The 98844-nt window shown below is 60.2% G+C and carries 88 protein-coding genes and 8 pseudogenes; 51 read left to right on the top strand and 45 right to left on the bottom strand.

From position 1 onward, the window contains the following. The first annotated feature begins 417 nt into the window (after positions 1 to 417). Positions 418 to 855, top strand: a complete 438-nt coding sequence (locus ACFWEM_RS32910) for a DoxX family protein (protein ID WP_378539831.1) — start codon at positions 418 to 420, stop codon at positions 853 to 855. A 165-nt stretch (positions 856 to 1020) separates the two neighbouring features. Here ACFWEM_RS32910 and ACFWEM_RS32905 read toward each other — a convergent pair whose 3' ends face one another. The 4 genes and pseudogenes from ACFWEM_RS32905 to ACFWEM_RS32890 form a co-directional block, all read right to left on the bottom strand. Continuing rightward, entirely contained in the window at positions 1021 to 1590 is a 570-nt protein-coding gene (locus ACFWEM_RS32905) for an IS3 family transposase (RefSeq protein WP_378539836.1), read from the bottom strand. Between the two features lie 13 nt (positions 1591 to 1603). Then, positions 1604 to 1822: pseudogene (locus tag ACFWEM_RS32900) on the bottom strand (IS3 family transposase); the annotation flags it as partial. 520 nt (positions 1823 to 2342) lie between these two features. Continuing rightward, positions 2343 to 3222 (bottom strand): annotated as a pseudogene (locus ACFWEM_RS32895) (IS630 family transposase). A gap of 276 nt (positions 3223 to 3498) precedes the next feature. Next, positions 3499 to 3776, bottom strand: a pseudogene (locus ACFWEM_RS32890) (IS21 family transposase); the annotation flags it as partial. A 395-nt stretch (positions 3777 to 4171) separates the two neighbouring features. Between ACFWEM_RS32890 and ACFWEM_RS32885 the strand changes: the two are divergent. The 5 genes and pseudogenes from ACFWEM_RS32885 to ACFWEM_RS32865 form a co-directional block, all read left to right on the top strand. After that, positions 4172 to 4408, top strand: a pseudogene (locus tag ACFWEM_RS32885) (hypothetical protein); the annotation flags it as partial. A gap of 267 nt (positions 4409 to 4675) precedes the next feature. Next, positions 4676 to 5644, top strand: a complete 969-nt coding sequence (locus ACFWEM_RS32880; RefSeq protein WP_378539830.1) for an Lrp/AsnC family transcriptional regulator — start codon at positions 4676 to 4678, stop codon at positions 5642 to 5644. Positions 5645 to 5816: 172 nt separating this feature from the next. Then, a complete protein-coding gene (locus ACFWEM_RS32875; protein ID WP_378539829.1) occupies positions 5817 to 7226 on the top strand; it encodes an amidase in 1410 nt (469 codons plus the stop codon). Between the two features lie 30 nt (positions 7227 to 7256). Next, the gene (locus ACFWEM_RS32870) at positions 7257 to 7526 is read left to right on the top strand and encodes a hypothetical protein (protein WP_378539828.1); all 270 of its coding nucleotides are present in this window, start codon (positions 7257 to 7259) and stop codon (positions 7524 to 7526) included. After that, positions 7523 to 8950, top strand: a complete 1428-nt coding sequence (locus ACFWEM_RS32865) for a sodium:solute symporter (protein WP_378539827.1) — start codon at positions 7523 to 7525, stop codon at positions 8948 to 8950. Before ACFWEM_RS32870 ends, ACFWEM_RS32865 begins: the two co-directional genes overlap by 4 nt. Positions 8951 to 9099: 149 nt before the next feature. Here ACFWEM_RS32865 and ACFWEM_RS32860 read toward each other — a convergent pair whose 3' ends face one another. Beyond that, on the bottom strand, positions 9100 to 9801 hold the full coding sequence (locus ACFWEM_RS32860; protein WP_378539835.1) for a FadR/GntR family transcriptional regulator: 702 nt from the start codon (positions 9799 to 9801) through the stop codon (positions 9100 to 9102). Positions 9802 to 10282: 481 nt separating this feature from the next. On the opposite strand from ACFWEM_RS32860, the gene ACFWEM_RS32855 reads away from it, so the two are divergent. Next, positions 10283 to 11479: a CaiB/BaiF CoA transferase family protein gene (locus tag ACFWEM_RS32855; RefSeq protein ID WP_378539826.1), complete on the top strand. Its 1197-nt coding sequence runs from the start codon at positions 10283 to 10285 to the stop codon at positions 11477 to 11479. Beyond that, positions 11479 to 12981, top strand: coding sequence for a carboxyl transferase domain-containing protein (locus tag ACFWEM_RS32850; protein WP_378539825.1), 1503 nt, complete (start codon positions 11479 to 11481; stop codon positions 12979 to 12981). Before ACFWEM_RS32855 ends, ACFWEM_RS32850 begins: the two co-directional genes overlap by 1 nt. Before the next feature lie 240 nt (positions 12982 to 13221). On the opposite strand, the gene ACFWEM_RS32845 is transcribed toward ACFWEM_RS32850, so the two are convergent. Next, complete coding sequence (locus ACFWEM_RS32845; protein ID WP_378539834.1) at positions 13222 to 13677, bottom strand: Fic/DOC family protein; 456 nt, start codon at positions 13675 to 13677, stop codon at positions 13222 to 13224. A gap of 178 nt (positions 13678 to 13855) precedes the next feature. After that, on the bottom strand, positions 13856 to 14071 hold the full coding sequence (locus ACFWEM_RS32840; protein ID WP_007734780.1) for an antitoxin VbhA family protein: 216 nt from the start codon (positions 14069 to 14071) through the stop codon (positions 13856 to 13858). A 252-nt stretch (positions 14072 to 14323) separates the two neighbouring features. Between ACFWEM_RS32840 and ACFWEM_RS32835 the strand changes: the two genes are divergently transcribed. Continuing rightward, positions 14324 to 14689 (top strand): hypothetical protein, encoded by a 366-nt coding sequence (locus ACFWEM_RS32835; RefSeq protein WP_378539824.1) that lies wholly within the window; start codon positions 14324 to 14326, stop codon positions 14687 to 14689. Positions 14690 to 15944: 1255 nt separating this feature from the next. On the opposite strand, the gene ACFWEM_RS32830 is transcribed toward ACFWEM_RS32835, so the two are convergent. Further along, the gene (locus tag ACFWEM_RS32830) at positions 15945 to 16193 is read right to left on the bottom strand and encodes a hypothetical protein (RefSeq protein WP_378539823.1); all 249 of its coding nucleotides are present in this window, start codon (positions 16191 to 16193) and stop codon (positions 15945 to 15947) included. Between the two features lie 218 nt (positions 16194 to 16411). Between ACFWEM_RS32830 and ACFWEM_RS32825 the strand changes: the two are divergent. Further along, a pseudogene (locus ACFWEM_RS32825) lies at positions 16412 to 17033 on the top strand (hypothetical protein). A 750-nt stretch (positions 17034 to 17783) separates the two neighbouring features. Here ACFWEM_RS32825 and ACFWEM_RS32820 read toward each other — a convergent pair. Beyond that, a complete protein-coding gene (locus tag ACFWEM_RS32820) occupies positions 17784 to 18731 on the bottom strand; it encodes a GlxA family transcriptional regulator (protein WP_378539822.1) in 948 nt (315 codons plus the stop codon). Positions 18732 to 18875: 144 nt separating this feature from the next. On the opposite strand from ACFWEM_RS32820, the gene ACFWEM_RS32815 reads away from it, so the two are divergent. Then, positions 18876 to 19514: an isochorismatase family protein gene (locus ACFWEM_RS32815; RefSeq protein WP_378539821.1), complete on the top strand. Its 639-nt coding sequence runs from the start codon at positions 18876 to 18878 to the stop codon at positions 19512 to 19514. Between the two features lie 236 nt (positions 19515 to 19750). Here ACFWEM_RS32815 and ACFWEM_RS32810 read toward each other — a convergent pair whose 3' ends face one another. The 5 genes and pseudogenes from ACFWEM_RS32810 to ACFWEM_RS32790 all read right to left on the bottom strand — a co-directional run bounded on the left by ACFWEM_RS32810 (position 19751) and on the right by ACFWEM_RS32790 (position 24318). Continuing rightward, positions 19751 to 19882: a hypothetical protein gene (locus tag ACFWEM_RS32810; RefSeq protein WP_378539820.1), complete on the bottom strand. Its 132-nt coding sequence runs from the start codon at positions 19880 to 19882 to the stop codon at positions 19751 to 19753. A gap of 494 nt (positions 19883 to 20376) precedes the next feature. Then, positions 20377 to 20527 (bottom strand): annotated as a pseudogene (locus ACFWEM_RS32805) (IS1380 family transposase); the annotation flags it as partial. 1111 nt (positions 20528 to 21638) lie between these two features. Further along, the gene (locus ACFWEM_RS32800) at positions 21639 to 22121 is read right to left on the bottom strand and encodes a hypothetical protein (RefSeq protein ID WP_378539819.1); all 483 of its coding nucleotides are present in this window, start codon (positions 22119 to 22121) and stop codon (positions 21639 to 21641) included. Between the two features lie 71 nt (positions 22122 to 22192). Further along, positions 22193 to 22534: a hypothetical protein gene (locus tag ACFWEM_RS32795; RefSeq protein WP_378539818.1), complete on the bottom strand. Its 342-nt coding sequence runs from the start codon at positions 22532 to 22534 to the stop codon at positions 22193 to 22195. After that, positions 22531 to 24318, bottom strand: coding sequence for a TIGR03767 family metallophosphoesterase (locus tag ACFWEM_RS32790; RefSeq protein WP_378539817.1), 1788 nt, complete (start codon positions 24316 to 24318; stop codon positions 22531 to 22533). The genes ACFWEM_RS32795 and ACFWEM_RS32790 overlap by 4 nt, the downstream gene beginning before the upstream one ends. Before the next feature lie 525 nt (positions 24319 to 24843). Between ACFWEM_RS32790 and ACFWEM_RS32785 the strand changes: the two genes are divergently transcribed. Continuing rightward, positions 24844 to 25752 carry a DNA cytosine methyltransferase gene (locus ACFWEM_RS32785; RefSeq protein WP_378539816.1) on the top strand — a complete coding sequence of 303 codons (909 nt, stop codon included), beginning with the start codon at positions 24844 to 24846 and terminating at the stop codon, positions 25750 to 25752. Further along, a complete protein-coding gene (locus tag ACFWEM_RS32780; RefSeq protein ID WP_378539815.1) occupies positions 25749 to 26381 on the top strand; it encodes an Eco29kI family restriction endonuclease in 633 nt (210 codons plus the stop codon). The genes ACFWEM_RS32785 and ACFWEM_RS32780 overlap by 4 nt, the downstream gene beginning before the upstream one ends. Before the next feature lie 275 nt (positions 26382 to 26656). Here the strand turns inward: ACFWEM_RS32780 and ACFWEM_RS32775 are convergent, their stop codons facing one another. Further along, complete coding sequence (locus ACFWEM_RS32775) at positions 26657 to 27280, bottom strand: Shedu immune nuclease family protein (RefSeq protein ID WP_378539814.1); 624 nt, start codon at positions 27278 to 27280, stop codon at positions 26657 to 26659. Further along, a complete protein-coding gene (locus tag ACFWEM_RS32770) occupies positions 27241 to 27636 on the bottom strand; it encodes a hypothetical protein (RefSeq protein ID WP_378539813.1) in 396 nt (131 codons plus the stop codon). The genes ACFWEM_RS32775 and ACFWEM_RS32770 overlap by 40 nt, the downstream gene beginning before the upstream one ends. Positions 27637 to 28288: 652 nt before the next feature. Between ACFWEM_RS32770 and ACFWEM_RS32765 the strand changes: the two genes are divergently transcribed. Next, the gene (locus ACFWEM_RS32765; RefSeq protein ID WP_378539812.1) at positions 28289 to 29074 is read left to right on the top strand and encodes a pentapeptide repeat-containing protein; all 786 of its coding nucleotides are present in this window, start codon (positions 28289 to 28291) and stop codon (positions 29072 to 29074) included. A gap of 243 nt (positions 29075 to 29317) precedes the next feature. Here the strand turns inward: ACFWEM_RS32765 and ACFWEM_RS32760 are convergent, their stop codons facing one another. Both ACFWEM_RS32760 and ACFWEM_RS32755 read right to left on the bottom strand, forming a co-directional pair. After that, positions 29318 to 29491: a hypothetical protein gene (locus ACFWEM_RS32760; protein ID WP_378539811.1), complete on the bottom strand. Its 174-nt coding sequence runs from the start codon at positions 29489 to 29491 to the stop codon at positions 29318 to 29320. Between the two features lie 49 nt (positions 29492 to 29540). Then, a complete protein-coding gene (locus ACFWEM_RS32755; protein ID WP_378539810.1) occupies positions 29541 to 29765 on the bottom strand; it encodes a hypothetical protein in 225 nt (74 codons plus the stop codon). Between the two features lie 1016 nt (positions 29766 to 30781). On the opposite strand from ACFWEM_RS32755, the gene ACFWEM_RS32750 reads away from it, so the two are divergent. The 4 genes from ACFWEM_RS32750 to ACFWEM_RS32735 all read left to right on the top strand — a co-directional run bounded on the left by ACFWEM_RS32750 (position 30782) and on the right by ACFWEM_RS32735 (position 32510). Then, positions 30782 to 31300, top strand: a complete 519-nt coding sequence (locus ACFWEM_RS32750; protein WP_378539809.1) for a hypothetical protein — start codon at positions 30782 to 30784, stop codon at positions 31298 to 31300. Positions 31301 to 31312: 12 nt separating this feature from the next. Further along, positions 31313 to 31435 carry a hypothetical protein gene (locus ACFWEM_RS32745; protein WP_378539808.1) on the top strand — a complete coding sequence of 41 codons (123 nt, stop codon included), beginning with the start codon at positions 31313 to 31315 and terminating at the stop codon, positions 31433 to 31435. Positions 31436 to 31707: 272 nt separating this feature from the next. Continuing rightward, positions 31708 to 31848, top strand: coding sequence for a hypothetical protein (locus ACFWEM_RS32740; RefSeq protein WP_378539807.1), 141 nt, complete (start codon positions 31708 to 31710; stop codon positions 31846 to 31848). A 320-nt stretch (positions 31849 to 32168) separates the two neighbouring features. Further along, positions 32169 to 32510, top strand: a complete 342-nt coding sequence (locus tag ACFWEM_RS32735) for a hypothetical protein (RefSeq protein ID WP_378539806.1) — start codon at positions 32169 to 32171, stop codon at positions 32508 to 32510. A 116-nt stretch (positions 32511 to 32626) separates the two neighbouring features. Here ACFWEM_RS32735 and ACFWEM_RS32730 read toward each other — a convergent pair whose 3' ends face one another. Then, on the bottom strand, positions 32627 to 32806 hold the full coding sequence (locus ACFWEM_RS32730; RefSeq protein ID WP_378539805.1) for a transposase: 180 nt from the start codon (positions 32804 to 32806) through the stop codon (positions 32627 to 32629). A gap of 192 nt (positions 32807 to 32998) precedes the next feature. Beyond that, entirely contained in the window at positions 32999 to 33403 is a 405-nt protein-coding gene (locus ACFWEM_RS32725) for a histone-like nucleoid-structuring protein Lsr2 (RefSeq protein WP_378539833.1), read from the bottom strand. A 715-nt stretch (positions 33404 to 34118) separates the two neighbouring features. Here ACFWEM_RS32725 and ACFWEM_RS32720 point away from each other — a divergent pair. Next, positions 34119 to 35190, top strand: a pseudogene (locus tag ACFWEM_RS32720) (IS3 family transposase). 832 nt (positions 35191 to 36022) lie between these two features. On the opposite strand, the gene ACFWEM_RS32715 reads toward ACFWEM_RS32720, so the two are convergent. The 3 genes from ACFWEM_RS32715 to ACFWEM_RS32705 all read right to left on the bottom strand — a co-directional run bounded on the left by ACFWEM_RS32715 (position 36023) and on the right by ACFWEM_RS32705 (position 39909). Further along, the gene (locus tag ACFWEM_RS32715) at positions 36023 to 37468 is read right to left on the bottom strand and encodes an NAD-dependent succinate-semialdehyde dehydrogenase (protein ID WP_378539804.1); all 1446 of its coding nucleotides are present in this window, start codon (positions 37466 to 37468) and stop codon (positions 36023 to 36025) included. 662 nt (positions 37469 to 38130) lie between these two features. Further along, complete coding sequence (locus ACFWEM_RS32710) at positions 38131 to 39348, bottom strand: hypothetical protein (RefSeq protein WP_378539803.1); 1218 nt, start codon at positions 39346 to 39348, stop codon at positions 38131 to 38133. Between the two features lie 39 nt (positions 39349 to 39387). After that, positions 39388 to 39909 carry a flavin reductase family protein gene (locus ACFWEM_RS32705; protein ID WP_378539802.1) on the bottom strand — a complete coding sequence of 174 codons (522 nt, stop codon included), beginning with the start codon at positions 39907 to 39909 and terminating at the stop codon, positions 39388 to 39390. Positions 39910 to 40427: 518 nt separating this feature from the next. Between ACFWEM_RS32705 and ACFWEM_RS32700 the strand changes: the two genes are divergently transcribed. From ACFWEM_RS32700 to ACFWEM_RS32685, 4 genes are all read left to right on the top strand, one after another. Then, positions 40428 to 41687, top strand: coding sequence for an MFS transporter (locus ACFWEM_RS32700; RefSeq protein WP_378539801.1), 1260 nt, complete (start codon positions 40428 to 40430; stop codon positions 41685 to 41687). A 979-nt stretch (positions 41688 to 42666) separates the two neighbouring features. Then, on the top strand, positions 42667 to 43305 hold the full coding sequence (locus ACFWEM_RS32695; protein WP_378539800.1) for an amino acid synthesis family protein: 639 nt from the start codon (positions 42667 to 42669) through the stop codon (positions 43303 to 43305). Further along, the gene (locus tag ACFWEM_RS32690) at positions 43302 to 43853 is read left to right on the top strand and encodes an amino acid synthesis family protein (protein WP_378539799.1); all 552 of its coding nucleotides are present in this window, start codon (positions 43302 to 43304) and stop codon (positions 43851 to 43853) included. The genes ACFWEM_RS32695 and ACFWEM_RS32690 overlap by 4 nt, the downstream gene beginning before the upstream one ends. A 95-nt stretch (positions 43854 to 43948) precedes the next feature. Then, the gene (locus tag ACFWEM_RS32685; RefSeq protein WP_378539798.1) at positions 43949 to 44167 is read left to right on the top strand and encodes a hypothetical protein; all 219 of its coding nucleotides are present in this window, start codon (positions 43949 to 43951) and stop codon (positions 44165 to 44167) included. 662 nt (positions 44168 to 44829) lie between these two features. Here ACFWEM_RS32685 and ACFWEM_RS32680 read toward each other — a convergent pair. After that, positions 44830 to 45093, bottom strand: a pseudogene (locus tag ACFWEM_RS32680) (transposase); the annotation flags it as partial. A 564-nt stretch (positions 45094 to 45657) separates the two neighbouring features. On the opposite strand from ACFWEM_RS32680, the gene ACFWEM_RS32675 reads away from it, so the two are divergent. From ACFWEM_RS32675 to ACFWEM_RS32665, 3 genes are all read left to right on the top strand, one after another. Further along, on the top strand, positions 45658 to 47076 hold the full coding sequence (locus ACFWEM_RS32675) for a wax ester/triacylglycerol synthase domain-containing protein (protein WP_378539797.1): 1419 nt from the start codon (positions 45658 to 45660) through the stop codon (positions 47074 to 47076). 164 nt (positions 47077 to 47240) lie between these two features. Next, positions 47241 to 48575, top strand: coding sequence for a hypothetical protein (locus ACFWEM_RS32670; RefSeq protein ID WP_378539796.1), 1335 nt, complete (start codon positions 47241 to 47243; stop codon positions 48573 to 48575). A gap of 1202 nt (positions 48576 to 49777) precedes the next feature. Beyond that, entirely contained in the window at positions 49778 to 50137 is a 360-nt protein-coding gene (locus ACFWEM_RS32665; RefSeq protein ID WP_378539795.1) for an Lsr2 family protein, read from the top strand. Between the two features lie 85 nt (positions 50138 to 50222). Here ACFWEM_RS32665 and ACFWEM_RS32660 read toward each other — a convergent pair whose 3' ends face one another. The 9 genes from ACFWEM_RS32660 to ACFWEM_RS32620 all read right to left on the bottom strand — a co-directional run bounded on the left by ACFWEM_RS32660 (position 50223) and on the right by ACFWEM_RS32620 (position 59256). After that, a complete protein-coding gene (locus tag ACFWEM_RS32660; RefSeq protein WP_378539794.1) occupies positions 50223 to 50471 on the bottom strand; it encodes a hypothetical protein in 249 nt (82 codons plus the stop codon). A gap of 178 nt (positions 50472 to 50649) precedes the next feature. After that, a complete protein-coding gene (locus ACFWEM_RS32655) occupies positions 50650 to 50913 on the bottom strand; it encodes a hypothetical protein (protein ID WP_378539793.1) in 264 nt (87 codons plus the stop codon). 1243 nt (positions 50914 to 52156) lie between these two features. Continuing rightward, positions 52157 to 52612, bottom strand: a complete 456-nt coding sequence (locus tag ACFWEM_RS32650; RefSeq protein ID WP_081558982.1) for a MaoC family dehydratase — start codon at positions 52610 to 52612, stop codon at positions 52157 to 52159. After that, on the bottom strand, positions 52609 to 53382 hold the full coding sequence (gene fabG, locus ACFWEM_RS32645) for a 3-oxoacyl-ACP reductase FabG (RefSeq protein ID WP_208722177.1): 774 nt from the start codon (positions 53380 to 53382) through the stop codon (positions 52609 to 52611). The genes ACFWEM_RS32650 and fabG overlap by 4 nt, the downstream gene beginning before the upstream one ends. A 45-nt stretch (positions 53383 to 53427) precedes the next feature. Continuing rightward, positions 53428 to 54645 (bottom strand): acetyl-CoA C-acetyltransferase, encoded by a 1218-nt coding sequence (locus ACFWEM_RS32640; protein WP_378539792.1) that lies wholly within the window; start codon positions 54643 to 54645, stop codon positions 53428 to 53430. Positions 54646 to 54702: 57 nt separating this feature from the next. After that, positions 54703 to 55539 (bottom strand): SDR family oxidoreductase, encoded by an 837-nt coding sequence (locus tag ACFWEM_RS32635; protein ID WP_378539791.1) that lies wholly within the window; start codon positions 55537 to 55539, stop codon positions 54703 to 54705. A gap of 134 nt (positions 55540 to 55673) precedes the next feature. Then, complete coding sequence (locus ACFWEM_RS32630; protein WP_378539790.1) at positions 55674 to 56627, bottom strand: AraC family transcriptional regulator; 954 nt, start codon at positions 56625 to 56627, stop codon at positions 55674 to 55676. 82 nt (positions 56628 to 56709) lie between these two features. After that, positions 56710 to 58233: a long-chain fatty acid--CoA ligase gene (locus ACFWEM_RS32625; protein WP_378539789.1), complete on the bottom strand. Its 1524-nt coding sequence runs from the start codon at positions 58231 to 58233 to the stop codon at positions 56710 to 56712. 54 nt (positions 58234 to 58287) lie between these two features. Then, complete coding sequence (locus tag ACFWEM_RS32620) at positions 58288 to 59256, bottom strand: polysaccharide deacetylase family protein (RefSeq protein ID WP_095972567.1); 969 nt, start codon at positions 59254 to 59256, stop codon at positions 58288 to 58290. Positions 59257 to 59479: 223 nt separating this feature from the next. Here ACFWEM_RS32620 and ACFWEM_RS32615 point away from each other — a divergent pair, with 223 nt between their 5' ends. Then, positions 59480 to 60493 (top strand): NADP-dependent oxidoreductase, encoded by a 1014-nt coding sequence (locus ACFWEM_RS32615; RefSeq protein ID WP_378539788.1) that lies wholly within the window; start codon positions 59480 to 59482, stop codon positions 60491 to 60493. Positions 60494 to 60564: 71 nt separating this feature from the next. Here ACFWEM_RS32615 and ACFWEM_RS32610 read toward each other — a convergent pair whose 3' ends face one another. Continuing rightward, entirely contained in the window at positions 60565 to 61254 is a 690-nt protein-coding gene (locus ACFWEM_RS32610) for a nucleotidyl transferase AbiEii/AbiGii toxin family protein (protein ID WP_378539787.1), read from the bottom strand. Further along, positions 61251 to 61433: a hypothetical protein gene (locus ACFWEM_RS32605; RefSeq protein WP_156888967.1), complete on the bottom strand. Its 183-nt coding sequence runs from the start codon at positions 61431 to 61433 to the stop codon at positions 61251 to 61253. The genes ACFWEM_RS32610 and ACFWEM_RS32605 overlap by 4 nt, the downstream gene beginning before the upstream one ends. 166 nt (positions 61434 to 61599) lie before the next feature. Here ACFWEM_RS32605 and ACFWEM_RS32600 point away from each other — a divergent pair, with 166 nt between their 5' ends. The 4 genes from ACFWEM_RS32600 (at position 61600) to ACFWEM_RS32585 (ending at position 68445) form a co-directional block, all read left to right on the top strand. After that, a complete protein-coding gene (locus tag ACFWEM_RS32600; protein ID WP_378539786.1) occupies positions 61600 to 62007 on the top strand; it encodes a hypothetical protein in 408 nt (135 codons plus the stop codon). 1589 nt (positions 62008 to 63596) lie between these two features. Then, positions 63597 to 64910: a hypothetical protein gene (locus ACFWEM_RS32595; protein ID WP_378539785.1), complete on the top strand. Its 1314-nt coding sequence runs from the start codon at positions 63597 to 63599 to the stop codon at positions 64908 to 64910. Next, the gene (locus tag ACFWEM_RS32590) at positions 64907 to 67375 is read left to right on the top strand and encodes a ThiF family adenylyltransferase (protein ID WP_378539784.1); all 2469 of its coding nucleotides are present in this window, start codon (positions 64907 to 64909) and stop codon (positions 67373 to 67375) included. Before ACFWEM_RS32595 ends, ACFWEM_RS32590 begins: the two co-directional genes overlap by 4 nt. After that, entirely contained in the window at positions 67372 to 68445 is a 1074-nt protein-coding gene (locus tag ACFWEM_RS32585; RefSeq protein WP_378539783.1) for a patatin-like phospholipase family protein, read from the top strand. Before ACFWEM_RS32590 ends, ACFWEM_RS32585 begins: the two co-directional genes overlap by 4 nt. A gap of 15 nt (positions 68446 to 68460) precedes the next feature. On the opposite strand, the gene ACFWEM_RS32580 is transcribed toward ACFWEM_RS32585, so the two are convergent. From ACFWEM_RS32580 to ACFWEM_RS32560, 5 genes are all read right to left on the bottom strand, one after another. Then, positions 68461 to 69201 (bottom strand): hypothetical protein, encoded by a 741-nt coding sequence (locus ACFWEM_RS32580; RefSeq protein WP_378539782.1) that lies wholly within the window; start codon positions 69199 to 69201, stop codon positions 68461 to 68463. A gap of 18 nt (positions 69202 to 69219) precedes the next feature. Then, a complete protein-coding gene (locus ACFWEM_RS32575) occupies positions 69220 to 69450 on the bottom strand; it encodes a hypothetical protein (protein WP_378539781.1) in 231 nt (76 codons plus the stop codon). Between the two features lie 124 nt (positions 69451 to 69574). Further along, positions 69575 to 70441 carry a hypothetical protein gene (locus ACFWEM_RS32570; protein ID WP_378539780.1) on the bottom strand — a complete coding sequence of 289 codons (867 nt, stop codon included), beginning with the start codon at positions 70439 to 70441 and terminating at the stop codon, positions 69575 to 69577. After that, positions 70419 to 71495, bottom strand: coding sequence for a type IV toxin-antitoxin system AbiEi family antitoxin (locus ACFWEM_RS32565; protein ID WP_378539779.1), 1077 nt, complete (start codon positions 71493 to 71495; stop codon positions 70419 to 70421). Before ACFWEM_RS32565 ends, ACFWEM_RS32570 begins: the two co-directional genes overlap by 23 nt. Before the next feature lie 83 nt (positions 71496 to 71578). Beyond that, complete coding sequence (locus ACFWEM_RS32560) at positions 71579 to 71728, bottom strand: hypothetical protein (protein ID WP_378539778.1); 150 nt, start codon at positions 71726 to 71728, stop codon at positions 71579 to 71581. 65 nt (positions 71729 to 71793) lie between these two features. Between ACFWEM_RS32560 and ligD the strand changes: the two genes are divergently transcribed. Continuing rightward, positions 71794 to 72768 (top strand): non-homologous end-joining DNA ligase, encoded by a 975-nt coding sequence (gene ligD / locus ACFWEM_RS32555; protein WP_378539777.1) that lies wholly within the window; start codon positions 71794 to 71796, stop codon positions 72766 to 72768. A 330-nt stretch (positions 72769 to 73098) separates the two neighbouring features. On the opposite strand, the gene ACFWEM_RS32550 is transcribed toward ligD, so the two are convergent. Then, positions 73099 to 74535 carry an MFS transporter gene (locus ACFWEM_RS32550; protein WP_378539776.1) on the bottom strand — a complete coding sequence of 479 codons (1437 nt, stop codon included), beginning with the start codon at positions 74533 to 74535 and terminating at the stop codon, positions 73099 to 73101. Further along, positions 74532 to 75119, bottom strand: coding sequence for a TetR/AcrR family transcriptional regulator (locus ACFWEM_RS32545; protein WP_378539775.1), 588 nt, complete (start codon positions 75117 to 75119; stop codon positions 74532 to 74534). The genes ACFWEM_RS32550 and ACFWEM_RS32545 overlap by 4 nt, the downstream gene beginning before the upstream one ends. A 232-nt stretch (positions 75120 to 75351) precedes the next feature. On the opposite strand from ACFWEM_RS32545, the gene ACFWEM_RS32540 reads away from it, so the two are divergent. The 9 genes from ACFWEM_RS32540 to ACFWEM_RS32500 all read left to right on the top strand — a co-directional run bounded on the left by ACFWEM_RS32540 (position 75352) and on the right by ACFWEM_RS32500 (position 89158). After that, positions 75352 to 76773 carry a cytochrome P450 gene (locus ACFWEM_RS32540; protein WP_378539774.1) on the top strand — a complete coding sequence of 474 codons (1422 nt, stop codon included), beginning with the start codon at positions 75352 to 75354 and terminating at the stop codon, positions 76771 to 76773. After that, the gene (locus tag ACFWEM_RS32535; RefSeq protein ID WP_378539773.1) at positions 76766 to 79810 is read left to right on the top strand and encodes an acyltransferase domain-containing protein; all 3045 of its coding nucleotides are present in this window, start codon (positions 76766 to 76768) and stop codon (positions 79808 to 79810) included. Before ACFWEM_RS32540 ends, ACFWEM_RS32535 begins: the two co-directional genes overlap by 8 nt. A 15-nt stretch (positions 79811 to 79825) precedes the next feature. After that, complete coding sequence (locus ACFWEM_RS32530) at positions 79826 to 82750, top strand: SDR family NAD(P)-dependent oxidoreductase (RefSeq protein ID WP_378539772.1); 2925 nt, start codon at positions 79826 to 79828, stop codon at positions 82748 to 82750. A 97-nt stretch (positions 82751 to 82847) separates the two neighbouring features. After that, a complete protein-coding gene (locus ACFWEM_RS32525) occupies positions 82848 to 83063 on the top strand; it encodes an acyl carrier protein (protein WP_378539771.1) in 216 nt (71 codons plus the stop codon). Further along, complete coding sequence (locus tag ACFWEM_RS32520; protein WP_378539770.1) at positions 83063 to 83797, top strand: hypothetical protein; 735 nt, start codon at positions 83063 to 83065, stop codon at positions 83795 to 83797. Before ACFWEM_RS32525 ends, ACFWEM_RS32520 begins: the two co-directional genes overlap by 1 nt. Before the next feature lie 21 nt (positions 83798 to 83818). Then, complete coding sequence (locus ACFWEM_RS32515; protein WP_378539769.1) at positions 83819 to 85438, top strand: flavin-containing monooxygenase; 1620 nt, start codon at positions 83819 to 83821, stop codon at positions 85436 to 85438. 15 nt (positions 85439 to 85453) lie between these two features. Beyond that, positions 85454 to 86734 (top strand): cytochrome P450, encoded by a 1281-nt coding sequence (locus ACFWEM_RS32510; RefSeq protein WP_378539768.1) that lies wholly within the window; start codon positions 85454 to 85456, stop codon positions 86732 to 86734. A 128-nt stretch (positions 86735 to 86862) separates the two neighbouring features. Further along, a complete protein-coding gene (locus ACFWEM_RS32505) occupies positions 86863 to 87996 on the top strand; it encodes a cytochrome P450 (protein ID WP_378539832.1) in 1134 nt (377 codons plus the stop codon). A 22-nt stretch (positions 87997 to 88018) separates the two neighbouring features. Then, positions 88019 to 89158: a serine hydrolase domain-containing protein gene (locus ACFWEM_RS32500; RefSeq protein WP_378539767.1), complete on the top strand. Its 1140-nt coding sequence runs from the start codon at positions 88019 to 88021 to the stop codon at positions 89156 to 89158. Between the two features lie 405 nt (positions 89159 to 89563). Here ACFWEM_RS32500 and ACFWEM_RS32495 read toward each other — a convergent pair whose 3' ends face one another. Next, positions 89564 to 89755 carry a hypothetical protein gene (locus ACFWEM_RS32495; protein WP_378539766.1) on the bottom strand — a complete coding sequence of 64 codons (192 nt, stop codon included), beginning with the start codon at positions 89753 to 89755 and terminating at the stop codon, positions 89564 to 89566. Positions 89756 to 89855: 100 nt separating this feature from the next. On the opposite strand from ACFWEM_RS32495, the gene ACFWEM_RS32490 reads away from it, so the two are divergent. Next, positions 89856 to 90569 (top strand): SOS response-associated peptidase, encoded by a 714-nt coding sequence (locus ACFWEM_RS32490; RefSeq protein ID WP_378539765.1) that lies wholly within the window; start codon positions 89856 to 89858, stop codon positions 90567 to 90569. A gap of 33 nt (positions 90570 to 90602) precedes the next feature. Here the strand turns inward: ACFWEM_RS32490 and ACFWEM_RS32485 are convergent, their stop codons facing one another. Next, positions 90603 to 90779, bottom strand: a complete 177-nt coding sequence (locus tag ACFWEM_RS32485; protein ID WP_378539764.1) for a hypothetical protein — start codon at positions 90777 to 90779, stop codon at positions 90603 to 90605. A 312-nt stretch (positions 90780 to 91091) separates the two neighbouring features. On the opposite strand from ACFWEM_RS32485, the gene ACFWEM_RS32480 reads away from it, so the two are divergent. The 6 genes from ACFWEM_RS32480 (at position 91092) to ACFWEM_RS32455 (ending at position 94127) form a co-directional block, all read left to right on the top strand. Then, a complete protein-coding gene (locus ACFWEM_RS32480; RefSeq protein WP_378539763.1) occupies positions 91092 to 91553 on the top strand; it encodes a DUF1272 domain-containing protein in 462 nt (153 codons plus the stop codon). Positions 91554 to 91567: 14 nt separating this feature from the next. Next, entirely contained in the window at positions 91568 to 91981 is a 414-nt protein-coding gene (locus ACFWEM_RS32475) for a hypothetical protein (protein WP_378539762.1), read from the top strand. 27 nt (positions 91982 to 92008) lie between these two features. Then, the gene (locus ACFWEM_RS32470; protein ID WP_378539761.1) at positions 92009 to 92356 is read left to right on the top strand and encodes a hypothetical protein; all 348 of its coding nucleotides are present in this window, start codon (positions 92009 to 92011) and stop codon (positions 92354 to 92356) included. A gap of 54 nt (positions 92357 to 92410) precedes the next feature. Beyond that, positions 92411 to 92920 (top strand): hypothetical protein, encoded by a 510-nt coding sequence (locus tag ACFWEM_RS32465; protein ID WP_378539760.1) that lies wholly within the window; start codon positions 92411 to 92413, stop codon positions 92918 to 92920. 119 nt (positions 92921 to 93039) lie between these two features. After that, positions 93040 to 93519, top strand: a complete 480-nt coding sequence (locus ACFWEM_RS32460) for a hypothetical protein (protein WP_378539759.1) — start codon at positions 93040 to 93042, stop codon at positions 93517 to 93519. A gap of 41 nt (positions 93520 to 93560) precedes the next feature. Beyond that, positions 93561 to 94127, top strand: coding sequence for a hypothetical protein (locus tag ACFWEM_RS32455; RefSeq protein ID WP_378539758.1), 567 nt, complete (start codon positions 93561 to 93563; stop codon positions 94125 to 94127). A 73-nt stretch (positions 94128 to 94200) separates the two neighbouring features. Here the strand turns inward: ACFWEM_RS32455 and ACFWEM_RS32450 are convergent, their stop codons facing one another. Beyond that, positions 94201 to 95250, bottom strand: coding sequence for a hypothetical protein (locus tag ACFWEM_RS32450; RefSeq protein ID WP_378539757.1), 1050 nt, complete (start codon positions 95248 to 95250; stop codon positions 94201 to 94203). 114 nt (positions 95251 to 95364) lie between these two features. On the opposite strand from ACFWEM_RS32450, the gene ACFWEM_RS32445 reads away from it, so the two are divergent. From ACFWEM_RS32445 to ACFWEM_RS32435, 3 genes are all read left to right on the top strand, one after another. Beyond that, complete coding sequence (locus ACFWEM_RS32445) at positions 95365 to 95790, top strand: hypothetical protein (RefSeq protein ID WP_378539756.1); 426 nt, start codon at positions 95365 to 95367, stop codon at positions 95788 to 95790. Positions 95791 to 96039: 249 nt separating this feature from the next. Then, positions 96040 to 97026, top strand: coding sequence for a hypothetical protein (locus ACFWEM_RS32440; RefSeq protein WP_378539755.1), 987 nt, complete (start codon positions 96040 to 96042; stop codon positions 97024 to 97026). Positions 97027 to 97195: 169 nt separating this feature from the next. After that, positions 97196 to 97510 carry a hypothetical protein gene (locus tag ACFWEM_RS32435; protein WP_378539754.1) on the top strand — a complete coding sequence of 105 codons (315 nt, stop codon included), beginning with the start codon at positions 97196 to 97198 and terminating at the stop codon, positions 97508 to 97510. Positions 97511 to 98844 lie beyond the last annotated feature (1334 nt).

Genomic DNA, 98844 nt, shown 5'->3' with positions numbered 1-98844 from the left:
GAGTTTTCCTCAGCCGTACGTATCGCGAGGTCCGCGGCCTTTCACATGCCTTTCACCCTTGCGCCAGCTCGGCGCGCTCGGTCCGGTGATACGCAACGTCTTCACGACCAGACGGTTCGTCACCTGCTTTATCTAGTTCGTCAGCAAACCTAGACACTGTGATGCATCTAACTCATCGAGTTTTCATGATCCGAATTTGCGCCAGGGCGTGGCGTTATGGGGCCAGAGCACTTTCGTTCAGGATGCAAATGGATCTGTCCTGGCCTGCCGGTCGAGGATGACCTGAAGGGAAGTCTGACCACACCTGCCGAGTAGGCCTACTGTCGCTTGAGTCAGAGCATTCCGCTTTCGCTGAGATGCCACCAACACGTATTCGAGAGAAGCCCCGCACTGTTCAAAGTGCTACCTTCGAACTCCGTGAGCAAAAAACTTCGCGACACCTGGATACTTCTCGCAAGGTCCACGCTAGGAATTATGTTTTCAACCAGCGGATGGGGGAAGATCGCCAACCCTGAGAAATTCAACACTGACTTCCAGAACTGGGGTGTTCCGCTCTCTGATATCAGCGCCCCTGCAACAGCATGGGCGGAGTTGGTCCTCGGAACCCTCCTAACCGTCGGTGTACTGACGCGGATTGCGGCGATTGGACTGACAGCGACGATGATCGGCGCGATCACATACGCCACCTTTCCCTCAATCCTGAATACCACCTCCACAGCGTTCGGGTTCATGAGCAGTTTCTTCTACTCATCCGAATGGCTACTGACCCTAATACTGACCACAATTATCTATACCGGAGCAGGACAGATCAGCATCGACCGCGCCTTAAGAGGTGAAACGCCACTCAACGACTAAGTGGTCCGATTCGGTACATTCTTCGCGTCCTTCGGCTTTACGACCAGCACTTGATGTTAGTCAGGATCGATACGCAAAGCTTAACCCGACCTCCGGATTGAATCGCACCGAAGTTTCCGGGGACTTTGATGTACCCCGAGTTTCGTGGAGCCGCGATATTTGACTTCAGGCTACGGGTTGACGTGTGAAGTGTACGTTCTCGAACTCGATCGGTGTCAGCATCCCGAGGGCACTGTGCCGGCGTTGGCGGTTGTGGAAGATCTTGAGGTATTCGAACATTGCGTTGGCCAGTTCGATCCTCGTTTTCCATCGTTTCCGATTCAAGAGTTCGGTTTGCATTCTGCCCCAAAAAGATTCGATCACGGCGTTGTCATAACAATCACCGATCGACTCCATCGACGGGACCAGGCCCGAGTCGTGCGCCCGCCGGGTGAACGCCCAGGACGTAAATTGCACTCCGTGATCCGAGTGAATGAGTGTTCCGGGCGTCGGGCCTCGATTCGAAATGGCCATTCCCAGAGCGTTCGTCACCAATGTCGCCGTCTGAGAACTGTCGATCGACCAACCGACGACCCGCCTCGAAAACGTATCCAAGACAACAGCGCAGTAGATTTTTCCTTCGCGCGCTTGGATGTTCCGTGATGTCCGTGACCCACAGCTTGTTCGGTTCGTTGCGGGTGAATTTACGGTCCACGAGATCGCTTGCGGTTGGGGTCTGATGCTTGGAACGGGCACGCTTGTTTCCCGGAAGTCCTTTCACACCAGCAGTTCTCATCAATAGTTCGATGCAGCCGTGTCCCACGGCAATACCGTGACCAAGGGTGAGTTCAGCGTGGATGCGCCGCGCACCGTAGGTGCGATTCGAGGCGGTATGCACCTCGGTGATCAGCTGCGTCAACCAGGCATGTCGCAGTGAGCGTTCCGAGGGTGGGCGATTGCGCCACTTGTAGAAACCGGACTCGGACACCTCCAGGACCCGGCATGCTGTCTGAACGGGTAGTCCTTCCTTGGCCGTCACTTCGATCGCTTCGAACCGCCTTTTGGGAGCACCACCGACTTCAGTAACTCGGTGGAGCGTTTGGCGATGGCGAGTTCGGTCTCCAACTCGGCGATGGCGACGTCGAGCGGCGGCGAGTTCGGCGCTCTCGATCGAGCTCAGCCCCGGGCGCATCAATGCCTGAAGTAAAACAAACGAACTCCGGGAAACTCGGGGCACATCAAAGTCCCCGGAAACTCCGGTCCGATTCAGTCCTCGGTACCCACGGTTTTGGCAGCCACATCGATACTCACCTCTTCCACTAACGGTTTCACTGATCACTCCGATTTGCTCGCGTATGACCGGGACGGCGCGGCCAAACTACTCGAGGGGCAGTCCGGGTGGAAGCCCGGCAGGAACGGAATCCGAGAAAAGGACGACTCACCGCTGACGATGAAAGGGTTGTTCTTCGACTATCAGAAGCCCATCGCCGAACTCCAGGCGCAGCGATCTAGTGCCCCGAGTTTGAAGTTGTTTTTCGGTCAGCTTTCGCCAGGATCTGCTCGGCAGTTTTCGTCCACACAAACGGCTGCGCCCGCGGATTCCACCCGTTGATGAAGTCCCGGATCTTGCTCGTCAGTTCGCGGACACTACGGAAAGTGCCGCGGTGGATCGCTTGGCGTTCGATGATGCCGAACCACACCTCGACGAGGTTCATCCACGACGCCGACGTAGGAGTGAAATGGACATGGATCCGCGGGTTCGCCGCCAACCATTCCCGAACTTCGGCCTTCTTGTGGGTGGCGTAATTGTCCATCACCAGGTGTAGTTCCTGCTTCGGGTACGCCCGCGCCACATGCTTGAGGAACACCAGAAACTCCTGGTGACGGTGCCGGGGCCGACAGATCCCGGTCACCTTTCCGGTCGCGATCTCCAACGCAGCAAACAAGGTGGTGGTGCCATTGCGGACGTAGTCGTGGGCGCCACGGCTGCACCCCGTACTCACGCCAGATCCGTGCCACTGTGCCGTACCCGATCCCCAAATGTGTCGCGAGCAGACGTGAACTCCAGTGTGTGACACCGTATTTCTTTGGCGGCGGCATCAAGGTCGCGGAGACGATCTCCCGGTGATCGAGACTACGCGGACGCCCGGAACGCGCATCGTCCTCGAGGCCGGCCAAGCCGTCCGCGTCGTAGCGAGCGCGCCAGGAAATCACCGTCGGACGCGACACCCCGACCAACTCCGCAATCGACGAATTCGACTCACCTTGAGATGCGAGCAAGATAATTCGCGCCCGCTGCGCCGCACCCGAAGGGATCGACCTCGATCGCACCCGTCTGGCCAACTCGAGATCGTCGCCGTCACGCAAGATCAGAGGCTCAATCCGCATGCGCGAAGTATCTCAAACCGCACAGTAAAAGAACTTTAGGCGCGCTGCACTAGGAAGGCTATACACATCCGACAGTTCAGAGTTGCTGGTCGGTATCGAGTGCTCCCGCACCGGTGCGCATCGTTGCGTCGTGCGGATTCCCCCACCGAGGCTCTTTTCACCGACGCCCACTGGTCCGATCTGGTCGGAGCCTCGGACCGCGCCAGTGCGGACCTCGCATTCCTGCCCGACATCTTCGGGGTGAGCAGCGACCAGAGCACCGTCCGCGGTCGAATCCGGGTCGAATCCCTCGACCGGAACAGGCCGAAGAAGCGGTGCTTCGACGGAAAAGTCCTGCCCGACGGTGCGGATTCAGTCGCTGATGCGCCGGTTGTTGTCGGCGGCGTCTCAGACGCGGACCTTCTCGTTGAGCTTATAGAGTGAAGCCGACAACAGGCATTGGGGACAACCTGTTTCGGCGGAACCGGCCTACCTCGCCCTCGCGCCGCCTTGCTCGTGCACCCCGGAGATACCGGGTTGGCAGTGAACTGGTCCAATCCGAAATACGAACGAAACGGCGAAACCAACCGAAGAACGCAAGCCATCATCGCGAAACGAACAGGACTGGCGGTGCCGTTGCCCTCAAGACAGTTTGGCAGAATCCCCGAACGCTGTGGCGCGGCGTGTCCACTGTCGCTCGACTGCGTAGGCCAGAGCGTTCGAGTGAAGTCGTGAAATCAGCTGCCCGGTAGCATGGTCCATTGTCGGTAAACCGCCGTTCTATACGGTTGACGCCGTGCGCAGCGAAGAACAATCGCGCATTGTTCTTGACATCGACGGACGTTAGTGCGCTTTCGTTGTCGCGGGCCACTGTATACGCCAAACGAGTGTTATCGTTGATCGCGGAATGCGGGTAGGTGTAACCGATCCGAGACTGCTTCGTTCGAGTTTCCCTTCGCTGGGATCGCTTCAGCACACGCGGATCAAGTCGTATACCCCGAAACACACCGGGAAAGTGAAACGGTACAACCGCATCCTCGCCGAAGAACTGCTCTACTCCCGCGAGTACACCAGCGAGCAGCAACGACGCCCCGCTGTCGACGTGTGAAATATTCGCTACCCTTACCCTCGACACCCTCGACACCCTCGACCGCATTCAGCACGTGGAGGACGACCGCATAACTTACCGCCGGCACCGCGTCTCCAACAGTTCCTTGCACACCTAACGGGCCATGGATGCACCAAATTAAGCCGACGAAGATGGCTCCGTCTTAGCCCGGCGTTGACAGGGATCGATTCTTCGTCGCGCGTTGGCGGATTCAGGCACAGGTCCTACCGTCTGCCGCGAGTCCCACGCAAGTGTGCATTGATCCGCCACCGTGGCGAACACATCGATCGATCCGTTGTGCTGTGACTGAAAAAGTCCATTGGTAGCGAGGGTAGATCGTTCCGCTTCGATCCGCATAATGGGATAATGAACTTCGTGACGCTGGACGACCTGGACCGGCGCATCGTCGGAGCCCTTCAAATCGACGGACGTGCTACGTGGCGCCACATAGCCGACGTTCTCGGCGAATCATTTAGCACCGTGACACGCCGAGGCAACGAGCTCTTGGCCAGTAAGACGGTACGTATTTCGACCTTGGTTACGTCGCAACCGACGCATCTTCTATACATCGACTGCGATCCGAGTGTCAACGAGGCCGTTGCGAGATTGATCGCTGCGTCACCGAGCACAATTTTCGTGTACGCAATGGGAGGCACGCCCTCTTTGGTTGCCGAAATAGCAATGAATCTAGGCGATCTCGACGTGTTCGTCCACAACGAGATCGCTACGATATCAGGAATTCGGTCCGCTGCCGTGGCTCCTATCCTTCGATACTTTCGAACGGTAGCGCATTGGCGCCCTAGCATTTTGACTCCTCAACAAGTCAACGTGCTGGATCAACGGCACGCGGCCGACGAGGAAGCAGTCGAGCCTCTCGACGTGAGTTCGCTGGACTGCGAAGATCAAGCCATTGTGGCCGCGCTTGCAGCCGATGGTCGGGCCTCCGTGAAGAGTATCGCCGCTGATGCCGGGCTCTCCGAGACGACCGCACGGCGGCGAATCGACAGTTTGTTCGCTAAAGGCGTGGTTCACAACCGTGCAGTTGTCGAACCGTCCGTATTGGGCTTACCTATCGAAGCCATCTTATGGATCACGGTAAACCCGGGTGACGTTGTCGGGGTCGGGCATGCTCTAGCGACTGCTCCGGGCGTGCGCTATGCAGCCTTCACCATGGGAACCAGTCAACTTGTCGTAGATGTCACAATGCAGTCGCTCGACGAGCTCTCCGGATTCTTAACTGCCTCATCTTGGGTGCACAGCGTGCAGACGGTCCGAGCCGAGATCTTGGTGCGCGCATACAAGCGCAGTCTGTTACCAACACATTTCACCACTTAATGAATCAAAACAATCAATATTTGCTCCCATGCGAAACTTTCCGCCGATTGGATCTATCTTTCCCGGGGAAGCTGCTGTACGTTTCGGTGTGACCAAGATCGCTATGGCCGGCTTACGGGACTGATGTCCCCGGTACAGGGTCAGATAAACGATTTCGCTGGAGGAGTGTCCCTTGAACACCGCAATCACCGATCTGTCTGCCGTGGACATGTCGAAGCTGATCCGCGCACGACAACTCAGTGCCGCTGAAGTGCTCGAGGCTCATCTGGCGAAAATCGATCGTGTCAACCCTGTTGTCAACGCGATAGTGACACTGGACATCGATGGTGCTCGCACTTCCGCAGCGGCGGCCGATGAACACGCGGCGGCAGGTGGGCCACTCGGGCGACTGCATGGATTGCCCATCGCCTTCAAGGACACGCACCGTACTGCTGGCATGCGAACTACGTTCGGTTCGAAACTGTTCCAAGACAATGTGCCCAACACAAATGACGAGGTGGTCCGACGCATTGTTGCCGCTGGCGCCGTTCGAATCGGCAAGACCAATGTTCCCGAGATGGCCGCTGGCTCGCACACGTTCAACAGCGTGTTCGGCGTCACTCGAAATCCCTATGGCGCAGGGCGTTCTGCAGGCGGAAGTTCTGGCGGGGCTGCAGCCGCGCTGGCCGCCCGAATGCAGCCGATTGCCGACGGTAGCGATATGGGAGGGTCCCTGCGAAACCCTGCTTCGTTCTGCAATGTGGTCGGGTTGCGACCGACACCAGGTGTGGTCCCCGCGCCTGAAGCTGCGAACGGGTTTTCGCCGTTGGCGGTCGCTGGCCCGATGGGGCGCACTATCGACGATGTTGCCTTGCTTCTCTCAGTGCTGTCCGGACCGCATCGGTATGCACCGCTGCGGGCAGGAGATGTACCAGTAGGAGGCAACAGCGACACCGTGCCGCTGGAGACCCTGCGCATCGCTTGGGCTCCCACTCTCGGCGATCGAGTTCCGGTGGACCCTGAGGTGTCTGCGGTCTTAAATTCTTTCGTCACTTCACTTTCCGGGCACAGTCCCTATCTTGAGCTTGCTTGCCCGAACCTGGACGGCGCCGATGACGCCTTCCGCGTGTTGCGTGCTGCCGAATTCGACCACGAGTGGGGAGACTTGTTAGCCGAAAACGTAGACATGTTCAAAGCCGATCTGGCATGGAACATCCGTCAGGGTTTAAACACGTCGGGCCGCGAAGTAGTGCGCGCCCAAGCAGAGGTGACTCGACTGCATCGTTGCGCTGCCGACTTTTTCGACAAGTACGATGTCTTGCTTGCTCCGGTCAGCCCTGTGGCTCCGTTCAATGCAGAGCTTGCTTTTCCCCCCGAGGTCGACGGGATCCGCCAGGACGACTATCTCGAATGGATGCGCGCGAGCTACCTATTTACACCGCTGGGAGTGCCCGCCCTCTCACTGCCTGCTGGATTCACAGATGTCGGTCTTCCCGTCGGCATCCAAGTCATCACTGCCGCTCGTACCGAACACAAGCTGCTTCAAATCGCCCGTGCACTCGAAGCTGCATTTCCGTTCTCTCAACACCTACCGGTTCTCTGACCACCACTCACCCTCGAAGAGGTCTGCGCTATGGCACCTGAACTTGCCAGCCCGAAACGCTTGGCGATCGCATCCGCTCCAGCTGTGTGTTTCTTGGCCACGCCTTTTGTGCCCATAATCAACACTCCCACCATGTGGTTCGGGATACCGGCGGTGCTCGCCTGGTCGGTGGTATGTGTGCTCGTCACAGTGGCCACCATGCAGGTAATCGACTACAGCTACATGCGCGACGGTGGTGCCGACAACGACCGCGCAGAGCTTAGGCAACAGCCAGACACGAACGGGGAGAGCCTGGCATGATCGCAACGATTAGTTTTGCGGGGATAATAATACTCGGCCTCCTCGGCATGTACTCACGGTCAGCGCCGAAGACCCTCGCCAACTGGACTGTCAGCGAGCGCAACATCCCTCGCTGGACATCCTGGTTTCTGCAAGCGGGGGAATCCCTCACCACCTTCGCCTTCCTCGGCCTGGCCGGTGTCACGTTCGTAGGCGGATCGAGCGCAGTGTTCGCCGTTGCCTACCTGTCTTTGTCCGCTATCGGACTATATTTCGTAGCGCCGCGGATTCGCTCACTAGCCGCTGCACGCGGTTTCATCACACAGGCGGACTTCTTCACCGACCGATTCTCCAGCCCTGGGCTTGGCAAGACAGTAGCCGCCGTAGGTGTGCTGAGTCTGCTTCCATATCTACAACTGCAAATTACCGGTCTAGGACTGATCGTACAGCTGGTCACCGGCTCGGAATCCGCCCGAGGGCTCAGCATGGTCGTGGCGAGCCTAATCATTGTCTTGTTCGTGACTCGATCGGGGATTCGTGGTATCGCACGAGTGGCATACGTCAAGGATGTGCTGATGGTGTTGGCCCTGGGTACCGTCGCCGGCGGGGTGTTGGTCGGCATCGGAGGTGTTCCCGATGTATTCGCTCGAGTAGCTCAGTCAGACCCACTGCTGTTGACGTTGGGCTCGGACGGATACGACACCACATTCTTCGTCACTGCCGTTGTAATAACTTCACTGGCAGCAAGTTTCAACACCTTTCCGCACCTCTGGCCGCCAGTCCTCGCTGCCGAGAGCGGAGCCGTTCTACGGTCGAACTACAAATGGCTCGCCCTGTACCAACTGGTCCTGCTCTTCCCAATTTTTATCGGCTTCGCCGCCATACTCACAATGTCTTCAGACAGCAGCCCGAACAAGGTCATGCTATCGGTTACGTCAATGGTGTTGCCGGACTGGCTCGTCGGTGTCGTTGCAGTTGCAGGTGCATCAGCAGCTATGGTTCCCGCAGCAGCCATCTCGATGGGCATTTCGACGGCGGTCACTCGAAATCTTCTGTCGATCCGGGATCATCGTGTCCAACTGCGAGCGAACCATGCCGTCGTGATTGCTGCAGTATTGTGTGCACTCGGGTTCGGTCTCCGAGGCCCAGACATCACCGATCTTTTGCTTCTAACTTACAGTGGGCTTGCTCAGCTAGTACCTGCAACAGCAATCGGATTGGCCCACAAGGTCCGAGCGGGGGCCGTGCCTGTGATGGTGGGTATAGCTACCGGTCTGATCGCGCTCGTAATGATAACCTTTTTACCCCTACCAATCGGTAGCTGGGATTCCGGCTTGGTCGCTCTCGGCCCCAACATTTTGGCCCTTGTCTGCTGCGAACTTCTTCGACGATTCAGACGTCCAACCAGAAGCGCGGCCATGGATTCGAGCAAGATCGCCGCCTGATCGGGTCACCTGGTTCCCCGATCATCTGTCGAGTCGAAATTCCGATCTTGGCAGGCGGGAACCTAATTCGCACATCCAAATTTTCGAACTGAACTCGGTCAAGCCAAACGGACTGGGGTGTGATCGAGGACGAACGCTTGAACCTCTACTCAGTCAGCCACCTGTGGACGGAGGAGTGCGACGTCGGACACCAAGCGGATGTGCTCGGCCATCGCACGGCCGGCCGCCATCGAATCCCGTTGTCGGACAGCCTCAGCAATACGTCGGTGGCCTCCGAGGGAGGCCTTCGGGCGGCCGGATTGGGACAAGGATTCGATGCGTGTCTCACGTATCAGCCCTGCTATTTCACTCATCAACCGCGCGAGCAGAGGAGAGTGTGCGGCTTCAGTGATGGCATTGTGGAACAGCTCGTCGCCGGACACACCACGATCGCCTTCGGTGATCTCCGAGGCCATCACCCACAAGGCCCTGTCGATCGCTGTCATCTCGTCGTCGCTGCGGCGAGAGGCAGCGAGTTCGGCGAGTTTCACTTCCAAGGCTTCCCGCGCCTCGATCACGTCCGGAAGCCGGTCGGCATGCTCACGAAGAGCACGAATTACCGTGCCTTCAACCGGTCGTCGAACGAGCACGGCGCCGTCGCCGTGGCGCACGGACAGAATTCCCTGCACCTCGAGCGCGACGAAGGCCTGGCTGAGTGATGCTCTGCTCACGCCGAGCTGACCGGCAAGTTCACGTTCCGGTGGCAGGCGCTCTCCGGGTTGCATGTTGCGGGTTGCGATGTGATCGCACAATTGCTCGACGATCACTTCGTACAGCCGGGGTCGGGCCACGGGGCGAATTCGCTCAGCCACTATGTCACTCACTCTCTCATCCACAGGACCTCCCACCATAGTGCTTCTAAGTGCTTCTAGCTCTCCAGATTGGAGCTCAACACGTGACAAGCGATTCCGATCTCGGACAGAGTCGGTCGCGTTCAGATGGCGGGGATACAGGGACCCACCCGCCCTGGCAATCTCCTCGACGATGGTCGACGTCAGCCTGATTCTCCGCAAACGACCAGTTCTCCAAGCAGATTCTCAAATTCGACTCGCACATGATGATCATCGGGCCACTTGATCGCATGGGTTTTGTTAGTCGCGCGCGGCTAACTCTAGCCGCGCGGATAATCGCCCCCCACCTCGGTCCAGTACCGCTACCGGGGCGAGTGTGCCTCTCGAAGGCTTGACATTCCTAATGATTTCGGGTCATCATTGGATAGGCCACTAGTCAACTAGGCCATTGCATCTTCGCTTGCAGTGTTTCTCCGAATCAACCGAAGGGTCGTAGAAGACCGTGTCACTCAAATGGACAGGCAGGACCGGACCACTTCAGGGAATCATCGTCGTCGACCTGACTCGCGCACTGGCGGGCCCGCACGCTGCCATGATGCTCGGAGACCTCGGCGCCGACGTGATCAAGGTCGAGGCCCCTAAGGGCGGTGACGACACACGGGCATGGGGGCCACCCTTCGTGACCCCGCCGGACGCCGAGCGCGAATCGACGTACTTTCTGTCCGCGAACCGCAACAAGCGGTCCATTGCCTTGGACTTGAAGACCGACGGCGGCCGAGAATCATTGCAGCAGATGATCGAACGGGCTGATGTACTCCTCGAGAATTTCCGCACCGGCGTCCTCGATCGACTTGGCTTCTCGTCCAAAAGGTTGGCCGAGATCAACCCACGTCTCGTAGTGCTCTCGATCACTGGCTTCGGGCACGACGGTCCCGAAAGTGGCCGGTCCGGGTACGATCAGATCGCTCAGGGCGAGGCCGGATTGATGTCGTTGACCGGCTCGGGTCCTGACGACGTACACCGGTTTGGTGTCCCGATCGCGGATCTACTCGCAGGTATGTACGGCGCCTTCGGGGTTCTCGCGGCGCTGCGGGAACGGGACCGGACGGGTCGAGGCAAGGTTGTACGGACATCGCTTCTGGCAGGTGCCGTGGGGGTCCACGCGTTCCAAGGGACGAAGTGGACTGTGGCAGGAGAGGTAGGACAGGCGCAAGGTAATCATCACCCGTCGATCTGCCCCTACGGGCTTTTTCCGACGGCGGACGGCATAATCCAAATCTCAGTGGGAAGCGAAGGCCTGTGGCATCGATTCTGCAAGGGATTCGGGATCGATCCCGATCTGGAGGGAATGTCCACTAATCCCCAACGTGTCGAAAGTCGGCTCGATGTAATCGAGCTCGTGTCGAAGATATTCAAGACGCACGACACCGACCCGCTACTGACACTTCTCGCCGAAATAGGAGTTCCCGCGGGGAAAGTGCGCAACATTCAAGAAGTGTACGAGTGGGAGCAGACCAAGTCGCAGGGCCTTCTGGTCGACGTCGAGCATCAGACGCTGGGTACGGTCACACTTCCCGGGCCGCCGTTGCGCTTCTTCGAATCCGACGGGACCGAGGTCACCGGGACCAATCATCTCGCGCCGCCGGTCCTCGGCGCCGACGAGGCCCTGGTCCGCGAATGGCTGAAGGAAGTCGTCTGATGCCGAGACTGTCGGCGGTCGATCTGCTCAATCTTGTGATCGACAACGGAAGCTTCGATTCGTGGGACACACCCGCAGTCGAGTACGTCGTCGACGAGGAATACGCGTCCGCGCTGGCAGCCGCACGAGGCAAGACCGGTCTCGACGAATCCGTGATCACAGGTTTGGCTAGTGTGCGAGGACGCAAGGTGGTAATCCTGTTGTGCGAGTTCTCTTTCCTCGCCGGCTCGATAGGTTGCGCCGCGGGAGAACGACTCGTGACTGCAGTGCGCCGTGCCACCGCAGAGCGTCTGCCACTGCTCGCACTGCCGGTATCCGGTGGTACACGCATGCAGGAAGGTACCGTCGCCTTTCTTCAGATGGTCAGAATCACGGCCGCGATCACGGCCCACAAGGCAGCGCACCTGCCGTACATCGTCTACCTGCGGAATCCCACTACCGGTGGCGTGTTTGCCTCCTGGGGATCGCTCGGTCACATGACCATCGCCGAACCCGGTGCGCTCGTCGGCTTTCTCGGACCCCGCGTGTACGAAGCACTCTTCGACGCACAATTTCCTGCGGGTGTGCAAACCTCGGAAAACCTGCAGGCGCACGGCCTGATCGATGCCATCAGGCCTCCGGATCAGCTGGGTGAGATCGTCGACCGCGCATTGCGCATCATGACCGACATACCATCCGGCGCCATACGGTCCTTCGAAGCTCCGCGCTGGACGATCGAGGACGTGCCCGCGTGGACCTCGATCGTCGCCTCTCGTCGCGCGGACCGACCGGGCGTCCGCGAATTATTGTCCAAAGCGGCCGCAGATATACTGCCCCTCAACGGGACCGGCCAGGGCGAGTCGGACCCGGGCTTGCTACTGGCGTTGGTCCGCTTCGGCGACATGCCCTGTGTTCTGCTTGGTCAAGATCGATGCGGGCAGGCTACTGAAGCCTCGCTCGGGCCAGCAGCACTACGAGAAGCCCGCCGTGGAATGCGGCTTGCACAAGACCTCGAACTTCCACTTGTCACCGTCATCGACACCGCCGGTGCGGTGTTGTCCAAAGAAGCAGAGGAGGGAGGTCTCGCAGGCGAGATCGCGAGCTGCATCGCGGCCATGATCGATCTCAACACGGCGACGGTGTCGCTACTGCTTGGGCAAGGCGCCGGAGGTGGAGCATTGGCTCTCGTACCTGCTGATCGCGTTCTGGCCGCTCAACACGCGTGGTTGTCACCACTGCCCCCAGAAGGCGCAAGTGCGATCGTGCACCGCGACATCGACCACGCCGCGGACATGGCCGCCAAACAAGGAGTTAGATCGCTCGATCTCTTGCGCGCGGGGATAGTCGACATCGTGATCCCTGAACTGCCAGACGCGGCGGACGAAACCCAACACTTCTGCGACCGCGTCGGCACGATCCTGCACCATGAACTCGCCGAGTTGCTCGCCCAGGATTCCGCAAAGCGCACAATCGCGCGCGAAAAGCGATTCAACCGAATCGGATCCATGAACGGGAAGGGCTGATATACCCAAAGCGCCGATCGAGATGAAGTCGGATCGGGGCATGCTTCCGCAACACCCTACTAGCTGTTGCGGGTATGGACGTTGCTGACGCGGGATTGACATGGACGGGCTGGTCCTTCGCGGCAGGATGGAAGTTGCGAATCTGACATCAACAGCAAAGGGACCAGCCCTGTGACACACCGTAATGCTCCGCTGGCTGTGGAGGGAAGACGTCGCCTGGTCGAGCGCTGCCTAACTCGCCTAGGAAGAAGTTGTTAGTCTCTGCCGAGGTCGTGTTCGCGTTTCTGCTGGCTCGGTCGCGGCGGTTTGAGGTCTTCGGAGGCTGCGGTACGGGCGCGGGGTGTGGGTCGCTTCCATGGCGACGTAGCGGGCTGCTTGCACTGCGGAGGCGTGGACTTTTTGCCAGTCGATGGTCCAGCCGGAGGATTTGAGGAGTTCGTCGAAGAAGACTCGTTGTGTGCGGGAGTTTCCGTCTCGGAATGGGTGCAGGACGGTGGTTTCGCCCCAGTGGTAGGCAAGTCGGTCGACGGCGCGGTCTTTCGGGAGTCCTTGGGGGAAGTTGTCTTTGGCGATTCCGCGGAAGATGAATGCGGCTTGGTTTTCGATGTGTTCGGGTCGGCAGTGTGGGAGGTTCATGCCGACGGCGCCGGTGTCGCGGGTGCGGAGGGTGCCGGCCCAGTCGTAGACGTCTTGCAGGATGAATTGGTGGATCTTTTTCAGGTGTTCGAAGTCGAAATTACCTGCGATGGGCTGTAATTCGAGTTGCAGGATGCGCTGATACGCCGCTTCGGTTTCGTCCTCGAGAGTGCTTGCGGGTCGGTGTGCCCGAGTTTGTTGATCAGGACCCCGGTTTCGGGGTCGACGTACGGGTCTTTCAACTGCGGGCAGCTCGGCGGCGGCGGTTTTCGGCGAGGACGAGTGCGACTGCTTCGTCGCCGGTGATTTCTCCGCGTAGTTGCCGGCGTCCGACTTCGATGCCGTATTCGCTGGGTTCCATGCCGGCCATGCGGTGGCCGGCGGTGGCGGCGGCGATGGCTCGGTCGATCTGGGCTTCGGTCATGTGCGACTGTGCGTTGCGTGCAGTGGTCACCGGTGCTCCTTCGTCGACTCGGGCGAGCGTGGTGGTGCGCGGGGGAGCTGCGCACCGTTGTCTATTCTACCTGATCATTGCCACTTTCCTGTGGTCAACGGACCTGGGCGGCGAGGCCGAAAAGAGGAGTTTGGGATCCGGCATTGGCGGTGCGCTTCTCTGTGGCGCGCCGAATTCGGATAATCAGGCCAATTGGTCGCTTTCGTGTCAGGATCGACTTCGACAGTGTGACTCAACGAGGAGGACTTCCGGATGCGTGTGATCACTCGTGCTGCGTTCCTTGCCGCAGCGGCTATTCCCCTGTCCGTGGCGGCGCCGGCTTTGGCGTCAGCGGCCGACGCCGACGATGTGTCGTTCGCATACGCCGTAGATGGGTCGACAGTGACCAATACGATTACCAACAATTCGGAAACTCCTCTGACCTGCGCGACTTCGTTGGGCCTGGCGCCCGGTGGTCTATTGCCGCCTGTCGAAGTCATTCTCAGTGGAGGTCAGTCCTTCTACGATCAAGGTGTGGTGGCCCCGGGCACCACAACCCAAGTCGTTACCGATGTTCCCGACGGCTCGTACGTCGTGCTGGCGTCCTGTGGGAGCGATGGCAGCAATCCGAGCATGTAAGTGTCGGATTACCCCGGCATCGAGGGGTACTTGTCGCTGTTGCCGTATACGTCGTACGTCGTGCAGCAGGCATCTGCTGTCGTCACGATCTCCGGCCCGGTTCTCTCACCACCTGCGTAGGCTCGATTTCCTAGGCAGCTGGAACTGATTCTCCACCAAGGGAAGGGGTTCCGGAGCCCGCCGCGATCGAGACCCCGGCCCTGCACGTCGAGCCGGGGGCTGTTAGACGCCATCTGCGTTGAGCACACAACTCAGATGACCCACTTTCGGTGCGCGGTCGGGCATCCGTGTGGCCGCGCACCTCCAACGATAAACCGCATGAACGGTATGTATTGAGTTTGGACTGTTTTCCGACCAATCAGTAACCCCGCACGCCTTGAGCAGTGGCCAGCAGAGTTCGCCGCGTGATGGCTTCGTTCAGTAGCGCGGATGCACCGCTTCGTTCTTCATACGCTGCAACGGCTGTGCGCGGGTCGAGGGCTCAGCCCTGGCGAACCGGACCGTCGCACAAAGTTGGAAGCCCGTCCCAATCAACTGCTAACTCCCGATTACGCTTTCGCTGCCGTGATGGGCAGATTCCCGGCGCCGAGCGGAAAATAGCAGTCCAAGTTCGTCGTTGCCGCTCGCAATCTGGTCAAAACACTGCATCACTGTCACCGATGACGCGTTGAGCACCCGACGGCCCTTGCGGGTCAAGTTGATTTGGTAGGCGCGTCCATCGCCGTGAAGCTTCGACCGCACGACCATCCCTCGCGTCTGCATTTCCGATACGAGGCGTGAAATTCGCGGTTGTGAGCGCATGACCCCCTTGCTGATGTCCGCGAGCGGCGTCCAGCCTCGACGATCAGCCAGGTACGTCAGGATCTCGTATGCCGAGAGGCAAATGGCATGGCGCTCACTCAATGTGGTTTCCAGCCGTTGACAACCGCGTAGCCGTTCACGGCCGTACCGCATTCTTGGCACGGTTCGACGACAAGGACCGTTGGCTGCGGCGCTGCTTTGCAGTTAGCGACCTCCGGGAGGTTCGGGACAGCTTCGAGCACGGCCGCGCCCTGAGGATCACACCCAGCTAATGTGACGTGGAAGCTGGTCAAGAACGAGCTGAACTTGATGGCAGCGATCGTGTCCGATCTGCATCGAATAGTGCTTGGTGCCCTCTGACGGAAAGTGGCGACCGCCGAACAGCCTCGGCAGCAGAGTCTGACGCTGCTCTCGCCGAATGGATTCGCAAAGCGTTCGGTGCTTCCGATGCGCCCTATTCTGCGGGCGTCAGGTCGTCGTCGCTCGCGAAGACCAGGCGCCCGTCATCGAGTGCGATCGCCCACCGCTGCACCGGAGCCCAGTCCCGCCCCACCGAACCGCGGTCGATGACCATGTCCTCGTAGTCCTCGATCACCACACCGGTGCATGTCATGCTGCCACCGGCATCGGAGTCTGACACCGTGATTCGCACGCGGGAACCTACAGTAGTCACATCTTTGCTTTTGCCGCTTTTGTCGGTCATCCTCCTAATTCTGGCAGAGCAACTTCGCGGCAACCGCATTCGGGGCCCAGCGTTGCCCGCTTTGGCAGAGCAGGTGGGCTAAGGGTGCTCGATGCCGCCATCACTCGCTGGAGCTGTTACCCAAGTCCGTCCGAGGCCGGCGCAGGGAATGGTCCTGTCGGTGCACGCTCCTACAGTCAGCTCGGGTAACAGTCCGGATCGAGTGCCAGGAGCAGGCGATGACGTTCGTGAGCGATGCCTCATTGCCGCTGCCCGGCATGCCCGACAGCACTCCCGCGCCACCGGCGTTCCATGACGTTGATCGGGCAGCCCCAGCCGGTACGCATTGCCGAACGTCTGTGGTGTTCTTGGCTCGACGACCCTGCCGTCGTTTCTCGCTTCGAGTCCAAGCGTTACCGCCGCCGGAATCAGTGCTGGCCCTGGATCGGCGGGGTGTCCTCGACCGGGCATGGTTCCTTCCGGGCGGCGAGCCTGCCCGGGCCGTCGCGGCGCGGAACCGTGCCGGCGCATTTGTTCGCCTACCAGCTCGAATACGGCGTCATCTCGAGGTTGGGCTGGTCCAACACCGACGATGCGGTGCTGTGCCATCAATGCGACTTCGCCGGCTGCACCAACCCGGCACACACGCGGTTAGGAACCAATCGCAGCAATCGCAGCGAATACGAGCTCCGGCGACGCAACATCGCCAGCCCCCTCGCCGATGTTCGAGGACCCGCGGGTCGCACTCGTGCCATCGCCGCCGCGATCCGTATCGGGATCGAGCAGAACTTGGACGTCGCCACGGTCGAAGAGCGCATCGCTGCGGCCGAGGCTGCGGGACGTCCGCTCTCACTCTGGTAGCGACGCTGCCGCGATATCGTCGATGCACATTCACGGAGAACGTATTTTGTTGCAGTGCAGCGTCTTTCGATGAAGAATGACATAATATGTGTTATCGGCAAGATTCCCATCACGCGCGAGAGGTCTGAATCATGAAGATCAGGAGTCGGTGCGGCTACCGCGCTGTAGCCGCACTTCCGAACAGGCCGTGCACAGGCTCACTGCAAGCGAGTACGGCTCCAACATGACGACTGGATTCGCCACGTGGCACGACGTCACCCCATCCCGATTGACGCCTGAAATCGGTTTCTCACCAACAGAATCCACCCCTCAGCGTGAATTCTGTCGCTTCCAAATTGCGTCGCGTTCACACTTGACATGAACTCAACACGTGACAGTGCCGAGCCAGGGTGCATACGACCATCCGAACGGGACGCGCAGATCGTTGCGACCTCAGCTACGAAAAGACCTTGAGAGCCAAACCATGTCGTGACGTTTGTCAGTAACAGTCGGTGGCAGTGCAGTGTTCGGGCACTAGAAGATTCAGTCCTTCAGACGAACGCACAACGAAGAGAACGCTGATGAAATGAGGTCCATGAAACTCGAACACACACGCAGGAAGAGTCGGCCGCTCGCGCTAGTGGCGCTCACCTCCGCAGCGGCATTCGCCCTTGCCGCGTGTAGTCCGGATCTGATCTCGCGACGACGTGCCCGGAAATCAGAGTCAGTATTAGCGGTCTTCGCTCGGATGTAACTTCGGCGACTAAAGGTTCAAGGGGTACGGAACCGCCGCCGATAGCCTGTGGGAGACGTCGCGAAGGCGGATACGAAATTTTGCCGAAAGGTAACGCTACTTCCGAAGCCGCATGCGGTCGCGATCTCATCGATGCTCCCGCCGGTTGTCTCAAGCAAAATTCGCGCTTCATGCAGACGACGCTCAAGAACCCAGCGGGCCGGTGTGGTGCCGGTGGCTCGGTGGAAGTGCCGCACGAAACTCCGTCGGCTCATCCGTGCCTGCCTGGCGAGTCGGTCGACCGATAGCGTTTCGTCAAGCCTGACCAGTGCCCAATCCAACACCGTACCGATCGTGGTGTCAGTCGCATGTGACGCGAGGGGACGATCGATGTATTGCGCCTGCCCACCCTCTCTATGCGGGGCAACGACGAGGCCTCGGGCCACCTGGGTGGCGATCGCGGATCCGAGATGTTTGCGAATCACATGCAAGCAAGCATCGATCGCCGCAGCCGTGCCTGCAGATGTAATGACGTCTCCATGATCGATGTAGAGCACCGATGGGTCCACCTGGATCCCGACGCGGCGGTCAACGAGTTGCGGGATCATTTCCCAATGCGTTACTGCCGATCGCCCATCTAACAGTCCGGCGTCGACGATGGCAAACGCACCAAGGCACAGCCCAACGATCACCGCCCCACGCGCATGGGCTGTGGTGATACGAAATGACAATTCTTCGCTAATCGGCGCCAGGGACAGTGGCCAAGACGGGACAATGACGATGTCCGCCAAGTCGATCGTATCCGGTCCCGCAATCTCGCCGATCTGGTATCCCTCTGCCGTACGGACCGAGCCAGCGCGGTTTGACCATAGCTGAGTCTGCCAGTCAGTGGAGAGCCCTAGGCGATCCAGCTCACCGAAGACCATCAACGGTGCAGCGAGGTGGAACATCGTGATGCCATCAAAAGCGTAGACAGCGATACGCATCGAGCCCTCCCACCCGCCTTGGCCCAATATCATCGAAAGTATGCATAAATGCCACTCGCGTAGAGGATAGACCTACCTCACAATCGACGATGACACGCACTCACAGTGCGTGACCTTAAATCGAACCGCCTCAGGAGTTAACTAATGACAGCACCCCGCCGTGCCCTCGTTCTCGTCGATATACAGCAGGAGTACTTCGACGGACCGCTCGAAATCCAATTCCCACCCCGCGATGAGTCCCTTGCAAACATCCTCAATGCAGTCGACGCCGCCGACGAACACAATATTCCGGTCGTCCTAGTCCAGCACCGACTTCCAGAGGGTGCGCCCATCTTCGCCGAGGGTTCGAAGGGTTGGTCGCTGTACCCGGACCTCAAGCAGCGCATCAAGCCGTCGTGGAAGCATGTACACAAGCAGCACTCAAGTGTGTTCGCTGATACCGACGTGGCCGAATGGCTGCGCGCGAAGGACGTCGACACAATCACGATCGTCGGTTACATGACCAACAATTGCGACCTCGCTACCGCTGCGGAAGCAGAAGCGCACGGCTTAATCACCGAAATCCTTTCTGACGCCACCGGCGCCATCCACCTCTCGAACGAAGCGGGAGAAGTTTCCGCCCAATCTCTCCACACGACACTCATGGTTCTGTTGCAGTCCAACCTCGCCGCCGTCACCACAACCACACAGTGGATCGACGCCCTGCATACCAGCTCGTCTCTGCCGAAGAGCAACCTAATCGAATCTGCCCTCAATGGAAGGTCGGCAACCCCGTCCGTCTGACGCCTAGGATGTCAGACCACCAGTCGAATCAGTCCGCTATCTGTCAGTCAAGTGAGACGGTGACGACCAAGTTGGTTTGCGGTTCAGCAAGAGGTTTTGTGGATGAAAAGAACGATCGGCATCTCGGGCGGGCTCGGACAGACTCGAAAACTGCTGCATTCCAAATAACTTCACAATACCTCCGGCCGAATGTCGCCCGGTATCGACGGCAGAGTAGGAATGATTCTGGCCCACTTTCAGTGTCGGGGTCGCCGGTCGGCAGTCAGCCGGACATTGGCGGGTAGGACGTAAATCGTGCGGACGATCACCAGCGCGAGGAGCAGCACCTGAGCGCGAGCCTCGGACACCTTCGCCGCTTGCACGGCCAACTCTCGGCCAGGGTAGTAGCCCTTGAATCCGAGCAGCTCAGCTCGCGGACTCGTCGCCGTTCCTGCTTGTCCTTCGCTTCCTGCTCGCGCACTGCCCGAACTGCCTCGGCGGGGTCGTTTCCGCTACTGACTGGCTTTATACCGAGCCGATGTGCGGTCGGCGTTCTCGCTGTCGCGGCGATCATGTCAGCGGGTTGCTCGCCAGGAACCGGCCCCGTCGACAGCCTGAGTGCCGCCGCGAGTGAGCGGTGCGCATCCGGATGCGCCGAATTCGGTACCGAGGTCGAATTCTCGTGCCGTTTCCAGGCATCATTGTGCGCGGACTCCCTGAGTCGCAAGACCGCGCTGCTGAGAAGCATCGACGAATCGTCGGTGTCTCGTCTGGCGCGGGCGTGGACAGGTCAGAGCTCCTCACCGATCGAGATATTCGACCGCAGCGTCGACCGGTTCATCTCCCTCGACTGCGCCGCCGCCGACAAGTGTTGGTCACGAACGGCAGTCGGGCGCAGACCGTTACGGTCCGTGAAGCGCAATTGAGCGCCCGGATGAGGTTGTTCATTTTCTGACGCCGAATCGCATTCCGGCAGGCCGTCCCGACGGACAAACGAGTCCGGTCAGTTCCGCAACCCAGGATTCGTCCCGGATTTTTGCCGCTCAAATCCAGGGTCGTTGTCCGCAGATCTTCGGGAATGACATCTAACGCCCAGGCCATCGTGTTACTCAAGGGTGGACCCGACCGAATACGAGAATCGCCGGGGCGTCTGCGCAGATGGCGAGCACGACCGGTACGCCAGCGATTTTCCACCAAATGTAGACCATCTGGCGAACTTTTTGATTTCTCGCTCCGGAGATTTTTCAGTCAGATAAACAATCTGATCAGAAACCCTCAACGCACACAAACAGAACCTTCAGGAAACCCATCAACAATGAAACGAAGCTTTATCCTGTCAAATTTTTTTCGAAAACAGAAAACGTCATTCTACGGAGCGTCGAAAGGCGCCCCCTTCCATACAGCTGATTCTTATAAATTAATCATACCGATCGGATTATGCCCGGATGATTTCGGAGCAAACATCCGATCTGACCCCAAAATGCACTCTCCGTCGATGGGCAGGTTCGATAATTCAGGATCAGAAGGGGTGAAATCATCATTCGGAAATCATCTTGATTCGTTCCACTACACCGGGTCTATTTCGACAGCTACAGCGTGTGCCGAATACAGCGTCCGGGGAAACGAACGCACCAGCAGGACTGTCCACCGAAAGGTGTGTGACGACATCTCGGCAAACCTCCCTCACATCATCGCGAAGACGACGCTAGAAGAGCTGTAACGCCACGGCCGTAACCGGCCTGCCGCTACCCCACAGCACCCCGCGTAGCGGAAGCCACGACGGCCACTCCCGAAGACTACGCAACGCCGACCGATCTATGCTCGTCCCAAACAAAATGCCTTCACCAGCGAGGGAACAACACTGGATGAGTCCGAGGCCCACCCGGCTCCACACCCGATCCACCGAACTTCGGGCCACCCTGATCGATCTCGGGCTCACGATCACCGACACGCTAGCCCGCAAAACGGACGCAAAAGATCACCGACGCGGATCTCGTTGCGGTCGTCGATGCTTTGACCGGAACTTCGGTTGCGCAGACTCCGCGTATCGACGTCGCTTTTCCGGCGGAGAACTCGACCGCAGTGCGTCGTTGCTGCTCGCTGATATACTCGCAGGAGTAGGGCAGTTCTTCGGCGAGGATGCGGTTACGACGAGTGTGCACGTCGATGAAGGGATGCCCAGTGCGTCGCCAGGATCGTTGCACTGATTCCGAAGACCAGCCATGCGATTGCGGCGGCGACAACTCCCGTGACGAAGAATCCGAGAAGCAGTCCTGCGACCACGTTCGCGATGATCAGCACGGCAGATCCGGCCAATCCGAGAGAAGTACGAATAGGGGCGAACGTGATCGTCCGGGTGACTTCCTTCACTGGTCCGGCGGCGGCTGCCGACAAAACCGGTAGGGAAATCACGGCGACGAGTAGAGGCAGAATCGGGTTCAGTATTCCCGCGACGATCCCGCACAGCACAGTGACTGTCACCGCCAGCAACAAACGTGGAGAAAATCGGGCGTCGGTGTGCGTAGCGAAACCTATAGTCAGCCAGAGCACGAGGACTAATACCGACACTGACGCCAGTACTCGGGCGGCGAACGACCACGTCGCCGTCGGGACCGGATCGCCAACCACTAACAGAGCTTGAATCACTGAGCCCACCAGGATGGTCGGCACATACGTAAGAAGACCACGGCGCAGGCTCTTCACGGCGCACCGACCGTTCCGTTGCGATCGAGGACGGATTGCACGTCTCCCGAGTAGACGGTCGCGGTGCCGACAACCAACTCGAACGTGCTCTCGTCCTCGGATGTCGACGTAGCCGTGATGGTCTCGCTGTTGACGGTTTCGCCGGTGCAGCGCAGTTCGAGGCCTTCGCCGGAACATACCGGTGCCACGAGGATGTCAATGTTCTTCTCGAGGAGCACTTCGTTGGCGGCGTAGCGCATGTCTGCGATTGCGGCCCCGCCCACTGGCGCGAGGGCGTCGACCTGGGAGCATCCGCCGAGCGCCAGCACCAGTGCGAGTCCCGCGACGAGCCGCTTCACCGTGGTGCCTGCTGCTGGTAGGAGAGCAGGCGAGCGTGCTCGTCGAGGTGTTGCTGTTCGAGCGATGCGTCCGTGACGGTTTCCATGTCGAATGGTGCGGGTAGGAGGAGTTCGGTGTTGCGGTCCAAGGCCGAACCTCTTCTCATCAAGGGGTTCTCAGCCCAATCGTTGACGGCCAGTTCGCGGCTCTGGGAGGCAAGGTCGAGGTAGCCGCCGGAGGGACCCGGAGTGATCGGAGACGCATGGTCGAGAACTGTGGTGAACAGCGATAATGTTCCGTCGCGGTTGTCGACGATCTCGACGGTTTGCTGTTGTTGTGGGAAATCGATGCACGACGCTGTGGTGATCTCCCAGAATCCACGATCGCCGCCTCGGTGCGCCAGGATTTGGTTCTGATGTGTGTGCCCGTTCAACCAACCGATCACTACCGGATACGTCAACAGCAGATCAACGAATTCCTCAGCCCCGTACAGCTTTTTGTTCACACCTGGACGCTGAGCGCGGTTCTCCAAGGTCAGACTGTTGTGGTGGGTGAGGATCAGAACGAGCTTCTTCTGCGCCTGTGCTAGTTCCAATTGTTCTCGGAGCCAGTCGAACTGATCCTCGGGTACGGCGCCGTCGGCGCCGGCGACCGCGTTGCAGGTGTCGAGTCCGAACGCTCGAACATGTGGTGTCATGTCGGTCGACCACCAGGTTTCGCCCGAATCCAGGTTGTGTTGGGTGAATCCGTGTCCGATGGGGCCTGGCGTATCGGCGGTATCGAAGTGTTCTGCCATGAACTCGTGCTGTTCGAACAGATAGCGCTGTGGATCTGCGGTGACTCGCCGGAAGCCGGGTCTGGTTCCGGTTTGTACGCCTAGGGCGTCGATCATCCGTTGCAGTGGACTTGCCGTCGAGGCATAGCCGGCGAGCGCGGACGTCGCAGACGCCTGCAGCGTGTAGGACTTCTCGGATCCGACTGCAAGGGAATGCAGTTGCGAAGACAATCCGAACGTGCCGAGTAGAAGGGTGTCGTGATTGCCGTATACCGCGTACCACGGTACCGGCAGTCCTACCGATTCGACGGGCTTGGCGATGGCGTCGCTGAGCAGTCGGGGCAGCGCCGGAAAGCCGTATTCTCCGAACGATCCTCCCGACGGATCGTCCGGTCGATATGCCCAGTGCGCGTCCGGCCAAGCCTGGACACCCTCGAACGTCGTCGGCGATCCACTGTTCGGCGTGACCGGAACACCGTCGAGAACGTCGATGTACCAACGTAGTTCGAGGTGCGAGTGCATGTCGGTGCTGTCGCCGGTCACCGTGGCTGCGCCGAGTGGAGCACCGGTGACGGGGCTGATGGTGTTGTCGGCGAACGCTTTGACCATCGCAGCGGTCACGTGGACGGTCAGCGGGTCTTGTGGGTGGAATGCAGAACCCCACGCCGCGTGGTCCGCCGCGATCATCGGTTCGATTCGCGCCGGTGACTGCGCGTCGATGACGTGCATGTCCGACAGGTGACCGAGGTAGAGAATCGATCTCCGGGATTGCGCCCTGCCCTCGGCCGGCGCTCTGCGCAGAATGTCCAAGCGCGGCAGATGCTCCTCACCCGGACCTGCCCTCAATGTTCGATACGAATGCGGGTCTCCCGCAGCACGAAGAATCGTTCCGGTCAGCGTCGACGAGGCAGCTTCGGCCGGAGTCTGCGCAAACGCCACGTGACTCCCCAGCAAAGCAGGAGTGACGCCCCACAACGTGGCCAATGCAGCCGTCCGACTCATGAACTGACGACGAGACAATCCAGGCATTGAACTCCTCAACTTTGGCTATCAGAAGAATATAACGAGGTGTCAAAGGCCTGTTGGAACGACTCCGTGTCGACGGCTTGGAATTGAACGGACTCGGAACACAGCTGAATCTAAAACTGATGGAAGTTGTTGCCAGGTGAGCCTTCCGAGGAGAGGAAGATTTCCATGTCGCCACGACAGCTCGAACCCCGAGCAAAACACAAACTCGCTGTGCTGCGCCACGTCGAAGAGGGATTAGATGGGCGGACCGATCGGTCGAGGGTGCCACATCACCAGGCCACCACAACCGATCCACAAATAGTCGGAAATCCTCTGGCTCCGCCAGCAATGCGCATTCGCCCAGTGAATTCCTCCGCAACCTGCATTTGAACGGGTTCAAACCCGACCGCCACATCACCAGGCTCCTGAGACTCTAGGTTCCCGAACTCCGAAACACCGCCGAACCCGACGGCGATCATCTCTGCACCTTGATCGGAAGCCGAAACCAGTCCCTGCGCTACTTTCTCAAATACTCGCAGATCGGCATTGCCATCACCCCGGACGGCAACTACTCCCGCGCCGACAACCTCATCTGGATGCTCCCGCAGCGCCTTCGCGAACTACTTCCAGTACATCCAACTGCGTCTCGCACACCCCGACCTGGTCAGCCGCGCCGGTGAGACATGGGTGGAACACCTCCATCGCCTGCAGAGCGATCACACCTCCGTCCGGAGCGGCGAACTGACCTGCAATGTTGCCGCGACGCTGGTAAATGCCGCAGATTACGGTGTACCCCAGCAGCGTTGGCGAGTCTTCGTCGTCGGATTTCGATCTGACCTCGACGCCGAGTGGTCATTCCCGTCGGCCACGCACTCGCACGACGCGCTGTTGTACTCGCAGTGGGTATCTGGCGATTACTGGGACCGTCACAAAGTCCCTAAGTCCAAGCGCGACGAGATGCCTACCCGCGCTGCCAATCGAGTTAGGTCACTCAAGGAAACGGGCAAGCCGTCCGAAAAGCCGTGGCGAACAGTTCGGGACGCTATCGGAGATCTCCCCGAACCGAAGATCGGCGGCCATCGTAAGCATCTCAATCACATCCTGCAGCCAAGGGCGCGGGCTTATCCCGGCCATACCGGCAGCCCTATCGATTTGCCCGCCAAAGCACTCAAGGCAGGCGGCCACGGCGTGCCCGGCGGAGAGAACATGTTGCGGCGCCCCGACGGGTCGGTGCGCTATTTCAGCATTCGCGAATCTGCTCGCCTGCAAACCTTCCCGGACCGGTATGAACTTCACGGCGCGTGGGGAGAAGCGATGCGCCAACTCGGCAACGCTGTCCCAGTGTTGCTCGCGCAGAAAGTCGCAGGGAGTGTCGCTGAACATATCTCGATCGCGGATTTCCGGGCAGCAGCCAAGGAACGCGGTAACGGAGCAACGAAGCGCGCGAACGCATGACCTCACAGCACCCCTTCAACCCCCTCGACATGCACAATCTCGGACTGAGTATCACCACAGCGATGCTCGGCACCGATCCAACACCGCTAGGAGCGGTACCGAAGTTCCAAGGCGCTGGTCTGTATGCGATCTACTACACGGGTCAATTCCCGGCATACCGGATGATCGCCGAGTGCAACACCGATAATAAATTTGAACAACCCATCTACGTCGGCAAAGCAATCCCCAAAGGTGGTCGCAAAGGCTCGATAATCGTTGCCGGCCCGGAGAAACCCACCCGAGGAACAGCGCTCAGTTCTCGCCTCAACGAGCACGCCCGAAGCGTCGAAAAGGCGACAAACCTCGATATCACCGACTTTTGGTGTCGTTGGCTCGTCGTAGAACCGATCTGGATTCCACTAGGCGAAAATGTCCTAATCGGCCGTACAGCCCCAGTATGGAATCGGATCGTCGACGGATTCGGCAACCACGATCCTGGTGCAGGGCGACATGCCGGCGAAGTGAGCAGATGGGACGTTCTTCATCTCGGTCGCGCCTGGGTCGACAAACTGAAGCCACGCCGCGACCCGGACACCACAGATCATATCCAGGCAGACATCATCGAATACCTCCGATCCCGGCTCCAGTGACAAACCTTGTCGATAGGAGGCCACCGCGAACGCGAGCCCGATGATGGTAAGGCTGCGGTTCTAAGCAGCGGTCATTGCACGACATCTCCGGTATACGGCGGTGTCATGGAAGATCGCATATGGGGCCGGATTTTGAAGACGAGAGCATTCACTTCCTCTACGAGCACCGGGAGTGCGTCAATAATGAACAGCGTTGTGGCGAATCATTTTCGAAAATATAATTCGCCCTTGGCTTTTGGTTGTTGGCTATCGCCACCGACCGATCCCCACCCGCCTTACAGCGACACGTCCACGTTCACCACGGCGCCGTCGCCCTCCTCCACCACATCGACCCCACCCTCTGCTTGGTTCTCGGCGAGCTTGACGTGCCACTCGGCGCGGGCGAGGAGTTCATCGAAAGTTATGACCTCCGGCTCGTGGAGGTTGCGTCGGAACAACTCGAAACTGTGTACCTTGTCGTCGATCGGGCCACCGCTCTGGCCGAGCAGCTGCTCCAACGATCCTACGATCAGGAAGGAACGGGGACGCACGATGAAGGTCCCTGTGCCTGCCCGCGAGCCGTCGCCGGCCCGATCCTCGATGTATTCGCCCAGGTCCCGGACGGCCATACGGACGGTCTGCTGGACCTGCACCACCGCCCCAGCCAGCTCGTTTGAAGGACGCCATGCACCAGACCTGTACTCTTCGGCAAGAAGATCCGTGCGGTGGTGCTTGATCTCGGCGAAAGCAAGCGACCGCACGGTCCCGTTCGTGCGCAGCAAGGCGCCAACTAGCTTAACAACGGTCTGAATATCGCTTCCGACGACGACCTTCTCCAGCTTGTCTCGGCCCCAGGAGGTCAGTAGCTGCCCTCCGAGGCCTATGCCACCCATGGGTTCGCTTCCAACAGTCGCTGCCACGCACGCTCAGGCCCTCCTGACAGTTTTTTCTCCTCGTCAAACGTAGCGTCGTCCTCCAACCACGCCCGCATCGTCTTTACGACCTCACGACGGTGCTGCAACGCGATGACGTCACGCGCGTCAGCATCACTCTGGATGAGCGCACGGAACCGCTCTGGATCCTCGGCGTACGCTCGGCCCACCGCACCAGGGTCAGAGAAGAAATCGCGCAGCACCTGGTCATCGACATATACAGTGCTGTCGCCGTCGGCTGGAATCGAGTCCAGAGCCTTAATAAGGTCGATCAACCTGGTGGATTGGTCACGATCGAGCTCGAGTACCTGCTCTAGCTTGGTCAAGTCTCCGGAGGTAGGCACCTTCTGGATTCGAATCTTGCGGACTTTGCCGGCCGATCGCCCGGACGTTGAGTTCAAGCTGCTTACGGCCGGCAGGGGTTGTGTAGACCACGTGCTTCGTCCATTCCCAATCATCGTCATCGCCTGTGGGCGCCTCATCGAACACCTTGCGGACATAGCAGGCCTTCTCACCGGCATCCTGACCGAATGCCAAGACGAAGCTCTTGCTCGCATAGGTCCGAGTCGTGAGCCGCCCATTCGCCCACGTCACCTCGTTAGGCTCAGGCAACTCCTCAAACGTGATCAGCATTCATCCCTCATGTCCCGTCAACTGCGCCAGTTCGGTGTACAACCACGGCAATAGTAAACAGGGGACCGGCGATCGAGTCGCAAATGGAGTTCCAGAGTGGCGGGTACCTTGTCATCCAGCAACGCCGCGCGCCTACACCTAAGAATTCACTTACGACTGGAAGGACCCCGTTTGCTGAGCCACTCACTGCCAGGGAATCAATGCGTGTGAATACGGCTGGCAGCGTATTCATTCGGAGTTCGGTGCGACGGCGATGGATAAGGGTCCCTAGCGTTGTAATTCTCCTTCCAATTTGAAGTCGCCCCGACGGTTCGTCGCTCAGTCGGGGCCACTCTCACCAGCTTTTCGTAGAAAATCGACGGTATGAGTACACCAAGACCAACGCCGAGCCCTGACCATCAGAGGGGATCGCCGCCGGCCCCTAGCCCCTCCCCGCATCCCCTTCCGTTTCGGCAACGCGCAGGCGTTTGGCTGGGAAGTCCTCCCTGGTGGTTTCGGGATGTTGTAATCGGTGTGGTTGTTTCTGTGTTGGTACTATGGGCCGGCGCATTGCTCGATGATCGCCGCGCAGCTCGGGATCGTGTAATTGCAGCTGAAGCTTTGACAAATACGGAACGTGCCGAAAATCTACGGTTTGTACGAGAACGTTCAAGTGCAAATTCCACCATTCCACGACCGTTCGCAGGGCTGGACCTCGCTGGGCAGAGTCTGAGAGGACTTCAACTCGGTTCTGCTGACTTCTTCCAGTCGAACCTTCAGGACGCGAACCTCCAAATCGCGGATCTTTCGGGAGCGAATCTGAATGACGCGAACTTGACCGGCGCCAGCCTCCTGGGCGCCAAATTGGTTGGTGTAAACCTGGTGGACGCTAAATTGAACAACACAGACTTAAGCTCGGCGGACTTGGAACGCTCTCAACTCGCCTTTGCGGATCTGTCTCGTGCCGCACTCAGATTCGCAAATCTAAACCACGCGAATCTGACCGATGCGGACTTCGTCGACGCTGATTTAGTCGGTGCGGACCTATCGGGCGCGAACCTGTCCGGAGCGAACCTATCCGGTGCTAATCTCGCCTGGGTCTGTTGGAGTGACGACACGGTGTGGCCTAACGGTTTCCCTCCTCCTCCTGTGTGCGCACACCCTAACTGAGTGCTGAATCTGAATCGATCCGAAGATCACCTCAGAGCGTTTCTGCGGGTTCGGGTGTGGAACGGCGAGGGAGATACTGGACTCTTCGGGTCACCGCGCCACCCGAAAGTTCCGGTCTCGGCGAGGCATTCGCTGCCACCCTCGGTGTCGTGTCTTGCAGATCCGCGATCAGAAGTGACATCAGATCCCTCGGCCTCGAATGGCTCCACGGGGGAGTAGTCAGGTTCGCCTTTCAGCGGATCCTCAAAAAGCGATGCTTCCATCTGGAGTTCGAAACCCAGCGTGAATCAGATGACCCTCGTCGGCCGATGCGATCGGGGGTGTGGCGCCGGCGCACCACGACGCGAAGCCCTCGTGCACCACGTCGTGATCGTCGATCAACGCCACCGCGATACCTGCCAGATCAGCTGAAGTCATCGACTAGCTCCTTCTCGTTACGGGCGTGAACGCCCGTAATTGACGGTGTTCACCGCACAGCTTCCGACGGTGACGGCGAGTGTCCTGATGCGGCCGGCTGCACTGAGGTGGGTGCAGCGGTGGCCTGCACCAAGATCAAGCCCTCGTCGTACTCGACCCGCACCTCCACTCCCTCCGACCCGACTGCTTCGAGGTCCTCGACGTGGGTGGGGTCGCAGTCGGCACCGACGCTGACCTGAAAGCTGCGGGGTCTCGGTGACCACGATTCGGGCACGCGCCAGGGCGGCGGCGACCAGAGCGGGGACCTCCAGCAGGGTGGTGTGTACGTGAGCCTCTACCGAGGACAGATTCGGTCGTATCTCCACTGCCACCGATACTCCGTTCTTCTCCCCCCGTGCAGTCAGGTCTCGAATCTCGCGTACCAGCGGGCAAAGCTGCAGTTGCCCATCCGCTTGCAAGAACAATCGGCGCATCCGAGCGGATTCGACCGCTGCCCGCTCACGCACACCTTCGGACTCGGCGGTGATTGATCCCTCCGCAAGGGCCGCTGCTCCCTGGACCTATACGGCAAAGGAAGGAGAGCACTACCCAAGGGATCGGTGGCGCGTCATCGACAAAAATCGGATGCACGTCGCCTTTTTTGAGAATTCAATCCTCATAAAGTACTAATTTGACAAATTATCCCCCTAAAGTTTTCACGACTTATCCACCTAAAGTACCAATTCCATAATTTCGGCCAGGAGACACTCGGAGGACATCTCGGTGCCGTCGCGATACATCAAGAGTGGGAGTCCTTCGAGTTGATGGATATCCACTGGTCAATATCTAACTTGCGGTAACTAACATTCCTAGATCTACCCGTTACTCGATGTTCTACTGAAATAACTTGTTGCAGGGTAATTTTCAGCAAACCAACCTGCAAGGATTTGATCGGTACATGATCAGAAAATTCGCCAAAAAAATTTCTAGAACTTGTTCACAAACCGGCCGCGATGTGAGTACAGTCACTGGAATCACCGAAGATCACAAACTCGTTTCGATTCAGAAACCTTCGGCAGGACACTTTCCGGAGTAGATCGACCAGGAGAATCCTGCCGGATCAGAACAAGCGCTATGTGTGTTAAGTGCTGTCTCGAGCCCCTTGTCGGGAATCGAATTATTGTCGTTCCGGATCTTTGCGAACGAGTCGGTGGTGATGTTTTTCGGCCGGACGCTGAGGGATTTTTCCGGACTCCATACTCCCTCGGTGAGCTGATGTCGGGGTCTGTCACTTCAACCATAAGGATGAACATGAAAAAGATCTTTACTGGTGCACTCGTTACTGCCGCAGCCGGAGCGATGCTGCTTGGCGGAACCGGAGCAGCAAACGCCGCTGTAACAATTTCGCATCCCACAGTGGCTAATCAGGTGTGCGGAAATGTCTTCACCGGTGCCACCATCGCGCAGGGTCCGTCCCACGCCAGCGCGACAGGTGTATCCAACGTAGTAGTCAAGGGAACGCTGTACAACAGTAGTGGCACTCCGGTTTGGACGGATCAGACAGGTCCCGGCGGAGCAGTCCCCAATCGTTTCGCCAATACGGACTCGCAGGGTCGTTGGTGCATCACCGGCGATGCAAGCCTGGTACCCACGATCACCGGCGGCGGTTACGTGGTCCTGGAAACCCCCTACACCGCTAGCACCAACAACCCGTGGAAGGGCGGATTCCCGGCCAGCACCCATATCGATCAGTGGGTCTTCTTGGCCCACGCAGTTTCAGTTGGCGGCGGCGCCCTCAACTCCGCTGAAGATTTCAACTTCGCCACCTAGGAGGAATTTTTCATGTCATATGATTTCCTACGAGCATTCGGGCCTCTCGTGAAAGGCCTCGCGGTAGCTTTCGGCGGTTCCCTCGACGGAATCAACGCAATGTCCCTCAACCCGTACTCGTCCGACACAGAATGAGGATGTAAAGAATGAACATAATTGCCGCCGCATTCGGCTCTCTGGGACCAACCGTCGCCCAGCTGGTGCCGCAGCTCTACACCCTGTCATTTGAAATGCCGGTGACTTTCTCACTGGGCACTCCCTGACATGACAGGAAAGGAAATCTGATGTCTCTGCAAGAAATAGCCTTCGACTTCACCAAGGTCATTTTCGGATCGGCAATGGTAGGGCCGAACGGCTTCATCAATGTGGTCACCACGTTCCTCTCCAAACTATCCTGAGGTGGATCAATGTCTTCTGATTACTATCAAGGAATGGTCTACGTCCTCGGAAACTTTCTGAGAGTGGCAATGGCTGGTCTGTACACGGCATCTTCACAAGGTGCAGGCTTCCAGAGCCTGGACATGTTGAGCAATGCCCCAACAGACTGATCACGAGAATCGCCAGGACTAGTCGAGCGCGGTGACCGTTCTCGCTCCAGTCCTGAAGCTCGTCTGAGAACCCGGTTCGTTTACTGTGTCGGTAACGAATCGGGTTCTTGGCTATTTATGGAAACCACTATCCATCACTCCCCAACGGATGTGGTGAATCATGTATGTCGCCGACCCGTCATCTTCGAGCAATTTTACTTCGCTGAGAGGTTCTGGACTTCGCACTCCTCGGGGAACTGATGTCGGGTCTGTCACTTCAACCATGAGGATGAACATGAAAGATCTTCGGTAGAGCACTCGTTGCTGCCACATCCGGAGCGATGCTGCTCGGCGGAACCGGAGCAGCAAAAGCCGCTGTAGCACTTGCAACAGCCACACTCGCTCATCAGGTGTGCGGAAATGTCTTCACCGGCGCCACCATCGCGCAGGGTCCGTCCCACCCCAAAGCGACGGGCGTGTACGGCGTAGCAGTCGGAGGAACGCTGTACGACAGTAACGACGTCCAGGTTTGGACCGATCAAACAGGTTCCGGCGGAAGTGTCCCTAATCAATTCCCTAATTCGGACGTAGCGGGTCGTTGGTGCATCACCGGACCTGCGAGCATAGCCTCCACCATCACCGGTGGCGGTTATCTGATCTTGGAAACCCCCTTACATCGCTAATGCCAATAACCCGTGGAACGACGGCGGATCACCGCCGAGACCCCAAATCGGTCAGTCGATCTTCTTGGCCCACGCGGTGTCAGTTGGCGGCGGCCTACTGAACTCCGCTCAAGGGTTCAACTTCGCCACCTAGGATCTGCGATGTGGCACGTGCCAGTCCCGAACCAACGCTCGACCTGATTGATCCACGACAACCCGGTCGGAGTGAAATGGATATGGAACCGCGGATGTTTCGCAAGCCAGTCCCGGACGGCGACAGTTCTATGAGTGGCGAGGCTGTCGCAGACGATGTGCATGTCGGGTTTCGTCGGGAACCGATTTGTCGATCGAGGTCAGGAATTTCCTGAATTGGGCGGCCGATGCCCGGTGGCCTAGCGAGGAACTCACCAGATTAATGCTCCTTGTTTCTGGAATTTTTCAACTGTCGCAAGTCGAATTATCCCAGGTAAGGGCACCAATCATGGTTGGTGACACGGGTTTACCGCGAATTACCGTGTAGGCCCGAGGCTAACACCGTTTCTATCGTGGAATGAAAATCGCCGGTGCGCGGCATTGAAGGCCTGAATGATCTGCTTCGTGACCCTTCCGGACGGGGACGCTGCATAGTTATGCATCTTCGCCCAGCAAAGGATGACCTGCAGTTGTTCCTCAGTATGTCCGGAATCGAGGGGTTCTTCGACACCTACGGATTCTGCATCGACCTCCCTGGCGCCGATCCGTTGCGCAAAATCGATGTATTGCAGGAGAACGGCTTTCAGCTTTTCCGCATTCGCGGGCCTCAGATCGATCACGTAATCCGTTCCACGGAAGGAGAATTCAATTCTCTCGTTAAGCTCATCGGCGACTGGCATCCCGTCGATATCATCGACACACTGTCGAATCAGTCTCTCCACCAAGGCACAATCCTCCGCGTTGTGTGCTTGACCCTCAGTCTACCCGTCAACTTTAGCGTGGACGACGACCGAGTCTTAGGTTTTGACGGCCACGCGCAGGAAGCGTTCTCGATCGTCGTCTCACAGACAGTAACTCTCCATACATGCGGGGCTGTCTGTACAGCATTTCACTGAGCGAGTCGACAAGACCAGGAAAGTATAAGCCGGGAAAGGCAGGTCAGACATCCAGGGTGGTTGAAATCCTTGCTGACTAAAATACTCAAGCCCCTCCTACTGCCTTCACTCTTACATGCTTGCAGTACCTGTCCAAGATCGGTGCGAAACGTGAAGATCGATGACCTGCGCCGTCTATCTTACGAAATGCCCTTTTGGGATTACGGCGCACCAGAGAGCTGATAGCTGATGTAGCTGTCGCCCCACTCGAGATAGGCACTTGACGTTGCCTGGCCTCGAATCTGGTCGTTCTGCCATTGACATACGGAAAAACCTAGAGGAACCGGAAAGGAGCTCACCCGGTCGAAGGTGCAGCTCGTGCCATGACCCTGCGAGTAGCGCCAGTCTAGCTCTTCACGACTGCGTGGCGGAGAATTACTGATCAGGTATGTGCGACCGAGCCACGTGATGCGCTCCAGAGGCGTGGCATGATCCCCAACAGGTGACCCGCAGGTTATGAGAATCCTTTCACCCTGATCAGAGTCATGAAAGGCTGCTTCCCATGGCTGGACGTAAACGGCATTCGCCCGAACAGATCATCCGCAAACTGCGCCAAGGCGACGAACTCGCCTGCCTTAGGCGCCGACATCGAGGAAATCGCCCGACAGCTCGACGTCTCGGTGAGCGCTCTACAACTGGCGCAAGCTTCTGCGGCGGCATGAAAACCGACGACCCAAAGAGTTCAAGGAACTCAAGAATGAGAACGCACTGCTCAAGGAGATCGCTCGGGGAAAATTCTGAGCCCGACCGCTAAACGAAACGCCGTGACGATGCTCCAGGAAATGATGGGGCTCTCACAGCGTTTCGCCCGCAAAATCGTCGGGCAACCGCGATCGACCCAACGGAAAGAGTTTGCGAAAAATACCCCGGACGACCCGGACGCCGATCTACGGAAATGGTTGCGGGACTGGGCCAAAGCCAACCAGCGAAAAGGGTTCCGGCGAGCGTGGGCGAGTCTACGAGCCGCCGGCTAGATGATCAACAGAAGAAGGCTCAGCGCCTCTGGCGCGAGGAAAGGATTGCGGGTAAAGGTCCGCAGGATCCGGAAATGTGCCGGTTCTTCGACCACTCCGATCACCGAAGCGGACGCACCGAAGGTGTTGTGGGCGATCGACTTCCAGTTCGATTCGACGACGGACGGGAGGAAGTTCAAGATCGCGTCGATGGTCGACGAACACACCCGTCAGTCGGTGCTCAACATGGACGAGAGATCTATCCCGGCAGAGGATCTCGTCGCAGCTTGGAGAAGGCGTACGCGCTCTGGGGTGGCCCGCCACAGATACTTCGGTGCGACAACGGCCCGGAGTTCATCTCCGAATCGCTGAGGAAATTCTGCGAGGATCAGGTCGGTATCGGTTACGTTTCCCCTGGTCGGCCATGGAAAGGGTACATCGAGTCGTTCAACAATCGTGTCCGTGATGAGTGCTTGAACATGAACGAATTCCACAGCGTCCTCGAAGACCGGGTCGTCACCGAGGACTGGAAGGAGGACTACAACAATCGACACCGACATTCATCGCTGAAGTACCGCACCCCAAATGAGTACAGCTGCCAGCTGTATTCACACGCATTGATTCTCTGATACCGAGTGGCTCACAAAACGGGGTCCTTCCACTGCCATCGAGAGTGCGTGCACGTCCTATCCAACACTCGTACGCTCATGTATGACCGGGCCCCGTGCATGCGTAGGCACGACCGATCCAGGCTTCGCTTACTCGGCAATCCACGACAGCTTGCAAGCGAGGCCCCGGCCCCAAAACGGGCCGACCTATATAACGTCCAGCGTTCGACGTGTTGGGCTCATTCGAGGTTTCAGTTTGTCGATGGGGTGATTCCCGAAAGTGGTGTCAAGGGTAGGCCAGACTGTTTCTGGCCCAATTTTCTTGACCATACCAACCATCGGTCAGCGAAGCGCTCACGCAAGTGTGCGCATCAGCCGATTTGCCTGGATGCGGTTGGCATGGGCACTTTCGGATTCGCCTGTGGAGGTGATCAGGTAATCCCGCTCTGCCACGCCGGCACATATGCCGAAGAGGGTCGCAAGGGAGCCTCGGGAGCGATTGTGGACGCCGACCGCTGGCATCTCGGAATAGCCTCGCGGAATAGGTGGAGAAAACTGTTGCAGCCCATCCTTATTGCTTACTTCGCATGGAAGTGGAGTCCAAAGCCACGACCACAAGCACCTATCGGAATTGCTGGCGCAGGCAGTCCTGCCGGTGCAGGGCGCTGGCAGGGCGGTCACAGTCCGTGCGAAGCGTCGATTCGATGCAGCCGCCATGTTCGGGAACGAATGTGTGGGATTAGGTTGCAATCTGAATCCGGCAGAATGAACGCCAATTCACGGATGTCGTTATACCCCGAAAATTTGCCGCATCCAACAGCGTGGCAGGTTCCTCGTGAAAGTGTTTAAAGCGCTACGTACTTCGTATCGAGGTACTCGTCGATACCCTCGGTTCCGCCTTCACGACCGAAGCCCGATTCCTTGACGCCACCGAACGGCGCGGCAGCATCGGAGATCGCGCCGCGGTTGACGCCCACCATGCCGGTGTCCAGCTTGGCCGAGACACGCATCGCACGGTCGATGTCGCGGGTGTAGAAGTACGCCACGAGACCGTACTCGGTGTTGTTCGCAGCCGCGATCGCCTCGTCTTCGGTGTCGAAACCGACCACGGCCGCAACGGGTCCGAAGATCTCTTCCTTCAGCAGGCGCGCATCGGCGGGCACCTGGTCGAGGACCGTCGGGGTGAAGAAGAATCCGGGGCCTGCGGGTGCCGATCCACCGGTGCGAACGCGAGCACCCTTGGACACGGCGTCGTTGACCAGTCCGGTGACGGTTGCGAGTTGCTTGGTGTTGATCAGCGGTCCGATGTTGGTGCCCTCGGCGTCACCGGCGCCCACCTTCAAGGCCGCAACCTTGGCGGTGAACTTGTCGGTGAACTCCTCGCGCACCGAGTTGGCGACGTAGATGCGGTTGGCCGCGGTGCAGGCCTCGCCGCCGTTGCGCATCTTCGCGAGCATTGCGCCGTCGACAGCTGCGTCGATGTCGGCGTCGTCGAAGACGATGAACGGCGCATTGCCACCGAGTTCCATCGACGTGCGGAGCAGCTTGTCAGCAGCATTGCGCACCAACAACTTTCCGACGCCAGTGGAGCCGGTGAAGGTGACCTTGCGCAGACGCGCATCTTCCATCAGCGGTCCACTGATGGAGGCCGCGTCGGACGTCGGGAGGATCGAGAGCACACCGTCGGGCAGACCGGCATCGGCGAACACCTGACCGAGGAGCTGCATGGTCAGCGGCGTGTCCTCGGCGGGCTTGACGATGATGGTGCAACCGGCAGCCAGCGCCGGTCCGATCTTGCGTGTGCCCATGGCGAGCGGGAAGTTCCACGGGGTGATCGCGAGGACCGGTCCGACGGCTTCCTTGGTGACCAGGATGCGACCGTTGCCGGCCGGAGCCTGCGTGAAACGTCCGCCGATGCGTACTGCTTCCTCGCTGAACCAGCGCAGGAATTCGCCGCCGTAGTTGACCTCACCGCGGCTCTCTGCCAACGACTTACCCATTTCCAGGGTCATCATCAGCGCGAAGTCCTCGGCGCGGGCGTGCAGCAATTCGAAGGCGGTGCGCAGGATCTCGCCGCGTACACGTGCCGGAGTGGCCGCCCAGTCTTCCTGCGCCGCAGCGGCGAGGTCGAGCGCGCGGATACCGTCGGCAGCGGTGGCGTCGGCTACCTGGGCGAGTTCCTCACCCGTTGCCGGGTTGTAGACCGCAAAGGTCTTCTCGGCCGGGACGAGCTTGCCGCCGAGCCAGAGACCCTGGGGTACCGAGTCGAGAAGATCCGAGACGTTGGACATGTCAGTTCCCCTGTGCTGCAGTACGGATGGCTAGAGTGGATTGCTCTCGGAGTGAGAGGTAAGGAGATTCTTTTCAGCGTGTCGAGTGACCTCAGGCTCACCCCGAAAAGTGCAGAATAGCTCTGCAGCGATGATCGGTACATTCACATGACAAATCGTTGGTCCGGGGCTGAGAATCCCTGACGAGTCCGTGCGTGAAGTGTAGTGGAATGTCGATCAGTTGTCAACTGTAGCAATCAATTCAGTGGTGTGTGCGAACCGTGAGTAGGAATGCTTGTGCTGGATCCGTAGATCATAGGCTCCGCGTCCGGCGTTGTTCCAGCAAAGGCGAGCCGCTCTCATCGAATGCCGGAACCGATTACGCTCTTGCACCAGTGGTTTCGTGGTTATCGGCAGCGGGTTGGCTACCTTCGAGTGCCTGATTCTCAGCGCTGCCGTCGCCACATTCGGCGAGAGTCACGTACACGCCGGAGCAGCGACCTCGATCGAAAGGAGGTTGCACGAGATCGTTCGTGGGACGGGCCTAGAAGGTGGGCGGGCTGACCCCGGTCGAGACTGCTCCCGACTAGTAGGCGAGAGATGCCGAGCCCTTTTCGGCTACTCACCGAGCCTGACACCGCAGAGCCAAATAATCTTGACGCACCGGGCTCAGTGATTGTGTGTCAGCAGCAGGTGGGGGCCGCGCTGTCGGCAGCGCCGAAGCGTCCGGCCGGGGGATAGTGGGCGGTGACGACGACCGGACGAATCGGAGGCGGAGTGTTCCTGCTCTTCGAAAGTTGGAGGTTGCCCTCGGTTATGACCACGGCAACAGCGGGCAAGTCACCGATTTCCAACGCTGAGATCGCATCAGGCGCATCGGAACCCAGTGGAGCGTCGATGACAACGACGTTCGCCGGACTACCGACTACGAGTGCACCTTCGGCCAATTCATAGACAGCCTTCACATTACCTGTAGAGGCGACAATGGCCTGTCGGCCGGTCAACGGTCCGAGCGAGGCCGATTCAGCCATCATCCGGAGCATTCCCAGCGGCAGAACACCAGTCCCTGTCGGAGTATCTGTCGCTAGCAAGATCCTGTGGAGATCGCCCTTCTCGAGGGCCAACTCCATGATGTCGATCGCAGACTTGAGATTTCCGGCTTGAACGATCTGCAGGGCGATCTCGCCACCATCGTCAACGATACTTCGGTTCTCACTCCGGGTGAGAGCCGTAGGCCCACCGTTGATGTGGCCCGCGATGTTGGGATTCATCGCCAGCAGCAGTTCCGCGTCGATCTTGGACTTACTACCAGGAATGGATCCGCCGCCACTGTGGCACATGACCACGATGCCCTCGTTGCGGGCTGCGTGGACTACCGGAACGTACTCCCGTGCCGAAGCGAACGCGCCGAAGCCGGCCTTGGCCAACCACACGCCGGCAGCACGAACCTCGGCGAAGTCATCCGCCGTGAGGCCGGGTTCGAGGATGATTGAACCGGCATGCACCGTCATGCCGGATGGGCGGTACGTCATGAAGGAGCGCTGTGCAGCGATTGCCAGTGCCTTTACCCCTATGACATCTGTCGGTCGTCCGGGAACATGCACTTCGCTGGCAGAGATAACACTCGTCGTGCCGCCGTGCACGTAACTCTCGAGGAAATCGACAGTCTTCTGTCGAGGCGTGTAGTCGCCGAAGGTCGTGTGTACATGCGAGTCAATGAGGCCGGGAATCACGGTGGCACCCGCAACGTCGACGACCGCCTGATGTGTCGAGTGATCGACTTCTGCGCTATCGCCGATCCACGTGATCAGTCCGTCAGCACAGATGATCGCGTCGCCGGACAGCTGGCCTTCCGAAGATCCGACGCACGAGTCGCCGATGTTGATGAGAGCGATGCTCATAGTTTTGCTCCCGTGGCAGGTTTGGTGTCATCGTCGGAATTAGGATGCTAGAGACTCGACCCTGAGGGTCTCATACTTACCGCCGTGCAAAACGAGCGGTGAGTGCTCATGTGTTTCTAGGTAATCTACCCGGCCGACGAAGAGGGTGTGGTCGCCGATCTGATGGCTCGCTTCAATGCCGGCGCCCACGAATGCGGTTGCACCGGAGATGAATTTGTATGAGTTTCGCTCCTCGAACTCCGGCTTCAGCGTGGAATTCGGTGATCCTGCAAAATGCATCGAGTAGTCGATCTGCGGGGCCGAGAGGAAGCTGACTCCAAACCGGCCGCTCGAATGGAGGACAGCCGCCATCCGTGAGGCATTGCCCAGGGAGATCCCGACCAGAGGGGGGGTGAGCGACATGGAGATGAAACCGTTGGCCGTCATTCCGTGGGTGTCTCCGTCCCCGGTTTGAGCAGTGATCACAGTCACCCCAGTGGTGAACTTGCCCATAGTATTTCGGAACTGACGGGGCTCGATCGGTAGGGCGGAGTGGAGAGGTTCGGTGCCCGCTTTTTTCATGAGTATTTCTCCTTTTGATCGGTCCAGAACAACCGTGCGGTGACATATTTGGGATGCGCTCACGGGGAGTTCGCATTCCGTACGACGTATCAGGCTGCGGTCATGTTGGGTGGACTAGGGCCATGTGAATACATTGGTGCGAGTTCGGACTTGCTGCGATTGTTGGTGTTGAGTCCATTGAAGCGTTGGTTCGGTTCCGGCGGTAGAGCAACTGACATTAACTACCAGTTTGGGTGACACCGTTCGGGAGTCCCTGGCAATAGTGTTCTGGCCTAACAGAACCGGCAACCAACCGCGACTCATTCGAGGAGGTGCGCTTTCGGAAGTGGTTCCCGGAGCCGTCACGTGACAAACACCATCCTTTGGTTCCCCGACTGAGCCACCATCTCCAGGACGCGAACACACGTTCGCAGAACGTGGCGGACAAGGTGGCGTAGGTATGCAGCACACCGCAGGTTTGCTCGAGATTATCGAGTCCCAGGCGAGCGTAGCTGCTTTCATAGACAAGGAATTTTGAAATGACGTCAGTGACAAATACAGACAACAAGGCGAGATGGGTCCTCGGGATCGCGATGTCCGCGATGATTGTTGACGGTTACGACGTAATCGTCTTCGGCTCGGCTATCCCGGCTTTGCGTGCCCACAAAGACTGGAACCTGTCCGCGCAGGACATTGGACAAATTGCCAGCCTGGCAATTGTTGGCATGCTCTTGGGCGCCCTCCTGAGCGGCCCCATCACGGATCGGATCGGTCGCCGGTGGGGCCTGATTGGGTGTATCACCTGGTTTTCCATTGCGATGATCGGTGTTAGTGCCGCACCGTCGCCCGAAGTGCTGGGATTCTTCAGATTCATTGCCGGGCTCGGTTTCGGTGGCGTCTTGCCCACCGCTATCGCGCTGACAATGGAATGGGCTCCGCCAAGAAGGAAGAACCTGAGTAACGCCCTCGTTCAGTGTGGGTTCCCCGCCGGTGGAATTCTCGCGGCGTTCGCTGCTATCGCTTTTCTCGAAGACTTTGGCTTCCGGGCACTCTTCCTCCTGGGGGCTCTTCCGTTGGTGACGATCGTTCCGCTGGCGATTTGGAGGCTCCCGGAATCCGCGGAATTCCTCCGGACTCAAAAGAGTGACGTATCGCGGCCTTCGATACGTCAGAACCTTGCGAATGCGTTTGCCCCTCGGTTCATCCCGGTACTGATTGTCTTTGCCCTTGCGAACTTCTGCAGCTTCCTGCTGGTCTATGCCTTGAACACATGGCTGCCGGAACTGATGAGGACTGCGGGGTTCGGCCTGGGGTCGGCGCTGTCATTCCTCCTCACTCTCAGCCTGGGCGCCATTGCCGGAGGCGCAGTCGGGTCTGCCTTCGCTGACAGGTTCGGTAACAAACTCGTTGTGTGTATTGGCTTCTCGACTGCTGCCTTTGTGTTGATGCTCATAAGCCTTAGTCCATCGACTGGAGTCCTCTACATCTTGATAGCCGTCGCCGGGGCGACAACACTAGGCACCCAGATTGTTCTGTTCGGCTATGCGGGTACATATTTCGCATCCGAAGTCCGGGCGACTTCCGTTGGCTTTTCCAGCGGGGTCGGGCGACTCGGCGCGATTGCTGGACCAATCCTCGGTGGAACCCTTGTTGGGCGAGACGTTGGATTCGGTTGGAGTTTCGGGGTTTTCGCCTCAGTCGCGCTTGGCGGTGCGCTCTTCACCATGCTTGCGCCGCCGACTGCTCGCGCTGTCGACAGAGCAACAAGCAACGAGGTTTCGCGATCGGCTGCCGTCTAAGCCTGGGTACCTGACGCGTAAATGCGCGTACTGGTAGTGCATTGGGTGCCCACAGCCGCCGAACGAGCTCGCCTTCTCCGACAGGTATTCCGAACTGGCGATGTATCAGAACTACGCCCGTGAACTCGATGACGGGAACTGCTGGTGCTCGACCTTTGTCAGTGTATCGGATCGCATCCGGACAGGATCGCGCCTTTCGCCGCCCGCCTACGCATCTGACGAAAGGCTCTTGGTTTCACCTGCTCGCGTTGATCGATATCTACTTCCGATGGAACCCGTCCTGGATCGTCACGACTCGCGAAAGGGTAAAATTGTCAGTACAATTCGTCGCGAGTCAATTGAACCGAACGGCGCCGATCCGCAGGCGGTCCACGTTGATCAGGCGTACCGACGACCTCGGGTCTAGTGACGCGGCGGCTGACCAGCCTCGGAATCATGAGGCCGCATTCGCTGCCTCGTGTCTCGCCGGATTACGTTGGCTGCTGTGTTTCCGCTCGATTCCGCAAGTTTTCGAATAACGTAGCGCCGCTGAAGGTTTGAGACCTAGCTTCATCATCGATGTTCGCGCTCGAGTTTCGGGGCAATTGACCGTTAGCTCTCTCATTGACTTGACTACTGCGCGCCGTTATTCGGGCATTCTCAGAGGAGGTGGAGGGGTCTGTCCGGGCAATTCTGTTGACAGTGCGTGACTCCTCTACTTAAACTGCTGAACATTCAGCTGTTCTGTTAAGTGTTCAGCGGCGAGGTATCGGGTTGAAAGTTGAAGAGTTCGTACTGACGTGGTCCTTTGCGCAACGAGTGAGGGAGGACGGACTTTTTGAGGGGACGGAGATGAAATCCTGAGGTGGAAATAAGAAAAGGACCATGTCAGCGTTGTCTGTAAGCGGTGCATGGTCGGAAGTGCGAGCGTCATGCGTTGCCCGCACGATGTTGTTGGATGCGGATTTCGATACCGTATGGAAATCTCGGAGGAGATGGAATGGGCACTGCCCGCCAGGCTGACCCAACGTCCACGGCAGGGGTCTGGCAGATCAGAAAGCTGGTCACATCAGTGGATGAGTATGTGACCGAAGGGGGAGCGACCCCTGCTCAGGCCGCGCTACGGGTGACGGCTGCTGCGGTGCTCAGGAATCCTTGGATTGGAACCCCAACAGACACGGACCTACAGACTCCAGCCCGGCAGGTTGCACCCAGGCTGGCGAAGTTACTTGCAGATAGGGTTCTCGAGCAGGTTGGTGACGCGACGCGGATAGAGGCGTTTGGCAAAGCAGCCCTTGTGGGAAGTGCCGGTGAGATCGAGCATGGTGCCGCGTTGTTGCACACCCCGTATTACGCGAATCTATTGCGAGAATTCTTCGATGGTAGCGCTGTGATCTCGTTTTCGGACGATCGAGCCCCGGCTGGAACGCCGATTCTGATTCCGATGTGCCACAAGATAAAAGGAACCCAGCGGTCGCACTATCAGACGGTGATCGCACACATTTCGGATGTGCCGCGCGCCGACGAGATCGCCATATTCGCCGCGGCCTCGACCGGGCCGCGACCACACCATCGTGTAGGCGACCGCACGACCGACCCGACCGTTAACTCAGCCAATCTGGAGGAACTGTACCGATGAAGCTTCGCAAGATTTTCACGCTGCTCGACGAGATTCTAGTCGAGGGAGGCCGCCCCGTGGAGCCAACAGCCCGCATCGCTGTGGTTGCAGCTGTGATCGAAAACCCCTGGTATGGACAGGGTTTTGTAGAGGACCTCTCCGAGGGGATCGAGGCCACCGCGTCAGATCTGGGGGCGCTCTTAGCGCCACGGGTACTCGCTGCACTCGGTACCTCGGCCCAAGCCTACGGTAAGGCAGCGATCGTCGGACTCGCTGGTGAGATCGAGCACGGATCGGCGCTGATCCATACTCTCAAGTTCGGTGACCATTTCCGTTCGGCCGCAAATGCCACAACTCTTCTTCCCGCCGTCGAGAAGCGTGCCGGAAGTGGTGCCACCTTCGACATTCCGCTCAAGCACATCACCGACGCGACGATCCGATCGCACCACCAGTCCATAGAGATTCGGCTCGCGGACGCTCCGCATGAGGGCGAGATTATCATCGCGTTGGCCGCCGCGGCTCAGGGGCGGCCGCAGCAACGCCTGGCAGCACTGTCGACGGAGGAGTGAGCCAGCAACCGATGACCTTATCCATTTGGGGGGGCAGGTGTGGTCAAGCGTTTCGGGGCGGTGGTGCATCTGCCACCTTGGGGAGGTGCTTAGGCGTGGTGGACTTCGGACCACGCATCGAGCCGGTGATCATCGACAACGGATCATGCTACCGGGCAGCTGATTTCACCGCTTCACTCCGCGAAGCTGGCCACTACCGCATCCAGGCGTACCCGAAAGATAATGGGAAAGCCGAGCGTTACGACCGCATCCTCGCCGAAGAACTGCTGTACTCCCGCGAATACACCCGCGAGCAGCAACGACGTACTCTGTAGAAGTCTGGAATGTTCACTGAAATTATCACCGCCGCTGCGTACCGCCGGCACCGCGCAACTAACGTCCGTGTCTCATGCAACTAGCGATGCGGTGCCCTGCCGCCGTCCGCTCAAACCTGACCCTTGCAGGGTTTCGTGATTGGCTGCCGAGATACGGACTGACACCGGGCATGTATCTGGTTCGGGAAGATCGGTCAGAGCTCTCGTTGTGCTGTGATCAACTCGGTTCGGTACGGGAACACGTTCGTGCCGAATATCTGAGGAGGCGTCGGTCTGGTCACCAGCTTTACCGTAGTAGCCCGGTAACTCCGGCGAGAAGAATCGCGGTGAAGATCCACGCCAGGATCCGCAGGCCAGGTAGTCCGCGTTTCACCCAGGCGGGCGCAGTTGTGCTGACCGCCCATTCGGTCGGGTGATGCCTGTTGCGGCAGGGATGACGCCAGTGTGGGCGTAGGTGAACGCATCCAGGCACGGGTAGGTCGGGTGTGAGGCGCAGTCGTCGGCACCTGTGACCGTCACCGATTGTCCTAGCTGCTCGGTGGGGGCGGCTTTGTTCCCTCCGGTCGCGCCGGCGGTGACAGAGCTGGCCACTACAACGGGGGGTGGTGGGGACGAAATGTGCGCGGTTCGTCTCCACGAGCGCAACACCTGCGATCAAAGCAACGATCAGCCACACGGCGGCGAGGAGAGAATAGTAATAGATCTGCCGGGCAACGGTCTTGGAGAACCATGCGGGGCCGGTTGTTGAGTTCGTCTTCGGCTGCGAGTAGGTGCTCGCGTAGATGGTGTGCGAGGCTGACGCCTTTGGGAAAGTAGTCCCGCAGTAAACCATTGGCGCTCTCGTTGCAACCGCGTTGCCACGGTGATCGGGAATCGCAGAAGTACACGGGCATTCCCAGGACTTCGGTGGTGGCGACATCACGGGCCTTTCGACCGTCGTTCACGCGTAATCCATTGTGATGGCGACAAGCAATACCGAGCCCGTGATAGTCGATACAACCGGGTGGTCGTTACCAAAACTAAGTGCTTGGTCTGCGTTCGATGCACTATGTCGGTTGTTGGGTTGAGTCACGAGCTTTGTGTGGAATCGGCCGTTGCTTTCTATGAGGTGCCGGGTCGTTTCATGACTGAAGTAACTGTGACCGGTAGAAGACTGGTATGCGGCGGCATGGTGGGCGTAGCATGCCTTTGCCCTAGCTGGTTGTAGCATCAACTTTTTTCGCTGCTCTTCGATGACGTTCCTTGTGCGTCGGCCGCAGCGAACGTGTTTGGAGAATTCAGTGAAATCCTTTGTTTATCTAGTCGTGGTTTGGTTCGGTCTCGGCTTGTTGTTTCGCAGATATTTGATTTCGCACCTTTTATCGGGTGGCCTTTTCGGAACGCCGATTGGCCATAGGCCCATCGGGTGGTCGGGTACGACGTGCGCCGCCGCTGTCTCGGCGGCTGGTCCGTATGAGGTGCCTGCGCGCCGGGTTGTCGGAGGACAGTGAATGCGCATGGATGCGCGTGATGCGCTGTTTTTCTATCTGGAACGAGAGAATGTCACGCAATCTTTTTTGACGAGTTTTGTGTTCTTCCCGACTGAAGCCGGCGCCCCGGCTCCGGGGCGGGAGGACATCGTGAAGTGGTTGTCGGAAAGGCTCGATGGGCTTCCGACGTTGCGTGATCGGGTGATACGAGTTCCTTTCGATCTTGCAGTTCCGCGGTTGTGTCGGGACGTGGAGTTCGACATCGGCAGGCACTTGCTCTTCCATGACGTCGCCGATTGGGACAGTCTGCGTGATGTGGTGCCTGAATTGATTTCTCGGAGAATGGATGCGGAGCATCCGCAGTGGCGGATACACATCGCGCAGGGCGTTCGTGGTGTCATGGGTCGTTCCGATTCGGCGACTGTCGTGATGATGCAGTTTCATCATTCGATCGCGGATGGTCAGGAAAGTGTGCGCGTAGTCAAGCACCTTTTTTCTTCGGTTCCGACACAAGTGAAGGTTGCCGTGTCCCCGGCGGTCGAACCGGTCCCGTCTGCTGTCGCCCTCGCAGTGCGGGCAGCGGTGAGCGTGCCGTGGCTTCTGGTGAGATTCCTGTGGAGCCTGCGCACGATCGCGGTCGGTAAGCGGCGTGTCCGGGAAGAGATTGCCCGCGGCGACTACACCCGCGGCGCGCATGCCTCCTTCGCGGCCCCCTTTACGGGTGCCTTGGGAGAACACCGGCGATTTGACTGCATGTTCCTCTCCTTTCCGGAGGTGAAGAAGGTCAGATATGTGCTCGGAAATGTCACCATCAACGACATCTTTCTTGCGATTGTCTCGCTCGGACTGTCGTACTACCTCAGTGAACGAGAGTGGAGTACGCCGTATTCGCTCGGCGGGACCGTTCCCGTGTCGATACGGGGTCTCGGGCCCGCGAAAACCGCGCGTAACCAGTTCGTCGTGTGCGGTGTAGATCTTCATACCGACGTATCAGATCCGATCGAACGAGTGCGCTTGATTCACGATTCCGCTGTCAACTCCATCGCGGCGGCCAAGAGTCCGGGAAACATGCTGATTTTCAGCGCGTTGGCTTCGGTTCCGGGGTTCGTCTTCAAGAAATCCGTCGCGTTGATCGGGCGACGCCAACACAGCAATCCCGTCACTTTTTTTCACACTTCGATCTCCAGCGTTCCCAAGGGTGAGGGCGATTGGCGTCTCGGGGATGCACAAGCGGCGGGATGTTTCGGGGTGATCAGTTTGGAAGGAATCGCAGGTGTGGGTCACACGATCGACACACTCGGCGACAGTGCGACGATCAATATCACTGTCGATCCCGACCTGTTCCCTGACGTCGAACGATACCGCGAGTTACTCGAGGTCGCCTGGAATGACATCCGCACTGCCGCTTCCGCGGTCGCGGCGGAGTCGTCCGTGCAGTAGGAGCAGTGGTGGTAGTTGCGTGTGCAGCGCAACCGTTCTGTCACTGATCGGCCTGTCTCGAAGGGGCTCCCATTTGATGGGTGTCGACGACAGTTGAGAACCGAACAGGTGTCGGTGGAGGGAAATCAACCACAATGTGTCTTTGGCTGCGGCGAAACAGGTTCATGAAGACGGCCAGCCTGGCCCGATTGTCGGCCGCGGATGCGTTCCTACTTGATAATGCATGCCCGGATATCGTGAGTGCTCTGGTTTTCGACATCGACGGTGAATCTCCGTCGCTCGAAACAATTCGCGATCAGATTCGTCGCAACATCGAGCGCATGGGCGCGCTTCCTTTTCGTCTTGCACACGATCGATTAAAGGCCGGGTTTCCGTATCGTGTCCGTTCGCAACGCTGGTCGGATTCGGCCATCGTCGAGTTGCGTTCGAGTGCGACGTGGGAAGAGGCGCTGGCGGAGTTATCTTTTGTGGCGTGTTGCAAAGTCGACCCCTTCACGCAGTGCATGAAGGTGCACGTGTTCCGGAATATTGAGAGCGCGCCGACGGACAGCGGAACCGCGACACTTGTTGCATTGCAGGTAAATCACGCAATAGCGGATGGCCGGGGGGCTGCGCGGATCCTGCAGGAGCTTTTGGGTGGCGGCGGGAGTTCATCGGCTCGAGCTCGACCTCTGCGCCGTGATCCGTCGTGGATGCATGCAGCGATGGCAGTCGTCGGCATACCAGGTCGGCTCGCGCGGACGTACTGGAGGTTGTTTCGTCTACCTCGGGAGATGGCGCACGACTCACGACATAATCGCCCCGGGCAGTCCCCGCACTCGCGAGTGGACGACGGGCCGAGCGGTATCGACACAGTCATTTTCGATCGGCAGGACCTCAAGCCGCTCGGGATGACGGTAACCGAAACCGCGCTGACAGCGGTAGCGTTCGCACTTCCCCGTATCGAGGGCCGCTCCTACCGGGGTGAAGTGCCGATCGCAGCCCCACCCGGGTTGAATCCTCGGACGGTGAACAATCTTGTCAACATTGTCGTTGAGTTGCCCGACAGCACGGGCACTCCGAGCGCTGCGGCCTTCCAGATCCGAGAATTATTGAAGGCCGAAATCGAGACGGCGCGCAATATCGCGGCCGGCGCGCGTCTTGCGCTGCTCGACGGCGCGCCGGCGTTCGTGGTGCGAGCTATCGCCAAGAACGCCGCGTCCGAACACAATACGCTGATGTACGACGCGGTCGACAGGTTCAAGTTGACGAGTTACCAGGCGCCCGTGAGTTGCGCGCATGTGTGCGGTACGCCGCCGAGTTTCGCGATGTCGATTCCCACGCTTCGCCCGAGTGACAGATTCACTGTCACATTCGTCGGGTTCGGCGACAGGGTGACGGCAACAGTCGCCGCCAGACCCGGCCTATTCGTTGATCTACGGGCTTTCCTCGACAGGCTCGTCGCAGCCGTTGCCGACCTCGGTGCAGCTGATCGACAGCACCGTTCTCGCGAAGACTGAGCAACGCACCGAGAAGTATTCCAGTTCTATGATTTTGAACTGAAAGGATCCTGAGGGAGAACTGGCAGTAACCTCACAGCATGAGTGTAGTAATCTTCTCTTCGGTTACGGCATCTGAGGTTGCTGGACCGCCCTGAGCGGAGGATCCTTGAAGCGGTTCGCGATATTTACCATCTCGGTGATTTCCGGTGCATTGTTGCTCCGGCGTGCGGTCATTTCTCAGCTGCTGCATCCACCGTTTGGCGTGCCCCCCGGTCACCGGCGCATTCGGTAAAGCCGGTCATACGCCCCGAGTTGTCCAGTCGGAAAGCGCGATTGGGCGGGGTTAGCGCGCGGTCTATGTCTCCTCGGATGCGGGGAAATGGCTCCGTGTCGACGGTCCCTTTCACAGTCCGGAGACGATGCGGCCCTGTGACATTCCCTCCCGTGGTTCAGGTCCCTGGTCGCCGTGGCCGCGGATTCAGGGAACTACCAAGTGAGGATCGGAGCCTAAGGGGTTGCGGTGTTCCTCCGTCATCATACAAGGACCCCGAACGGGGCAATTGAATCGACCGCCGACGCGCAGGGAACGTATCCGTTCCCGATGACAGCAACCTCTCTCGTGCCCTTTCTGCTGGCTGGCTGAGCAAAGACTGGGCGTGGCTGAAAGCCGAACATACGGACCGAAATTCGAAGACACATCACCGCTGAGCCTGGTGACCAGGTCGCTTGATGTGGCTGGTTCGGTCCTCAATTTTGGGTGCGAGATTCTGAGGGTTACCAAGTGAGTGAAGGTGTCCCGGCTCGCGCCAGGAAGAAACCGTTACCCGGGATCGAGACGATTACGGCGCCACTCGTTCCAGATTCGCGGCGAGCTAGCAAGGTGGCCTCGTCGCCGTACCCTTCCGGCGGCACTGACATGTGCACAGTGCAGCGCGGCCTTGAGTGCACCCGACATTCTCGCGGTAGTGGACCCAATCGCTGGGGCAGTGCACGGTTCGTGTTCACCGCCTACGCCCCGACCATGTCGGCGGGTATCCCACGAGCGGGACGAAAGAGAGCGTCGACGACTACGTGGTTATCGCCGGCGCCCCGGCGGCTCGACACCCGAGCGGACGCAATACTGCACGGGTGACCGTGGTCGGTAGCGACGGCGCGACTTTCTGATACTGCAGATAACATGAACGCCATACTCATTCAGCAAACCAACGAAGAGGACTTCTGTGGCCGAAATAGTGATTCGCCAACTCATCGACGATCTCGACGGAAAACCCATCGACACCGGATTGGGCCATCAGGTCGCTTTCTCTTACCAGGGTGTGGACTATCGGATCGATCTACGCCCTGCCAATGCCGACAAGATCGAAGCAGCGTTCGCCCCGTACATCAAGTCGGCAGAGAAGGTCTCTGCGGCAGGTAAAGCGCGTACGACAATCTCGACCGCACGCAAGGCATCAGGGTCTGGTCGGTCAGCGGAGCAACTGCACGCGATCCGGGAGTGGGCCGACAAGAACGGCTTCGATGTTTCTCCGCGTGGGCGAATCAAAGCCGACGTCATCGATGCGTTCGACGCCGCACACTGAGACTGGTGGGCAGAATGTTTTCTCACTGATAGTCGGCCCGTAACGCACCTGTATCTCATGGTTCTCTTCGACGAGGCGGAAAGATTCAGGCGAGCTCGAGGCCGTCCTCGGCGGCGAAAACCAGATGGCGGTCGTCGAGGGCTATCGCCCACCGCAGCACCGGTGCCCAATCCCGCCCCAGATCAGCGTTGTCGATGACGGTGTCGGCGTAGTCCTCGATCACGAGCCGGACTTGCGGCTCGGTTTCACTGGACCGTGATCCGGCAGTCGGGATCACGGTGACCCACGAACCGACCGCGATGGAATCAGTCGGGTTAGCTCCGGAATCGGACATGGGTCTGATTTTGACAGAAGATCGTGAATGCCGGGGATGGGATTGTCATGTCCGGGGACTGGTGCTGCTTCGAAGGGCGTTTCCGTGAGTGTCCAGTTAATGTCTATAGACCAGTCGCTCACCCGAACTCCCTGTTCCTGGACAAGGGTTTCGAGATCTTTTCTATGGATCGGTGATGTCAGCACCAGCGGCTACGGCAGAACCCACCGCCGCCACTGTTGGTGTAAGTGGTTGGGGTGTCGATGTAGATGTTTCCGTTGTCGTCGAATGTGTATGTCGTGGTGTCGTCGTCGCTGGTGTAGAGGACCCCGTCGGGGCCTGCCCGGAGTCGGTCGAGTTCGGTTTTCTGTTCGGCTTTGATGATCGCGGTATCGTCGTCGGCTCGGTATTGCGCTTGCAATCCGGTGCGGTTGTCCCATGCGTTCTGGTATGCGGTGAACATGCCGGCCACCGTAGCGAATTCGGGGCTGCGTTGTTGGATTGGCGGGCTGTCGTGAGCTGTTGATCGAGTGATGTCGTGGACAGGACGGATAGGTTGATGCCCGGCATATCCAGGGTGCCCAGGACCTCGGCGAGAAGTACTTCGTTGAGCAGGATTTCAGTATCGGCGGAAGTGTTCGCAGTCGATAGGGCAGCGGCGGTGTCGGCTGACCCTGTTATGTACACGTATCCGCCAGGTGTGAGGGGCATGGAACGCACGACCCATACGGCGGTGCCGATCGGTGCAAGTTCGGTCAACCGCTGCCGCTCCACCGCGCGATTCGAGTCGGAGGCGGTGTAGCCGCCGCAGTTCACTGCGCCGACGTGGTTGATGTCGACGCGGGTTCGTTCTCCGTCGATGTCGATGTAGAGGCCTGCGCCGGATCCGGCTGCGTCGTAGTCGAGGACTGTGCCTTCCCATTCGACTCTCTTTCGTACCGGAATCGGTACCGCAGAGGTTGTCGTGGGCGACGCTTGAGCGGAGGTCGTGTGCGCTGCGATCGAGTTTGTCGTTGGACCGTCGTCGTTGATGCAACTGCCGAGCATGGCCAGCACCAACACTGTGCCTAGTCCCCAACCGAGTTTCTGCTTCGTCGTTGCCATGAACCTCTCCATCGCTGCGGTGCCGGTCACCGAAGCCCGGGGAAATCATTGACGACCCGGCAAGGCGTCTCTCCGTCACTGCTATTGGGTTGCTGTCACGTCGAGAGTCGGGTGAGAGGCAGGATGCCTAGCGGCACGGGTCATCCCGAACGGCGGTCGCACCGATCTCACAGATGCTGTTCGTGTACACGACATGTGGTGCTCGACAAGGTTTTCTGCGAATGCCGACGGTGCAGTAGTCGTTATCGCAGGACCAAGGGCAGTGGTCACGGATGGGTTCCGTCAGGTTCGATGAGGAAGGCCGTGCCAGGCGCTGCTTTTCGATCTGTGTTCAGGCGTCGGTGAGGACCTTCCGTCCCGGGCCGGTTGGAGCGCGTCTCCGGTTTGCTCGATAAGGTTCGCGTTCCGGGCACCTGCGCTATCGGACGGTTAAGCATAGTTCGACGAGTCGCCGCCTCCTCCACCGTCATCGAACAATGTGGGTGTTTCGCAGGGCTGGTCCTTGGTGGTGGAGAACCGTTGTGTCGCAAAGTCAAGCCGCGCGCCGAGGGCAGGGCACGTCTACGTCATTCCCGTGTCATTCGCGTCCACGCCCGCAACATCTAACTCGGTACGTAGATGCTGACGATCTCGGCGATGCAAACCGGCTTGTCCGCATTTTCGCGTCCTATTGTCACGGCCGTGACAACTTGGACGCCCGAGGGAACGGTGTCGACATCTTTGATGTCTACTGCAGCTCGAATCCGTGAGCCGACAGGTACGGGCGATGGGAATCGAATCTTGTTCGATCCGTAGTTGATGCCCATTCGGACGCCGTCGACGGTGTAGACCTCCCATACAAGCATCGGGATCATCGAGGTCAGCAGATGCCCGTGGGCGATGGTGGTTCCGAACGGTCCGTCAGCAGCCCTTGATGGATCCACATGGATCCACTGGTGGTCGCCCGTCGCATCGGCGAATGCGACGATTTTCTCCTGGGTGAGGGTGTGCCAGGACGAGTATCCGATCCGGGTGTTCGCCGCGGCGCGTAGTTCGTCGATTCCGTTGAGTGTCTTCATGCTTTGGGTCCTCCGGCAACGTAGAGAATCTGCCCGGAGACAAATCCGGCTCCCTCGCTGGCGAGAAATGACACTGCATGGGCGATGTCGTCGGGGACCCCGACTCGGGCGACGGGGATATCGGCGGCTGCTCTCGTTTTGAGTTCATGAAATTTCATTCCCATGCGCGCTGCCGTTGCCGCTGTCATCTCGGTCTCGATGAAGCCGGGAGCAACCGCGTTGGCTGTGATGCCGAATTTTCCGAGTTCGAGGGCCACAGTCTTGGTGAATCCTTGGAGCCCAGCTTTGGCTGCGGCGTAGTTTGCTTGCCCTCGATTTCCGAGCGCTGACACGCTCGACAGGTTGATGATTCGTCCGAAGCCGGCCTCAGTCATGTGTCCCTGGACTTCTCTGGTCATCAGAAACGAGCCACGTAAGTGCACGTCCATGACTGTATCCCATTCTGCAGCAGTCATTTTGAATAGGAGATTGTCGCGGGTGACGCCGGCATTGTTGACGAGAACGGTTGGTGCGCCGAGCTTTGCGGCGATCTTGTCCACAGCTTTTTCTACTGCGGTTCCGTTGGAAACGTCTGCGCCGACGGCAAGTGCAGTACCTCCGGCCCGGGTGATGGTGTCGACCACGTTCTGGCAGGTGTCTTCGTCGAGGTCGAGGACGGCGACAGCGTGGCCGTCTGCTGCGAGTCGTTGTGCGACGGCGGCTCCGATTCCCCGTGCGGCGCCGGTGACGATTGCGATGCGGCGGTGTCCGGGGTGAGATGAGGGGATCACGAAAGTGGGGTTCCTTTCAAAGGTCGGGTGAGAAGCGATTTCGGGTCAGGAGAGCCGTTCGAGGATCAGTGCCATGCCTTGTCCTCCTCCTACGCACATGGTTTCGAGGCCGAACTGCTTGTCGTGTGTCTGTAGTGAGTTGATGAGGGTGCTGGTGATTCGTGCCCCGGTCATGCCGAATGGGTGGCCGATGGCGATGGCCCCGCCGTTGACGTTCAGTCGATCCTCGTCGATGCCGAGTTCGCGGGCCGAGGGGATGACCTGGGCGGCGAAGGCCTCGTTGATTTCGACGAGGTCGATGTCGCCGATACCGAGGCCGGCGCGGGCAAGTGCTTGGCGTGACGCCTCGACTGGTCCGAGGCCCATGATCTCGGGTGACAGTCCGGTGACCCCGGTACTGACGATGCGTGCGAGAGGGGCGATTCCGAGTTCTTTCGCCTTCTGATCAGACATGATCACCAGGGATGCGGCGCCGTCGTTGAGTGAACAGCAGTTGGCGGCGGTGACTGTTCCGTCGGGCCGAAAGACCGGGTTCATGGCGGAGATCGATTCGAGCGTGACGCCGGTACGCGGTCCGTCGTCGGTGTTGATCACGCGGCCGTCGGGAAGTGTGACCGGGGTGATGTCGCGCTCCCAGAAACCATTCGAGAGTGCCTTCTCGGTGAGGTTGTGGCTTCGTACTCCGAAGGCGTCCTGTTCGGCTCGGGAAATTCCTTTGAGTTGGGCAACGTTCTCCGCTGTCTGTCCCATGGCGATGTAGACGTCCGGCAGTAGCCCGTCCTCGCGCGGGTCGGTCCACCTCTGGCAGCCGGCGGAGAATCGTTCGGTGCGGGCTTGGGCTGCGGCGAGGGCCGGATTGGCGCTGGCAGGGAGACCGTCCGCAGCACCTGGCAGGTAGCGGCTGATGGTTTCGACGCCAGCAGAGATGAAGACGTCGCCTTCCCCAGCCCGAATGGCATGGAAGGCCATTCGTGTCGTTTGTAGGCTGGCAGCACAGAATCGATTGACCGTGGTGCCCGGGACGCGGTCGAAGCCTGCGAGTACTGCGACCGCGCGGGCGAGGTTGTTGCCGGCTTCACCGGATGGTTGACCGACGCCGAGCATGAGGTCGTCGATATCGCGTGGATCGAGGGCCGGCACCTTCGCCAACGCGGCGGTGACCATTTGGACGGTGAGGTCATCGGGGCGAATGTCCTTCAATGAGCCTTTGTTTGCTTTTCCGATCGGCGAACGGGCAGTGGCGACGATGACAGCTTCAGACATAATTGTGCCTCGAATCGGTGATTGCTGTGTAGTGAAGGAAGGCTGGTGGGTTCTCGTTCACCCTGCGCAGCCCGAGATTCCGCCGTCGAGCGGAATTATGGTGCCGGTCAGATAGGAGCCAGCCCGGGAGGCTAGGAACTGGACAGTGCCTATCAGGTCGTCGGCTTGCCCGTACCGGCCGAGCGGGACACGCTCGAGAAGGTCCGCCTCCACCTCAGGATCCGCCGCGACGTGTCCGAGCATGTCCGTCAAGATGGGGCCGGGTGAGATGGCGTTGACGGTGATTTCGTCGGACGCCAATTGCTTGGCTAAATGGCGGGTGAGCATGTGCAACCCGGCTTTGCTCGCACTGTACGAGTAGTTGTCCCAGCTCGGCGTGGCCAAAGCATCCACACTGCCGATGTTGATCACACGAGCGGGTCGGTCGGGACTGGAAGCTTTACGCAGAAGCGGCAGTGTTCCGGTAATCACATAGAACGGGGCGACGAGGTTGGTGTTGAGTACCTTTGTCCAACCGATGAGGGGAAACTCTTCAAGCGGTGCACCCCACGTTGCCCCGGCATTGTTGACCAGGATGTCGACGCTTGTCAGGTGCTCGTAGAGCCAGCTGACCAGCCCGCTCACCCCTTCCCTCGACGACAGATCACTGGCGACGGGCGTGCATCGTCCTGCCGTTCCCGCAGCGTCTGCCTCAGCGTTGATCGCTTCGGCTGTCGCGCGGCACTGCTCTTCTTTTCGGCTGGTGATGACAACGTGGGCGCCGCCCAACGCCAGGCCGCGAGCGATCATAGCGCCAATTCCTCGTGAGCCGCCGGTCACGACAGCAGTTTTCCCTGCAACGGAAAAGAGGGAGTTTAGTGCCGGATACGCCTCGGGGTCGGTTGTAGTAGTCATGTTATCAACGCTAAGGCTGGATCGCCGTCATCGCTTGGGGGACAACGCACTCCACTTGCTGGACGCGCATCGCCCATGAGCAATCCGTGGGCAGGCTCAGGTGTCATACCCGAGCTAGCACGCGGGTCACTGTTTCACTCGACGTCGGATGCTGCAGAACGTGTGTCGGACGGGCGCTCACCGAAGCTTCGCCGATATGCATTGCTGAACGTGCTGAGGTCACCGAATCCGGAAGAGTACGCCACCTGAGTCACACTCTGGTGGCTCCAGCCACGGTCCTGAAGCCGCAGCCGGGCCAACGCCAAACGCTCCTCCCGGATGAGGTCCGACGGGCTCGTTCCGATCCGCTGCAGTTGGGCCTGAACGTGCCGGAGCGACCACCCGAGGCGCCTTGCGACCACGGCTCCGGTGAGGTTCGGATCGTGCGCGTTCTCTCGAACAAAGCGCCGGATCGAGGTGACCAACCCTTCCTGAACAGCCACGGCAGGCGTGGTCGTGTCGGCGTTGTAGGCGAGCGCGACGAGATCGACGATTCGGTCGGCGATCGCGTCGAACTGACTACCTGTGAGCTCATTTCGCTCTCTGCGCAGACTGGTGACAACGTCGACAATGATGCGGCCCAGTCCAGATGTCGCGTCGAGGGTGGTGCCTGCACGTGGCACTGCTGGCACGCGCGCGTCGAGCCGATCACGTGGAATCACGAATGCAACAGAGGAGAAACCATCACCGTGACGCAGATCCGTCACGGTGTCCAACGAGGTGAGCGCCATGACCGCAGGATTGATCGCGGCTGTCCGACGATCCTGCTCGAGGATTACTTCGCCCCGGATCGGGATGAGTAGTTCGTACGCACCGTGAGGATGCCGACGAATGTCGGCTGAGGTACGAGAGAGGACCTCTGCTTCACCCCACCAGCGGATCAACTGGTACGTATCCGAATGCTGATGCTCGAGTGTCCCCTGGTAGTTGTCAGCGAGGGAGAAGGACATCGGACAATGGATCGACGAAACTTGATCGCGCCACCAATCGCCACGCTCGCGCTGGCCGTACTCGTTACTGCGCAACGTATCGACAAAATACAAGGTCACACCTTCTCAACCAGCAAGCCGAAACCACGACCCCTGCCACAGTCGACGGTAGCGCGCTCCGGCGCGCATGCCAACGGATCGATCATCGTAGCGCCCGCTTGAGGAGCTTTCCTGTTGCATTCATCGGCAACGTATCCCTGAATTCCACCATGCGGGGGTACTTGTACGCCGCCAAACGTTCGCGTGACCAGCCGATCAGATCCTCCGCCTTCAGCTGCGATCCAGGCTCGCGGATGACGAAGGCTTTCACTTCCTCACCGATCCGCTCGTCAGGGATTCCGACAACGGCAACGAGGCTGACCTCCGGATGGGCGATGATCACCTCCTCGAGCTCTCGCGGGTAGACGTTGAAACCTCCCCGCACAATCAAGTCTTTGGCGCGATCGATGATGAAGTAGTAACCGTCCTCGTCGCGCCGTGCGATATCGCCCGTGCGGAACCAGCCGTCGCGGATCACTTCCGCTGTCGCCTCGGGCCTGCCGAGATATCCCTTCATCAGGTTGTACCCCCGTACTGCGAGTTCTCCTGGCTCACCGGCACGGACCTCGTTCCAGTCTTTGTCGATCAGCTTCACTTCTACTCCCCAGATGGGTTTGCCGATCGATCCCGGCCGGTTTGGTTGATCGAGCGGGTTGAACGTGACGGTCGGGCTGGTTTCGGAGAGTCCGTAGCCTTCCCGGATGCCGACACCGAAGACGTCCTTGAACCGCTCGAGCACATCGACCGGCATAGCGGCTGCGCCGGAGAGCGCGATTCGTAGGAGACCGGCGAGGTCGGCGCTGATGCCGTCGACTCCGGCCTTGTTGAGCAAAGCCCAGTACATCGTCGGGACGCCGGCGAAGATCGTCACTCGGTGCTGCGTTATCAACTCCAGGGCTGTAGCTGGGTCGAATCGTGGCAGAAATACCAAGGTGGCACCCACAGCGAAACCGGCGTTCATCTGCACGGTCTGCGCGAACGAGTGGAAGAGTGGAAGAGCGACGAGATGAACGTCCTCGGCACGCGCGTCGAGCAGTTGATTGTGCCCGAGCGCGTTGAGAACCAAATTGGCGTGAGTGAGCTCCGCACCCTTGGGCTTACCGGTCGTCCCGCTCGTGTACAGCACCACCGCCGTGTCGGTGGCTTCGGTCACCTGGAGAATGTCTTCGCTGGCGTGTTCGGTCAGTACATCAGCCAAGGATGTTCCCTCGCTCTGCTCATCGAGCAATGCGGAACCCAACGTGACGAGGTGCTCGCAGGATTCCACGTCATGGAACCCGCGCCATGCCTCGTCGTCTAGCCCCGGCACGCTGCAGAAGTAAGCCACCGCGCCAGAGTCCCGCAGATGGTAAGCAACTTCTTCCCGTTTGAGCATGGTGTTGAGCGGGACGACAACCCCACCTGCTTTGAGGATGCCGAAGTAGACAATCGGAAATTCGACGACATTCGGGATTGTCAGGGCGACGCGGTCACCTGGGCGCACCCCCAGCGAAATAAGGAAGCGGGTGACACTGTTCGCAGCCGAATCGATCTCGCCGAAGGTGAGGGTGCGGTCGCCTTCGATGACAGCGATTCTGCGGGGAGTGCGGCGAGCAGTGTCGGCGAGCATGGTGGCCAGGTTGAGCATGATCCTGCTTTCGGGTGATAACTGTGTGACAGTGTTGGGCGAGAACTATCCGATTCAGGACCAATCCCAGTCGTACTCGGCTCCGACCCGCTTCGCCAGTGGCTTGAACATGCCTTCTTCGTAAGTCGACATCGTGTCGAGGCCGGGAATCGGTGCGAGGGAAACGATTTCGGACAGCTGTTCGAAATCGAGTTCGGGTTTCGGCAAACCAGCGGCAAGCGCGAACCTTTGGAGCTGATTGGTGAAGCTTTCATCACATGGCGGCTGTGCGAAGTTCACCGGGTGCTTCATGGCCTCGTCGAGGGTTACGAACTCCACTCCGCGCTCGAGAAAAGCCTCGAAAATGGGAGCGAGGGTGTCACGGGAGATGGGAGTGCCGTGCACGAGCCAGATAAGAGGAGCGTCGGCGCCGAACAAGGTACGTGCGGTGTCCGCATGCTTGTACAGCTGGTCAACCGCCGTCGCCACGTGCAGGTCGCGCACCTTCTTCTGGGTGTCCTTGTCGCCGAGGGTCTTCGCACGGAAGTACGGCATGATGAACGCGAAATCGCTGAACCAGCTGGTGATCGGGGCAGTTCGGTAGCCGAGGTCAGCGATGTACTTCTCGACCTCTCCTCGACGTTGTTCGGATCCGGAGGACATGTCCATCGGATAGCGAAAGTATTTCGACGGCGCGGCGTCGATCAGATGCCCGATGTACTTCTCTGCCGTCTCGAAATCGCATCGAAATGCCGCGTCAGGCATCCAGCGCAACGGAGCATGCTGGTGAGTGTGGTTGCCCAGGTGATGGCCAGCTTCGGCCCACGCCTCGAAGGCCTCCATCTGCATCGGCTCATTCTCGAGGCGGTACGTATGAGAGAAGCCGTAGGTCCCTCCAAGTCCGTAGTCGTTGAGCGTCTTCGCGACAGATCGCGCGACATCAGTGGGCGTTGTGTCGTCCGGCATGGGCACGCCGTCCCACAGGACGAAGTCATCGATCGTGACCGCAATCTTGAGAGGTCGAACGGCGCGGGTGTCATTCATGAAAGGTGACTCCAAATCTTCTCAGGGCTCTCGGCACGAAGCCCGTCTCTCACCGACCCTATGAAGTGATCGACATCACGTCTTGGCTGTGTGCGCGCGCCTACTTTCACCACGCGCATGAGATTCGCGCCCACTATGCGCGCCCGTCGAATGCCGTGCGCATGGGGCCAAGTTCCGGCTTGTCTCGACTCATACCGTCGTAGGGACGAAGGAGAAGCACGCCGTGAATGCATCATCGCAACAAATTGTCCTGGCACAGCGACCTCACGGGAATGTGAGCTCGAAAGACTTCCGTCTGGAGGATGTCGTCCTACCCGACCTGGAGGCTGGAGGCATCGAGATGGAGACGCTCTTCATCTCGATCGATCCGGCTATCAGAGGCTGGCTCGACGATCGGCCGAGTTACCTTCCGCCGGTTGCGCTCGGAGCGCCAGTTCGCGCCCTCGGTCTGGCACGTGTGACGGCGTCTCTTAACAGCGACTTCGCCGTCGGCGATATCGTTCGTGGCTTCGTCGGGTGGCAACGACGCCAGATCGTCAGTTCCCCTGGCGGTGAATGGGATCGGCTTACACCGCGTGAGGATATCCCCTTGGGGCATTACCTCGGAGTCCTCGGGATGACGGGCCTGACTGCGTGGGCGGGGATGTGCGACATCTTGCGTCCGACACCAGGGCATACCGTCTTGATCTCCGGCGCTTCTGGTGCAGTCGGAAGTGTGGCTGTCCAGCTCGCGAAGCAGTCGGGGGCGCGGGTTGTCGGCGTCGCAGGAGGCGCTGAGAAGTGCGCGATGGTGGCCCGATTGGGCGCGGACGTCGTCATCGATCGCAAATCCCGGGATTGGGAGGACCACCTCAAGGCGGCAACACCCGACGGCATTGATCGCGTCTTCGAGAACTCGGGCGGTCCGATATTCGAGGCGACAATTTCCAGGCTGAACAACTATGCTCACATCGCGTTGTGCGGTCTGATTGACGGCTACAACCTGACGGAAAGGCCCTCTGGTCCAGCAAATTTCGGACAACTGCTCACCAAGCGCGTCCTTGTGCAAGGATTCGTCGTTCTCGACTACATGGACCGGGCAGCTGAGGTAGAAGCAAAGCTCGGGGCACTCATCAGTTCCGGGCAGGTGGAGGCCGTGCAATCCGTATTGCCCGGATTCGAGCAGCTACCGGAGGCTTTCGTGGACTCGTTCTCCAACGGCCGACCAGGCAAAATCATCATCGATCTGACTCGGTAGCTCGCAGCTACGCTGCCGCACGTCATAACCCGACAACCGCAGGCTGCCTCGATAACCACGCCTCAGAACCACTAGGACATCGACCAGTTCGATTTGATCGGGTTCCATGTTCCACGGTCGAGGTGCGGGCCGAGTAGTGGGTCGAGGCATTGACCGACGATGCGTAGTGCACCGTCGATTTCGCGTGCGTGTTCGGGTAATCCGGATACGGTTTTGGCGATTTTGGTGTAGCCGGCAGTCCAGGATGGTGCAGGCTCAGAGAGGCTGGTTGGCAGTGTCAGTGTGCGGCGCGCGGATTCTTGTTGCAGGGTAGTGCGGGTGAGGGCGGCGTCGAGTGTCCAGGCGGTCACGATCAACGTGAGGTCGACCAGGTCGTGGTAGCGGGTCGAGGGTTGTTGCAGGTCTCCGTATCGTTCGTACATTGCGCACACCTTGTCGGAAACCTGTTGTGGCTGTGGGTACAAAGCGAATTTCGGCATGGGCGCCAGCTCGTCCATCTCGACCACCGGGTGAGGAAGTTGGTAGTCCACGTCTCCGACCGGGACCAGTTCGGTGGACAGGTCGATGGGGAAGTCTGCGAGTTGAACGGCGCCGAGGTGGACCTTCACTTTCACGCTGGCTCCAGATACGCCGCCGGTCATCAGCCGCGGGGTGTCGAACATGAACCGAAACGGGTCGAGATTGCTGTCGGTTTCGGCGATCGGGCATTGGGCGGGTAAATGCATGTGATGCGGGCAGAAAGGCAACTCGTGACCAGTCACCCCTGTTTTCTGAGGAGAAGAGTGCGTAGGACCTCCAGTGCGTGACGACGACGTGTTTTGGTGCGAGCGCACAGTGCCGTCATTGTCGAGACGGTGATCAGGGCGAAGTAGCCCGTGAGTGCAAGATGGGGCACCACGTCAGTACCGAGGTTGATGAGTGTTCCGGACATACTGGGCATGATTCCTCGAATCCGTTGATGTGCTGTGCCTCTAGTTCTCCCATCGGGCAGTGGCGTCCGGCGATGTCCAGGCACGTTAGAGTTCCTGAAAGGCCTGTTCAAATAGGGTGCTCCGGAATTCCGACTCTCGGATCCTCGGATAAACCCGGGACTGAAGGGAATGTTCGTGCTTGATTCGACACCTGCGAAAGCCAAGCTCGGGACAATGTTGAAGGATTTGAAGATGGGCGCGGGCAACCCGACTTACGAAACAATCATCAAAGACGTATCTGCGCTAGGAACGAAGCTCAACAAGTCCAGCCTGGGGGACTGGTTCGCCGGTCACGCGGTTCCTGCGGACAAACACAGTCTTGGAATCCTCGTTACCTATCTGGCCAAGGGCGACCTCTTTCGGGCGGATTTTGGCCGCTCTACGAAAAAGCGAAACGGGAAGGGGCCGCACGAAGAGGCGCTCGGCCGGCATCCGGGTCAACTCCGGAGTCCGCGACGGATCCTGCATCTGGCGCCGGTGAGCTACGACTGCACCGGTTGCCGAGAATCGACACGGTGCACTACGCCAATGTTCCGCGACTAAGGCACCTCTTGTCGTCCCACGAAATCGTATTGGATCTGCCAGACCTCAGCCTTCCTGGGGAGCGGGGATGGTGGAGCTCCTGGCTGTGATGGATTCGATAACCCGAGGGTTGGCGCGAGTCGCACTTCCGGTAAAGAAGCTGACTCAGGAATTCAGGATGCGATCTCTCGACGTGGGTGACTTGTTGGTCTTCGACAGGCGAGTCTTCACTCTCAACGGGCCCTCTCCGGGTGAAACCCCTTCCCTTACTGGTGATTACGATGTGGATCCCTCATTCATTTTACGAAGCGAGGTGTCCGTATCGTCATGCCGTACGACCCCGTATATGTCACGACATCGACGGCATACTCCGATTTCAAATCACGACACATTCAGATGGTAGGACTGTGCGTCATCAAGAGGCGTGGTAAACCGACTGACGCGCCACACAGAAAGAAGACTCCGAAGGTGCAGTTCGTGGCGTCGCCGCTGGTGTTGGGCTTGTCGAGCGAAAGACACCGTGATCCGGAGCTGACGAAGAAGGTCGCATTCAAAGGCTACGACGACGATGGAACGCAGAGTTGGTTCGGGGAATGGGTATCGAAGAGGAGCGACGGGGACCCTAGTTAGTCATGGCTGTCTGGATTACTTGTTTGCTATCGGCAATATCGAAATCGGGCAATGCACCGTTCGAACCGGCTGGGCGTCGGGGTCGGATGTAGACGGCGCGATGTGGTCGGGGGATTCTGATGTATCGCCTGTGGACGCCGGCTTCCCTACTTGGTCCTGCGGTTGTAGCGCAACGAGAGCGTGCCGTGGTGGAAGCAGGCGTTCTCGGATCCTGGAAGTACGCCTACTGTGCGGGTTGAATCCGCACAGTATCTACTCCAAGCGGCAAATGATTTGCGTCCGTCGTCGTCGGCGAGCCCCGTTTGGGAGTTGGGAGCTGACGACGAGCACTCGCATGGAAAATCGTTCCCTAGAGCGTCGCTCAGGCGCTAGGACAACGGTCGACTCCGGTCTGGCTTATCGAGTTTTCGGACGGCGCTGGTGCGCGCATGTACGCAACTTCGAGTGATTGCCGCGCTGGCTGCTCGGCGAGGCGAGCTGTTGAACGCGGGGCAGGCTCAGGCAGCCGGGCATGCGCCTCCCGTGGAATCACCAGTCGGTTGGCGGCGCCCAGGCAGAGCAACTACGAATCACCCTGCTGCGCAGAGGGTTAACCCGCCGAATAGCACCTGCCCACTACTTCGGCGCCGAAACCTGGCCCGGGTGATGTGGGTCGTCAGCGTACTGAACATTGGGAGTGCAAGTGTCAATCGCGGAATTGTCTCCAATGTTGCCGTGACCTTCGGTGGAGGTAAGGAATTCGGATTCGTTCGCACCGGTGGAAATAGTGCACATAGGAGTTTGAATCCGTCAATCATTCCGTCTTGGAGGGCACTCCGGAGCGTGAAGGTGATGCAATCAGTCGGGATCTGGTGTTAGTAGTGGACCGCCGAGCTTCTTCTGACGTCTGGTGCAGGCGTGTTGCTGTCGATGTCGGTGGCCCTAGCTAGGGTGATTCTCAACTACCGACGTTCCGCCTGGCGGCGTGGAGAGAGGCATACATGAGCGAATCTGAAGGACTTCCTGCTCGCGGCGTGGTTTTCTGGCCGGTGGGCACGGGAGACAGCACTACCGTGGTGATCGATGATCTGGTTGTCATGCAGGTGGATCTGCATGACATGGCGAAGGCGGACGACGATGCTACGCCCGAGGTTGCGGTGGTGGATCGTCTGGTGGAGGCGTTGCCGTTAGTTGACGGTGCGCCTTACCTCGCTACTTTCGTGTTGACTCACGCAGACATGGATCACTGCCTGGGATTTGCAGACTTGCTGGACAAGGTGACGATCGGCGAGTTGTGGTCCACACCCCGTCTGTGGCGTGAGTACAACGATCCTGACGCCCCGGATCTGTGCAGCGATGCAATCGCTTTTCGGGAGGAGTCGGAGCGACGGATCACCGCGACCCTGGAGGCTGTGAACGCTGGCGACGTTCCTGCCAGTGGAAACCGGATTCGTGTCGTGGGCTACGACGATGAGCACAGTTCACACGCTTACGACGGATTGCCGGACGAATACTTGGCGTGGCCGGGGCAGTCGGTGACGGTGCTCGACGGGCACGAGCGTGCAGGTGTGTTCGAGGCGTTCATTCATGCACCGTTCAAGGACGACGCAGCAGCAGCGCGCAACGAGACGTCCCTGTCGATGCAGGTCACACTCACCGATGAGAGCGGTGTCGACGGTAAGGTGTTGTTGTTCGGCGACCTGGCGCACGACACGATCATGAAGATTTTCGACTACAGCGAGTACCACGATCGGGAGCAGTACCTTGCGTGGGACTTGCTGTTGGCGCCGCATCACTGCTCGAAAAAGGTGATGTACAAGAAAAATTCGGACGGCAACGATCAACTCCAGATGGATGTGCTCAATGCGTTCGAACGTAACGCACGATCGGACGCCACTATTGTGTGCAGCAGTGCCGTCTTTCCCGGCGCGGACGTAGACGGTCAGAACCCTCCCCACCAGATGGCCGCGGACCGGTATGCGGAGATCGCCGATGACGTGATCTGCACGATGTCGTGGGTGGACGAAAACGCCCCTTCGCCTGTCGTGTTCGGCGTCGACGCCGAGGGCCCACGAATCATCGTTGGTGACTTGGTGAAAAGCGCCGATCGCGAAGCTGCATTCGAACTCGCGGCGTCCGCAACCGGCCGCCGATTCGCTGCGATCACGGCCGCTGCAGTTGCCGTGGGCAACGCGATCCCCCGGGTCGTTGCCGCGACACCGAGCGCGACCGGACCCGAGCGTGTACAGGCTGCTGTCACGTCCGACCGCGGAGGTAGTCAAGCGCCGGATGCACCGGTGGGGTTCGGGCGTTGACGGGACTCGCGCAGCGTCAGCTCACCGAACTTGCGGAGGTGAGCGGCGGAGCAATCCAACTTCTGAGCGCGCACAGCGGTGAGAGCGGGAACACCACTTTCCTTGTATCACTAAACACTTCAGGTATCGACACCACCGGAAGTGGTATCCGGGTTCGGTCCCGGGAGCGGTTCGAGATCGTCACCGGGCCGCAGTTTCCGTATGTTCATCCGAGTGTGTCTGTCACGCACCGCCGCTGGGCAGGCACCCCGCACGTGCAGTGGGGCCGTGTCCTGTGCCTTTACGCGGCTCCTTCGGTGGAATGGAATCCTGGCGACGGGATGCGAGGGTTCCTCGAACGATTGAACCTGTGGCTCCAGCGCGCTGCTGCCGGCGAACTCGACCCCGCCGGGCAACCGCTCCACCCTCCGGTCGCGTACAGCTCGTACCAGAACGGTTGGGTGATCGTCCGTCCCGACGTGGGTGATCTCGCCCCCTGGTCCGATCCGGGGGCAACCAAAGTTCGACTTCTGTATGCCTGGTGCGCGAAACAAGGCAACAGGATCGACGTTCTCGAGTGGCTGACTCCGCAACAGATCTACGACCGGGCAGTGGCCGACGAGTTGCCTGCTCGAGACGAGCACGGGCAGATCATGTTCGCAGCGCCCCTAGTCCTCATCAGCGACACCCTCGACATGGAATATCCGAGTACCGCAAAGGAACTCGCAGCGGCTCTGAGCGACTACGGCTACTCGTACGACGAGCTGCTCAAAGCGTTCGTCAATGCCCGCGCCATCAACAAAGTGATTGGTACGGCCCTCGACGGAGACGAGGCTGTTCCGGCGATGATGGTGCTTGGCACCCCTGCGAGACGCGTCGACCCCGGACATCCGCTTACACACATCACGGCTTGGCATCTCGACGACCTAGGCACCCGGATCACCAACCTCCTGCAGGAGATCAGCCCAGAGAATCCGGATCTGACTGCCGAGGTCAGGAAGATCGCCGATGATTGGCTCGGCTTTGCCGAGGTTCACTGGATGGTCGTCTTCGAGACGCGGCGGGAAGTGACACGACGGCGGGATACTGGTTCGCCGACGCGATGGCTTTTCGGCAAGAAGGTTCTGATCTTGGGCTGCGGCGCGCTCGGAGCACCGATCGCAGAGCACTGTGTCCGAGCCGGGGTGGCCCAGCTGCACCTTATCGACAGAGGCGCTGTCACGCCGGGGATCCTGGTAAGGCAACCTTACGAGGACGGCGATATCGGCTACGGCAAAGCCGAACGACTCGCCCGGCGCCTCTCGCAGATCCGGCGGGACCTCGCGGTCACTTTTTCAATCGAAAACATCGTCACCAGAACCCTCGCCGAACCCACCAACCTGCTCGGATACGACCTCATCGTCGACGCATCCGCCGACATCGGAGTACGAACAGGAATCGAGAAGACTCGTGCAACGCTGCGAGATCGATGGCCGACAACCATCAGCGCACTGTTCGGCCACACAGCTCAACGCGGCGTCGCCACCGTCGCCGCTCGGGGAGCCACCGGCAGCGGCCATGACCTGCTGCGCCGCTTGGCGATCGACACTGCGACCAACCCGCCCCCTGGGTGGGCGAGCATTGCAGAGGACCTGTTTCCCAACCCCCCGCGCACAGAACGGTTCTTTCCCGAGCCAGGATGCTCGGCCCCTACCTTCACAGGCTCCGCAGCCGACGTCTCGGCCCTTTCCTCGATGCTGTTTTCGGCGGCGATCACCGCCGCGGCAGACCCGCATGCCATACCGATGACAGTGATGGGATGTGATCTCGCGACAGAGGCGGCCGGAGTGCGGCCTGTGCCCTTGACGTGGAACAACGACCTGAGCGTGATCGACCAGAGCGGAGAATACGAAGTCCGCGTCAGCTTTCGCGCGTTCACCGAGATGCGGACCGAAGCTCGTCGCGGACACCGTGTTCGAGGCGCCCACGTCGAGACCGGAGGGATGCTATTCGGCTCCATCGACGAGGCCACACAGACCGTCTACATCGACAACGTCGCAGGGCCCTCACCGGACAGCCGTCTTTCGCCGCTGTACTTCGATCACGGGATCGAGGGCACTCAGGAAGCAGTCACGAAAGTCCGCGCGTCCACTGCAGAGCGAGTGGGGTTTGTCGGCATGTGGCACACCCACCCCTACGGCCGTGCCTTCCCCAGCCACACCGACGAAACCGGGATGGCCGATATCGTCGCCCCCGACGGCACCGGCCGTCGAGCGCTCATGCTCATCCTCGGTGGACGTGGACGGACCTGGTCGAACTGGCTGGAGGCAGACGTACCACCGGACACCTACGCCCGCATGGTCGACCGAGTGACCGTCAACCGACCCGATGCTGCGACGGCTGAGGACCCGACCACCGTCGACGCGTGGTTCGCCGGCGGCTACGCATATCCACTCCGCCGAATGCCCGATCCCGCCGAACGTCCACTCGACAGAGGTGACCTGTGACCCTGAAAATGGGACTCGCATTCTCTGGCGGCGGCTTTCGTGCAACGGCATTCGGGCTCGGGAGTCTTCGAGCGCTCCATGACCGTGACCTTCTGCGGCATGTGTCCGTCGTCTCGGGAGTCAGCGGAGGAAGTCTCCTCGCCGCGATGTGGGCCTACGGGCCCGAGCGCTTCGACGAGTTCGACGACACCGTCGTCACCCTTCTCCGTAAGGGACTGCACAGTGAACTGATCCGCCGGGCGTGCACCCCGCATGCACTATGGCAGACGACAGCAAGTTCTCTCCGGGCTCTCGGACCGGGGCAGCAGCGTTCGTACTCGCGAACAGATGCTCTTGTCGAAACATTCGCTTCCCGTGAGTTCGGTGCCAAACACCTCCGCGACACCACCCATGCAGGCCTCTCGACAGTCATCTCTGCCACTGACATGACCACTGGCAACGCAGTAAGATTCGGCAGCACGCATAGTGCATGCTCTGCCCATGGACAGATCACCGAAGAGGTGTCCGTTGCGGAGGCAGTGGCCGCCTCCGCTGCCTTTCCGCTTCTGTTTCCAGCGCTACATCGCCGATACAGTTTCCAGCGCCGGGACGGTAGCCGTCATAGCCGAGCAGTGGTGATGACAGATGGTGGTGTCTACGACAACCTAGGTCTGGCACCGCTACTTCCGGGCCGCTCGACGCGACACAGCCTGCACGTGTACGACCTCGACTACATCGTCGCTGTGGACGCCGGGCGTGGCCGAGCAGATCGTACGGCCGCGCGGTTCATGGCAGGCAGGCTCTCACAGAGTTTCGACATCGCGCACACCAAATCGCAGGACGCCACACGCAGTCGTATCCACGCGGCAGGTACGAACGCGGAGATCGGCGCGTTTGTTCACGTATATCTCGGCATGAGAGACGAACGACTACCCACACCCATTGCCGACCTGATCCCGCGGACCCAGGTAGACACGTACCCGACCAACTTCTCTGCGATGGCAGAAACCGATTTAGCCGCGATCGCAGTCCGCGGCGAACAACTCGTTCGCTCACTCGTCAACACGTATACACCAGACCTCAGCGGATAACTCGTTCTATTCGAGCTATATCGGACCCGTACCGGAGGGGGCACCGTAGGCGTACTTGATCAGCTCGTCCGCGTACGCCTCTGCGCTGAGTCGAACCCATTCCGCAGTGACAGTGCACGAAAAGAAGATCACCGATATGGCTGCAGCGAGGAAACCGATAACGGGGGCAGCGAGGCTGAAATCGAGAGATGTGCGAATCAGGACGACGACGGCAGCAATGGAAGCGATGATGAGTAGCGCGTCGACCCAATACGCAAATCGCCGCATTCCGTACAGGTTTCGGCGGAAGCTGTACCAGATCAGGTCGTTCTTCAGTTTGGCGTAATCGTCCTTGTTAGTCGTGCGAGCGATCAGCGTTCGAACGACAGTTTCGTACACATGGTCGGCATGGACAGGGTCGGCCAGCTCCTCTTCTTTGGTGGGAAGCTGGAGCTGCGCGCCGACGATAGCCTGAATGTTGGTGTGCAGGTTTTGATGCAGGACTGGGTTTTGTGCTGACGCCCATCGAAGGCGGGCGGTCGCAGGCGGCCCACCCCACGAATCCCACAGGGCTGCCTCGATTTTCTTTCCGGCGTCTCGCGAAATATGAGCTGCAAGCACAGTCAGGACGACGGTGAGAGGAAGCGGCAACAGCGTCCCGAGCCGGTGAACTGCAGGATACCCGGCAGCGATCATAGCCGCGGCGAGGATGACCGGAAACCACACCACAATCATGGGAAGTGTGCGAGCACGAAAATCGAAGGTGTCGAACGACATCGAGATATCTTTTCCTTGTTAGTAGTCGTCGGAGGCTTCGTGCAGCGGCGGCAGCGCCGGCGCCGGCGTCCACCCCGGCCTGCTCGCCTGACTCTGTACGCGCACCGTCGTGCCCTCAGCCAGGGGTGCGATCCGGGTCGATTTGAAATTGTTTGCCGCGTAACTGCTGTCAGTGCGATGGTTGCGCCACAGTACCGTTCGCGCTGACACGATCGCGGTGGGAGCGGGGGCGCCGTTGTACTCTCTCACCCGCTCACATGCTGTGTCGTGAGTAGTCGAGCACGTTTGTCGACCGCCATCTCAACGAAGTCATCTAACAGTCCCTATTCATCGAGGGCCGCGGTGCACTGAGCTGCTAACTCATCCTGTGCCATCAGTTTTCACTTGCCGTCGTATTTTCAGTGGCCTCGGACCATCCGAGGGCAAGAGCTTCGAGAAGTGCCTCGCGTCGACTGATATCGGGGTTCCATGACAAGTGGGCCCCATTGATGTTCATGCCCTGTGCCAGCATATCGCTGCGTGGGCCAGGCCATCGTTTTGAAAGTTCTGCGAGGCGGACGGGGCCGACGGTGGCGGCGACGTCTTCGCCGAGCAGATATGCCAAGGAACAGTCCTCGTCGAAGTCGAACTTGTCGAGGACCTGATATCCGTGCTCGGGATCGTCGTAGAGGCGGTTCTTCGTAACTGCGGATTCGGTGTACCAGTACAGCGCCGTGGCGATATCGGGGGCATCCTTGTAGCGGCCGTTCTCACTGCGGTCGAGCCAGGCGACGAGTTTGAGCGCTGTGTATCCAGGGATGGTCGGGATCCGGATGGCTCCGACGGTAGACAATGGAAGGTGGTAGCCGCTGTCGAATACTTCTTGAAAGCCCCAGACGCTCAAGGACCTGTTCGGTGGATCGGGGACCTCTCCAGTCGGGTCCTCGATAGGACCGAACGGCACGAGATCGGTGTGGATCTCGTCGACGTTGTAGCGAATGCCGGTGTTACCGACCACCGGCAGGTCGGTGACGACCTCTCGATAGGCTTCCCAGTCCGCAATAGCGATAGCGAGATCGAGATCCTGGGTCGCACGCAGCCGGAAGGAGTGTCCTAGCGCACTGTGGAGTACATCCCGAGACTGTGCTCCAAGGACCATCAAGTCGGTTGGTTGCAGGTGTGCCGCTCGGGTCAGAATCTTCGAGCAGACAAGCTCGATTGTCTCCAGGAGTTCGGGTTCACAGGTCTTTAGATCCAGCACAATGTTCTCTCCAAGTCTCGGCTACTTCGCTTAGGCGCGGGTCGTTGGTGGCGAGCAGATCGGCATACACGAGCGGCCAAGGTGCATTATGAGGCCCGTTGCGCCTACGGTCCTCCTTGTCCAAGTGCTCGATCTGCGGTGTCGTCCAAAACTTTTGCAGCACTGTCACGTTGGGTGCCTGTTCGGGGTCTTTCCTCCACTTGTTCGCGAAAGCAAGTTTGGGCTCGAAGTGCTCGATGTAGACAGTCAGGGCGGTGGGGCGCTGGATGTCGATCCCGGTGGCGGATTCACCGCTGAGAAAGAATTCCTGCCTGGAGTGCAAGGGACGGAAAGTGGCCGGCTCATCGGTGTAGAAGCGTGCGGCTGTGAGTTTTTTGCGTAGCCCTCGCGGATACTCCATAGCCCACGGCCGCAGTATCTCGCTGGCGGCATGCGGGCTCAGGGGCCTGTTTCTAGGAAGAAAACCTGTGTCTTCGAGCAAGTTGAGAGTGTCGTGCGCTTGTCCGATCGAGACGCCGGAGGCTCTCGCGATCTCACGGATCTTCATCGTGGCCAGCTGCGGCCAAGCCAGCAGGGCGAACACAACCTGCGAACGACGGGGACTGAAGAGGTTGTGTGTCAATTGCAAGTTGGACTCATCGGTTATCCGATGAGTGAGAAGTACGGGTCGGCGTTCACTTGACTGCGCGTCGGGTCGTCTGCCTCGAACATCGATGTAGACATCCCCGAACTGGACGTAGGCGTTGCCGAGACTGTCGATGTATTGGATCCGCTGGTCGCGAAGAATCGTTGCACTGCGTTCGGTGATGCGTTTGCCGACGACCAGGATTGGCGCGCCGATGACACGCTGGCGCAGTTGAGTGATCCGAGTGGCCGTCATCGCTGCAGTGAGGACCAGTGCGTAGTGCTGGGAATTGTTGCCGCGAGAGAGAACGGCAACAGCGTCGAAGCCGCTATCTGGCCCTTTCTCCCCATGAAGAATTGATAATTCGACCCCGAATGAGCTGAAATGTTCAGACAGCAGCTCAGCGAGGTCGCGTAGTCCGGGGTCCATCGAGCCGCCCTTCTCTGTTCAGCCTTGCGCGATTTTCATTTTAGATGAACAGGGCCGAAAACTGAACAGGATGGTCTCTGGGACTAGTCAGGTGGGATCTGCCCACCCCACCCCACCCATGCGCGGAGCGGGGGTGTGGACGCCTCCATCCACGGGGCTGATTCATATACGCGGTCCGTGACCTCGTCAGGCGGCGGACTCCAGCCCTCGTCCGGGGCGGGCGTTCGAGTCATATCGACAGTGTCTCAACCTCCCGAAAACAGCCGCGAAGCAGGACAAACCCGCGCACAGTGGACAGATGAGTCCCGCCACGGGAAAGCCAGTGCCGCCGATGCTCGCCACACTCGGCAATCCACCCACGGGGGAGCACTGGGCATTCGAGTCGAAATGGGATGGCCAAAGAGCAATCGCCACAACAGGTTCCAAGGACCCGGCGCTCTGGTCGCGAAACGGAAACGACATCAGCGCCTCGTTCCCCGAGATTCTCGACGCACTCAGCGCGGTGCTCGATCACCGTGAAACCGTCCTCGACGGCGAAATCGTCGCACTCGGACCCGACGGTGTGCCGTCCTTCTCCCTTTTGCAGCGCCGGATGCACGTCCTGCGGCCCACCGCTCAGCTCCGCAACGAGGCGCTGACCTCGTACTATGTGTTCGACATCCTCGACATCGACGGCACATCGACGACCGAGCTGCCCTACCTCGAGCGCCGGGAAGCGCTCGCCAATCTCAGCCTCGAACATCCACGCATCAAAGTCCCGCCGCACTGGCTCAATGTCGACGGACCGACCATGTTGGAAGTTGCGAAGAAGCGCCATCTGGAAGGTATCGTTGCCAAAAATATTGCCTCGATCTACCAGCCCGGCAAGCGATCTCAGGATTGGTTGAAGACCCCGTTGAGGGCTAATTGTGAGGCCGTATTGTGCGGATTCATCCCTGGATCGGGTGGCGCAGCAGGCGGAGTCGGTTCGTTGATCCTCGGGGCCCACGACGACTCAGGATCGCTTGTCCATATCGGAAACGTTGGCACGGGCCTGACGGATCGACAGCGCCGCGAACTGCGAGACAAGCTCGTCGAACTCGAACAGCCCATCAGCCCGTTCGCCATCGAGCCGCCGAGAGCTGTGACCCGCAATGCATCCTGGTCAAGGCCATTTTTGGTGTGCGACGTGGAGTATCGGGAGTTCACTGGCGGTAGCCTGCGGCACCCATCCTTTCGAGGGCTGCGCGACGACAAGACTGCTGATGAGGTCAACCTGCCGGGTCGTCGCTGAGTCGGTACAGCAGACTGCTTGAAGAAGGTTCACGAGGAAGTTTTGACGTGCCGGATACCCTTCACCGGCAACGAGTCTCACTGACGAATGGTTTGCGTTTATGCAAATTCTTCACCAGAAGGCACCGAACACGGCCGCCGAGGTGCGTGCGCTGCGATCGCTTTCTGACAAAGGACGCCGAACGCGCTACAGCGCCGTGGACAGCAGAGTTTCGGGAGTTCATTTCTCTTCGCGATGGCCAAAACGGCGGATCGGTGAAGAAGACTTCGTCGGAAGTACGGCGAGCGCGATGCTATCTCCCGGCGGTCACTGTGTTGCTTCTTCGGTTCTTCACTGCGACGGTGGCCGGTTGTTCCGAGAGGCATTGATTCCAGCAGCGAGCACGATGGTGAGGGGTGCCAGAGCGCATGCGGTCCACGCTGCGGTCGAGTAGCCCGAGTTGGTTGGGGAAAAGGAACCGGTCACTGTGTGCGCGGCCAAGATCACACCACTGGCGGCACTACCGATGGAGAAGCCGACCGAACGCACAACCTGGTTGACGCTCATCGCGGCCGCGGTCTCTTCGGAGGGTGTGACTGCCAGGATCACCTGGGGCATCACGGCGGAGAAGCCTCCGACACCGAAGCCCAACAACCCCATGATCGCGATCGGCCACGCCACGCCCATGTCGCGGACGGTGGCGAACAGGACACACGCGAGGGCGATAACGACACCGTTGGCGATGAGTAGACCAAATGGGCTGACCTTGCGGCGCGCCTTGGGCACTACACGTCCTGCGACGAAACCCAGCGCGGAGAACGGGACCAGCACCAAGCCCGCCTCGACCTCGTTGAGCCCGTAACCGTAGCCGACCTCCGGGGGAGTCTGAACGAAGCGGGTGATCAGGGTGAAGAGCAAGTACATGGCGATACCGGAGACGAACATTATCAGGTTGGCGCCAGCGACCGCCGGGTGCCGCAGCGCGGTCAGATCCACCAGCGGATGCGCCACTTTCCGCTCGACGGCGACCCACACGGCCAACACCGCTGCCCCGCCGAGGAGGACCGATACGACTACCATCGGCCTGCTCGACCACCAGCTCGACTGGCTCGTAACTACAAGCACCGCAACAAGACCGACGGAGAGAAGGGACGCTCCCCACCAGTCCACCGACTCCTTGGCCGGTGCGGCCGCACTGTCAGCTGGGAGTGCAACGACGGCGGTGATCAGCGCGGCGACTGCGACAACGACACCGAGTAGGTATGCCGCGCGGACGCCCCAAACTTGGACCAACAAGCTCGCGATGGGGTATCCCACACCGATGCCGACGGTGGAGGCCACGGACAGCATTGCGATCGTGCGCTCTGCGCGGTCCCGGAGGTGTTGGCGGGCGGTGGCCATCATCAGCGCAGTCAGGCCCAATCCGATCCCCTGTCCTGCCCGACCGAGCAGGAGCACGACGAACGGTGCGGGCACGACGGTCGCCACGCTGCCCAGCGCCACGACGGCCAGAGTGGACAAGACGACTTTTCGTCGCCTGTGGGCGGCGCCGAGGCGGCCGAGAAGCGGGGTAGCGACAGCGCCGGTCAGCAGTGTGATGGTCAACGTCCATTGAGCAGTGGACAGTGAAACGTCGTAGTCCTCGGCTACGGAGGTGATGAGCGGTGCTCCCAAGCTTCCGATTGCTGCGACCACCAGTGCGATGAAGACCAGTGCCGCCACCATGTTGGTGTCGCTGCGCTTGGCGGTTCCGCTGTGGTGCGTCTCGGGAGTTGCGGAGGCGTTCATTGGTTGTTCTCCTCGGTCAGATGATCGAACAGTCCGGCATGGATGCGGGTGCGGATGCCGCGCGCCCACTCGGTGTCGATGTCGTCGATGTCCAGAGCCGCAGCGACGTTGAGCAACATGCCGTAGGCGAGGAAACTTTTCACCGCCACCGGAGGCATCCTCGTGTGATCGGCTGTCGCCGTCCACATTCCGGACATGTGATTGCGCACCGCATCGCGAACCTCGCGGTCACCGCATGCGGCGAAGGCTTGCAGTTGTACCAGCAACTCGGTGCGGTTCGACAGGGCGCTGTTGTTGTAGTACTCGCCCATCACGGCAACCGATTCGGGTCCTGTGGTGTCTGCGGCTGTGCGGCCCATTCCGTCGATGAGGTGCGTGAACGCACGCTGGACGACTTGGAGGAACAGTGCTTTCTTGGTGCCGAACAGCCGAAAGATGTAGGCCTGCGAGATTCCCGCGCGGTGGGCGAGTGATTCCATCGACGCGCCGTGCAGGCCAGCTGCGGCGAACTCCTCGGCTGCCAGAGCGAGCAGCTGTTCGCGTCGCTGCTGGGCGGTCATTCGCTTGACTTCACGTTTACTCACCCCGCCGAGAGTAGTAGTTAGTAGTCACTAACTACTAACAAAAGTTCGAATTTGATGGTAGCTATGTGACGGAACACTCCCGTTGTCGACGCCGCCAATCGGGGAGGGAAATGCGGACCTGACGCGGCAGCGGTATGCCCAAAGGCCGGGCAGTTCATCGCCTTTCTGCAAGCATCACCATCGCTCCTGGGTGGCATCGCGCTGACCGGGACCAATTCTGTTCGGAGATCGTATGAACAACGAATCGCCAGCGCAGCAGACAACAGAGTGCCCCTTCAATAGGGCAGAACAAGTCGGATCTGCATCTCCGGCGCCAACGATGCAGGTCGCACCAGGAAGACTGCCCATGGTGGGCCATATGTGGCCACTGATGCGGAATCCTTTTGATTTTTTCGCTGACCTTCGTGCCAGCGGCAACGTGATCAAGATCTACATCGGAAAGCGTCCGATCTACTTCCTCACCAACGCGCGACTAGCCCACCAGGTTTTGGTGAAGGACGCGCGCTCGTTCGGCAAAGGCATGGTGTGGGAGGCCGTGCATCCGTTGAGCGGCAACGGTTTGCTGGCCTCCGGTCGTGAGTTGCACCGTCGCCAGCGGCGGCTGATCCAGCCGCTGTTCCATCGGAAAATGATTGCCTCCTACGCGCAAATCATGACCGCCGAATCGCAGGAACTGGCCGAATCATGGCAGCCCGGGCAGAAGATCATCGTGCAGAAGGCCATGCTCGAGTTGACGCTCACTACCATCGTGCGGTCGATGTTCTCAGGCAGCCTGCCCAAGGACGTGGTGCAAGAGATCATCCGTTCGTTGCCGATCTTCACCTATGGAATGGTCGCTCGCACCGTCTTGCCTGCCTGGCTGTGCAAAGTCTCCGGCTTCGATCGACGTTTCCTCGGCGCGGCAGACAGACTACGAGCCACGGTCGATCACGTGGTGCGCACCGATCAGAGCGCAGACGGAGCCGACTTACTCTCGCACCTACGCGCAGCGCGCGACCCGGAAACCGGCGAGGCAATGAGCGAGGACCTCATTCGTGACGAATTGGTGTCGATCATGATGGCGGGCACCGAGACCACTGCAGCCACTTTGACCTGGGCCTTCCACGAGATCGCTCACCACCCCGAGGTCGAGGAGAAGCTGCGCGCCGAACTGCGGGAGGTACTCGGCGGGCGCTCGGCGGAGTACGACGATATCGCCAATCTGAACTACACCCGGGCAGTCGTCAACGAGGTCCTGCGGCGGTACTCACTGCTGATGCTCTTCCGCCGCGCCGAGGAGCCTGTCGTGATCGACGGCATTCCGTTGCCCGCAGGTGCAGACATCATGTTCAGCCAGATCGACTTGCACCGCGACGGCGATGCCTTCGCCGACCCCGACAGCTTCAAACCCGAGCGATGGCTCGTCGACCGTGAGCATCTTCCTGACCGCAACGCTTTTCTCCCATTCGGCGAGGGCAACAGACTGTGCATCGGCGAAGCCTATGCACAGGCAAAGGCAGTGATCGCACTAGCGACCATCCTCGGCCGCTGGCGCCTGATTCCCGCCCCCGGCCACACCGTGCGCAAGGTAGCGGCAGCGATGCCGCGCCCGAACAACTTGCCCATGATCGTCACCCCGCTGAACTCCGACAGAAGCGAGCTGAATCATGCCTGAGACCACCGCGACAAAGTCCCCTCGCGACCAGAAGAATGGTGCCACCGTCGAACCCATCGCGATCGTGGGCATCGGGTGCCGATTCGCGGGTGGCATCGACTCCCCCGACGCACTCTGGGATCTCCTTGAAAGCGGCGGTGACGCCGTCAGCGAGGTTCCACCGGAGCGCTGGGATGTGAACGATGTCTACGACCCACAGCCCGGCGTGCTCGGTCGCACCGTCTCCCGCTGGGGCGGATTCCTCGACAACATCGGCGGTTTCGATACTGCCGCCTTCGGCATCACCGAATACGAGGCCGAGGCGATGGATCCGCAACACCGAATGCTGACGCAAATGGCGTGGGAAGCGTTGGAGCACGCAGGAATAGCGCCCGGATCACTCATGGGTTCGCAGACCGGGGTATTCGTCGGGCTAGCCCACCACGATTATCTTCTACGAACTTTCGACGACTCCCTTGTCGACAACCCGTATGTGATGACGGGCAACGCACACTCTGTCGGTGCGGGCCGTATCTCCTATCTGCTCGGATTGCACGGCCCCTCTGTGGCCGTGGACACCGCCTGCTCGTCAGGTCTGCTCTCCGTGCACCTGGGCTGCCAAAGCCTGCGTACCGGAGAGTCCGATCTCGTGTTGGCGGGAGCAGCGATGCTGCAATTGGGCCCCGAAGTCGGTGTCCTGTTCTCCCAGTGGTCCATGCTCTCGCCCAATGGCAGGTGCGCTGCGTTCGACGCCGCAGCTGACGGGTTCGTTCGTAGTGAGGGTTGCGCGGTGGTGGCCCTGAAACGGTTCGACGACGCAGTTCGCGACGGCAACCGTGTCCTTGCTGTCATCCGCGGCTCGGCAGCCAACTCCGATGGCCGTTCCGACAATATTGTCGTCCCCTCCGCCACTGCACAGGAGGCAGTGCAACGTAGCGCTCTGCGTGTCGCCGGTGTCGATCCATCTGCTGTCGAGCTTGTGGAAGCGCACGGTCCAGGTACGCCTACCGGCGACCCGGTGGAGTTTCGCGCGCTTTCCGCGGTCTACGGAGCAGGCGACAAGCCGTGCGCACTCGGCTCGGTCAAGACCAACATCGGACATACGGAGTCGGTATCCGGCGTCGCCGGTCTCATCAAGGCCGTGATGTCGTTGCGGCACAAAAAAATTCCGGGAAATCTCCACTTCAACGAGTGGAACCCGGACATCTCTCCGGACGGTACACGCCTCTACGTCCCCACCGGACTGCGCGAGTGGAGTGCCGACGGGTCGCAGCGTCTGGCGTCGGTCTCCTCCTACGGATTCAGCGGCACCAACGTCCACGTCATTCTCGAAGAGGCCGCCGATACCTCCCCTGACGCTGCTCGCGCGCTCGAACGGAAACTCGAAAGGGAAACGCTTCCGATCCTGCTCTCCGGAAGCACTCCGCAGGCTTTGGCCGAAACCGCCCATCGCGTAGCAGAGTGGCTAACCCACGAAGGATCGTCTGCGCCACTTGCGGACATTGGCCACACTCTCTCTCGTGGGCGAGAGCACCGAACCGAGCGGCTCGTCGCCCTGGCATCATCACGTGCGGAGCTGATTGACCAGCTCACGGCGGCAGCGGCCGCGAACCCTGCTCAGGGTGTGGTTCGCGGCACGGCCAGTGGCCACAGCGGTGCGCCGGTGTGGGTGTTCTCCGGTCAGGGCTCGCAGTGGGCAGGCATGGGACGGACCTTGATGTCGACTGAACCTGCATTCGCCGCAATGATCGACGAGTTAGAGCCCCTGATCGTCCGGGAAGCCGGGTTCTCTGTCCGCGCGGAGCTTGTCGCCGACGACGTTGTCGCCGGTATCGAGAAGATTCAGCCGACTATCTTCGCCGTGCAGGTCGCTCTCGCTGCAGCTTGGCGATCGCGCGGTGTCGAACCCGCCGCGGTGATCGGACATTCCCTCGGTGAGACCGCCGCGTCTGTGGTGGCGGGCGCACTCACGCTCGATGACGGTGTGAAGGTGATTTGCCGACGGTCACAGCTTGTCACCCGGCTCGCCGGCGGCGGCGCCATGGCCACGATCGAACTGCCCCATCACGAAGTCGCGGCTGAACTCGCCGCCGCGGACATCGAAGACGTCACCGTCGCTGTGATCGTGTCTCCAGGGTCCACTGTCGTTGCCGGCAACCCTGCACGAGTCGCCGAACTGATCGCGGGCTGGGAAGCGCGCGACCTGCATGCTCGTAGGATTGCGGTGGACTACGCCTCCCACTCCCCGCATGTCGACTCCATCCTCGACGACTTGGCTGAGCAGCTGGAGGACCTCACCCCGGCGACAGCGACGGTCCAGGTCTACAGCACTGTGCTGGAAGACCCGAAGAAGCCCGCCTCGTTCGATTCCACGTACTGGGTGAACAATCTCCGTCGCCCTGTCCGCTTCGCGGACGCCGTCACCGCCGCCGTCCTGGACGGTCACAGGGTGTTCGTCGAACTCTCGCCCCATCCCCTTCTGACCTACGCAATTTCAGAGACCGCGACATCGATCGGCCGCACCGCGACCGCTATGGGCACGCTGCGTCGCGACGGCGACCAGTCCGCAGGGCTGCTACCCCAGTTGTCCGATCTGCGCTGCAGCGGCGTCCCAGTCGACTGGGAGCGGGCCTACCCGCAGGGCAATCTGGTCGACGTGCCATTGCCCGTATGGGCTGGCGCAGATCTGGGCGTGCTGGCATTGCAGGTGACGAAGCCGGGCGCCTGGGTGGACGCGCACCCGCTGCTCGGCGTGCACATCGGCCCTGTCGATACCGAAGACGAGCACACCTGGCAGGTCACTATCGGTGGTCGCGACTTACGCTACTTGGACGATCATCGGGTCCACGACCAGTCGGTGTTGCCGGGCGCGGCTTACTGCGAGATGGGACTGACTGCGGCGACGACGATATTCGGCGGCGATCTCAGTGACATCGAAGTGACCGATCTGGCCATCCACGAGATGCTTCATCTTCGCGCGGACACCGTGATGTCCTCGCGGGCTCGTCCTGGGGCCGATGGCGGGGTTCGGTTCGAGGTCTTGACCCGCAGCGACTAGGACACACCAACATTGTTGGCCAGCGGCACATTGCGAGAGCGTGAGGCGACCGCGCCGGAACGGCTAGATATCGTCGGCTTACGTGCGGCGCACCCGGAGCCGCTCGCGACTCAGGAGGCTTACGCCAAATTTCACCAGGCGGGGGTACATCACGGGGAGGCGTTCGCGGCCCTTGTCGCACTGCATGTATCCGACGAGCCCGGCGTCGAACAAACTGTGTTCGCTGAGCTGTCGATGCCCGCGACGGTGCGAAGCGACATCAATTCCTATCAGCTGCACCCGGTCCTGATGGACGGGTGCTTGCAGACGCTGGCATCACATCCCGCGTTGCTCCGCGACGCCTTCCCCGTCGGACTGGGCACCCTTCGAGTTCACCGCGACCCCCACAGCGCCCGCTACTGCTTGGCACGGCTGCACCACCTCGACGATCAGCTCGCCATCGGCGATATCGCATTGCTCGAAGTGGATGGCACAGTGATCGCCGAGGTCACAGGCGTACGCCTGGCCACTACAGACCGGCGGCTGGCCGAGCGCCTACTTACCGTGGAATGGGACCGCACCGACTTTCCGCAACCGGGCACCGCTTCCGGTCCCTGGCTGCTTCTGACCGAGGCCGACGCAGCCCCCGACCCGTTCGTCAACGAGATCGCATCGGCGTTAGGTGCTGGGACTGTGCACCTGCCGCTGGCTGACACCGGAATGGACGAACTAGAGGCACAGCTCGCTGCGCAGCCGCCGCACGGGCTGATGGTCGTGTACCCGGCGCCAACGGCAACCGCTGACTACGACGCAATAGAAAGAGCGCAGCGGCGGGTGAAACGGCTCATCGACCTTGTCCGGTTCCTCGTGGAGCGTACCGACGCGCACCGGCCCCGACTCTGGGTGCTTACCCGCGACGCACAGCAGGTAGGCACGGAGGACGGACAGAATCTCGAGCAGACCGCGCTGCGCGGCCTGTGCCGCGTGATCGGCCACGAACACCCCGAACTCAGGGTCTGTCACCTCGACACCGCCAGCGGATCCACGCCCCAGCGCGTCGCCGATCTACTCCAGGCGAACGATGACACCGACGAGGTCGCGCTGCGCGGCGACGAGCTTTTCGTCGCCCGACTCAAGGTGTCGCCGCTGCAAGACAGCGATCGCCGGAAGCGCACGGTTCACTTCGGGCGGGATCGGTATGCGTTGACCACCCGTCACGCCGGCGACCTGAGCAGTCTGGAGTTGGTCGTGACAGAGCCTCGTGCGACCGCCTCGGACGAGATAGAGATTCAGGTCGAGGCGTTCGGCTTGAACTATGCCGACGTACTCAACGCAATGGGCTTGTACAAAACCGTCGACGGTACCCCGATGCCGTTTGGTTTCGACTGCGCGGGCACGGTCGTCGCCGTCGGCGCGAATGTCACCTCGTTCCAGGTGGGTGACAGGGTGGCCGCGATGCACCCTGGTGCTTTCCACTCGTTCGTCGTGGTACCGGCATGCAAGGCCAACCGAATCCCCGACAATGTCACGTTCGAAGAGGCGGCAGCAAGGCCAAGCGTGTTTGCCACCGCCTGGTACGCCCTACACCGACTGAGCGGACTCGGACGGGGCGAGCGTGTGCTGATCCACTCTGCGACCGGTGGAGTTGGCCTTGCGGCGATATCGGTGGCCCGCTACCTGGGTGCAGAGATCTATGCCACCGCAGGCACCGAGGCGAAGCGGCAATATCTCCGCGACCTCGGCATCTCACATGTCTTCGACTCCCGTTCTACGAAGTTCGCGGAGCAGATTCGCGGGCTGACCGGCGGTGAGGGCGTGGACGTGGTCCTCAACTCCCTCACCGGAGCCGCCCAACGGGCAGGCCTGGACCTGCTGCGCATCGGCGGCCGGTTCGTCGAACTCGGCAAGAAGGACATCTATGCAGACGCGCGGATCGGCCTCTTCCCGTTCCGCCGCAACATCTCCTTCCACAGCGTCGACCTTGGGGTCCTGCCATACCCGCAACTCGGCGACATCCTCCGCGACGTCCACGAATTGCTGGCATCGGGCGCGCTCATCCCCACACCTCACGCCGTCTCCCAGCTCAGCCAAGCCAGCACCGCTTTCCGAACGCTGGCCTCGGGCGGTCATATCGGCAAACTCGTCCTCGGCCTTCCGCAGAACGGAGACGGAGAGGCTGTGGTCCGGCCTGAGGATGTACCGGTGCTCAAGAGCATCGCCGCATATCTGGTGACCGGCGGTTTGGGCGGTCTCGGGTTGATTCTCGCTCGCTGGTTCGCCGAAGGAGGCGCTGGCCGCGTAATTCTCAACGGGCGTTCGGCTCCGTCCGCCGAGGCGCAGGCGACCATCGAGGAACTACGTGCAACCGGCGCCGACATCGAGGTGATACGCGGCGACATCGCCGTGAACGGCACCGCCGAAGGGCTGGTTCGTGCCGCCACCGCCACCGGCCTGCCACTGCGCGGTGTCATTCATGCCGCGGCCGTGGTCGACGATGCGGCAATCACCAGCGTGGACGATGCACTCGTCGAACGGGTGTGGGCACCGAAAGTCCGGGGTGCGCTGCGATTGCACGATGCCTGCGCGAACAGCGATTTGGACTGGTGGTTCGGATTCTCCTCCGCCTCGGCCCTGGTCGGTTTCGCCGGCCAGGCGTCCTACGCTTCAGCCAATGCTCAGTTGGACGGCCTCACCGTCTGGCGCCGTCATCAAGGGCTACCCGCGTTGAGTGTCAATTGGGGGGGCATGGGCCGAGCACGGGCGCGGCACGATGTTTGCCCAACGCGGAAACGCCATGATCGACCCGGCAGAGGGAGTCGCGGCATGCGATTCACTGCTGCGTTACGACCGGGCTCGCGTGGGCTATTTGGCGATCCTGGACCAGGGCTGGCAGGAAATGTTCTCGGAGAAGCTTCGGACCTCACCATTTTTTGCTGCGATCCCCGCCGATCGTGGGGCTGACCGGGGAGGTGACACCGGGCACGCTGCGTTGGCGGAACTGCGTGTTGCCGACCCGACGGCCCGGCAGCGATTCTTGGAAAAACACCTCACTACGTATGTGGCGGAGATTCTGCGGATCAACGCCATGGATCTCGATCCGGACCGGCCGCTGACCGACCACGGACTTGACTCGTTGATGGCTCTGGAATTGAGCACCCGGATCAACCGGGAGTTCGACATCCGGGTCACGCCGAAACAAATGCGCCAAGACTCGAGTCCGTCGGCACTCGCCGCGCACATTGTCGCTCAGCTCGACCTCGGAGGAGCGCAGTGATGGATGCAACCGACCACACGGAGGAGGCGACGACGCAAAGAAACCATCTCCCTCAGGTCGTGCACGCGGCCAGTGGGGTCATCAGTTTGATCATCCTGGCCTCCACCATCCTGGTCTTGTCACCGATCCCGCCCTATGGATCGTCCGAGGACGAGGTCGTGAACTTTTACGCTACTCATACCACCAGCGGGTACATCTATCAGTTCCTTGCCGGCATCGCTTTGATGACAGCGTTGTGGTTTCTCTGCTACCTCTACACCCGCTTTCGCACAGAAGTGCCGAACAGTCCGTTGCCGATGCTGATGATCGCCTCGGGCACCGCCTGGGTCGGCTTCGCCATCGTGTACCTGGGCCTGTTTCAAGTCTTCTCCGGATGGGCCGCGGATCCGGCGACCCACCAGCTGCTGCGAGCGTTCTCCGACGCCTACGTGTTGGGCTTCATGTTCAGCGCCGTCCCGGCGACCGTCGTGGTCATCGCAGCGTCTCTGTCCATGAGGCGGACTTCGGGATGGCCGGGCTGGCTCAAGGCGTCGTCGTTCATCGTCGTGCTGGTCCAACTACTCGGGTGCGTGCCGCTGCTCGCCCCGGACAGCGCACTGAAGGCAGGCGGATTTATCACCTACGCAAGCGTTTTCGCCGTCATCGTCTGGCTTGCGCTGGCAAGCATCGTCGCCACACGTTCGGAACGAACTGCATCGAGCCACAATCAGGGAAAAACGTACTCGCGTATCTGACGCGTTCACAGGAGTACCGAAATGGCAGACGAATTCGACGTAGTGATCGTGGGTGCAGGTCTCGCAGGTATGCAGATGCTGCACGAGGTTCGCATGGTCGGCCTCACGGCCAAAGTTTTCGAGGCCGGCGGAGGTGCAGGTGGCACCTGGTATTGGAACCGCTACCCGGGTGCTCGGTGTGACGTGGAGAGTTTGGAGTACTCCTATCAGTTCTCCGAGGTACTCCAACAGGAATGGGAATGGACCCGCCGGTACGCAGATCAGGCCGAGATCATGCGCTACATCAGCCACGTCGTCGAAACCTTCGACCTGGCCCGCGACATCAGGTTTCATACCAGGGTCGAGGCGATGACCTACGAGGAGACCACCGCCAGGTGGACGGTTCAGACGGACAGTGCCGGCGAGGTTGTGGCCAAATTCGTGATCATGGCCACCGGGTGTCTGTCGGAGCCGAACGTGCCGTACATACCGGGTGTGGAGACATTCGCGGGCGACGTGCTGCACACCGGGCGCTGGCCGCAGGATCCCGTCGACTTCACAGGCAAGCGGGTCGGCGTGATCGGAACCGGATCATCTGGCGTGCAAGCCATCCCACTCATCGCGCGGCAAGCGGCCGAGCTCGTAGTCTTTCAGCGCACTCCTGCATACACGTTGCCCGCTGTCGACGAGCCGCTCGACCCGGAATTGCAGGCGGCGATCAAGGCCGATTACAGGGGGTTCCGTGCGCGAAACAACGAAGTGCCCACCGCGGGACTCTCCCGATTTCCGACGAATCCGAACTCGGTTTTCCTGTTCTCAACGAAGGAGCGGGATGCCATCCTCGAACACAATTGGAACCGAGGCGGGCCGTTGATGCTGCGCGCCTTCGGCGATCTGCTGGTGGACTCAGCCGCTAACGAGGTGGTAGCGGAGTTCGTCCGCAACAAGATCCGCCAGATCGTTACCGACCCCGAGGTCGCCGCGAAGCTCACACCGACACACGTGATCGGATGCAAACGAATCTGTCTCAGCGACGGCTATTACGAGACCTACAACCGGGTCAACGTGCGCTTAGTCGACATCAAACGCCACCCAATCGAGGAGATCACGCCCACTACAGCCCGGACCGGCGAGGACTCGCATGACCTGGACATGCTCGTGTTCGCCACTGGCTACGATGCCATCACTGGCGCACTCTCACGCATCGACATCCGCGGCCGCGCAGGGTTGTCGTTGCAGGAAGCATGGTCGGACGGACCGCGCACCTATCTCGGGCTCGGGGTCTCCGGCTTCCCAAATCTGTTCATCATGACCGGCCCCGGAAGCCCATCGGTATTGACCAATGTTCTTGTCGCCATACACCAACATGCGACATGGATCGGCGAATGCCTGAAGCATATGACCGACAACGATATTCGGACAATGGAAGCCACGCCCGAAGCCGAGCAGAACTGGGGGGACCACGTGCGCGACCTCGCCGAGCAGACCCTGCTCTCATCGTGCGGGTCCTGGTACCTCGGAGCAAACATCCCCGGTAAGACACCAGTATTCATGCCGCTGGTCGGGTTTCCGGACTACGCCAAGAAATGCGCGGAAATCGCATCCGCCGGCTACCCGGGCTTCGCCTTCCAGTACGACCCCGTTCCTGTGAACCAGAGCTGATAGGAGTGCACCAGCATGGCACCTTCCGATGTCCCGGAAATCGACTTCGACCATCACTCACCCGAGTATTCTGCCGATCCCTGGGCCGCCAACACGGCGCTCAGCCAGAAATGCCCCGTGGCACATAGTTCTCACTACGGCGGGTTCTACGTGGTCACCGGCTACGAGCAGGTCAGCTCCGTAGCCCGTCGCCCGCAAGTGTTCTCCTCCGCTCACGAACTGCCCAATACGCCAGGGCGACCGCAGGGAACGATTATCCCGGCATCGACGTTCCGTGCGTTACCACTGGAGATGGACCCGCCTGAGTTCCTGGAGTGGCGCCGGGCGCTGAACACCTTCTTTTCGCCCACTTCGGCGAAAGAGCTCCGACCGCGCATCGAGGCCTACACCACCTGGTGCATCGACCAATTCGTGGAATCGGGAGAAATCGATTTGGTCATGGACCTGGCGAATGCCGTTCCCGCATTGCTGACTCTGGATATCGTCGGGCTGTCGATGGACAACTGGAGCATTTACGCCGAGGCCGTACATTCGCTGGCGTATACACCCTCGGACACACCGGAGTACAAGGACGTCGAGGCGGGCTTCGCGATGCTAGTCAGAGAAGTCATCGAAACCATTCCGGTTCGCCGCGAGCACCCCAGAAATGACCTGATCAGCTTCCTCACCCAGATGGAAATCGGAGGTGAAAAGATCAGCGACAACGACATCATCGCCGTCTGTAACGCGATGATCGCAGGCGGAATGGACACGACGACGGCCCTGTTGTCCTCGACCTTCGAGTTTCTCGACCGCAACGATCTCCACCGTAAGCGCCTCACCGAGCATCCCGAAGACCTCCCCAAGGCGTGTGAGGAGTTCCTCCGGTATTTCACCCCCGTCGTATGCGTCGGACGCACAGCCACCGAAGAAGCTCAGATCGACAGTGCCACAGTGCGCCCCGGGGAGCGTGTGCTGATCTCGTGGGCTGCCGCAAACCTGGACGAGAAGGTCTTTCCAGACCCCCTCACGATCGACTTCGACCGGGATACGCGCAAGCATGCGGCGTTCGGCGTCGGCGTCCACCGATGCATTGGCCGCCACATCGCGCAGACCGACTTCCAAGTCGTGGTCGGGGAGGTGCTCAGACGGTTGCCGGATTACCAGCTAAAGGAAGGGGCAGCGGTGCGTTATCCGACCGTCGGCCAGATCAACGGCTACGTAAAAATGCCCGCCCGTTTCACTCCCGGAACGCGAATCGGACCCGACTTCGAAACAGCGAATGACCTCTTCGCCAGCTTCGGAGGTCGGCCATGAGTGCCCCGCCGGGCCGTGAAACACGGCGCCCAAAGTCCAACACCACTAACTCCGCCCCAGTAGACAACGGGTGGCCGCCCTTCCCATCGTCACGAGACCGAAATTGCCCGTTTGACCCCTCGCCTGCACTGCGCGAGATACAGGAAAGGGCCCCGATCGCCCGCGTACGGATCTGGGACGGCAGTACTCCATGGCTGGTCAGTGGCTATCAAGAGGCGCGCGCGCTATTACGTGACCCGCGGGTGAGCGCGGCGCCCGAACACCCTCAGTACCCACACTCGACCCCCAGCAAGTTCATGCAGAAACTGGGCTTTCTCACCATGGATGCCCCGGAGCACACACGCCATCGCCGCTTCGTGGCCAAACCGTTCTCCGCCAAGCGAATCCAAGCTATGCGACCGCCCATCCAGGAACTCGTAGACGATCTCATCGATAAACTTCTCGCTGGACCGAAGCCCGTCGACCTGTTGGGCGCGTTCTCACTTCCGGTGCCGTGCACAGTGATCTGTCATCTGTTGGGCGTACCGTACGAGGACCACGAGTTCTTTGCCAGAAGCGCCAAGGCACTCATCGATCCCAATGCCACTCACGAGGAGGCGATGGCTGCCAGACAAGGTCTCGTCGACTACATCGATCGGTTGCTGACTATCAAACGCACCGACCCGGCGGAGGACATGCTGTCGGAGCTGGCAAACGAACACGTGGCTACAGGCAACTTGACCCAACAAGAAGCCACTCAGACAGGCATGCTGATGCTTCTCGGTGGCTTCGACACGACATCGAACACCATCTCGTTGAGTGTGCTGGCGCTCACCGAGAACCTTGACCAGCTCGCCGTTCTGCTGGAGATGGAGACGCAAGACGAAATCGAGAACGCCGTCGAAGAACTCCTGCGGTATACCGCTGTCCCGCAAGGCGGTAGGAGACGGGTAGCACTCGAAGACATCGAGGTCAGCGGCGTTGTCATTCGAGCCGGAGACGGCTTGATCGTCGCGGGCGATCTGGCCAACCGCGATACGTCGGCACTCGAGGAGCCAGACCGTCTGGACTTGCGACGGCCAGCGCATAAGCACCTGACCTTCGGATACGGACCTCACCAGTGTCTGGGGATGCCTTTGGCGAGGCTTGAACTGCAGGTTGCAATTCCGACCCTGATGCGTCGAATCCCGACCTTACGTCGCGCAGTGGCAATGAACGAGATCGAATTTCGGGAGCCTGCAATGGGCGTGTACGGAGTGAACGGTCTGCCTGTCACATGGTGACCACCGTGAACGCGAGGGCGCAGTGACGTCGGCAAAGACAATCGACCGTCTGCTCGCGAAGGCCGTCGACGACGGCGTTGGCGCTGGCTTCTACACGATGGTCGCCCGTCGCGGCAGTCTCGTGTATTCGGGTGGGGCCGGAACGCGCGACGGAACATCTCCCTGGAGGGAAGACACCATCGCGTGGCTGGCTTCGATGACCAAATCGATTGTGGCCGTTGCAGCCCTGCAACTGGTCGAGCACGGAGCCGTCGAGTTGGACGCCCCGATAGTTGACGTCCTACCCGAACTTGCCACGCTGCAAGTGCTCGAAGGCTACGACGGGGAAGTGCCTCGCTTGCGACCAGTGCGCACTCAAGTGACGTTGCGAATGTTGTTGTCCCACACTTCAGGTGCCGGGTACTCATTCTTGTCTGCCGATCTTGCTCGATACCAGCAGAAGAACAGGATCCCCACGAACCTGGAGCTCAAGCTCGCTTCGCTCGTCGATACACCACTAGTGTATGAACCGGGGACGACGACGATGTACGGAAACGGTCTCGAGTGGGTCGGCCTGGCCATCACGCGAATAACCGGCCGCGATCTGGCAACCCATCTGCAAGAGGCTGTCTTCGATCCACTGAGGATGACGGATACGGCGTTCGGGATCGTCGACCGATCCCGTATGGCGACGGTGCACGCGAAGACTCCAAACGGCCTGACAGCACTTCCATTCGAACTACCCTCCGCACCGGAGTTCTTATCTGGGGGAGGCGGGTTGTACGGGACCCCGCGGGACTACTTGACGTTCCTGCGGATGTTGGGCGCCGGAGGGATCCTTAACGGAGTGAGGCTCCTTGACTCGGAAATGCTGACCGCAGCGCAGCAGAGCCATTCAATGGTGTTCGGGCGGGCAGCATCGGTCAATCCCACAACATCACACGACATTGATCTGCTACCAGGCACTTCGGTGTCGTGGTCATTGCTGGGTATGCGTAACGAGGAGCGCACACCGCAGGACCGCCCGGTCGGGACAGTGGCCTGGGCAGGCGGCGCGAACTGCTACTACTGGGTGGACACGGACGGAGCGACGGCGGGCGTTCTATTCACGCAACTCGTCCCATTCGCGGACCCTGACGTGGTTCGGCTCTTCGCCGATATCGAGCAGGCAATTCGCACCTGACGCGCTTGCACCCGATGTCGACTTCAGCGACAACCGGGTGCGATTCCTGAACCCCAGCCGGTGATGATCCGCCTACCGTTCGCGAGGAGGCTTTCAGATGATCGCAGGTGGTTGGATCTGGTGGCTTCCACTGCCGTGGGAATGGCGGATAGCTCTCTCCGAGGTGACTCCGTGCGAGTTCGGAGGCACACAGTGTTACTGAAGCCCTGGTAGATATGACGAAACCGCCGGAACCTGAAGGTGTCCAGCGGCTTCACAGGGTCGGTGCCCGTCTTGCGCCTCTCGGCAAGTGGCCGCTCGAAGCGGCATTTCTGGGGTGGTACCCGGGGCAAAGAACCGACACCGACAGCCTCTACAACGAACACCCGCGCAGAGTTATTCCGCGCCGCTGGCCAGCGCAGCAGCTCATTTTCTGGTGATGATCATCCGCAGCACGAAGCGGAAGACCACCGCGGTGCCGGCCCCGACCGCGACACCGGCCATCACGTCGGCGAGGAGGACCCCGACGGTGGCACCGAGGACTGTGGCCGCTGCGATCGCCAATGCAACATCAGCAGATGCCGGCCGAGGACCGTTGATCGCAGAACCCCTCTCCATGCTGCCGACGTGGTCATCGAGATCATCACACGCCGTTTGAAGCGAAAGTCGGACCCACGCTGTTCAATGGGACAGGAACCGATTAACAGGAGGTCAGGCCATGTGCGGGCGCTATGCCAATCGAAGCTCAGATAAGGAATTGCAGTCCTTTTTCGACACCATGCAAACCGTCGGCGACGAACTCCCACCGTCCTACAACGTCGCCCCCACACAGCCCGTCCGTGTGATCCTCGAACGAACCCCACGCGAGGAACCCGACTCCGAACCCCAGCGCCAGCTCCGGACCGTCAGCTGGGGTTTGCTCCCTGCCTGGGCAAAAGACCGAAAGATGGCGTCCAAACTCATCAACGCCCGCAGCGAAACCGTCACGGAGAACCCATCATTCAGAAGTAGCGCCGCCAAACGACGGGCCATCGTTCCCGCCAGCGGTTACTACGAATGGATGAAAAGTGAAGAGGGAAAGAAGATTCCGTACTTTCTTCACGGGGACGGCGACGTGATCGCGATGGCTGGACTCTACGAGTTGTGGCCCGATCCTGAACTGCCAGAAGATGATCCGAACAAGTGGGTATGGACCTGTACTGTCTTGACTTGGCCAGCTAAGGATTCCACGGGACACATACACGACAGATCACCGCTGATCCTGCCCGAATCGTTCTGGGAACTCTGGCGGGGTCCGGATCTCACCGACAAGGGCGAGGTCCAGGCCATGATCAATTCCGTTCCGGAGCCGCATCTCGAACTCTACGAAGTCTCGACTGCGGTCAATAGTCCGAGGAACAACGGCCCGAGCTTGCTCGAACCGGTCCACTGATTGACGTCCTGGGCCTTCGCGCTCGACGAGTGGTCAGGATTCCCGCATCGCCGGGCGGGCGAGCATCTGCTCCATCTGCGGCTGCCCGAGAGCGAGGTTCGATCCGTTCATCTGGACGCGTGTGTTCCACTCCGGAGCGAAGGCATCGAACATGATCCGGGCAGCGGGAGCGAGTACATCCCGCTCGACGGCGACAACGGTGTCGCCCATCCCAACGCAGCTCCCCGTCGACGGAATCGGGTTCACCGAATACCGACGTCAGGCGCTCGGACACATAGCCCAGATCCGCCAGCTCCGACGCAGTGTAAAAATCCTTGCTCATTTCTTTCTCCGAATCGCCGATCGACCGTGCACATCATCGTGCCGCAACACCGCGCCGGACGGGCCTCACGGACGCGTGAAAGTGGCCGGGAGATGGGTGTGTGACCGGTGTAGGTCGAATCCGGGCAGGTGTGGTTCTCTGACGCTGACAGATGCACTGCGCCGGAAGGCGAGAGGACTCCAGGAGCGGCGATGTTGGCGATGAAAACAATTTGCGAGAGGTGCCGCACCTCCCTCGACAACGCCTCCGCCGCAACAATATGCAGCTACGAATGCACCTTCTGCGTCGACTGCTCAGCGGCGATGGACAACGAGTGCCCGAACTGCGGCGGCGAGTTGACCGCGCGTCCTCGTCGCATCGCGCAAGGCCGAGTGATTCGTCGGGGATGGGCAGGTCGAATCGGTAGCTATCTCGCAGAGCGCAAGCCTTCCGGCGTCCTCGAGCTCACCGATGCCGAGCGGGATCTGATTTCGCAGATCAAGGCCACCGACGGGGAAAGGTTGGCAGCGATCGAGGTGCGTCATATGCGTCCCGACTGCACACCGCGAGAAGCTCTTATCACCGTTCTCACACTTCGCGGGGAAGACTTGTTCCGAACCCCTGACGGCCACATTCTCGACGAGAACGCAGATCGCGCCGATGGGAAGCCACAGGCGCTGTGACGGACGAGCACACCATGCCCGCACGCTTCAGATTCCGCGCAGCCCATGACCGGGCCTACGAACAGTGGGCCACCGGCGTGCTGGCCCCGTACCGGATCACCCGCGCACTCGACGCGGCCGAGCTGTACGGCCCAGAGGTCGACGTTGCATGCGGGGCGCAGGAGCCGGCAGTCGACGAATGGGAGGCCGGAACCCGCTACCCCTCGTTCGAGCAGCTCCTCGCCCTGGCCGCGCTGACGCACCAATCCCCGGACTCGTTCATCGCCCGCGACGGCGACGAGGACCTCGACCTCCGGGACACCACGATGTGGTGCCACATCAGCAAAGCCGAGCGCGCCCGATGGCGACCCCCGATCACCGAATTCACCGCCGCGGCCGTCGAAGAGTGTCCTGGCACCCACGATTACCGCGCCACACACCTGTTCTGACATGCCCACACGAAACGGAGAAAGACCATGAAGCAATGGTCGACCCATTTGACCGCGCAGATTCGGGTCCTCGCACTGCTCGACGTCGTTTTGGTTGCTGTCTTTGCAGGGCTTTTCATGCGGCCTCGCTACGTCCCCCGCGAACCAGCCCCCGAGTGCTACACCTCGTTGTTGGGCAGTACCGGAGCGCCGCAATGTCCCACCGCGGCACACGACTTCATGATGACCTATGCCCCAGTGATAGTGGCGATTCTGGTCGGGCTTGTCCTTCTGTCCACTCACGTTCGGGTATTCCGTGATCACCGGAACCGTCCCGCCCGCGAGGTCCCTCAGGTAGCTCGCTCCACTGCGAACCTCAAATCAACTGGCAGATAAGACTATTCCGGCACGCATTCATCACAACCTGACTAGAGAACTACGGGAGGCATGATGGCCAGCTACGAAAGTGACTTCGGCGCAGCACTGAACCGGGGGCGCGTTTATGACAGTGCCGAGCAACTTCGCGCTACTCCAGAGGGAACGCCGATCACTGATGCGCAGGGCCGGCACTGGATCCGCGGATTCAACGACCCGGCCGAACGACGGTGGCGACGTCGAAAGGCTCCGCGGCTGATCTGGGTGGGCATCGGCGGCGCTCACGACCGGTGCCCGTCTTCCGAGATCGCTCTCCCCGCCCAGCATGCGGACACCGAGGACTTCTGGCCCACGACCCTCGTGGAGGGTTCGGGTACGCCTATCTCGATCGGGGCGATCGCCGGCGGCTGTGTCGGTGGTAACCCTGGCCTCTCGCTGGGGAACGGGGCCGAGGCACGCGCCCGTGACTTGTTGCCGGGTGGGGGCCAGTCGAACACGGATGGTGGTGGCAGGAGCCAAGTCGGTCCGACAGGGCGGATGTACGGCTGCGACATCGTGGGCGATGAAGAACGCCAACTCTTTTGACTATCCGACCCTGACCGCCGCTGTAGCGGTACCAGAAAGTGTGTGGGTGACCTGTAAAGATGACATGTCCCCAGCTCCCTCGTCGGGGCAGGGAAGCGACTAGAGATGCGAGATTCTGCATGACAGATCAGACGAACCCGCAATGGGACGAGTGGGACAACGAAGCCAGAGCCGAACTCGTCGAGAAGTACCGCGACTTCGGATACCCGATCTTGAGCGGAAGGGTCAACAGGTGCGCGACGCTCGACGTGCATCGAGATGGCGTACATGTCGGATACGTCGACGTAGACCCGTCGGGGATCGACTGGGTGATTCAAACGCGGAGGATTTTCCTCGAAAAGCCGTTCCGGTTCGACAAGGCGCTCCACGCGGAAGGTAAGTATCAGCCTCGATGGGGGCTGTTCCTGATGGAAAGGATCTTCGACAAGTTCCCTGACAAGGAAATCCGGGAAAGCTCGATCGACAACGATCCGTCAGGTGACCCGTTCCTGGCGAGGGTCCGGGGCGAGTACGCGATGCCGTACCACCAGCCGAATTGCTTCCTCAACGACGAGCGACGGTGCGCATGCGGGGTGGGTCGACCACGAGCAGCGCTGTAAGAAGATCGACAGCAAATACGAATTTCAAGGGGGACAAGGACATGACAGAACCCGATCACCTGACGAACTGGACCGCGGCCGGATGGCTCGGTGGGATAGCGGTCCTCGCCCTCGCTGGTCTGCTCGGCGCGGCAGCGGTGTTTCTCGGCAGGGTGACCTACTGGTACAGCGCCAGGGACGTTGCAGTGAGTTGGTGGCGCCTGGCTGCGTCGCTTGCGCTCTGGGCGGTCTCGATCTGGGGACTTGTCCATGCGCTCGGCGCGTTGGCCCGCCACAGTCGTAGTACCGAGTTCTTCGGCACGACAGGTCTGATCAGCGTCGCGGTGATCGCAGCGGCCTACATGGGTGCAGCGAATCTGGCGAACAACGTGTGCGAGGACATCGCACGATTCAAGGAAGAACCGGGCTGGCTGCCCGCGACATGGATAGTTCCGGCGCTGTCGGGGTTCGTCGTGTTCGTGGTCACCCAGTTCGGAGAGATCACGGCCCGAGAACTCTGGGATGAGGTGCTACGCAACGCGATCGTGCTCGGCGCACTCCTTGTGTTGTTCTTTCTCGGTCTCGTCTGGCTCCACACACGTGCCAAGGAACGCAAGTGGATCGACTGATTCGCGAGTTGAGCTTCCAGAGAGGGTTTTCAACTTCTTTCGCTTGCGCGGCAATCGAAGTCGCAGCCTGCGCCTATACGCCGGACTGCGTTCCCATCTCCCGGGCGTGCTTGCCTGCGCAGTCATGGTGCATCGTGAGACCGGCTGCGGCACCGTCGAGCGGAAAGTTGCAGATCGGACATTTCGGTGCAGGACCGTGTACGGGCTGAATGACCTGGTTCTGTGTCCGAGCTGCGCCCGTGTGAATCGGTGCCTCGCATAGTCGGCGGCCTTGCGTCGGGTCCGGTTTCTGCTGTTGTGTCAGGCCCGGCGTCCAGTCGGATTCACCGTTGGGGCCGAGCGTGTCTCGGTCGCGTCGGGGAACGACGTACACGTATCCGGAACGGTCGACGATAGGCACCAGGTCGCCGCTTGCGGCACCGGCGATTGCGCCGTCCAGTGTCATTCCGATCAGCGGCACGAGCTTTGTGTGCCACTTCCCGCAGTGTCGGCCACCAGTGTCCGGGCATCGAGGGAAGCCAGTGGCGTCACATCTTGTCATTTCGATCTCGCGGAGGGCGGTCGCGGTTGCGGTGCCAGCCGGGGGCATGCTCGATGACCAGTCGGTCTCGTTCACGCGCATCGAGGGAACTTTGTGGAGCCAGGCGGGTTGTCTGTCCGAATCCGACGTCCACAGTGGGACGATGCCGGCACGTGCAGTTTTCGTCGTCCGATTGTGTGCTGCGGCGAGCTTCAAGTTGGAATGTTGCACTTCGGCACCGACCAGCACGGGGCCTTTGACCAAGACGTCGACGCGAGTTCCCCCGGTCGTCTTGTACTCGGGAATTGCCTCGTAGCCGGCGCTGTCAGCGGCTCGGCACCAGTAATCCTTCTGGCGCTTGTGCTCGTCGGTCTCAGGCGTCATGGTGTGGTCTGCGGTGCATTGAGCGCCGGGAAAGTGCACTGCGTAGTACCGGTCGCCCTGCTTGCGTAGGTACATTTCGCCGCCACCCGGTTCCTTGCATTCGAGGACACCGTCGCCGCGATCGATGTTGCCGTGCAGCTCGGCGATTCTCGCCATGTCGGAGGGAGTGAGGGCCGAGAGGTCCACGGGCGTGCCGTCGAGTCGTGCCTGGGTACTCATGGAGACCTCCAGTGGTCGTTGCCGTCGCTCTTCTCAAGTGTGCAGGACAGCGCCGACATTCCCGCGTGTCGTTCCGAGCGTTCGGCTGTCGGTGGACCTCTCTAGCGTGAACGCATGAACTGGACTTATGCGTTGAACCCGGATCTGGCGGGGCCGTGGGACGAGGTGTACCCGACCGATCCCACCGTGGGTTACCTGTACGTGATGGCGTTCGATTCGGGCTGGATGAAAGTCGGCCTGACGACCGATTGGCCGAAGCGCTGGCACTCGCATATGTCGACCTTCCGCAGGCTGGGGTGGGAGTTGTCCCAGGACCCGTGGAAATCGTGCGTGGTATCGCGCGCCGAGCTGGGCGTGATCGAGAAGCGCCTGCACGCGGAGGCACGGAGAACCTCAGACGGGAACATCTTCAATCCGCGGGTCGCCGGCCTCGGGCGCGATGCATCCAAGCCCGCGGGAACCGAACTGTTCCGCGGGTGCTCGTTCGACTACTTGGTGGCCTTCGCTGATGTGTTGGCAAAGACGGACGCGCTCGTCTAGTCGACGAAGGGACGCGCACGCGAGGAATTGACGATTCGCCAGAAATTGTTGAATAGCCGCGCGCGATAATTCGATTCTGCGCGTCTCTGCTCGCTCGCTCCTGCGCCCCGACCATCTAGTCGGCATCGTCATCTCGTATCAGAGTCTCGTAACAAGGATCGCAGCGTCTTGTAATATCAGGTCTCAAATGCGCATTGAGAGTCGGTATGCGTGTGTGCCGACAGGCATTTTTCGTGCCAGTCTCTTGCCATGACCATGAACATCCAGCCCGGCCAGCAACCGCAAGCGACAAACTCGACTTCCGCCCCGACAGCGACTGCGGTCTCCGATCCGGCATCGCCTGCCATCCCCAGCGCGACATCGACCGCCATCTCCAGCGCGGCATCGACTACGGGTGCGACATCGCCCCCGACATCGACTCCGACGTCGCTGCTCCAGGCAATGATCAAGCTCGAAGCCCGCGGCTTCACCCCCATTCGGCATTCCTTCGTTCAGAAGCATTCGACAACCGTCTCGGGCTCGGATCGCAAAGCCGTGCTCGCTGACCTCGTCACCGCTCGCAGGGGCAGGGAGCTGAACGCGTACCTGGCACTGCTGATGAACCACAGCCAGATCGAGAAGAACGCGGCTCGACCGTGGGAGGCAGCGGTATGGGCCAGGGCTTTGTCCGTCAACGACACCGATTCGTTGCCTGTGCCCGCGATGAGCCGGATCTGGGCCCGCTTGGAGGACCACGGGCTGATTGACCGCTCTCGGGTGTGGAAGAGGACTCTCGTGCGGCCTCGAGACGAGTCGACTAAGCGGCCGTACACCCGACCGCGCCCCGACACGGTCCCGGAGAAGGAAAAGGCACACGAAAGCTACTTCATCCTGCCGTCGGCGTACTGGACGGAGCGCTGGCACACCAAGCTCGACCTGCCCGCTCGCGCGCTCCTGCTGATCATGCTTCACGGAACCAGCTCGAAGGACGAAACGTACTTGCCCTACGAGAAGGCAGAGAGCTGGTACGGGATCTCGGCGAAGACCACCCAGCGGGGGATCGACCAGCTGCTGAAGGAGAAGTTGCTGAAGGTGACGCGAAGGGAGCGCGTCGTCGCGGACTTCTCGGCGACAGGACACGCATCCCGTATCTACTACGCGCTCACGGGGCCCTTCAGCCGTGCAGAGCGCGCGAAATTGCAGACCAGCTCGGCATCCGAGTCTGCGGCACGCGCCGCAGCGGCACGTGCCGAATAGGTGGACTCGCCCCTTCAGGCACACCCGCCAGGGGACGTTCAGGCACACCCGCCAGGGGACGTGTCATTTCACCAGGTCAAGGCAACAGAAACGCGGCGATAGCCCCCGTGCATCAGCTACCGGGACGCCTTGAGTCGTCCCTTCACATACGAGCAAGAAAGCAATCATCATGGACATCAGCGACACCATCGCACCCATCATTCAGGCGCAGCCGACAGCGTCGTTTGTCTTGATCGCGGCAATATCGTTGGTCGTTGTCGCAGTGTTCGTCCGCGTGGTCTTGTTCATAGTTGCGGCTGTCAGCACGCAGGTGCCGACGATGTACGACCGCATCATCGGCATCATCGGCATCATCGGCCTCATCAGGGTCATCAGGGTCATCAGGGTCATCAGGGTCATCAGGGTCATCAGGGTCAGCAGGGTCAGCAGGGGCGCCGGCAGGCCGGAGCCGGATGAGGGGCCCTCAGCTGCGCCCGGAACATAAGTGGTTGCCGAACGGGGCCTTCAGTTGGCCTCGACGATCGTCGGGGTGCGGCTCGTATACGAACTCGTCGATGAATTGGGGATTGGTCGGGTTCCCGGCCTTTGTCTCTGTGTGGAAGTGCGCGAGCAGCCGAGTCGGGTCGACGTTGTCGACTCTCCAGAGACGTCCGTGTCGTCGCTTGTGGCTGTAACCGGTCTCGAAGTATTCGGCGTTCGCCCGAGTAGCGCTCCAAGACCATCCAATTTGGCTTCCGTCCTCGGCGAACCGGTAGAGCGTGGTAGGCCGCGGGCATTCCGGACCGCTGTACCCGTGTCGGGCGCAGTTTTCTTCGATGACGAAGTAGCCTCCGGCTCTCGTGAACAGGGTCTTCCACTCGGCGGGTGTCAGTCGCTGGGGTCGCTCGGCAGCGACTTTGCGGATGCCCGGAAGGTCAAGGAGTCCCCCTCTCGCATAGTGGACCCAAATGGAATGTATTGCTCTCCGAAGAGTCTCGGTAGACATCCGGTCGTGGTGGTCCCAGAGGAGCACTCGAGGCACCTCGGCAGGGTCACAGCCGTCGGCGCAATCGAGCCAGCTATCCCATGTCTCGTAATCGAGGGGTTCTACCGGTGGTGGAGTCTGCATCGAGCGATCGTATTCCGTCGTGGCTTGTGGGGGCGGAGATCGTTGTGGTTGCAGGGGTTGATGGCGGTGTTGGCGTGCTTGTTTTGTGGTGTTGACCTGCGGTGATGACACGTCCCTGGGTCGTGTGGGGTGGTGGATGTCGGCGAGGGGGTGTGTGTGGGGTGCCGGCGTTTTTGGGTGCCGGCGGGGTGCCGGCGGGGTGTTCGGGTTGGGGGTGGTGTGGGGGAGTGGTGCCGGGTCGTGCGGGGGTGTTGGGGGGCTCGTTTTTAGGTGTTTTTGAATGTTGTTGTGTGTCAGTGGGTTTCGGTATTCGGTTGGTGTTGGGTGGGTTTCGTGGGTTGCGCACGGTGGTGTTTAGTCGGCATCGAATAATGTTGTAGCAGTGAGTATTTTGGTGTTACGAGGTTTCGGGTTGTTTTGCTGTTTGGTGGGTGGGGGTGTATGATTGGGAGCATGATGTTGACGAGGCAGTGGACCCGAGACGGGGCGCTTTTCGTGACCCTTCTCCTCCTCTCCAGCCTCGTTCGGGTGTCGGGTACTGGTTCAGGCGTTGCGATGAATTCGATTGGTGAGGAACAAGATTCGGAATTCAGAGGAGCGAAGCGACTCGATCGACGGCAACGGCACTCGACCCACTGCGAGCCGCGCAGCGGCTCCCTGGCGGGGAGCGCAGCGACTCGCTCCGTCTCCCGACGCGAAGCGTCGGGAGG

Source organism: Rhodococcus sp. NPDC060176, from assembly GCF_042728675.1.
Classification (GTDB): domain Bacteria; phylum Actinomycetota; class Actinomycetes; order Mycobacteriales; family Mycobacteriaceae; genus Rhodococcus_F.
This window is presented reverse-complemented; position numbering and strand designations above follow the sequence as displayed.

Excerpts from the sequence above, each read along its gene's own strand:
- ACFWEM_RS32880 (WP_378539830.1), top strand. The coding sequence starts at position 4,676 with ATGAACTTCGTGACGCTGGACGACCTGGACCGGCGCATCGTCGGAGCC.
- ACFWEM_RS32870 (WP_378539828.1), top strand. The coding sequence starts at position 7,257 with ATGGCACCTGAACTTGCCAGCCCGAAACGCTTGGCGATCGCATCCGCT.
- ACFWEM_RS32865 (WP_378539827.1), top strand. The coding sequence starts at position 7,523 with ATGATCGCAACGATTAGTTTTGCGGGGATAATAATACTCGGCCTCCTC.
- ACFWEM_RS32850 (WP_378539825.1), top strand. The coding sequence starts at position 11,479 with ATGCCGAGACTGTCGGCGGTCGATCTGCTCAATCTTGTGATCGACAAC.
- ACFWEM_RS32835 (WP_378539824.1), top strand. The coding sequence starts at position 14,324 with ATGCGTGTGATCACTCGTGCTGCGTTCCTTGCCGCAGCGGCTATTCCC.
- ACFWEM_RS32830 (WP_378539823.1), bottom strand. The coding sequence starts at position 16,193 with ATGACCGACAAAAGCGGCAAAAGCAAAGATGTGACTACTGTAGGTTCC.
- ACFWEM_RS32820 (WP_378539822.1), bottom strand. The coding sequence starts at position 18,731 with ATGCGTATCGCTGTCTACGCTTTTGATGGCATCACGATGTTCCACCTC.
- ACFWEM_RS32815 (WP_378539821.1), top strand. The coding sequence starts at position 18,876 with ATGACAGCACCCCGCCGTGCCCTCGTTCTCGTCGATATACAGCAGGAG.
- ACFWEM_RS32790 (WP_378539817.1), bottom strand. The coding sequence starts at position 24,318 with ATGCCTGGATTGTCTCGTCGTCAGTTCATGAGTCGGACGGCTGCATTG.
- ACFWEM_RS32780 (WP_378539815.1), top strand. The coding sequence starts at position 25,749 with ATGACCTCACAGCACCCCTTCAACCCCCTCGACATGCACAATCTCGGA.
- ACFWEM_RS32765 (WP_378539812.1), top strand. The coding sequence starts at position 28,289 with ATGAGTACACCAAGACCAACGCCGAGCCCTGACCATCAGAGGGGATCG.
- ACFWEM_RS32760 (WP_378539811.1), bottom strand. The coding sequence starts at position 29,491 with ATGACTTCAGCTGATCTGGCAGGTATCGCGGTGGCGTTGATCGACGAT.
- ACFWEM_RS32750 (WP_378539809.1), top strand. The coding sequence starts at position 30,782 with ATGAAAAAGATCTTTACTGGTGCACTCGTTACTGCCGCAGCCGGAGCG.
- ACFWEM_RS32745 (WP_378539808.1), top strand. The coding sequence starts at position 31,313 with ATGTCATATGATTTCCTACGAGCATTCGGGCCTCTCGTGAAAGGCCTC.
- ACFWEM_RS32740 (WP_378539807.1), top strand. The coding sequence starts at position 31,708 with ATGTCTTCTGATTACTATCAAGGAATGGTCTACGTCCTCGGAAACTTT.
- ACFWEM_RS32735 (WP_378539806.1), top strand. The coding sequence starts at position 32,169 with ATGCTGCTCGGCGGAACCGGAGCAGCAAAAGCCGCTGTAGCACTTGCA.
- ACFWEM_RS32730 (WP_378539805.1), bottom strand. The coding sequence starts at position 32,806 with ATGCACATCGTCTGCGACAGCCTCGCCACTCATAGAACTGTCGCCGTC.
- ACFWEM_RS32715 (WP_378539804.1), bottom strand. The coding sequence starts at position 37,468 with ATGTCCAACGTCTCGGATCTTCTCGACTCGGTACCCCAGGGTCTCTGG.
- ACFWEM_RS32710 (WP_378539803.1), bottom strand. The coding sequence starts at position 39,348 with ATGAGCATCGCTCTCATCAACATCGGCGACTCGTGCGTCGGATCTTCG.
- ACFWEM_RS32705 (WP_378539802.1), bottom strand. The coding sequence starts at position 39,909 with ATGAAAAAAGCGGGCACCGAACCTCTCCACTCCGCCCTACCGATCGAG.
- ACFWEM_RS32700 (WP_378539801.1), top strand. The coding sequence starts at position 40,428 with ATGACGTCAGTGACAAATACAGACAACAAGGCGAGATGGGTCCTCGGG.
- ACFWEM_RS32695 (WP_378539800.1), top strand. The coding sequence starts at position 42,667 with ATGGGCACTGCCCGCCAGGCTGACCCAACGTCCACGGCAGGGGTCTGG.
- ACFWEM_RS32690 (WP_378539799.1), top strand. The coding sequence starts at position 43,302 with ATGAAGCTTCGCAAGATTTTCACGCTGCTCGACGAGATTCTAGTCGAG.
- ACFWEM_RS32675 (WP_378539797.1), top strand. The coding sequence starts at position 45,658 with ATGCGCATGGATGCGCGTGATGCGCTGTTTTTCTATCTGGAACGAGAG.
- ACFWEM_RS32670 (WP_378539796.1), top strand. The coding sequence starts at position 47,241 with ATGAAGACGGCCAGCCTGGCCCGATTGTCGGCCGCGGATGCGTTCCTA.
- ACFWEM_RS32660 (WP_378539794.1), bottom strand. The coding sequence starts at position 50,471 with ATGTCCGATTCCGGAGCTAACCCGACTGATTCCATCGCGGTCGGTTCG.
- ACFWEM_RS32655 (WP_378539793.1), bottom strand. The coding sequence starts at position 50,913 with ATGTTCACCGCATACCAGAACGCATGGGACAACCGCACCGGATTGCAA.
- ACFWEM_RS32650 (WP_081558982.1), bottom strand. The coding sequence starts at position 52,612 with ATGAAGACACTCAACGGAATCGACGAACTACGCGCCGCGGCGAACACC.
- ACFWEM_RS32640 (WP_378539792.1), bottom strand. The coding sequence starts at position 54,645 with ATGTCTGAAGCTGTCATCGTCGCCACTGCCCGTTCGCCGATCGGAAAA.
- ACFWEM_RS32635 (WP_378539791.1), bottom strand. The coding sequence starts at position 55,539 with ATGACTACTACAACCGACCCCGAGGCGTATCCGGCACTAAACTCCCTC.
- ACFWEM_RS32625 (WP_378539789.1), bottom strand. The coding sequence starts at position 58,233 with ATGCTCAACCTGGCCACCATGCTCGCCGACACTGCTCGCCGCACTCCC.
- ACFWEM_RS32620 (WP_095972567.1), bottom strand. The coding sequence starts at position 59,256 with ATGAATGACACCCGCGCCGTTCGACCTCTCAAGATTGCGGTCACGATC.
- ACFWEM_RS32605 (WP_156888967.1), bottom strand. The coding sequence starts at position 61,433 with ATGCCCAGTATGTCCGGAACACTCATCAACCTCGGTACTGACGTGGTG.
- ACFWEM_RS32595 (WP_378539785.1), top strand. The coding sequence starts at position 63,597 with ATGAGCGAATCTGAAGGACTTCCTGCTCGCGGCGTGGTTTTCTGGCCG.
- ACFWEM_RS32580 (WP_378539782.1), bottom strand. The coding sequence starts at position 69,201 with ATGTCGTTCGACACCTTCGATTTTCGTGCTCGCACACTTCCCATGATT.
- ACFWEM_RS32565 (WP_378539779.1), bottom strand. The coding sequence starts at position 71,495 with ATGGACCCCGGACTACGCGACCTCGCTGAGCTGCTGTCTGAACATTTC.
- ACFWEM_RS32560 (WP_378539778.1), bottom strand. The coding sequence starts at position 71,728 with ATGACTCGAACGCCCGCCCCGGACGAGGGCTGGAGTCCGCCGCCTGAC.
- ligD (WP_378539777.1), top strand. The coding sequence starts at position 71,794 with ATGAGTCCCGCCACGGGAAAGCCAGTGCCGCCGATGCTCGCCACACTC.
- ACFWEM_RS32550 (WP_378539776.1), bottom strand. The coding sequence starts at position 74,535 with ATGAACGCCTCCGCAACTCCCGAGACGCACCACAGCGGAACCGCCAAG.
- ACFWEM_RS32540 (WP_378539774.1), top strand. The coding sequence starts at position 75,352 with ATGAACAACGAATCGCCAGCGCAGCAGACAACAGAGTGCCCCTTCAAT.
- ACFWEM_RS32535 (WP_378539773.1), top strand. The coding sequence starts at position 76,766 with ATGCCTGAGACCACCGCGACAAAGTCCCCTCGCGACCAGAAGAATGGT.
- ACFWEM_RS32520 (WP_378539770.1), top strand. The coding sequence starts at position 83,063 with ATGGATGCAACCGACCACACGGAGGAGGCGACGACGCAAAGAAACCAT.
- ACFWEM_RS32515 (WP_378539769.1), top strand. The coding sequence starts at position 83,819 with ATGGCAGACGAATTCGACGTAGTGATCGTGGGTGCAGGTCTCGCAGGT.
- ACFWEM_RS32510 (WP_378539768.1), top strand. The coding sequence starts at position 85,454 with ATGGCACCTTCCGATGTCCCGGAAATCGACTTCGACCATCACTCACCC.
- ACFWEM_RS32495 (WP_378539766.1), bottom strand. The coding sequence starts at position 89,755 with ATGGAGAGGGGTTCTGCGATCAACGGTCCTCGGCCGGCATCTGCTGAT.
- ACFWEM_RS32490 (WP_378539765.1), top strand. The coding sequence starts at position 89,856 with ATGTGCGGGCGCTATGCCAATCGAAGCTCAGATAAGGAATTGCAGTCC.
- ACFWEM_RS32485 (WP_378539764.1), bottom strand. The coding sequence starts at position 90,779 with ATGGGCGACACCGTTGTCGCCGTCGAGCGGGATGTACTCGCTCCCGCT.
- ACFWEM_RS32480 (WP_378539763.1), top strand. The coding sequence starts at position 91,092 with ATGAAAACAATTTGCGAGAGGTGCCGCACCTCCCTCGACAACGCCTCC.
- ACFWEM_RS32475 (WP_378539762.1), top strand. The coding sequence starts at position 91,568 with ATGCCCGCACGCTTCAGATTCCGCGCAGCCCATGACCGGGCCTACGAA.
- ACFWEM_RS32470 (WP_378539761.1), top strand. The coding sequence starts at position 92,009 with ATGAAGCAATGGTCGACCCATTTGACCGCGCAGATTCGGGTCCTCGCA.
- ACFWEM_RS32465 (WP_378539760.1), top strand. The coding sequence starts at position 92,411 with ATGGCCAGCTACGAAAGTGACTTCGGCGCAGCACTGAACCGGGGGCGC.
- ACFWEM_RS32460 (WP_378539759.1), top strand. The coding sequence starts at position 93,040 with ATGACAGATCAGACGAACCCGCAATGGGACGAGTGGGACAACGAAGCC.
- ACFWEM_RS32455 (WP_378539758.1), top strand. The coding sequence starts at position 93,561 with ATGACAGAACCCGATCACCTGACGAACTGGACCGCGGCCGGATGGCTC.
- ACFWEM_RS32450 (WP_378539757.1), bottom strand. The coding sequence starts at position 95,250 with ATGAGTACCCAGGCACGACTCGACGGCACGCCCGTGGACCTCTCGGCC.
- ACFWEM_RS32445 (WP_378539756.1), top strand. The coding sequence starts at position 95,365 with ATGAACTGGACTTATGCGTTGAACCCGGATCTGGCGGGGCCGTGGGAC.
- ACFWEM_RS32440 (WP_378539755.1), top strand. The coding sequence starts at position 96,040 with ATGACCATGAACATCCAGCCCGGCCAGCAACCGCAAGCGACAAACTCG.
- ACFWEM_RS32435 (WP_378539754.1), top strand. The coding sequence starts at position 97,196 with ATGGACATCAGCGACACCATCGCACCCATCATTCAGGCGCAGCCGACA.